We start from the raw sequence: 102,381 nt of genomic DNA on the forward strand, positions 1-102,381 counted from the left end.
CCGAGTGTCTGCCCACTGCAGCTGGATCTAACGAAAAGCGGAAGTGGGCGGTTAGACCCGGCAGGCACTGGAGCCCCCCAAATTGAACACGGTCTTTGTGTTCGAGTTGGGGGGTGAAGTGACCGAGGGTCTGCCCACTGCAGCTGGATCTAACGAAAAGCGGAAGTGGCCGGTTAGACCCGGCAAGCGCTGGAACCCCCAAAATTAAGTTTAGCGGATATCATTTTATTTCCGCGGATATATTTCGTTTTTCGCGGATATATTCTGAATATCGCGGATATATCCTCATGATCGCGGATATCCGTTAAATATCATCCACCTCAAACCTTCTTTTAGCTAACTTGAGGCATGCTTCAGAGCTAACAAGCTCAATTCATAGAAAAACCGGCTGAATCTCAGCCGGTTTTCATATTAATTAGTTGTAAATTGCTCTTCTTCTGTTGACCCTTTAAGTGCTGTTGTAGAAGAAGTTCCACCCGTAATAACTTGTGACACTGTATCAAAATAACCCGTTCCAACTTCACGCTGGTGTCTAGTTGCGGAATACCCATCCACTTCACTAGCAAACTCAGCCTGTTGAAGTCTTGAGTATGCAGCCATACCGTGATCTTTATAGTCTCTTGCTAGTTCAAACATACTGTGATTAAGCGCATGGAATCCTGCAAGTGTAACGAATTGGAACTTGTATCCCATCTTCCCTAGTTCGCGCTGGAATTTAGCAATTGTATCGTCATCCAGCTTTTTCTTCCAGTTAAATGAAGGTGAGCAGTTATATGCGAGAAGTTTACCAGGGAATCGTTCATGAATAGCATTCGCAAATTTCTGCGCTTCTTCAAGATTAGGCTCTGACGTTTCGCACCAGATGAGATCTGCATATGGTGCGTATGCAAGACCTCTTGCAATTGCTTGATCAAGACCAGGTTTTGTATAGAAGAATCCTTCAGGAGTCCTCTCACCTGTTAGAAATTCATGGTCATACTTATCTACGTCACTTGTAATAAGATTAGCCGCATTAGCATCTGTTCTTGCAATGATTAGCGTTGGTACTCCCATAACGTCTGCTGCAAGTCGGGCTGAGATTAAGTTCTTAACAGCCTGCTGTGTTGGAAGGAGAACTTTACCTCCAAGGTGGCCGCACTTCTTCTCAGACGATAACTGATCTTCGAAATGTACTCCTGCAGCACCTGCTTCAATCATTGACTTCATTAGCTCAAATACATTCAATGTACCACCAAAACCAGCTTCTGCATCAGCAACGATTGGAGCAAACCATTCTCTTTCATGAACCCCTTCAGAATGCTCAATTTGGTCAGCTCTTTGAAGAGCTTGGTTAATGCGCTTCACAACTTGTGGAACGCTGTTAACAGGGTACAAACTTTGGTCAGGGTACATCTGTCCGGAGAGGTTAGCATCTGCGGCTACTTGCCATCCGCTTAAGTATATGGCTTTTAAGCCAGCTTTCACCTGTTGAACTGCCTGGTTACCTGTTAATGCACCAAGAGCATTTACGAAATCCTCTTCGTTAACAAGTTTCCACAGACGTTCTGCTCCTCTTTTAGCAAGCGTATATTCGATTTGGATCGAACCTTGGAGCTTAATTACATCTTCAGGTGAATATGGTCTTTCAATTCCTTTGAATCGATCTTGCTTCCAGTTCTCTTGAATCGTTGCTTTTTTTTCATTAGTCATTATAGTATCCCCCTAGATATGAGTAAATTTAGATTAAACGGTCAATTCATTCGCTGTTTCCATTAATGTGATACAGTCATGGCGTTTCTTCCAGATTTGGTTCGGTTCAGGCATATAGTGGTTATAAATGGCGTTTATCATTTCAATCGTATGAATATCAGACACGCAGGTTCCATCAAACCCTTCAACTACTGAAACTGTTTCCAATTCAAATTGTTCTAGAGTATTCGTCTCCCTTTTATCACAACCTTTACTAGAATCATCACAAATGACATGTGTGTTTCGTTTGTGACCTACTTTAATTAAGTATCGAGCGGCATCCGTTATGTTTTCCTTCTTATTTGTTTCAAAATGGAGCCCTGCACAGTGGTTCCTTAGTTCATAAAGCATTTCTTCAGCTTGATATATACTATTACTTCCTAGTAGTACAGAAGCTTTAACTGTTCCTTCTAAAAGTTTCATTTCTCTTTCAGCGAAAGTGAAAACGCTGTTCCAAAATCTTGCTTCATGATAAGTCGTAATGCCTGTTAATCCGAAATAAGGCGCCGATTTTTTTTGTAACAATGGAACAGTGTTATGAAACAGGTATAATCCAAAATCAAATAAACCAGCTGACATTTCCATTCCGTCCACGATTACGTTCTCTTCTTTCATGTTCCACTGTCGGGGGATCATCACGAATGAAGTAGGATATACGTTCACCATGTTGCTATTTCGTTTAATTTCTTCATTTACATTTGCATGTGAAGTCATTCGTTGATTATAGGTTATAAATTGGTCACTCATAAAATCAGCAGCAAAAACCCTTGCACCCATTTGTAATGAGCTTCGAAGTCGCTCTTTATCAAAAGCTGAATGTCTAACCATTACGCGACGATCTTGAAGGTCTGCTCTAACAGGCTTAACAGTCCAGTTAGTTTCACGAACGGATTTCGTATTTGGAAGAAATCCTTTTTGTTCTTCATCGTTTTGCTTTACAAGCTCGTGAAGATCTCTCATTTCTGTTTCAAATTGACGATGAAGTTTCAGAAGAAACTCCATCGCTTCCTGTGTCAAAAGGCTTCTCACGTTAGAGTTAACGCTTTCACATTTCTCCTCAATCATCGCTTCCCCTCCTATTCTAAGCGACCGCTACTATTACAGCGATGGCACCCTACGCAACCTTCACCCTCACAGTGATGACACCCTTCTGCTTTTCTTTCCTTCCCATTACAATGCGGACATTCCAACTCACCATTTCCATAACATGTATAACAATCCATTTTTACTTCCTCCCATCTGTTATAATACAATTTGTTTTATTTGTTAGTATTATATAACAACATTCAAAAAAGGTTCAACCTATTTTTCGAAAAAATAAAAAAACTGTGATTTGTACAAATCACAGTTTAATATTTTACTAATTTTGTATAATATTTACGAAAACTAACAAAAACCCGCATACGAAGCACGTGTAACTGTATCAAACAGATCGTGCTCTATTTTTTATAAAAGGATACTTGTTTAAAGAATCCTCACCTGAGAGAAGGAGCAGATCTGATGTATGGATCATTTCTCCTGCTTGCTTGATCAAGAGTCGTCAATCCATAATCATCTTGAGGAAGGAATTGTTTAGAAATATCTATTTCTACAAAAAAAAGCACCCATATTGGGTGCTTTTAGCTAATCATTGTAATGATTCGATTAATGGAAGAACGGAATTGTTCGATATTCACAAATCGTGCTTCCCTAATTGATTCTTTTCCCTCAACATACAGCAATAGTACAGGAATCGTAAAAACTGAAAACTCTCCAGCTGCTTCTGGAATTTCATGTACGTTAAGCTTGCCGCTTTTTATTTGTGGAAAGTCTTTAAGAACTTCCTCTACTTGAGGTAATAAGGCATGACAGACGGAACAATTGGTTCCATAAAGATATAGAAAATAAAGAGAATGATGATTTCGATTTCGCTTGGCTTCTTCTAATGTTACACCTTCCATCTTTAACACCCTTCTTCATTCGTTAATCTATTATGAAATATTCATCCTTCTATTTTTGGCAATGACGAACATAAATATCCCGTATGCTATTAATCCAAATGCAACGACTCCAAGAAGAATCGCTCCATAGGGCTGCTTAGCAAGTTCCGACAAAGCGCCACCGAGCCCTTTTGTTTTATCAGGATCGGCTGTAATGGCTGTCTGTATAATAAAGACTCCAATAAGCGCGAAAACAACGCCACGTGCTGTAAAGCCAAATTGTCCAACACGTTTTCCCCACCATTCTTCCTGATTGTGCATTTCGTGTTGTTTGAGATGCTTCATAAATGATTTCTTATATGCTCGAACAGCTTGATAAATTCCAATTGCGATGAAACACAGACCGACAAAACCAAGCACCCACTGACCAAATGGCTGTCCTAATAATTTAGCAGACCATGATTGTTTGCCACCTGATGATGAGCTGCCTGCTCGCATAATAATTGAAACAGCATTGTAAGCAAGGAACAAGTGAATGACTCCACTACTGAAATAACCAATTCGACTTCCAATAGCGCGCATCCCTGTACCTTTATTATCCGGATCTTTAAAAGCCTGTATAATCTTCCATGAAGCATAACCTACCAGACCAACTGCCAATAACCACAGAAGCGCCTCACCAAAAGGTTTACTTGCTATTGTTGTAAAAGCACCTTTAGAATCTGTTGTTTTGCCACCTGGCCCGAGCGCTGCTTGAGCTGCAAGGATTCCAATAACAAGATAAACCATTCCTTTCGCGATGTAACCCATTCTTGAAAATCCTCTAATCCAAGGCTTAACGTCATTTGTTGCCTGACTTGCTTTCGCTTTTGCAGTAGTATCCGTGTCCATGTATGATCTCCTTCCAACCTATCGAATAATTAGACCATTAGTTCTATTCCCATTAACCATTGCTTTCAACCCCAAAATGTTGAATAGAGACTCCATATTAATTTGTAACGAAATAAAAATAGCCCTGTAAGCGAATCCAGCATTCGCTTACAGGGCTGCTAATTGAGGAGATAGACTTGTGGGAACAAGCTATCGCATTTTCTTACTATACTATAGATCACATAATTTTCATATAGTTTAGAATCATTTCTTTTGTAATTCATCGCGTTAAAATACTAAGATTGTTCAGCAACAATGCTTCTTCTTGCAATAATTTTTGCCATCAAGCCATGCTTTGGTGAAAGGATAAACGTAATTGCAAAAATAAGACCTGCAATAGATGCCATTGATCCCGAAATTGAAATGTTCCAACCCAGTGCAGCGTAATAACCACCGATCGCTGCTATAACACCGATCGCTGCACTTATGACTAACATGACTAGAAGTTTATCAGTTAGTAAATAGGCTGTAGCTCCTGGCACAATAAGCATCGCTACAACAAGAATAGCACCAACACTATCAAAAGAAGCAACTGTCGTAATAGACACCATTGACATAAGTAGATAATGAATGAACATAACTGGTATACCGATTGCTGTAGCCATTGCAGGATCAAAAGAACTTATTTTAATCTCTTTATAGAATAAGAAGATTAATATTAAGTTAATTAACAGAACACTACCTAGCATCCAAACAGCAGACGGACCCAGATCCATTCCTCCAATCGTTAACGTATTCCAAGGAATGAATGTAATTTCACCCATCAGCGCATGATTTACATCTAGATGAACTTTACCAGCAAAGGCTGAAAGAAGAATAACTCCAAATGCGAAGAGCGAAGTAAACACGACACCAATAGCCGCATCTGATTGCACTCCGCTTGAGTGAAGCACCTGTACAAGAAAAGCCGTTAATAACCCGATGACTCCTGCTCCAACGAGCATATAAATTCCTTCAAGAGAGTGACTCACGAGGTACGCAAGCACGATTCCAAGTAGAACAGTATGACTAATGGCATCTGCTAGCATAGCCATTTTTCTAAGGATAAGAAAACAACCTACTATTCCGCATGTTACCCCTACTAAAGAACCAGTTAGCATAATCCATGCTCCGTAGCTCATGATGATTTCACCTCTCTTTTCCGTTTGTTAATACCTTTTGATTCGATGTTTGCAAAGTAGTATTTCTCACCCTTAGCAAAATGAGCAGGGTCAAGCTGTGGTGTGTGTTCATGTGTCGCCATTAACTCCATTAACTCTTTTAGAGTATCTGAAGGAATTTCCTCATACTCCCATGCTTCATTTGCAGCTAATTGAAGATAAGCAAATCTCATCTCGTACATGGTGTAAATTTCGAACAACCGATTATTGAATGTAACCTCATAAGCTTCCTTAGCGCCTGTTTCCGTTAGTCCCCATTCTCCATCTGATTGGTTCAATAGTCCTTCTTTGCTCAACCGTTGAAGGTTTTTATCTAACATTCGATTCGTCATTCTTCTTCTAGTAATCAACTGCTCAGGTGAGAATAACAAACTGCTATTTGACAGACTCGCTTCTTCAGCAAGGTCATACATTGTTTGGAGCACTGTTTCTCTTGCAACACGTTTACGAATTCTGTATAGTTTTAAACCTTTTGAAACGAGACCACGATTTGGAGCAAAAACAAGGGATATCAAAAAAATAAACGTAGCAGCCAAAACGATTACTGGTCCAGTTGGCAAGCTGCTTGCCGTAGCGCTTAGGATCGTACCCAAAATACCTGAAAGTGCCCCAATTGTACCTGCTACAATTACCATACGATCAAGTCGATCAGTCCAGTATCTTGCAGCTATCGCAGGAGTAATAAGCATGGCGGCCATCAAGATAACGCCCACCGCCTGTAATCCAATAACAACTGCACTTACAATAAGAGTCATTAACAAAGCATTTATGAAACCAGTTGGAAGTCCGATTCCTTTTGCAAATTGCCTATCAAATGTAAACAACTTCAATTCTTTGAAAAGGAGAAACGTAATGATGAGAAGAACTATCGCCACTCCCGAAATCACTTTAACATCGCTACCAACTAACGAGGCTGCCTGACCGAATATAAAGTCGTCAAGTCCACTCTGGTTGCCATTTTTAGATTGTGCGATTTTCGTAAGAAGGACGATCCCGAATCCAAAAAACACAGAAAGAACCAATCCGATTGCAGTATCCTCTTTAATTCGAGAATGATTGATAATCGCTTGAATGAAATAAGTTGCAAGCAAACCAGATAGTGCAGCCCCTATAAGAAACCACCCAATTGATTTTGTGCCATAGAGCAAGAATGCAAGACAAATACCTGGTAATGCAGCATGAGCCATCGCGTCCCCGATCAGACTCTGCTTTCGAAGAAGAGCAAAGCTTCCAAGCACCCCACTGGCAATCCCGAGAAGAATGGATCCAAAGAGAACCCACTGCGTATTCGCATCCTGCAAAGTTAAGAGAAGCTCATTCAACACTATAAGCCCTCCTTATGACTGCACAACATGTGATGGGTCAACTTGAGTATCAAGAAATGAAAGACGACCACCATATGTTTTCTGCAGATTATCTATTGTAAACACTTCTTCTGTTGGTCCAAGGGCGATTTTCCGTTTGTTTAATAGAAGCGTCCAATCAAAGTATTCCTTTACCGTTTGAAGGTCATGGTGAACAACGAGTACTGTTTTCCCCTGTGCTTTTAATTCATTTAATAAGGAGATAATCGCCTTCTCAGTAGCTGCGTCAACTCCTACAAATGGTTCATCCATGAAATAGACAGTAGCATCCTGTGCAAGTGCCCTTGCAAGGAAAACACGCTGCTGCTGCCCACCTGAAAGCTGGCTAATTTGCCTACTTGCGTATTCTTTCATCCCTACTTTATCGAGAGCTTGTAATGCGATTGCGATGTCCTTCTTTCCAGGACGTCTAAACCATCCAATGTGTCCATAACGTCCCATCAATACAACATCCAATGCATTTGTTGGAAAGTCCCAATCCACGGAACCACGCTGAGGAACGTAGCCCACTAGTTTCCTCTGAGATTTGTAAGGTTTACCGTAAATTTCTACAGTACCTGAAGCAGTTGGGATAAGTCCTAATATCGCTTTAATTAATGTTGATTTCCCTGCACCATTTGGCCCAACAACTCCAATTAATTTTCCCTCAGGCATGTCGAACGTAATTTCTTGTAGAACCGGCTTTCGATCATATGCAACTGTCACGTTTGATACATTTACTGGATTCATCTTGTTACTCCTTTCTTAAACTATTTCAATGATTCTGTAATCGTTTCAATGTTATGTCTGTACATACCTGTGTAGGTTCCTTCTTGTGTACCTTCTTCTCCCATTGCATCAGAGAATAACTCTCCACCTATGACAACTTGATGTCCCTTTTCTTTAGAGCCTTCTACAACCGCATTAATAGACCGTTCTGAAATACTACTTTCTATAAAAACAGCTTTAATGTTTCGATCAGCTAGAACGTTAACTAAATCCTGAACGTCTCGTAAGCCGTATTCAGAATCGGTACTTAATCCCTGCAAACCTTTTACTTCCATCCCATATGCCTGCCCGAAGTATTGGAAGGCATCATGTGCAGTAACAAGTACACGACTTTCTTCAGGTATTTCATTTATTCTTTCTTGCGCTTCTTTTTGTAATGCCGTTAATTCTTCAAGATACGCTTCTGTGTTTTTCTCATAATCTGATTTATGTTCTGGATCGAATTCAATTAATCCATCACGAACTTCTTTAACTGCATACTTCCAAATCTCAATGTCGAACCATACATGAGGATCTACTGCTGCCGAATTTGCTTGATCCACTAAAAGCATATCTTCAGGAATCGCTTCTGCGACTGCATAAGTCGGTTTCTCATCTTTCATTTTTGCAAAGATATCACCCATTTTTCCTTCTAGATGAAGTCCATTATAGAAAATAATATCTGCGTTCGATAATTTATTAATATCTCCTTGAGAAGCTTTATACAAATGCGGGTCAATTCCTGGGCCCATAAGAGCATCAACCGTAACGTGATCTTTACCAATGTTTTTAGCAATGTCTCCAATTTGACCAATTGTAGTTGTGATTTTTATTTTACCGTCGTTTTCTTGACCTGCATCAGTACTACTACACCCTGCAATAACTAATAGAAATAGTGATGCAGCGAAAAGATATCCCATCCATTTTTTCATTTTAACTTACCTCTCCTTCATAATTTTCACCCTTCACCATTAGCTATAAGCTAACGTATGGGCTTTCCTCATTTGCTGTGCCTATCCTATTTCAATAGTAAAAAATAATTGCTTATCCTCTTTATTTTTCACCGTACAAACAATTGTTTCCCGAAGGCAAAACTTATCTAAAAAAACAGAGTTGAGAACTCTCAACTCGTTTGTTATTTCATGCACAAAACTATAAATGTTTCCCTAGTACAAAAGTATCGCGTAAATGCATATCTGTCAACTTTATTTTATTCCGTACCTAGAAATTTAGAATACAAATACCTATTTCTTCACTATTCCACATTTTCTTCCCATTCCCTTTTTCAATAATGAAAGTAAATCATGTCAGCTACAGCGACCTTTTGGAATGTAGGTTTTTACGTTTCACTTATACTAAAACGCGCTAGCAATTTGCCAGCACGTTTTAATTAACTGAAATTAACTTTTTCTCTTGCACAGGTAGACAAACTTCCACTTGTGTCCCCTCACCTTCAACACTTGAAAGCGTCATACGTCCATTATGATTTTCGATAATGTTAAAACTCACCATCAACCCGAGTCCTGTTCCATTCTCTTTAAGTGTATAGAACGGTTCTCCAATTCTTGAAAGCTGCTGTTCTGGAATACCAACGCCTTGATCTTTAATTGAGATGACCGCATCACCGTCTTCATTTTTGGTAACTTTTAATGCGATCATTCCCCCTGAAGGCATGGCTTCAATAGCATTTTTAAGCACATTCACAAAAACCTGTTTGATCTGGTTCTCTTCACAAACAAGAAGAAATTGGTCGAAATCGTAATGTGTTCTTATGACAATATCCTTTAATATCGCTTGCGTTTTGAGAAGCGAAACAACATGCCTTAATAATGAGATAAGATCACTTTCAGCGAATTCTTTTTCCTGCGGTCTTGCGAGCAACATAAACTCACTTACAATGAAATTGATTCGATCAATTTCTGAGAGCATTATTTGCAAGAACTCCTGTGATTTTTCATCCTTTGAAGAACTATGCAGAATATTGGCGAAGCCTTTCAAAGAAGTTAGCGGATTTCTAATTTCATGAGCCACACCTGCTGCTAGTTCTCCGACAGCTGTTAACTTTTCTGAACGCCTTAGAAGTTCTTCCGTTTCTTTTAACTCTGTAATGTCTTCTACAAAGGCGATGACCCCTTGGACTTTTCCCTCTACTATATGTGGAATTGATACAATTTTCACTTTAACGGAATGACCAAGCTTATGGACGATCGCCGATTCACATTTCTGCGGACTACCTTTTTTGGTTGCCTCAAAACAAACCATCGTTCTTTTGAGGAAACGCTGTTCAACAATTTGAAAACTCGTTTTAAGTCTTGCATCACTTGAGGAATATCCACTTATTTTCTCTAATGAAGGATTGATATTGAGAATTTCACCATCTACGTTTAAGAGCATCACACCGTCCGGACTGTTTTCAACCAGTGAGTGATATCTGTGTTCGCTTTCCTGTAGTTGATTGGCCTGTTTCTCTAGCTTACGGTCCCGAACAACACTAATTAAAATCAACACTGCTACAATAAAGATACCTGTTAAAACGATATACTGTAAAAGTGTATTATCACTGTAATTTTCGACATTAAAACGTGGTTTTGCTAGAGACGTGGACATCGTCAAATAATAAATGCATGAAGAGCCAATTCCAAGTACAATAGCGCCAAACATTTTCCCCCAAGATGAGACCTTTTCATTTGTAACACCATAAACGAGCCATAAACTACTAATTGTTGTAAAAAAGGCAATCGATCCTGGGAAAGCTAATCTCCACCAGTCACTGAGCTTGTATGAAACGTCTAACAAATAGGTAGAAGTTAGCACCTGTAAAATAAGTAACGATAGCGCAATTAATATACTAGCAAAGAAAATATCTCTTAATTGTCTTTTGTATGTAAGAATGAGAAAGGAAAGAAATGAACCACAAACAGGAATCAATAAAGTAGTTGCTACGAACCATGGCTGATAGTGTGCTGTCGAAGTGGAAGCCAATCCCAAAATGACAATGTATTGAAGAATCCAAATACCAGCTCCAAATGCAAGAGCACTACCTATTATCCAAATCTTTCTATATGAAAGCACCATATTTAGGGCTTTTTCGTGAAAATCAAATGCTGTATATGCATAACTCACTACCATTAAAATCGAAATGACAATTAGAAAAAAATGAAATGTATATGTAATTTCCGCCATGCTAAACCCCACTCTTATTCTCGTATTTCGATGTAAAAATGTGATTATTCATATCCCTAATACTATTTGACACTATCTAGCTAATTCCTTCCACATTTTACAATTACTTTAGAATTTCTTGTTTATCAGCTAGAAAATGAAAAGCAGCCTTTTTAAAACAGGCTGCAGTCGACATTTTGAATGGCTAACTTTCTGTTCACCCGGGTAAAGAAGAGGGAAGGAGGAGTACACATGCCACAAATTCTATTTAAAGTTCAACAAGTCAACCGCCTACAAAACCACCACATACCTGATACTTATGAAGCAGAAGTGGAGGTGGAAATAATCAATCGTGAATCAGGCGAACTTATTCAACAAGGTACACTTCCGGTTCAATTTAATGAACACGGCTCATTTCCTTCTATATCACACATTCAAGATTTTGTACCTGATAAGAAGATGCAGAAAAAGCTTTTATTTGATATTAGAAGATATGTTCGTAAATTACGCCCGTATCTTCAGCCTGATGATGAATAATTAGGCTTCATATAAATAGCGATAAATATTACAAGCAACCTGTATATTCAATAAATCCGTAGGATCATTGAAATCCATATTCATAATTTCTTGTATACGTTGAATTCGATAGTTCATCGTGTTCACATGTACGTGTAGCTGTTCAGACGCATTCTTCAAATCCTGGCCTGTCGATAAATAGACGAATAGCGTTTGGAATAATTCACCTTTACGTCTCTTCTCGTATGCAAGGAGCGGAGAAAGATATTCAAACGCATAGTTAGCAAGCTCGTCTTCTTTGTTATTTAATAGTAAACGCAACGCTCCAAGTTCTTCATACCAAGATGAGGATCCTGCAAATGTAAATCGTTTCAGAAATTTTATCGTTTTCTTCGCTTCCTCAAAAGATTGATGAAGTGCATGTATTCCTTTAACTGGTTTTCCAATACCGATCCGACAAACTTTCTCTTCAGAAATACCCTCAATTAATTGGTTGAAATCATTCATAAAGCGGTTAACGTTGATTATGGATGATTCAATCCCATTCTTACAACCTTGATGGAAGAGTAACACCAATTGCCTCCCCCATTCTGTTACTAACACTTGTATGTCACCATTAATAGTTAGTAAGTGGATTATAGCAGAGTGAATACACCTGCGTAGCCATTCCTCTTGCTCTTTACTACATTCTTGCGGCACATCAAGCACAGCAGCTGTGAAGTAGCCATCCATACTTGTATTCAATCGATTCGAAACATAACTTAGATCTGACTCATCTTCTTGATCTGACAAAACATTAATGAGTAACTCACTAGTTAAACGTTGCTGTTCCTTATGCTCAGATTCCTTCTTCATTAATTGGAGACCAGCTACAGTACAGGCATGATACACGGCAGAATGTTCAAATCTGGTAAGAGCTAGCTTATCTGTTATAACGGCAAGATAACCGAGTGGGAACGTTAACCTTCCTAGTGGAAAGATGAGAAATTCACCTTCTAATCCTACAATAGGCTGTTCCTTTTCATTCTCATTTCCCTTGCCATGCTTTGAATGAAGATGACTAATAATAGTATTTTTAAGTACTCCCCTGTTCAGCAAATCTTCTGTACTTGAAGCCTTCACATCACCAAAAGGATCAAATACTACGACTGCTTTTCCAATAGCATTCGCTAAATAGGTGCATATTTCCTGAAACGAGCTCTCATCCATCCCTATGTCAGATAAGGCTTGATGGGTTTCTACAGATTTAGATAACCCCTCATTTTGATGAATAATCGTTTGATTAAATCGCTGCACTTTTTCAAGAGATATCTCTTTATTTCGATATAAATCAGCATTCTCAAGGGCAATTGCAGCTTGGGAAGATATCGCCTCTACTAGCCTTATATCTTCTTCTGTGAATGGTTTTTCTTGTTTGAAACGATCAAGCACAATTACTCCTGTACAAGAGGAATCCTGGATAATTGGAATACAAATCGTGCTCATTGGCCGTTCCTCGGTGGATTGTTGATATAACACAGCATTCTGATCACTCATTGTACTCATCGCATTAGCTACTTCTTTGCTTGTTCGAAAGTGCAGTGTTTTTTCTTGTTCAAAAGCCATTCCAGTCATGGACTCACCCGACTTTAGCATAACTTCATTCAGGGTCTTTTTGCGAAAGCCGGATGAAGCTGCTACTTTAAGTCCATTACTTCTATAATCATATAGAAAGAGGACTCCTCCATCTGCAGCATCAATTGCCGAAACAGCTTCTTCAATCACTGACTGAATCACAGAATAAAAATCTAACGAAGAGTTAAATATAGTCGAAACTTGCATTAGTAGATGTAGCTGCCTTTTACTTAGATCTGCTTCATTCTCCAGTAAACCTCTCGCCATTCATTTCACTCCTTCTCGCTATTATCGATTAACTTCTTCTGCTTCTGACAGGGATTGAGTGGCCAAATATGACAATGTAGCTTCTCCAAGTGTTTTTGCTGCAATTAACATCGCTTTTTCATCGATATCAAACATTTGATGATGATGAGGATAGGTAGATTGCCTTTCTTTGTTTCCAGATCCGGTTAAGAAGAAAGTTCCTGGAACTTTCTGGAGGTAATACGCAACATCTTCACCGACCATTAAAGCTTCAGTTTCGACTACATTCTTTACTTCTTCTATTTTCTTAGCGGCATCTTTTAGCATCATCGTTTCTTCTTCATGATTTACAACTGGAGGATAGCCACGTTGATAGTTGAAAGAATAGTCCGCTCCAGCAGAAACACAAGCACCCTTAATCATTTGTTCTATTAGCGTAACGATCTTTTCACGCACTTCCATATCGAATGTTCGTACTGTACCTTTTAATGTGGCTGTTTCTGATAGAACGTTAAAAGCAGATCCAGCTTGGAACGACCCAATTGAGACGACCGCTGTTCTGGCGGGATTCACAAAGCGACTCACGATTTGTTGAAGGTTCGTAACAAGCCCACTTGCTACTACAATCGAATCAACTGCCTCGTGCGGGATACCTCCATGACCTCCCTTGCCTTTAATAACAATTTCAAAGGAATCAGCTGCCGCCATAAATCTACCGGATTTATAAGCAATCGTTCCTGTTGGAAATCCTGACCATAGATGTGTTCCGAACAAAACATCAACGCCATCCAGACATCCGTCTTCGATCATTGGCTTTGCTCCACCAGGCGTAATCTCTTCAGCAAACTGATGAATGAAGACGATTTTCCCAGAAATCCCCTCTTTCTGTTCATGCAAAGCCTTTGCTAGAAACAACAACGTTGATGTGTGGCCGTCATGTCCACAAGCGTGCATCACACCTGGAACTGTTGATTTATAAGATACGTCCTTCTCATCATTAATTGGTAGCGCATCAAAGTCAGCACGTAAAGCGACTGTTTTACCTGGAAGTGCTCCTTCAAGAACGGCTACAACACCTCTCCCTCCTACTTCCGTTCTTACCTTCATGCCAAGTTCAGTATAGAAGTCAGCAATTAACTGGGGTGTGCGAACTTCTTCAAAGGATAACTCGGGATTTTTATGTAGATCCCTCCTAAGGTCAACCATGTCAGGATATAGCTCGTCTAACCTATTATAAAGTGCTGTTTTCACCTTTTATTCTCCTCTCTTCTTTCTGTTTTAAGAATAATTTCACTAGTCTGACTCTAATATACTATGTGTATTTTAACAAAAATTCTGACTTTAATATGTAGATTATAACAAATCAGTTGTTAAAATTGTGAAATGAAGCATAAGCAAGCATGATATGGATTCTGCCTATTATCCTAATAAGCTAAACGTTTTCTATTAAGGGATTACAGTTAGTTGCATAAAAGTCGCCTATTTTTTAAAATGAACTGGGACGATAAAGGAGGACTAACGCATGCGAATATTACTTTTAGGCGCAACTGGAAGAGTTGGAAGTGACATTCTTAAACTCGCAGTTGCAGATCAACACGAGATAAAGGTTCTAGTGAGGTCACCGGAAAAGCTTGAAATAAAAGAAAATGTCACTATTATCGAAGGGAATGTGCTTGATGAGGAGACTTTAGATGAAGCCGTTCAAGGGGTTGATGTTATTGTTAGCGCCCTTAGTACCGATAAAACCACTACACTATCTGAAAGCACACCGATGCTAATACGTGCTATGGAGAAACACCAGGTTAAACGGATTATAACAGTTGGAACCGCAGGGATTTTGAATAGTCGTATAGAACCTTCTCTCTACAGATTCGAGTCATCAGAATCAAAAAGAAAAACCACTCGAGCAGCTGAGGAACACCTTTCTGTTTTCAAGGCTCTCTCTGCAAGCGAACTAGATTGGACAATTGTTTGCCCAACCTATTTACCAGATGGCGCTCCTAAAGGAGAATACAGGATTAATGAGGATGCTCTTCCTGAGAACGGACGTGAGATTACAGTAGGAGACACAGCAGAGTTTGTTTATCAAACACTACTGACTAACAAACATTTAAAGAAGCGAGTTGGAATTGCGTATTAATTATTGAAGCATACCTTTATCTTTTATAATAACAGTGAAAGAAATAAAATGTTAACTAGGACCTTTTCAAGAAGGTCCTCTTCTTTTCCTCTAATGGATAGAAGCAACAAAAAAGGAAACAGGTAATTACCCATTTCCTTTTGATTTTATCGCATTAGTTTTGCTTAAGGGCTGCCTCAAGCGCAATAACCATCATTTCTTTAAACGTAGACTGACGCTCTTCAGATGTCGTTTCCTCTCCAGTTACGATATGGTCACTTACTGTAAGGACAGTTAACGCATTTACACCATACTTAGCAGCGATCGTGTATAAAGCTGATGTTTCCATCTCCACTCCAAGCACTTGATAGTCAGCTAACTGCTGGAATATCTCCGGGTTATCACGATAGAATGAATCACTCGTAAAGACATTTCCGACGTGGACGTTCATTTCTTTCTCAGTTGCTACATCGTACGCGCTCTTAAGTAAATTGAAATCTGCTGTTGGAGCGAAGTCCATGCCATTAAATTGAAGACGGTTAACACCCGAGTCAGATGTTGCACTCATTGCAAGAATGACGTCTCTTACTTTCACTTCTTTCTTTAACGCTCCGCACGTTCCAACACGAATTAAATTCTTAACACCATAGCTTTGAATTAATTCATTTACATATATTGATATGGATGGAACACCCATTCCAGTTCCCTGAACCGAAATTCTTTCTCCCTTGTATGTACCAGTATAGCCAAGCATACCTCTTACCTCGTTATAACAAACAACGTCTTCTAGAAACGTTTCTGCAATAAACTTCGCACGCAACGGATCTCCTGGTAGAAGAATAGTTTCAGCGATATCTCCCTGTTTAGCTCCAATATGTACACTCATTGTATAACCTCCCTAAATAATGCGTTCACTATCAAAAGTAGCATAAGATGCTTTGATATTCCATAAGCAATGCCTCTCAACTATACTTTTCCTTAAAAAACTTTCAGTATACCTGGATAGAATATGTGTTTCTTTTATAATCCAACATTAAAACAGAAAGAGGCTGGGACAAAACTAAAATACATGAAGGGAATCGTGAATTTTGAATGGTAAGAGTAAGACCTTAGCGTAGCCAACATACGTAGACTCCTGCGGGAACAGCACGAGTCCGAAGACCCCGCAGGAAAGCGTTTTTTGCTTTCTGAGGAGACTGAGGCCGTGCCCGCGGAAAGCGAAGTATGTTGGCGAAGCGGTTGTTTCATATCTGTAAATTACGAAAGACCCGATCTGATTCAAATGAATTGTTCGGGTCTTTCTCATGGTTATTTACTTATGTCCCAGCCTCTTTCTCTAATTAAATGGCTTAATAGTAAGGGGAAATCATTAAATACACAACAACCCCAGTTAAGCTTACATAAAGCCAAATAGGCATTGTCCATCTAGCAATCTTACGGTGCTTTGCTACTTGCATGTTCAGACCTCGCGTAACCGTAATGAGGGCAAGCGGGACAATGGCAGCCGCTAAAATAATATGTGAAATCAGAATAAAGAAATAGATGGAACGAATTAGTCCTTCTCCACCAAACGATGTTGATTCTGACAGACCATGGTAAGTCACATAGGAAACAAGGAATAATGCCGTAGTTGTAAATGCGGCAAAAATAAATCGCTTATGGAGTTTAATGTTTTTCTGTTTAATGAAAATAAGAGCTGCCACCAGAAAAACAAACGTAAAGCTATTAAATACAGCATTCAGAAGGGGGAGCAACGTAATGTCAAAACCTACATCTCCGCCATATTCAGGTAAAAAGAATAAAATTACTACTAGTACGTTCACCGCAATGGAAAGACCAACAATCCAAGGTGTATAATTTCGTTGTTTCACATCAGTCATGACATTCTTCTCCTTATACAATAATCTACCTATTAAGAATAAGAAAGATTCCCTCATTGAGCAACCAATGAGACACATCCGTTTATTAAAATTCTCACGTGTGACACGTTTTGTTCACAGGTTAGCTATGGTGTCCATTGATCATGAACAATTCCAGCCAAGTATGGTTCACCTTCATAATTTGTAAAAACAAGCTTTAAGCTCTTCCAGTCCATCCCTTCATATTCTTCAGATCCAGGAACAAAGAACTCAATATAATTACTCTCAGGGAATGCTTCTGTTATGTTTTGAATACTATTGGTTTCTCGGTAATACCCATTGTAAGTTACAAAGTCAGTTTCAATGAATTCTACATCGTACACATAGGTTTTGAAATAATCTTCTGGAGCTAAACGGATAGGCTCACCCTTACCTGCTTCTGTTCCCCATTCAAGTTGCTTCTTGTTAGTTAAAAGATCCTTCACCTGAGCAGGCATAAACACTTGCGATCGTTTATTATCGACTGTCCCATAGGGAGAGAATAGAAGGCCTTTTTTTGGATGAACAAACTCTGCAAGGTCAGTCATTTTTCTATTTTGTATAGCACTCAGTACGTCATATGCTTGCTCCATGACGACAATCTGCTCATCGAATGTCACACGAGGTAGATTAGAATCAGTCATATCTTGATCATCTGATTGAGAGCAGCCTATTAACAAACAAAGAAACAAGCAAATGATCACTTTTCGATGAATCACTCTCCTCACCTCCCAGTCGTTATCATCTACATACCTACTATATTCGCCGTTATATTCATTAACCATTCGTTTTGAATTAATTATTATATAAAGTACTTTGACCCCTAATATACAAAGTTGGTATCGCTTACAGCCATTGATTAATAGAATGAAAAGTCAATTTGGTCTCCGTTTCTCAATCTCACAATTTGATTTTAGTTCAAAAAAGCTATAAAATTTTTACTTGGGAACCTGTTAACAGTTTTGTTGCAGGATCAACGTTTATTATTATAAATGGTCATCATGCTTTAATTTGGTTTCATTTCTATATATGAAGCATGACATGAAGAACGACAGGGAATTTTACTGTTCCGCCCAATACGTTCCCTATGGAACAGCAATAATGAAAAAGTGAGGTCACAAAGATGAATCAACCATCAAAACAGGCTTCTGTTATCGTCATATTCGGAGCTACAGGAGATCTTGCAAAACGCAAGCTTTTCCCATCACTGTATAACCTCTATTGTAAAGGTGTGTTAGCAGAAGATTTCGCTGTTGTTGGCGTAGCTCGCAGACAGCTTTCTAATGAAGAATTCCGTTCTAACGTTCATGATGCTGTCATTCATACAGCCTGTATGGATAAGGATGATAAGCACGAAGAATTTAGTAGTCACTTCTTCTACCAGCCATTCGATGTTACGAAGAAGGAATCGTACCAGGACTTAAAAGGATTAACTGAATCGCTTGATGAGCAGTTTGATATTCCTGGTAACCGTATTTTCTATATGGCAATGGCTCCTGAATTCTTTGGAACAATCGCTCTTAATCTAGATTCTGAAGGTTTACTAGAAGGAACTGGTTTCAACCGACTAGTTATTGAGAAACCATTCGGACACGATTTCCCTTCTGCACAAAAGCTTAACGATGAAATTCGCCAGGTATTTACTGAAGAAGAAATCTATCGTATTGACCATTATCTTGGGAAAGAAATGGTGCAAAATATCGAGGCTATCCGCTTTGCAAATTCATTATTTGAGCCACTCTGGAATAACCGTTACATATCAAATATCCAGATTACCTCAAGTGAAACAGTTGGTGTAGAAACACGAGGCGGATACTATGAAAAGTCTGGCGCATTAAGAGATATGGTTCAAAACCATATGTTACAAATGGTTTCCCTACTTGCGATGGAACCACCTGGTAGTCTTACTACAGAAGAAATCCGTGGTGAGAAAGTGAAAGTGCTTCGCGCTCTTCGTGCAGTTAACACAGAGGAAGTAAATGATTATTTCGTTCGTGGCCAGTACAAACAGGGAGAATCGAATGGTGAAACAATTCCTGGTTACAGAGAAGAAGATAACGTTAATGAAGAATCGAATACGGAAACCTTTGTTGCAGCGAAGTTAATGATTGATAACTTCCGCTGGGCAGGTGTCCCATTCTACATTAGAACCGGTAAACGAATGCCAAACAAATCAACCAAAATTCTTATTGAGTTCAAAGACATGCCAATGAATCTATATAAAAACGAAAGTGGCAAGCTTGGACCAAATATTCTTGAGGTCCACATTCAACCTGAAGAAGGAATTACCCTTCACCTGAATGTTAAGGACACTGGCGATATGCGCAAAACAACACCAATTGAGTTGAATTTCAATAATAAACAGAAAAACAATATGAACTCTCCTGAAGCCTATGAACGCCTTCTTCATGACGTTATGAAAGGTGACGCAACAAACTTTGCGCGCTGGGATGAAGTTGCTCTCTCTTGGCAGTTCATCGACCCAATTTCTGTCGCGTGGGCTAATGAAAAAGAGCAGGACTTCCCTAACTATCCAGCTGGATCTATGGGACCTGAAGCAGCTGATAAGCTTCTAGAGAAAGATAACCTACACTGGTGGTCTTCGCCTAAAGAGTAAAACCTACAATGTATGACAACTAAAGAAAGATGCGTAAATCACGTATCTTTCTTTATCATCTTTATACCATTTGAAAGGAAGTGTATAATAATGAAAATGTATGATGTTAGCGCACCCATTTTTAATGGAATGGCTGTATACAAAAACAAAGAAGAGAAACAACCAGAAATCAACACAACAACAAACGGTCATGTAACAGAGTCTCGTCTTTCACTCGATGTCCATACTGGTACACACGTAGACGCTCCCCTTCACATGATGAATGATGGCGCAACGTTTGAAACAATTAATATGGAAGACCTTGTTGGACAGGCTAAGGTTATTGATGTAACAAACGTGAAAGGAGCTATTTCTGACAAAGATATTGAGTCTGAGAATATCCAAGAAGGAGATTTCATTCTTTTTAAATCTCAAAATTCATTTGAAGAAGAGTTTAATTTCGATTTTGTATTTGTTGGAGAAGATGCAGCTCGTTATCTAGCCGAACGAAACATCCGTGGCGTTGGTGTCGATGGTCTTGGTATTGAACGTAGCCAACCAGAACATCCGACCCACCGCTCTCTTTTCGAAAAAGACGTCATCATTATGGAAGGCCTTCGCTTAAAGGATGTAGATGCTGGACAGTACTTCATGGTAGCTGCACCATTAAAGCTACAGGGGACTGACGCATCACCTGCTCGCGTTCTTCTATTTGATGGATTAAAAGAAGCATAGTAAAGAAGCCGGGGACACTGTCCCCGGCTTTACATATATTTTATAATAGGCTCTTTTTGTAAGCTTTGTTGCTATAAGAGTAGTCGTTGATTTGCGCTCCAATCAACTTTAAAAGTAAGGTTCTCTAAAGAAAAACGTGTTAATCCCAACAATCTTTTAGAAAAGAGCCTTATCATTTTAAAAAACCGCCGTTCAACTTAATTAAAAGTTGAACAGCGGTTTTTTGTTAATAATTAATCTTCAAGCCATTCTGTGTGGAAGACGCCTTCGCGGTCAATACGCTGATACGTATGAGCACCAAAGTAGTCACGTTGCGCTTGTAGAAGGTTCGCTGGAAGCGTTTCGCTACGATAGCTATCATAGTAAGCAATTGCGCTTGCCAGACCAGGAACAGGAATTCCACGCTGTACAGCAAGTGATACGATATCACGAGCAGCACTTTGATAAGATTCAACGATTTCCTTGAAGTAAGGATCTAGAAGAAGGTTCATTAAACCAGGTTCACGGTCATAAGCTTCTTTAATGTTTTGAAGGAAGCCTGCACGGATAATGCAACCTCCGCGGAAGATCATCGCGATTGAACCGTAATCAAGATTCCAATCATATTCATCAGACGCTGAACGCATCTGTGCGAAGCCCTGAGCATAAGAACAAATCTTGCTCAAGTATAGCGCTTTACGGATTTTCTCGATTAACTCATCTTTATTACCGTCAAATGCTGGTACATCAGGTCCAGCAAGAAGTTTGCTTGCTTTCACACGTTCTTCTTTCATTGCTGAAATGAAGCGTGAGAAAACAGACTCTGTGATGATCGAAAGAGGCACACCAAGATCGAGCGCACTCTGGCTCGTCCATTTACCAGTACCTTTTTGACCAGCTGTATCAAGGATAACATCAACAAGTGCTTTACCTGTTTCAGGATCCTTTTTCGTAAAGATATCAGCTGTAATTTCAATAAGGTAGCTATCAAGCTCGCCTTTGTTCCATTCTTTAAACACTTCATGAAGCTCGTCAGTTGAAAGACCTAGTACATTCTTCATCATGTAATAAGCTTCACCGATAAGCTGCATATCTCCATACTCAATACCGTTATGCACCATTTTCACATAGTGCCCAGCACCGTCTGGACCAATGTAAGTTGTACAAGGATCTCCGTCTACTTTTGCAGCGATAGCCTTAAAAATATCTTCAACTTCACTAAAGGCATCTGGCTGTCCACCTGGCATAATAGAAGGACCATTAAGTGCGCCTTCTTCCCCACCAGACACGCCAGTACCAATAAACCGAATACCTTTTTCTTTCAAATCGTCGCTGCGCTTCTGGGTATCTTTAAAGAATGCATTACCACCATCAATGATAATGTCATCTTTATCAAGGTGCGGCAATAACTGATCAATTGTTGCATCAGTAGGCATGCCCGCTTTTACCATAAGCAAAATTTTTCTTGGTGTTTCAAGTGATTGAACGAACTCTTCAATGCTATATGTATCCTGAAAGTTTCGCCCTTCGACTTCAGACATCATTTCTTTTGTTTTCTCTTCAGAACGATTATAAACAGAGACTGAATAGCCGCGACTCTCGATATTCATCGCAAGGTTTTTCCCCATAACGGCTAATCCAATAACACCTATTTGTTGTTTTGACATCTTATTCCCTCCAGCTATTGTACTTTACTTCTCTAAACCACGACTGCCACTGAAAAGTATACCATAATGCGAAATATACGCTTTTAATAGTATGCACACCCTTAACCAGGTTACTCACATGTAAACAGCCTAACAGTATGCATTATACGTCTTTCTAAGGCACCGTGCAAAGATTAGCAACTAAGGGCTATCATTTCGACTTTCAATTTGTTCAGTTTTTATATATGGTTGGTATAGATGAAATAAATTCAATTCAATATATGCTGATAGCTTGATTAAAGGAGTGTTTAAGTAATGAATGAAAAACAGGTAGCAGGTGAAAAAGCTGCAAGTTATGTTCAGGATGGAATGATTGTTGGTCTTGGCACAGGCAGTACTGTCTATTGGACAATACTCAAAATTGCTCAGATGGTTCAGAATGGCTTATCCATAAAAGGAGTTCCTACTTCTAAAGAAACTGAAAAGCTTGCGCTAGAGCATGGCATCCCACTAATCCCTTTAGAAGAGGTTTCTTCAATCGATTTAACGATCGACGGCGCTGACGAATTGAACGATGAGCTCACATTAATTAAAGGTGGCGGCGGTGCATTGTTGCGTGAGAAAATCATTGCCTACCATTCTACACATATGATTGTTGTAGCTGATTCAAGCAAGATTGTTTCAGAACTCGGAACGTTTCCCTTGCCTGTAGAAGTGGTGCCGTTCGGCCATCAAAAAACGCTAGAAGTGATACGTGAATTGGGCTGTCAGCCATCATTACGCAAACAAAACAATTCGTTATTCTTAACCGATAACGGAAATTATATCGTAGATTGTGCGTTTGAAAGTATACCTTATCCTTCCACCTTACACGATCGAATGAATCAGATTCCTGGCGTTGTTGATAATGGTTTATTTATTGGATATGCAGAGAAAGCAATCATAGGTAAAGGAAGCACTATTACCTTTTTGGAAAAATAGCAAAAGCCCGGCGTATAAATGCCGGGCTTTCATCTGTTATTTAGGCTGTTTTCATAGCGATTGTAGCTATAAAGCTGGTGATTTCCGCTCTAATCAGCTAAGTGTGGTTTTTTATTCAATAATTGTTTCAAAAGCAACAATCTTTTAGAAAAGAGCCTTCTATTTAGGATCTTCTGCTATCAATAGTCTTTATTTAATAATTAGAACGGGACAATGAGAGCGTTGGAGTACGGTATGGCTTACGCTTCCGAGAAACCACTCTCTTAATCCGTTTAAACCTCTGCTTCCCATAATAATGAGGTCACGCTCATGTTCATCGGCATACTGGACAATTTCGTTTCCTGGATTTCCTTCCAGTACCATTGTACGTACGACATGATTTGGGAGCTGTTCATGAAGCTCCTCACTTATTTGTTTCAACAAGTCGACCGCTTCTTTTCTTAATTCGTTTAAAATACTCGCATAGACAACAGCTGAGCTGATTTGGGCTGTGGGATTTAACGCTGTAACCACATCAATTTGAAGAGTGGGGTTTTCCTTTGCCATTGCAATCGCTTCATTGAGCGCCTTCATACTCAAGTCAGATCCATCAAAAGCAACTAGAACATTAGTGTATTTTTTCATCACAACACTCCCCTTCCCTATTATGCTTTCATTATATCACGATTAGATGCCAAGGCATCGTAGTGCTAATCGTGATTAGGCTCTTCTTCTCGCTTCTTTCTATTCAAGGATTGCTCCGTAACGATCGCTGTAATCGATCCTAGAATTAATCCATTGTTTAAAAGCGATGCTGTAAGGGGTGGTGCATTCTGAAAGGCTTCAGGAGGAATAAACATTGTTCCAATTCCAACCATGAAGGAAATGCCTATTACAAATGATTTACCTTCAGAATGATCTTTCTTAAACTCATTGAACGCAATTCCAACCATATTCACAAATACGATAAAGATAACGGCATAACCAACAGGTTCAGGTAATGCTGCAAAAAATGCCATCAGTGCCGGAAACAGGCTAATGATAATAATGAAACCACTTCCGACTATAAACGGTAGCCTCCGCTTCAGCCCTGTTGTCATAATGAAGCCTGCTGCTCCGGAAATTGGAACACTTCCGACTGCAGAAAAAACGCCTCCAAGTAGCTGATTAATACCAGATACGAATCCAGCCTGTCGATATCTGCCCATTGGCTTGGTGTTCGAAATTCTAGCTAAAACCTCTTCAACAACTCTAATGCTTGCGATCATATTCGTTAATAGCAACAGTGTCACAAGTGCAGCTGTTACAATCATCCCAGAATTCCATTCAGGAAAACCGAACGCAAAAATTTCTGGAAGCTGAACAAATCCTCCTTCAGGAACGGTAACAGGCTTCGCTAAACCTAGAATTGCAAAAAGAATCCATCCTATTATTAATATAATCAAAATCGAATATTGCTGGATAATCGCTGGCATTGAACGTGAGAACCAGATCGATACAAGAACAAGAAATAGGGACAACCCTGCTATTCTAAGATCAATCCCCTCTTTTAAATAACCTACTCCCATCATGCCATTTAGAAAGGATCCGCTCAGCTGTGCTACAAGTAAGAGAAGATAAATTCCTGTTACAACTGGAGTGAACAATCGAGACAATCTCTCCACCATCCCAAATGCGCTTAACAGAATAAAAATAAGTCCACTTGCAATCATAGCAAGCTCAAGTGCTTGTAACGTTTCCAGTTTCGAACCAAATAATGCTGAACTTAATCCTGCATATAGGACAAACACTCCCCACCAGAGACCCGCAGGTCCTTCGTTAATTGGTAAGCGGTGTCCAAGCGTTGCTTGAAGAATAGCTGCTACCCCAAGTACAAACATAGTTCTTTGCACAAAGCCTGCCGCCATAGCAGGATCCAACTGGAATAAGCTTGCGATGGCAACCGGTGCTACAATTGATCCCGCAATCATAAATACTGCCCATTGAAGAGCCGATAACGTATTACGCATAGAAAATCCTTCTTTCATCCAAACAAATTATGTACCTTTCTTAATTTTAACAAAGGGACGTAAAGCGGTCATTACGTTTTTTTCCACTATAAAAAAACACATGGCTCTGATATACTAATTTATTGGTGATTTGATTTCGATCAAATACACGGGTGGGAGAGGGAAACACAAGTAAGAAGGGAATAAAGTGAAAAAGAAAATTGATTTTGATTTTCAGGCTCACGATACTTCACTGAAGAAAGAAATTCTTGCAGGCATTACATCATTTTTTACAATTGTTTATATCGCAGCTGTAAACGCGTCAATCCTTGCTGATGCAGGAATTCCTTTCGAAGCAGGAATGATTGCAACTGTCCTGACGTCAGTGGTCGGCTGCCTGTTAATTGGATTTTATGCAAATGCCCCCATAATCCTAGTTCCAGGTATGGGCGTGAATGCATTCTTTACGTATACAATGGTTGAATCAATGGGACTGAGCTGGCAAGTTGCGCTCGCTTCCGTTTTCGTAGCAGGAGTGCTCTTTGCGATTACAGCTTTTACACCTCTTGCAGGTGTCTTGTCTAAAGCAATACCTCGTTCGTTGAAAGAAGCGATAACTGTGGGAATCGGACTGTTCCTTACCTTTATTGGACTACAAAAAGGTGGCATCGTTGTTTCAAGTGAATCAACGTTCGTTGAAATGGGGAATTTAGGATCCGCTCATGTTATGGCAACGCTTGTGACACTAGCATTAGCAGCTATTCTTTTTATTAGAAATGTCAAAGGACACTTTTTGATTAGCATGCTTGCAGGTACAGCTTTAGCATGGTCTCTTGGACTAATTGAAACTGGAAAACAAGAGAGCTTCTCTTTCTCTTCATACGGATCAGTCTTTGGCGCTATGTCATTCGATGATATTCTTCTCGTTCCATTCTGGATTGCTACATTCTCAATGGCAATGATCCTGGTGTTCGAGAACATGGGGCTCCTTCACGGACTTCTCCCTGATCAGTCTAAGTTTGAGAAATCATACAAAGCGAATGCCATCTCTGCTATTTCATCTGGGCTTTTTGGCACTAGCCCTACTGTCTCAACAGTCGAAAGCGCATCTGGTATTTCAGCTGGAGGTCGAACAGGACTAACATCCATCACAACAGGATTATTGTTCTTAACATCCCTATTCTTCATTCCGGTATTCAAGATTATTCCAGACTCAGCCATCGCGCCTGTACTCATCATAATAGGTGGATTAATGATTACATCGATTCAGAACATCTCACTACAGGACTTCTCCGAAGGATTTCCTGCGTTCTTAGTCATCGTCATGATCCCCCTAACATACAGCATCGTAGACGGCATCGCATTCGGCTTCATAGCCTATCCGTTCCTCAAAATAGCACTAGGAAAAGCAAAAGAAGTCCCAGTCCCTATGTATATCATAGCAAGTTTATTCTTCGTAAACTTCTTATTACACTAGAAAAGCGGAAGTGGCCGGTTAGACCCGTCAGGCACTGGAGCCAAACCAAAAGAACACGCCCTTTGTGTTCATTTGGTTTGGTGAAGTGACAGAGGGTCTGGCCACTACAGCTGGATCAGAAAAGCGGAAGTGGCCGGTTAGGTCCGACAAGCGATGGAAGGATTTCATTTGAACATGGCCAGTCGATAAGCACGAAGTTAATATACCCTTAAAAAACCTCCACAATATAATGTGGAGGTTTTTTCAAATCCCTTCCAACTTCATAACCAGAATTTGCAGTGATTAGCCTAAAGCTGAAATGGCAACCTTAAGAATGATTCATTTAAAGGGGTGATGATCAATGAGCCAATCAAAAGGACAGCGTGAAAGACAATTCCGTAAACGGAAAGAAGCACAAAATCCTCACGGTAAAATTAAATCATTAGAGCAGCTTTCTAATGAAACATCTCCTAACAAAACTGAATAGCACAAGATTAAACTCCACTTTTTAAGGGTAAAGTGTCTTTTAGGAAGGTTGAAAGGAGTTTAATTTAATGAATGAAATGACAGTATCTGTCTCTGGAATGAAAGGCGAAGATTGCATACAACGAATCGAGTCCGCTCTTCTATCATTAAATGGAATAGAACGAGCACTCGCAGATTTGAAAGAAGAAATGGTAACCATCGTGTATGATGAAGAAGCTGTTGAGGTTTCTGCAATTATGCAAACAATTGAAGAGGCTGGCTATCAGCCAGTTTAGTGCATGCGAGCCTGCAGTTGCAGGCTCTTTTTTTCTGTTCCACAATCACGCTTTTTTCTACAAAAAAACATTGAAAATTTTCCATGAACTTTCAATCTTCGCGTTTGTAGGATGGTAAGGTATAGCTATAATGATACGTAGCTGAAAGGGGTGCAGTAAGTGGATCAATCCCAATTTAACATTGGTGAAACCTTATTTATTACTCCAAGAAACGAATCGAAATCGATTTCTATAGATGATTATGAAGATATGCTCAAAGAACTTGCAACACTTACTAATGAGAATAAAAAGCTCACGATGGTGAATCAACTCGTAGCTAGCTTAGCACATGAAATTCGAAATCCATTAACCATTATGAAAGGTTTTCTCCAACTGATTAAACCTGATTTAGACCGATTGCACAAGAGTGATATCGCGGACCTCCTTCTCTCAGAAATTCATCGAACTAACGGGTTAATTGATGACTTTCTGAATGTAGCACGCCCAAGGGAACAGACATTAGAGAAGATCAGCATAGCTCCCTTCTTAAGAAACATACTGCTCCTACACCAAAGTGAAGCCACATTAAACCAATGTACGTTTTCAACTAATGTAAACAATCTTTCACAGCCGTTATATGTCATGATTGATCCTGGACAATTAAAGCAAGTACTTCTTAATATAATCAAAAACAGCATGGAAGCAATACGATGTGCAGATAGGGAGAATGGCGCTATTTCGTTATCAGTGTTTAGACGATTGCAATCTATTGATATCCATATTCGTGACAATGGTAGCGGAATGGATGACACGACTAAGTCCAAGCTATTTCAACCTTTTTTTACAACAAAAAAGAAAGGAACAGGTCTAGGCCTATTCCTTTGCAAGCAAATTATTCAAAATCATCGAGGTACGATAAAGGTAAAAAGCAGTCCCATGCTCGGAACTACTTTTTTAATCCAGCTTCCTATCGTTTCAGCAGATTAAAACCCGATTTGATTACTTTCTTCCGTTGTTAAACCATTTCTTCTTTTATGAAGAAGAGCATTAACTTCTCCACCAACAAGAAGAATGATGCCGGTTAAATAGAACCATAACATAAGAATAATCACTCCACCAAGGCTACCATATGTTGCTGAATAATTTCCGAAATTGCTTACATAGAAAGAGAACGCAAGGGAAATAATTTGCCAGCCAATTGTAGCGACAATCGCACCAACAAAAACCTCTTTAAATGGAAAACTCTTATTCGGAGCAAAATGGTAAAGTGCCGCTAGTATGCTTGCCATAATTGCAACAGCTAGCACCCATCGAAGTACTCTGAACAGTATTTCTGTAGATTCAGGTAGATTTAGTGCTGTTGTCATTGTGTTAATAATAACATCACCAAATACGGGTAGAACAAGGGTTACTATAAATACAAGTATAAATCCGATTGTGAGAAGAATTGATAACAGACGTGCTTTAATGAATGACCTTGTTTCGTCGACATCGTATGCCAGATTAAGAGCTCTCATAAGAGCCATCATACCATTGGAAGCAGACCACAGCGTTCCAAGAATACCTACCGTTAATAGCCCTCCCTGAGGTTCACTAATAATCGATATTACGTTATCCTGCAAAATGCTTCCGATTTCCCCTGGTGCATATTTAGTAAGAAAATCGACAGCTTGTTGCTTGTCAATCGACAGGTACGGAAGAATCGATAACACTAATATTAATAGAGGAAAGATAGAGAGCATGAAATAGTAAGCAAGTTCGGCAGCAAGACTCGTAACACGATCCTCTCCCATCTCTTTCCCTAAACTCTTTGCAAATGAAATTCCAGTCATTAGAACGAGGCTCCCTTCGTTTATTCTTTTAATCCCTTCCCTTAATTGCTTTTCCGTAATCGTAAAAAAAGGGAAAGTTGTTTTTCAATACCTTGTTTCTATAAGAGTGGTGGTTGATTTTTTATTAAAACCCCTTTTAAAAACAACAAAATTTTAAAAAAGAACAAAAAGAGAGCAGACTCTCAAGGGCCTGCTCTTTTATCCTATGGTGTTGTTTCAGTTTCTTGATCATCCATCGCATTCATTGTATCGTTTTGCTCAACCATCTGATCAGTTAAATTCAAATGACTTTGCAACTCTGTTTTAGCAGTAGTCAATGACTGATTGTCTAATTGAAAATAGTATGTTGAACCTGGCTGATAATCATATCCAGTTAACTGAAGCTGTTCAATCGAGTCTAATTTAGAAATAAATGGGTATAAACCAAGCGCCTCTCTAAATGTAAAACTCATAGTAAGGTTCTCACCAATACGATCAACTACATCACCGTATTTCGGAATAGATGAAAGCGAGCTTACTTTATCAATAGCAGCCGTAATGACTTCCATTTGTCGCTGACCTCGCTTTAAATCGGAATCCGCTTTTCTTGTTCTTGCAAATGCGAGCGCTTCTTTTCCATTTAGCGTTTGTTCTCCGACTTCAAGGTCAATTTTTCCTTTTGACTCTTTGTAGAGTTGATCAGCGATCAATTGTTCTTTAATGTTTATATCAATACCGCCAAGTTCATCAATAACCGTTTTAAATGCTTTAAAATTCACTCGAACGACCTGATCAATTGGAATTCCGAGCAATCCTTCTACTGTTTTGATTGTTAAATCAATACCACCATATGCATGAGCATGTGTAATCTTGTCCATGCCCCTTCCAGGAATTTGTACATATGAATCTCTAGGAATGCTTAGAAGCTTCATCGATTTATCATCTTGATTAAACGTGGCAACCATTATTGCGTCACTACGTCCATTTGATGAATCTTTTGTATCATCAACACCTAACAATAGAACTGAAAAGTGATCTTTCCCCATGTCAACAGCATTATTTCTTAAATCTGATTGATTTCCCCGTGTAGGTTGCATCATAGATTGATCGGAAACGCTGGACACTTTATAGTAAAGATAACCACCGTAGCCAGCAATACCTACGATAGTGAATAATAGGATAAATAACGTTATTCGCAAAAAGCTTCGTTTCTTCTTTGGTTTATATCGGCTTTGACGGTTCGACGTAATTTCTTCACTCATAAACTATTATCTCCTTCAAGTAGTCTCTCCTTCTCCCACCACATTCATAAACCATTCGTAGTGTAGGAAGGAAGATAGACGGTCAAGATTCATAATAAAAGTAAGGAAAATTAAGTATGTTAATAGTCCTAGCTATTAATGTACCACCTTTTTTTACTACTTTCTACCTAAATTTTTTTCCATTTGAATTATGTAGTTTTGTAAATTTAATCCTACAACTGTAGAATAAGAAAAGAGGCTAAATAGAGAGGATAAAACGTCTTGCAAATTCAAACGAGATCGATACCGTGGATTATTATCGGGAACTATTTTCTATTCGGTTCATTGTGGATTTTGCTTTCTGATACATTACTTTATAATTTATCAAATGATTTCTTATCAAATAAACAAATCGGTATTTTTAAAGGATGGTTTTTCATTCTTTTAACATGTTGCTTCCTTTATTTTCTGCTAAAACACCTACTATCAAAGAACCAGGAGATGGAGAAGAAACTGATTGAGAGTGAAGAACGTTATAGAAGGCTTGTTGAATCCTCACCCTACGGTATCTCCCTTATGCAAAAGGGTAAGATTAACTACACGAATCAAACCGGTCTTGACATGATTGGTATTCGTACACTTGAAGACCTTCACAAAAAACACCTATCTCTTGTAGTTAATCCAGAGGACACGAAACGAATTCGAGCGATACTTGAGCAGATGGAATCAAATCCAATCAGCAAGCCACAAACTGTAGAATATAAACTACTTCGTTCTAATGATGAAATCATTGATGTCGAATCAACGTTTCTTCCAATTATCTTTAAAGATGAAGCAGCAACGATTATCCAGACAAGTGACATCACGGAACGGAAGCGAGCTGTGAAGGAACTTTGGGAAGCAAAGCAGATGATTCAAGCGATTATTAGTGCCTCACCAATCGCTACGCTCGCGCTCGATATGGATGCTAACATACGTCTATGGAATCCAGCAGCTGAGAAAATATTCGGTTGGCGTAGTGAAGAGATTATAGGTAAAAAGAGTCAGATCGTACCTGAGGGAGAGAAAGACATAACCATTCCCGAAATTATTGAACATGGTCATATTGTAAATAAAGAAGTAAGAAGAAAACGAAAAGATGGTTCACTTGTTTATATGGCTTTATCCACTGCCCCTATCCAGGATAAAGACGGTAACATCAATGGAATTATGGCAGCATTCATGGACATTACAGATAAAAAGCAAACAGAAGAGGCACTCATGAAAACAGAGAAACTCTCAGCGGTTGGCCAACTTGCTGCTAGCGTAGCACATGAAATTCGCAACCCTCTTACATCAGTGAAAGGCTTCATTCAACTACTGGAACAAGATGAATCATTAGCAGATAAAGCCCATTTTCTCTCAATCATGTTATCTGAAATTGATCGAATGGATTCAATCATTAAAGACCTTCTCGTTCTAGCAAAACCACAGGTAGAACGGTTGTCTTCTTTCGAAATTGACACACTCCTGTCGTATGTTGTGCAATTGCTCAGTACACAGGCATCGCTCTATAATGTGTTTTTTATAAAGGATTTCTCGAACGATGAATTCAATATATTCGGTGAAGAAAACCAACTTAAACAAGTTTTTATTAATTTAATTAAGAACGCAATAGAATCAATGCCAAATGGTGGACGTGTTTCTTTAAGATTATCAAAGACAGAAGATATTATCATTGTAACGATTCAAGACGAAGGTGTCGGCATTCCACAGCACAAAATTAAAACACTAGGTGAACCATTCTATACAACAAAAGAGGAGGGAACCGGTCTTGGCCTCTTGTCTAGTTTCAAGATTATTGAAAATCACAATGGGTCAATCAATTTCGATAGTACAGTAGGAATAGGTACCACTGTAACCGTTCAATTTCCTAGTACGAAAAAGGAAGAATAGATTAATACGATCATGAAATAAAAGCCTAGTTTCGGAACATTTTTTGTGCTTCCCTCCCTTTATATGCTAAAATATCATTCGTCTCTTATTCTCGAATAAGGTTGACCTGAAGGAGGAAGCAACATTGCAGAAAACAAAGCGAAATGATCCCTGTCCATGTGGCAGCGGCAAAAAATATAAAAAATGCTGTATGACATCTGAAAATGCACAGGATCAATTAGTAGAGCAACTCTATACACAGGAACTATACACAATTCAAGCACAGCTAGTTGAGTATGCTATGAGTGAGCACGATCAGAAGATGGTATCACTCGCAAATGATTTATTCAATCGGTATGACATTCCAGAAAATCTTGAAGAAGCCTACATGCATGGTATCTTTCCGTGGGCAATCTTCCACCAGGCAGTAAACCAGTGGAATAAAACAATTGTGAAAGAATACATCCAACTGTTCTCACATTCTTTCTCATCTGACAAAGTTAAAGAAACAGTTAACAACTGGCGAGAAGCGTATATGTCCATTTATACGGTTGAAGAAGTATCAGGACACACTGCAGTCGTAAAAGAACTTAGTTCTGATCAGCCAATTAGTATCCTCTTGCATGAAGAAATGATTGTTTCTAGAGGAGAAAGCTTAGCAGGCATACTGCTCCCTGTCAAAAATGGGGCAATGCCATTTATCGAGCTCCTTAAAATCGACCCTGACGCTATGAAAACGGTTGAAGAAAAGCTCAAGGAACAAACTTCAGCTAATGACGTGCGCACAATGATGCAGAGCGACTTCCCAGAAATCTTAAGTGAGATCGTAAAGCACGGAAATGGCTCAGACGAATCTGAAGAATCAATTGACATGATCTGGTCAAGGAAAGAAGATGCTGAGATTGCCAAATTGTTAACTGAAAACGTCAGTGCCGAATTTTCTTATGAACAAATTAATGAGGTCCTTGCATTCTGGAAACAGTATAGCAAAGAAGAAAAACCAGTTGTTCGAAAAGCATCCATCTTTGCTGCATCACTTGAATACCTAGCCGCTAAAGTATACGGCTTATCTGCGAGTCAAAGTGCACTTGCCAAGAAATATGGTACATCGCCATCAAGTATTTCAAGTAAGTACAAATCTTTTCATGAACGTTTTGTTCCTACTGCGAAGTCAACAGTATAATTACCCGTTGCAATGAAAACTATTTGTAACATTTACGAGGATTTATGTAATTCTTATCAAAAAAAACCCATAATAACCGTTTGAAATTCAAATCCTGATATACTGAAAGCAATCCAGATAAGCTTTCTCTCAACCCGGAAAGCTAACTGGTATTCCAACATATGATAAAGTAGTACATCCCTTCCCCTCCCCCGGGAAACCTCCTTATTTTAGTAGTGAAAGAGGCGTGTCTATAGACTCGCCTCTTTCTTTGTGATTTTAACTATCTACCTTACTCTCTTCATGTGTAAAATAAAGGATGGAGGTGAAGAAGTATGATAACCATTTTAGCTATTCAAGAGGAGCTCGTTCCCTTGCAAAACCACGCACAGGCTGAAAAGATGGAGAAGTATATGCGTAATCAATTCTCCTTTCTTGGTATCAAAACGCCTGAACGCAGAAAAGCGGTTAAAAAAGCCATTAAAGTACACGGCTTGCCAGACAAGCAAGACTTAAAAACATTGCTCTACAATCTCTGGGATAAGGATGAAAGAGAGTATCAGAACGTTGCTCTCGATCTACTAGATCTTGTGAAAGAGTTCCCTATGGATTACGTTGAATTAATCGAGAATCTAATCACTACTAAATCCTGGTGGGACACAGTCGATGGGCTTGCAGTACATAGTGCAGGTACCTATTTTAAACAATTTCCTAACAAAGTAGAAACAGTAACCGAGAAATGGATTAAGAGTCCAAACCTTTGGTTGAATCGAAGCGCACTTCTCTTTCAACTCTCCTACAAAGCGGATACAGATTTTGAGCTACTTAAACGGTATATCTGTCTTCATTCCCAGTCTAAAGAATTCTTTCTCCAGAAAGCGATAGGATGGGCACTAAGAGAATATTCCAAAACTGATCCTGCAGCGGTTGAGATGTTTATCAAACAAGAAGATTTAGCACCACTTAGCAAGCGTGAAGGTCTTAAAGTGATCAACAAACAATAAGGAAACCCCCATCCGCTTCGGATGGGGGTTAAAAGGCTGCTATTTACCAATAAACTGTTGTGTCCAGATGTTACCTTCTTCAACATAGCCAACACCAATATGAGTAAAGCTACCGTTCATAATATTCTTGCGGTGACCTTCACTATTCATCCATGCATTGACTACTTCTTCAGGTGTTTGTTGTCCTTTAGCAATGTTTTCACCTGCTGATTGATATTCAACACCAAACTGATTCATCATATCAAATGGAGAACCATAAGTTGGGCTGTTGTGTGCAAAATAGTTATTGTCTCTCATGTCTTCAGATTTTGCCTGCGCTACTTTACTCAATTCAGTATCTACTTCAAGTGCAGGCAGTCCTGCTTTCTCACGTTCTTGGTTTGTAAGATTAACAACTTGTTGTTCGAATTCAGATAAAGAGGACTCTTGCTTTGATTGTTCTTTATTTGGTTCTTGTGCTTCTGGCTGAGCTTGTTTTGATGGAGTTGCTTTCTCTTTTTGCTCCGGCTGTGCTTGTTCTTTAGCAGGAGCTTGCTTCTGCTGTGGCTGTTCAGCTTGTGGTTGCTGCTGAAGCTGATCTACTCCTTGAATAGAAATATTGTATTGTTTCTCAAATCGATCAATGATCGATTGTAGATCGTTAATGTTCTTAACCTCGAACGTATGAGCCTTCACTTCTGCGTGAGCGAACTGATTGTCACCCGTGTTCGCAGAACTTGTAGTTGGATTTGTTGCAAGCAGGGCCGCTGCCGCCGTTACACCTAGAATAATTGACTTTTTCAATGTGATTCCTCCTAGTTGGTGAAATTTCTTACAACACGAGATTATCACATGAATACTAGTTTAAAAGACCGTAATAACTTCCTGTAGCGGAAATCCATTCCAATCTTTCAATTAATAAAAATACGATCATTATTCACGTTAAACCTTACTAGACTAGGCTATTTCGTCACTCTATTGACCATAAAAATCAGCATCTGAATTGGAAACATTTCCATATTATAGGATAATCCAGGTGATTAACGTTCCGTTTCAACTGTTTCAAAATGATAACAAAAAAAAGAAGAGTGTAACACTCTCCTCGTTATAGGCTAATTTGTTGATCGCACATCTTTGAATGGAAACCAAACAACTTCCGCTTTGCCAACCACTTCATCAAGTTCTATTTTCCCAAGACCATTTCGACTATCCATGCTTCTTAGTCGGTTGTCCCCCATAACAAATAGTTGATCCTCGGGTACATTGACAGGACCAAAGTCTTCCGTTAAATGCATTCCCATTGTCTCTGCGTCATTACGGTTACTAGAAAGGTAAGGTTCATTAAGTTCCTCTCCATTTACTAATAATTTGTCTTGTTTCATTTCAACCGTATCACCAGGTAATCCTATCACTCGTTTAACATAATGCTTGTCAGCTTCAACATCTTTAATAATGATAATATCTCCTCGTGCAGGCTCTTCTTGTACATATGAAATAAATTTATTCACAAGCAGACGATCACCATCATGCAATGTTGGATCCATCGAAGCACCTTCGACGATATATGGAGCGACGACAAACATTTTGATCACGAATGCGAGAATCATCGCAAATAGTAGAGGAGTTCCCCATTCTTTTAACCAATTCGATTGTGATTCTGTTCTCATGTTATCCCCCTCGAGTTCTATGCCAATATTAACATTTATTCTAGCATCATTTTCCTATATTCACCAGTGAAAGTGCCACCTCCAATCTGCCCATTTTGAGCAAAAAAGTTTATCATGCCCCTTTTTTGTGGAACACTTAGTTCAGTTCACATTATATTAGGAGGGTTCAGATGAATAATGTAAAGGCATTTGTATTCGATGCATATGGAACTTTATTTGATGTATTCTCAGTTACAAAAAAATGCGAGGAATTATTCCCAAGTAAAGGCGACCAGATTAGTCAAACATGGCGCCAAAAACAGTTAGAATATAGCTACCTTAGACAAATGATGGGTAAATATCGTCCCTTCTCAACTGTGACTCGCGATGCGCTTCGCTATGCTGTAGCTAATGCTGGCGCAGAGTTAAGTCACAAAAATGAAGAAATGCTATTGAATGCTTACAAAGAACTAACGATTTATGAAGAGGTGCCACAGGTACTTAAAGAATTAAAAGAAAAAGGAATGACGCTAGCTATTTTTTCTAATGGGTCACATGACATGCTAGATCCACTAGTGAAACAGTCACCACTTGCCGATTATATTGATCACATTATTAGTGCAGATGATATTAATCAATATAAACCGACACCAGCATCCTACACTCACGCTCTCGACTCACTTGAACTTGATCGAGATAATATTCTGTTCATGTCTTCGAACGGTTGGGACATATCAGGAGCTAAGAACTTCGGATTTCAGACTGCATGGATTAATCGAAATGAAAAGCCTGTTGAGAAATTGGCTCTCGAACCTGATTCAATTTATTCGGACCTAACCGGAATTATAAGTTGGGCGTAAGAGATCTCTTAAATGTCACGATACCAAAAGCCTGAACGAATTCGTTCAGGCTTTTGGTATCGATAATGCCAAGTAATCCTCATATCGTTCTTCACCAAGAACACTACTTTCTTCCTACTCTTATTCCTTGAACTTACCATTTTGTACCCATTGACCATCCTATTCGTTAGCCGTATAATCAACACATTACAGCGTTTATATATTAAAATCTGATAGAAAGTAGCCAGGTATTCGAACTATGATGAAGGTGAATATTCCGATTCAAAAAGAAATTATTCGTTATCAGGAACAGCTAAACATTTTCCGAATTTCGATACAGCATCTCCCAGCAAATATGCCTACAGACAACTCTACAAGAGCCTGGTGTAGAGATGTTGCATTGAAATTAGCGGAAACTCAGTCACTTGTGGATCACGTGTTTAAATCAAAGAAACTCCCGTATCGCAAACTCGCTAAACAATTTCTTTATCGAATAAGTAGTCTTAAACGACATAGTAACTACATTTTAGCTCTCTTTCTACTAAAGCATGGCGATTATCAATTGCTTCACAAACACCTTAAAGTTATTCTATAGAATGGCTTTAAGGGCTTGGTGAAGGTGAGCGTAGGTCTGAACATCCGTAAAGTCGATACCTAAATTAACAGCAGTCTGTGCTATTTCAGGACGAATTCCCGTTAGAATGGATTCAATTCCTGAGAGTTCGAGCATTTTAATCAATTGAAATATTTCATTGGCCACCATTGTATCCATTACCGGCACACCAGATAAATCAATAACAAGATAAGATAGCTGCAGTGCAGAGCTTTGCTCGATTCCCTTACTCTGAATTAGCTTTGCTCTATGAGTATCAACTGTCCCGATTAATGGCAGAACTCCGATTTCTTTGGAAACAGGAATAATAGGAACACTTAATTCAGATATTTTGTTCTTTTGAGCTGATAACTGTTCTTCATTTAACTGATTCGTATACACTGTAACCTTATGAAGAAGAAGGTCGAAAGATTTATTCATATAGCTTCCCCACTCAGCAAGTCGACTCGCTTCAATAAGCTGATCTTCTTGTGCGCTAAATTCTACCATCACATCCCAGAGAATTTGTCTTAAATACGTTAAACTTGCAACTGATTGTTGAAGGGAAAACGTATGATAGACAAAAATCTCAACAATTCTCCCTGCCCATTCCTGCACATCACGACTATTTGATTCAAGAAATATCATTTGCTTCACGAAATCTGAGCAGAAGGCTTGGATTTCTTTTTTTAATTCAGGAACTTGAAGAACAGCGGTATCTGTCGCTTCCTTCTCATCTACAAGGAGTTGTAATCGTTTTGTCCATTTCTCGCCGATTTCTCCTAGACGTTCATGAAAATAATCAACATACATACTCTCTACTTTATCCATTGTCACGTCTCCTATTTATGATTGATAATTTATTGTTTCCCGAAACCAACAATTTGTACACTTACAGATTGAAAGTATTGTCAATATTGCATATTTCTCAATATAAATTCTAACAAAAGCGAGATCTCAAAAGATGAGACCTCGCTTTTTATTCTCTATTTGCTTCTTTATTTCCTTCTAAACTTCATGAAGAATTCATACACAAGAGGAACGATGATTAACGTAAGTAGGGTCGAACTTGTTAACCCTCCAATAACCGTTACACCAAGACCTTTTGAGATTAGAGCTCCACCTTCCAATCCAAACGCAAGTGGTGCTAATGCACCAATCGTTGCCAGAGCTGTCATGAGTATCGGACGAAGACGAGTTCCACCAGCTTCAAGCAGCGCTTCTCTCGTTGATAGCCCTTCTTTTTCCTTATGAATAACTCTGTCGATTAATACTATGGCATTAGTAACAACAATACCAATCAACATGAGCATTCCAATGAGAGAAGATATGCTGATTGTTTCTCCTGCTACTAATAATCCAACAAGACCACCGATAATGGTAAATGGAAGAGAGAACAGGATCGCAAGAGGAGCAAGGCCGCCTCCAAATGTAATAACAAGTACTAAATAAACAATGGCAATAGCAGCAGCCATCGCAAGTCCAAGCTGTGTAAATGACTCATTAATATCTTGAGTGACTCCACCAAGCGTAACTTCAGATGAATCTGGTAAATCCATTTTATTAATCGCTTCTTGAACATCTGCTGATACTTTACCTACGTTATCATCAAGCACTTCAGCCGTTACATTGGCATATACCTTACCGGCCCGACGCGTGATTGTATTCGCTGATTTCCCTTCTTCAATTGTCGTCACATCACTTAGTGACACATCTAACCCAAGAGGTGATGAGAGTGACGTATCTTCAAGATCAGCTTTATCTTCAAAAGTCTTCTTATCCACTTCAAGGACTACGTTGATTTCCTCTCCTTCTTTCTCGACAGTTGTCAGAACTGGTGCCTCACCTGTGTTGCGAAGCTCCATTCCAATTTGACCTGCCGTTAAGCCGAGTTTGCTTAGCTTGTCTTGGTCAGCTACAACTGTGAACTGATCATAGGATTCAGAAATGCTTGAGCTGATATTAGTGAGATCTTCTTCTTTCTCAAGAACTGCTGTGACCTCATCAACAACTGGACCAAGATCGCTCATTGTTTCTCCATTCACTACAAGGGTGATCTGGTTGCTACCGCCAGAAGCTGAAACATCCTGATAGCCCCATTCCCCTGTCTTATTCATCGCTTTCAAATCCTCAAGTACTTCTTTTCGTTCTTCTTCAAATTCCTCAGAATCTTCATCATAACTAACAAAGAAAAGAACCTGATTACTAGCGCCCGGATTCATAGGATTTTCTCCTCCAACCGAGTATTGAATTGTAGTAACATCTTTCTTATTAAGGAAGTAATCTTCCGCCTCTAGAGCGAGATCGTTAATCTCTTCCGTTGTTTGTCCTGGCTCAGGATTATATGTCGCAACAATCATTTTCTGCTGATCAGATGGCAGGAAGCTTACTCCTACAATTGGCGCAAGAAAAAGGCTCCCAACTAATAATAGGATACTTGCTCCGAATGTAATGAGCTTATGATTTAGCGTCCAATTCAATATGTTTTTATAGACATTTGCTAGACGGCTATTGCCCTCTTCCTTCTGTTCATTTTCTGATCCTCTTTTCACTAGTCCCTTCTTAAACAGGGAGTGTGCCAAAGCAGGAACAATCGTAATGGCTACAAGTAGCGAAGCAAGCAGTGCGAACACAATGGTAAGTGCGAAAGGTAAGAAAAGTTCTCCTACCGGCCCCTGAACTAACCCAAGCGGCAGAAACACTGCAATTGTAACAATTGTTGAAGACATTATAGGAATGAACATTTCCTTAGTTGCTGCAGTAATTAGTTCTTTTCCTTTCAGTTCTTCACCTTTAATCGCCATTCTTCTATAGATGTTCTCGATTACCACAATGGAATCATCCACTACTCGGCCAATCGCTACTGTCATAGCCCCTAGTGTCATAATATTTAACGTGATGTCAAGCTGATTCAATACTAGAAGGGCTATTAATAGACTTAATGGTATTGAAATGACTGAGATAATGGTCGAACGAATGTTACGTAAGAATAGCAAAATAATAAGAACTGCGAATATCGCACCAATGATAGCTTTATTCAGCATGGTACTTACCGACTCTTCGATTGGTTCACCCTGATCAAATATGGTCACAATGTTTACATCGTTGTTTCGATCTTCAAGTGAAGCAATTTTATCCTTCACACCGTTTACAACGTCAACCGTATTGGCATCAGCCGTTTTCGTAACCTGGATTCCAATAGATTCTTTACCGTTTGTACGTGAAATCGATTCTGCTTCACCTACTAATTCTATATTCGCCAGTTCCTTTAGCTTAACTGTAGAAACGGCAGGGGTTGAAGCTGTTTTAGTACTTTCTGGATCTTGCTTCATACCACTGCCAGAAGACCCTTCATTGGTGCCAGCTCCCGGCACTTGATTTCCACTCTTACTTTCTTGTGATGGAATAACTGGAATTTCTAAATTCTTAAGATCGTCAAGTGTAGAAACATTACCATCCACTACGACTGCTTTCTTATTATCCTGAAATTCGTAAAGGCCAAGTGGCATCGTTACAACGGACCCCTTGATAATGTTCTTAACCGTTTCCTCGTCAAGACCTGACTCTTCCAACTGTTCGTCTTTGAAAGAAATAGAAACTTTCTCAATCTCTTGACCCGCGATAGAGACGGAAGAAACTCCCTCGACTGCTTCAATGGCAGGAAGAACATCTTCTTCTACTCTTTGTGTTAATTCTGTTAATGAACTATCCTTTTCAGAAACGCTTAAAGACATAACAGGAAACGCATTAAAGCTCAGACGGGATACGTCTGGATCCTGTACTTCATCAGGTAGCTGAAGACTTTGAAGGGTTTCCCTCACCTCATCTTCTGCTTCATCCATGTTCTTGCTAAAGTTGTATTCTATTTGAATGTTCGATGCATTTTCAAATGAGGAAGAACTAACAACCTTTACTCCCGAAAGACTTTCTACCTTATTCTCAATAGGTTCTGACACCTTATCTGATACTTCCTCTGGCGTTGCACCTGGATAAACTGTCGTAACAGAGACTAAAGGCGTATTAATATTCGGGATCGTCTCCATTTTCATATTGAATCCTGAATACAAACCCGCAACTGTAACAATAATTGTTAACAACCAGACTGCGAATTTATTATTCAATGAAAACTGAATCAGTTTCTTCAAAACTACGTTCACTCCTTCTCAACTAACAATTATGACTGACCGGTCATTATAGGATTACTATACGGAATAAAAGGAACTATTTCAAGAGATAACTTCTACCGATTGAATTTATATTTTTATAGAAAATGAATGAATTAGTAATACTGCAGCAACAATGATATACTATTAATGACCAATTGGTCACAAGTAGCCTGACAATATTTTAAGTTGTTGAACAGAGGTGTGACATGAATGAAAAAAAGAAATTGATTCTTGAAACGGCTATGCAGCTATTCGCAAAAAAAGGATTCCACTCAACTTCTATACAGGAAATTGCCAATGAAAGTGGAATATCTAAAGGAGCCGTTTACCTGCACTTCCAATCAAAAGATGATGTACTCTACTCCATTTTTTCTTATTATTACGAAAAACTACAACAAAAGATATCTGAAGCAAAACTAGATTCTTATACACCAGAAGTACGTCTACAGAAGCTTCTCCAAGCACAAGCACAAGAGATTTTACATCATAAAGAGTTTATTATTATGCAATTCAGGGAACAAGCTATTGCGATGAACAAAGAAATTGATGAGTTAATTATGAAGATTAGAATTGACTCTCTTCAAACGTTAGCAAGCGGTCTTAAAGACTTATATGGAGAAAGAATTACCCCCATTCTCCCTGACTGTGTCCTCCTACTCGATGGGATGTTCTCTTCTTACATGAAGTTAATCGTTTTACAAGACATCGAATTAAATGTAGAAGAGCTACCAACCTTTATTATGAGTAGAATGCATGACGTAGTAGAAGGAATGTTAAGGAACCACACTAAACCCTTCCTTCCTCTCGATCAAGCCTATTCCATCTATCAAGAAACTCAGTCAGGAGCATGCGAACAAAAGTCCCCAATAATCCTATTAAGTGAAATGGAAACAGCGATTAATCAATTAACGATTAAGGATAGCAGAAAAAATGAGTTAATCGAAACCGTTCGATTTCTTATGAAAGAACTTGAGAACGAAAGACCGCGCCGTTTCATCTTTAAAGGGATGCTTCACCAGTTTGAAGGAGTTTCTGAACTCGATTCATATACAACTGACCTTGTTGATGCATTAGACCTTGAATAGTATGACAAATTTTTGGAGGTGGAAGATTGTGAAGGAGCCGCTCCTGACAAAAGAAGAATTAAGAGCCATTGTTCGCGAACTTCAATTAAAAGGAATTAATGCCCAGCTTTGCTATCGAAAAGCCTAACTCTTCTCCCCCCTAACGATCTGACATCAGATCGTTTTTTGTTTTATTTTTTTCGGGGATATCGATGCTATAGGAGTAGTGGTTAATCTTTACTCAAAGCCCTCCTAAAAACAACAAGCTTTAGAAGAGAGCCTTGTTCTAAAACTCTCTAAATAGTAGTTACCCCAATACTTACGAAGTGATATAGCCAATCCTTCCATTAGTGATGTCCTGTTTACCTCTAACTAACCCCCGCTTATTACCTGTTTCCTTAAGTGACACTTGTGCCCCCATCACTTATCTTCTAGTTACCGGCGGAATACTTGATGGGTGCACCCTCTCTGGAGAATAGAGTTGAAAGATACAGAATTTGAAGACTTGGCCATTCGCTTTACCCCTCTAATTAAAAACCAAATAAAAAAGCTAAATTTAACACACGAGTACCCAAAGTATGAACAAGATGCTCTTATCGCCTTATGGGAATCTTCAAAGAACTTCGATGAAACAAAAGGAAGCTTCTCAGCTTTTGCTTATGTAAAAGTACGAGGCAAACTATTGGATGCTTGTAGAAGAGAGATTCGAATCTATAAAAAACTTCAAAATCAATGCGTCTTCGATGACCATGCAGAATTTTATTCCGAACCTCACCACGAGTATGATTTAGATAAATACAAAAAGGGATTAACCGAAAAACAATGGAAATGGCTGCAACAAGCAATAGGACAGGAAAAATCATTGAAAGAAATCGCGTTGACAGAAGGAGTCAGCGTTGAGGCAGTGAAATCATGGAGAAAAAGCGCGCTATCAAAGCTAAGAAAGCAATTTAATTAGTCTATTTTTGTACCTCATTATAAACAACACTCTTTTATAATCAAACAGCTGAAAAGTATAGAAATAAAAAAACACTCCGTAAAACGGAGTGTTTTCTACTTCTACTAGCGGTTGTATTTCTTTTTGAACTTTTCAACACGACCACCAGCATCGTTAAAGCGTTGCTGACCAGTGTAGAATGGGTGTGATTCAGAACTGATATCAACTTTAATTAGTGGATATTCGCTACCGTCTTCCCACTCAATTGTTTCGTTAGATCCCATAGTAGAACCAGTTAGAAACTTAAAACCAGTACTAACGTCTAAAAATACAACTTGCTGGTATTTTGGATGGATTCCTTCCTTCATTGCTAGACCTCCTTTATCAATCAAATCATCATTTACGTTAAATGAATGGTATAGAAATAAACAGAGGTTTGGACCCAAATTCCTTTGGGCACCAAAACCCGTCCTTTCTAGTATATAATTTTTATTCCATATGTTCAAACATTGAATGCAAGTTTTTAAAGAAAATTAAGGAACGCTATGTATTTTATCTTCAGGCGGTAGTCTAAAAGTCCTTATTTGACAGAAAATATAGAATATTATCGTATCAATTGAACGAATTTTCACAAAAAGGATTGACTAATATGTGTATGATTTGTCATGATTGGTGTATAGACTAAAGATTGAGGAGGCTGTTGAAATGAGTGATGCCGTTCGTGAGGAATTATTACTTATTCAACAAATTCGTGATTGTATTAATGAATTCCAGAATGATTATCCTCCAGTTGTAAAGGAAGCTATCTTTCATTCTATTCAGAGACTAACTTCTAAGTTGGTTGACGGAGGCCAGTCGTTGATAAGAAGTTAGGAGATGATCTAACTCCTGACTACACTGCAATGTTTCTTCGTGAGAAATGCCTTTCTCTGTTCCGATTTCGATCATTTCTTCTTGCTTACGTTTAATCCAGTGAAGCAACTCTTCTTTCGTATCTTCTTTAACATATAACACGGTTCGCCACCCCTCCTTCTCATAAGTACAAAACTATTATCCAAATTTTCCTATGCTTTGTGAAGGCTTTCGCCAAAACTAGACAAAAACTCCTTGTATATGCTGTTTTAACTGTTCGTTAAACTATTCGCATCAGTTCTTAATATAAGTCCATTCTTCTAATAAAAATAACAGCTTCAGGAATTGAAGCTGTTAGAACTAATTTTTGTAGAAAGAACTTGAAGGGAGTCTCTTGTAATAGACAAATAATAATAGAACAACTCCGTCCTTGAGCATTCATATAGCTGTTTATGTTGAACTTTATAAATCCCTTTTTCTAGCAAATGTATGATCAGTTCTTCTTTTGTATGAGACGAAACTTTCTCCATAACTTTCCTCCATCATTCTACTCATCCTGCACAATGCCGTCATTATAATAATCCAAAGAAAGCTTACCATCCGAGTGAAGTTGCGCAAGATAGACATCTTCTACTTTCACATGTTTATCTGCAAGTATATTTTGAAGCCACTCTGTGCTTCTATCCACTTTCTCTACCATTTCTTTGATAATTTGACCATCCATTATGACAGTTCTTGGTTCTTTATCTTCTGGTAGCTGAAGCCATAATTCAGAAGGCTTTACAGCTCTGTAATCCCGCTTAAGCAATACGCTTAACTCACCATCTGCTTCAAGAAGTGCAAATTCTACTTCCCGAACTGAGAAAACACTTTTCTTGCGCAGCATTTCAAGCAGTTCATCCGAAGTAAAGCGTTCTTTCTTCAGATTCCCTTCAAGAATTTTGCCATCCTTTATAAATACTCTTGCTTTGCCCTCTACGATATCTCTTATTTTCTTGTTCTTAAGCGAAACATAACTAAGGAGGATCGAAATGAGCGTCCAGATTAAGATGCTTGTTACACCATTTACTAAATTAGCATCCGCATCCATCGATAAGCTCCCCGCAATATCTCCTATAATAATGCCCACAATATATTCAAAGTAGGAAAGCTTGGACAGCTGCTTTTTACCTAGAAGTTTTGTAACGATAAATAAACCTGCTAGGATTAACAGTGACCTTAGGACAATTTCAATCCAATCACCCATCGTCTAATTCCCCTTTATATGAAATTAAAAACCTTTTCTCCCCATATTTCCATAGTTTGTCCATTAGTAATTCCAATTATCCAGCTTAAGTGGGTAGTCCAAACAGTTTAATAAACTTCAGATACGTTCTCTATACACACATCAATCAATACGGTAAGATGAGAAAAGCAAAACGAATTTCTTGCGAGATAGAAAGGAAGATACGATGCTTCAAGTAGCAAGAGATCAACTTAAACATTATTTCGGATATGATCACTTTAGAGGCGGTCAGGAAGACATTATTACTAGCATCCTTACCAACCATAATACACTTGGGATAATGCCAACCGGTGGAGGTAAGTCAATCTGTTATCAGATCCCAGCTCTACTATCGGATGGACTAACGATTGTCATTTCGCCTCTTATTTCCTTAATGAAAGACCAGGTAGATGCGCTTCGAAGCTACGGGATAGATGCAGCTTATATTAATAGTTCACTTACCGAAACTGAAATTAGAGAACAGATGCAAGAAGCTGAGAATGGTGAAGTCAAGCTGCTCTATATTGCTCCCGAAAGACTAGAGGCTCCAACTTTCCAACGATTACTAGAGCGTACACCCATCTCTTTAATTGCAGTGGATGAAGCACACTGTATTTCACAATGGGGACATGACTTTCGACCAAGCTATATGAAAATTAGTAGTATGCTAAACCATTTTCGTGAGCAACCGCCAGTTATTGCTTTAACAGCAACGGCAACCCCTGAAGTAATAGGCGATATCCAACGCATTCTAAATATCTCTACAGAACAAACATTTATTTCAGGATTCGCTCGTGAGAATCTTCATTTCTCTGTCGTAAAAGGAGAAAAGAAAAAATCTTTTATCGATAAATATATTAGCCAGAACCCTTCTGAGTCAGGAATTATTTACACAGCGACAAGAAAAGAAGCGGATCAGCTTTATTCTTCATTACAGAAACAAGGTATCAACGTAGGTAAATATCATGCAGGCATGACAGAATTACAGCGTAAACGTGCTCAGGAAGAATTTCTATTCGATAACATCTCAGTGATGGTCGCTACAAACGCTTTCGGCATGGGTATTGATAAATCAAATGTACGATTTGTCATTCACCATAACCTTCCGAAAAACATGGAATCCTATTATCAGGAAGCTGGGCGAGCTGGACGAGACGGAGAACAAAGTGATTGTTTCCTCCTCTTCTCTCCTGGTGATATACATGTTCAGAAATTTCTTATTGATCAAAATCAGCACGACCCATCTAGGAAATCAGCTGAGCTTACTAAATTAAAAGCTATGGTTGACTACTGTCATACAGAGAAGTGCCTGCAGGGGACTATTCTTCATTACTTTGGTGATGATCGTCCTGGATACAAATGTGGGAAATGCAGCAATTGCATTGACGAGCGAGAAGCCGTTGAGATCACACGAGAAGCACAGATGATCTTCTCAACGATTAAACGTGTGAACGAACGATTCGGTAAAACCATTATTGCCCAAATTCTAAAAGGATCTAAATCAAAACGGATTAATGAGCTGAGCCTAGATCAGGTTTCAACATTCGGTCTATTAAAACACCTCACACAGCAAGATATCGTGGATATGATTGATTTCCTTACAGCTGAACAGTACATTCTTCTTACAGAAAGTAAGTATCCTACTCTTGTATTACAAGAAAAGACCCTTCCTGTTCTAAAGGGACAGGAGACAATCTATAAAAAGATTGCAAGAAAACCTGTTGCAATTGAAGAGAATGATCAACTGTTCACTCAACTTCGTACGCTTCGAAAGCAAATTGCGGACAAAGATAATGTCCCTCCATATGTTGTTTTTGCAGATAGCACGCTTCGAGAAATGAGTGCTAAAACACCTTCTTCGCGAGAAGAAATGCTCGAGATTAAGGGTGTTGGCGATATGAAATATGAAAAATATGGGGAAGCTTTTCTTGAACTACTCTCAGCTGCAAACGCGAAGCCGGAGTCCTCTGACGAAGCAAGTCACAAAGCTTCTTTCAAACTATTTGAAGAGGGAAAGGATCTATCGATCATTGCTGCTACAAGAGGCTTGAGTCCATCTACAGTTGAGGGGCACCTTCTGAAAGCTATTGAAGAAGGTTTGATCACTGATGTGCAGGCATTCATGTCTCAAGAAATAGAGCAAGCCATTCTTGATCAAGCAGAATCGATCGGGTATGAGAAATTAAAGCCTTTGAAAGAAGCACTTCCTGAGGAAATCACATATTTCCAGATTAAAGCTGCACTTTCGAAGCATAGGCAACAAAATAGGGTTCGGTCCTAAAATATAGAATGTATAATCAAAGAAAGCTAATCAGATCTGTGATCTGATTAGCTTTCTTTAACATCCTACTGAAGAATTAGTATTTTTTGACAACCTTCCAAACTTGGACAGACTCAAGCAAGGTTTTTCATTTTATGGAATGTTATATTCATTAAAACGAACAAAAAGAATCGACTATTTCATTTCGAAATAGTCGGTTAAAAGATGACTAGCTGCACTCTTCAGTAATTATCCAAAGAGAGGCATGCCCCTTATAGCCCAACAACACAAAACGTTGTTTCTAACTATAGTGCAATCGCAGCTTCATGATGTAATCGACATCACCAAATTCGAGAGATTCTAATATTTCTTCTTCTGAGAACCCAGTTAGTGTCGCGATGGTCCTGATGTACGGCTCTTTCTCCAAATTCATGCATCGTGCCCTGGCTTTCTGTGTCTGGTAAAGGACTTGCGAGTAACGATTGTTACCAATCATTCGCTTCACTGTTTTCTCCTTTCACACCCAAATTACAAGCTTACAACGCAATGGTTGCGACCATGGGCATGCTTTATTCTTTACCCATGTTATGGAATTAAGAAACGGTCATTGCTAACAAAAAAAGATGCTCTCAGCTGAGGGCATCTTCTTTTTGGTGAAGCATCGCTTTAATCATCGTGTGGTACCGTTCAATTACCTGACCTTTTGTAAGAGGGAGCACACTTACAAAATCATCGATTACGGCTCGGTCAGATCGTAACCAAGCCTGATGGTTTCTCTTCACATGACGTTCAGCATCTTCATAACGATGGAACACAATGTCTTCAATCTCTCCTCGACACATCACTTCCCATTCGTTTTCCATACCTGGTCGAATATAGATAATCTTTCCCTCATGGTTTTCATAGAAAGAGCCACTCTGAGAGTTACGCTGATTCAGTCGATTACGATCTGCATCCGTTTTGATCGGTTTAAGAGCAAACGTGGCTTCCACAAATACCGGAAAAGTCTCTTCATTGAGCTCACAACCCGCGGCTTTTGGATGTCCACCACCACCGAAACGGGATGCAAACTCTGATACATCAGCTTCGTCATGGATAGTCCTAAACCCTACCCTCCTACTACCGTCGTTTATGATCGTAATGAAGTCAAGATGAGGATTGCGTTTATTTAACTCATTCCCTAATTCCGAATGATAGGATTCAGCATGGACAAGACCAACACAATACTCATCTATAAACGTTTGAACAAGCTGGCGATTCTTTTGATGTATATAGCGTTCAATTTTTCGTTCTTCAAGATCCAGAATCATTTCCTCAGATTCATGAAAAGCAAAGGAATCTGGTTCACGAGTCAGCCTACGAAGCATTTCTGACTTGAATGTTTCTCTTCCCATAATTGAGAATAAGTCGTTCAGACGTTTCGCATCAACTTCATTTTCCTCTTCCCAATCCCAAGTATCGTACAAACGAACAAGCTCTAGGAATTGTTCAAGACCTTCCATGCGCTCAATTTTTTCTTTGTCGAGTAGAAATTGATAAAACAATGTAGCAGCACATGTTTTTTGCTCTTTACCTGGATCGACAAAACCCCATTCATAATCATTGAAATGCATTGCTGTTACATGATGGTCAATCATTTGAACGTGAGTTCCTGTTTGATAGCGTGATTCGAGCTGGTGCTCCACGTCACTATTTACAGATAAATCAGTAATGAAGACAGGATCATTCGTATTCTGCTCAAGAAAAGCCTCTACCCTGTCATCTAAATTTCGATATGTACAATGTGTGATGTTAGCATCACCTTCAAAAGCAATTTCCGCAATAAGAGCACACGCAGTTCCATCTAGGTCGCTATCAGTAAACAACTTAATCATCAGCTCTTCCTCCTATTCCATTTTAGTATGTACGTCAGAATAAAATTCATGAATTCATGACATAGAAAAAAGCGAGCTTTAGCCCGCTTTTCACCTTGCAATTTATCCATTATACAGGTATTTGACAATAGCTGTCCAACTTACAATAGAAGAGTGTAGTTTACGTATTAGATTCTACCTTAAACTGTTCTCGAAGGCGAAACTTTTGTATTTTTCCGCTTGCATTTCTCGGTAGCTCATCTACAAAGAGATACTTTCGAGGACGTTTGTAATCAGCAAGATTTGGACTTTCTTTACAATAACGATCAAGCTCTTCAGCAGTGATTGGTGATTTTTTTACAATAACAGCTGTAACCACCTCTCCCCATTTCTCATCAGGCTGACCAAGAACAGCAACATCTAGTACAGCAGCGTGCGCGTGAATCGCGTCTTCCACTTCTCTTGGATAGACGTTTTCCCCACCTGAAATAATCATATCGTCCACTCGATCGGATACGAATAAATAATTCTCTTCGTCTAAATAACCTAAATCTCCAGAGTGATACCAGCCTTTATGCATCGCGGTCTCTGATGCATCAGGTCTATTGTAATACCCCATCATCATAGAAGGACCTTTCACAATAATTTCTCCAACTTCTCCACTAGGAAGTACATCTTCAGGTTCAGACGGGCCGTGTTCATTAGGTCGCACAACTCTCACTTCATGATTAATAGCCGCCCGACCTGCCGAGCCTACCTTCGTTAGCTGTTCATGCTCATCCAGAAAGGTGACTGCAGGGCCCATCTCCGTCATGCCATACGCTTGAATTAAGTTAATTCCTAATTGGTCTTTCACGGCGATAACAAGAGAAGGTGCCATCGGTGCTGCGCCATATAATCCAACGCGTAGGCTGCTTCGATCATATCGTGAGTAGTCTTCCTGAAGGATCATATTCCACATTGTTGGTGCAGCGAATAACAATGAAATCTTCTCATTCTGAATCGTTTCAAGAACCTTTTTCGGCTCGAAATGATGAAGAATGACATTCGTTGCACCAAAATGAACCCTTGGTAGAAAGCTACAATGAAGCTCTGCACAGTGAAACATTGGAGCAACAACCAGTCCTCTATCTGCTTGCTTTAGATGAAGGGATGCACCACACATTAAACTTTGTTCAACCATGCTTCTATGCCTATGCATCACACCTTTTGGTCTGCCCGTCGTACCACTTGTGTACATAATCGCATACAAATCATTTTCATCCACATCTACTACGGGTTCACGATCGCTGGATAAACGAAGATGCTGAGGATAGCTTTCAGCATAAACCGGTGCACCTTCATCAATTGACCAGAACGATACTTGTGGATAATTCTCTTGGATTGCAGCTACAACAGGTTCTAACATTTTCTCGAAAACAAAAATGGACGGCTTTGCATCTTCAATTATGTAAGCGATTTCATTTGATTTCAGTCTAAAATTAATTGGATTTAAGACGGCACCAATCTTTGCACAAGAGAAAAATAAAGTCCCTAATTCAACTGTATTAAAAAGAAACGTTGAAACCCGATCTCCTTTTTTAACACCTGCATCTAATAAAGCGTTAGCTAATCGATTCACTTCATGATTCCATTGCTCATATGTCCACCTTATGTTTCGTTCCGAGTCAACTAACGCTTCCTCCTTACCATACTTTTTGACTGTTTGTAGAAATAAAGAACCAATTGTTACATACATCTATACCCCTCCATCTGTTATTCAATTTGGGTTAGCGTATGTATAGTTCCATTTCCACACACTAAAACCCTTTTTATTTCAGAATATTTAGATTTCAAATTAGGTTCTCTTTTAAAATCTTCTTTTTTTTAAGGTTATTTTCTAAAAAATTGTTGCTTTTGAAAGAAGTTTGGTATAAAGAACCATACTTAGCTGATTGGAGCGGAAGGACTCGACTCTTGGAGTGGAAATCAACCACTACTGTTATAACAACTATGTTTACGAAAAAAATTATATAAAAAAGTACCGGTTCATTCCGGTACTTAGATGCGATCTCCTAGATCATTTTGATTCCATTTATTCATTAATGGAACAGTATGTGTTTGTATTCGATTAACAAGTGTATTCGGGTTGTCCTCTTTTAGTAAAGGTTCCAAATAGCGCTTATGGAGAAAGGATTCACTAACCATATGTTCAAGCATCGAGTAGAAAGGAGCATAATAGTTCTTCGTGTTTAGAAGGCCAATCGGCTTATTGTGGTACTCAAGCTGATACCATGTGAAAATTTCAGTCAGCTCTTCAAGTGTACCAATTCCACCTGGAAGAGCAATAAATGCATCTCCAGATTCATACATTTTCGCTTTACGCTCATGCATTGTATCAACTATTATTAGCTCTGATAACTCAATATGTGCCACGTTTTCGTATATCTTTCGGGGAATAATACCGGTTACTTTTCCACCGTGATGTAGTACTGATCTTGCGAGTCCACCCATTAGACCGACATTTCCTCCGCCATATATCACTTCAATGTCTTTTTCCGCGAGGACACGACCAAGTTGTTCAACAGCTTTAAAGTATTCCGCGTCAACTGCTTCACTAGAGCCACAAAAAACCGTCATCTTTTTAAGCTTGTTCAAAGAATTCTCCCCCTTTACCTCGATTGACTAACGAATAGTATTTAATGTTTTCTTCATATTCATGTTAGTTGTTTCAAACCCCAGTCGTTCATAAAGCCTAATCGCTTTCTTATTATGGCCAAACACATGCAGCGAGAGTCCTTCAATTCCTTGTTCATGAAGGATCTGTTCAAGTTCTTGTATTGCTCTCGTTCCATAACCTTTCCCTTGTTGATTTTCATCAACAGCAAACTCATAAATGAAGGCTTCCTTCGTCTCTACCTTACAATGAACCCAAAGACTTCCGACTTTGATATCCTCTGCTGCTGCTACTATTGAATAAAGCAGATGATCCGCTGTATGGTGTCCATCTGGTAGTAGTTTATCAAATTCTTGCTTGGACTTTTCAAACGCTTCATCTTCTTTCCAATTTCCCGCTTTAACTTTTTCCTCTGCATAGCTATCAATTGAGGAATCCATAAACTGAGCAAAGGCAAAATCGCTCATTGGTTTCAATAAGATCATATCATTCCCTCCCTATTCGCTTTAACGTCATCTTACTATTAACTATGTTAGAAAAATAGAGCAAATTCTCACAAAACAAAATACCGATCAGAGATCGGTATTTATAATATATCTTATAAGTGACAGGTGTCTCGTGCCACTCTTTATTAGTGCGTATTAGATTTAACAAGGTCATCAAGGACTTTGCCGATTCTATCCTTAATAACCAAATCTGCATATGAATCATACTCTGTTGCCTCTTGGTTAACGATCACAAGTTTTGCACCATTCCTTTTTGCTTCCATAGGAAAAACATTGGCAGGAGAAACTTGTAACGACGATCCTAGAACGATAAAAAGATCAGCTTTTTTTGTTTCCATTTTCGCTTGATGTATGGCACTTAACGGTAGCGGCTCACCAAATAAAACAACCCCTGGCCTTTTGAATCCTCCACAAGCACAGCTAATTTCATCGTCTAAATAGCTTTCATTTGATGCTTTTTCACCACAATCATCACAGTATACATCACATAATGTTCCATGCATCTCAGCTACATTACGGCTTCCTGCAAGTTGATGAAATCCATCGACATTTTGTGTGAGTATGCAACCAATTTCACCAGTTCTCTCCCACTCCGCTAATTGATAATATCCACGGTGCGGGCGCGCTTCCTTCAACTTCTGTATGCGTTGTTTATAGAATCGAACAAATAAATCTCGTTCGAATTGCATGGCATCTCTGCTTGCAAACTGAAGTGGATCGACATCATTCCACATACCATCGATTGCAGATCGAAAATCAGGTAATCCACTTTCTGTACTCATTCCCGCGCCAGTAAGAACAACGGTATGTTTGGCTTCTCGAAACATTTCCGTAAGCATATAAATCACCAGCTTTCATCAGTACGAATAGTTAACAATTCACATATTTCAACCATTCTAAACCTTATTTCCTAATGTCTGTTAATTAAAATTATTTTTCGTTACAAACTTGTCACCTTCAAACGAAAACTAATGACTTTATAATAGTCTGTTTTCGTAGAGATTGTCGCTTTAAAGTATTGATTACCTCTCTTTACAATCACTCACTAAACAACAACAATCTGTAAGAAAAGAGACTAAAAAAGACAATGAAGGAAATTCCTTCATTGTCTTTTTTCTTTTATTTCGTAGCAGGTGCTGTCTGATCATCCGGATCAATTCCTGCTTTTTTTTCTTTACGTTTTTCTTTCTTAGGCTTTGGATCCTTTGCCACTAAATACTTTTCTTTCTTTAGTGCCTTGTAGAAGGAAACAGTCATTAAGATCATGATGATCGAGAACGGCAGTGCGGCGAGAATAAGTACGTTCTGTAACGCTTGAAGACCGCCAGTATAAAGGAGAACTGCAGCCATAGCCGACTGTGTAATTCCCCATGTAAGCTTAACGCTCGTTCCAGGATTTAATGAACCGTATGTTGTTTGCATACCTAATACAAATGTAGCTGAGTCAGCCGATGTAATAAAGAATGTTCCAATCAACGTAATCGCTACAATCGAGAGAACGATTCCAAGTGGATAGTTCTGGAAAGTACCGAACAATGACTCTTCAGTTGCAAGAGAGGCAATGTCTGCAATGCCTTGTTGCTGAATATTAATTGCAGATATACCAAATGTTGAGAACCATAGGAAACCAACGATTGAAGGAACTAGTAGAACACCTACAAGAAATTCTCTAATGGTTCTTCCTCTTGACACACGTGCAATGAAAATACCAACGAATGGAGACCATGAAATCCACCATGCCCAATAGAAAATCGTCCAGTTATTAATCCATTCACGGTTTTCTGGATTCAATGGTGCGATCCGGAAGCTCATAGCAACAAGATTCGCAAGGTAAGCTCCAAGCGTATCAGTAAAGATATTTAGAATATAAATTGTTGGTCCAAGGATAAACATAGCAAGGAAGAGAATTCCTGCTAGTCCTATATTAGCATTACTTAAGTACTTAATTCCTTTCCCGATTCCAGACCAGGCAGAAATCATAAATAGAACAGTTACAACGCCAATAATTACGAGTTGTGAGCTGAAACTATTCGGTATGTCAGTTAAAAACGAAAGACCACCATTAATTTGGACTGCCCCAAATCCGAGTGTTGTAGCAACCCCGATAATTGTAGCAAATACCGCTAGCGTATCAATCACCTTACCTAAAAGACCATTAACACGTTCACCAAAGATTGGATAAAGGGTAGCACTAATTAGACCAGGACGGTCATGTCTAAATTTAAAGTAAGCTAGTACAAGTGCAACGATTGCATAAATAGCCCATGCGTGAATACCCCAATGGAAATAAGAATATTGCATCGCTTCTTTAATAGCAGCTGGTGTACCCGTTTCGGCTGTTGGTGCATTTCCTGCATAATGGGACATTGGTTCTGCTGTTCCCCAGAATACAAGGCCTATACCCATTCCAGCACTAAATAACATTGCGAACCAGCTAAGACGTGTAAATTCTGGCTTTTCATCCGCCTTACCAAGCTTAATTTTGCCATAAGGCGTGAAAATAATAAATATACAGAATATGACCAATAACGTAACAAGAATTAAATAATACCACCCTAACTTATTTGAAATAAATGTTTGGGCAGTGGCGGTTATTGATTCTAGAGTCTCTGGAGACGCTGCTCCCCAGACCACCATAATTAAACTAATGACCAACGTGCTCCAGAACACAGAAGATACTTTTTCTGTCATATACCTCACCTCTACTTAAAATTATTTCTGTAATCGAATACAGTACAAAATAGTCCTTTTTTACCTCTATCTATTTATACCACTATAAAAAATGTCGAAACGCCAAATTTAAATTCTAAGTCTAATGACCTATATTGAACAAGCTTTTTTCGTGAAAATAGTTCCAATATGCCCTGATTACTTTTTCCGTTTTCGTTCATTTGATTTCTTTGTCTTAACACTTTTCGTCCCCGGTTGCTTCTTAATCCATTTCAAATATCGTCGGATTTTGTCATCCTCTTTAAGTTTACTAATCGTATCCAATCTGATCGCAAGTTCTTGATTTGTATATAGCGCATGAACTTGCTTATGACACGGGACGCAAAGGAGTGCCGTCGGTTTGAAGGTACCTCCCTCTTCTTTTGGGGTCAAATGATGGACGGTGCAATTCACTTCACTTCTGCCACAGAGCTCACACACATCCATTTAATCTCTCCTCCTATTTCTATTGTTTGTATCTTCCTCAATCAGTATGCAATCCTAATTTCAAAAGGAGAAAGCCTTCCAGTGAAGGAAGGCTTTTGGGTTATATGCTTAAGATATCCTTGATCTCATCTTCTGATAAGCTTGATATCATGGTTTCTCCAGGTTGAATAACTTTCTCAATTAATTCTTTCTTTCTTTGCTGAAGCTCGTAAATTTTTTCTTCTATTGTACCTTGCGTAATCAGCCTCATCACTTGAACAACTTTCTTCTGTCCAATGCGATGTGCACGTCCGGCAGCTTGTTCTTCAACTGCTGGGTTCCACCACAGGTCATAAAGGATGACAGTATCTGCACCAGTTAAATTCAGACCGGTCCCTCCAGCCTTTAATGAAATTAGAAAAATCTCTTTCTCTCCGCCGTTAAATCGTTCTGTCATCTCCACTCGCTCTTTTGAAGGAGTTTGACCATCTAAATAAAAGACGGAATAGCCTAGGTCATTTAACTTCTGGTGAATAATTTTCAACATACTCGAAAACTGCGAGAAAATTAAGAGTCGCTTTTGATTTTCAATTGATGTCGTTACGATATCTAATAACTGTTCAAGCTTACCTGATTGACCTTCATAATTCTCTACGAACAGTGAAGGATGACAGCAGAGCTGTCTCAAACGCGTCAGTCCAGCTAGAATCTTCATGCGGTTCTTCTGAAATCCTTCTCCAGCAAGGTTTTCTTTCGTTTCTTGCTGTATACGGTGAAGATAGCCGACATAAAGTTCCTTTTGTTGTTTCGTTAATTCGGATACTTGAACCGTCTCAATCTTATCAGGAAGCTCTTTCAAGACGTCTTTTTTCACCCGTCTTAGAATAAATGGTCGAACCATCCTTGAAATTCGCTCATGTGGCAAGTTCCTGAATGCTGATTGATCAGGGAAAAAGCCTGGCATGATTGAATGGAAGAGTGCCCACAATTCATCAAGAGAGTTTTCAATCGGCGTCCCGCTCAGTGCAAAGCGTTTCTTAGCGCGAATTTGCCGAACAGCCTGAGATGTTTTGGTTGCGGGATTCTTAATTGCCTGGGCCTCATCAAGAATGACTGAATCAAATTCAATTGTTTCATAATGGGCAATATCCTGCCTGAGTGTTGGATAGGAAGTAATCCAGACATCTGGTTGTAGCCCCTGATTCAATAATTCCTTACGCTCAATAGGAGTCCCTGTATTTACTTCGATCTGAAGCTCCGGTGCAAATTTCTCAAATTCCTTCTTCCAGTTATATATGAGCGATGCTGGAGCTATTACAAGTGCAGTTGCATCAGGATTTTCATTCTTTTCTGATAATAAATAGGCGATGCTTTGAATGGTCTTTCCGAGCCCCATATCATCTGCAAGAATGCCTCCAAGCTGATAATAAGCGAGAGCTTTCAGCCATTGAAACCCCGTCATTTGATAAGTTCTTAGGTCTGCCTCTAACCCATCAGGTAGATCGAATTGTAGATCTTCAGGATGCTTCAGGCGAGAGACAAGCTCTCGAAATGCTTTACTGTATCTAGAAGCGTGCTTTCCACCACTAATCCGCTCATCTAGCTGTAATCCTCTATATAACGGGAGATGCAGTTCCCCTCGATCAATATCTTTTTCTTTAATATTCAGGTCATCTAGCAATTGACCAACATGTTGAAAATCATCGTTTTCCATTGAAACAAAAGCACCATTAGGAAGACGATAGTAACGGTCTTTCTCAATTACAGCTTTCAGGATATTGGAAATCTCGTTTTGATCCAATCCTTTCATATCAAAGCTGACATCAAGAAAGTTCCCACTATTGTCCATATCAACCGATGTAACTGGAGAAGATGCTTCATCTAATAGCCACTCACGTGCGGATTCAGTTAGAAAAACATCTGCAAGATCGTTAAGCTCTGGAATGGTCCAGTATAGGAAATCAAAAATTAAGGCTTCATCTTCAACATAAAGTTCACGTCCATTGAATTTAAGCGACGCCTGTTCAATAAGAGACATGATCTTCTGTTCTTTTTCACTATCCCGAAGTATGATTCCATCTTGCTCGCTAACCATTCTAGTATCATCTTTAAACGGATTAATAAGGTCTTCACCATACTCGTACTCAACTGTAACGAGAAGACGTACACCTTGTGCATTGACGTAGACTTTCGCTTGAAGCTCAGGGTTTACGATTTTCTCATTAATCTGCTCTGAGATGGTCACATCGCCCAGCTTCTTTAAGCCTGGAACCACCTGAGAAAGAAACGGTTCAATTTGATGTTGAGATATCGAAAGATCACTCTTTCTAGCTGAGTTACGGAAATTCGAAAGATCTTTAAGAAGAGCTTGTTGCTGTTTACTTAACTTATATAAGTTCTCTTCATGGAACAGCCAACCATATGTTGGAAAATAAGCAGCTGCTTGGAAACCATTTAAATCCAAAACATAATCGGTCTCTCGTTCCTCAATCTTAAACGAAAACGGCAATTTTCCTTCATAAACCCCAATTTCTTCGTAGAGTGTGCGATTATATTCAAATCGAATTGTTCTCTCCTGCTTAAGCAGCTCATTTAGAAACTCGTTGGCTGTAAGAGGTGGTAGAATCAATTCTCGATTCTCTGTAAAACGCCCCCAATTGTCAGGTAAATCTAAATAAACCTTTTCGTTTCTTCTAATTGATAAGAGCATTTGGAGAAGAGGTTCATCAAGTTCGTGAAAGTGGTGTTCCTCCGGCTCATAGCTGAATTTCTTTGTAAACATATACGATTCTTCATCAAGGATTGCATCAAGAAAGGATCGGATATCTTTTACGACATATAAGCGATTAACACCTACTTTTAACTCAATCGTCCACGGAGAATCCCCTCGAGACTTTCGAAGAGAAGGGTAAGAACTTGCTTTAAGCGTAAATTCTACTTTAAGCTCATCAGACCTCATCCTAGAGCGATTGACGTCAGGTTGATAATCCCCTAGAACTTGTATCAGTTGACTGGTTTCATAATAGCTACGTACGGGCTTTGCAACTGGTTTATCGCTTTCTTTCTCTTCAGGCGGACCATTCTCACTAATGGCAATCAGTACAGCTGCCAGGTGTTTACATGTGCCATATGTTTCGAATGCAGCGCATTCACATGAGCCGAACCAATTATCACCTAGCAACTCAATTAACACGCTGTAGTCTAAACTTCCGTTAACGTATGCCCGGTACGACTGATCGTTTTCATCATATGTAAGCTCAGATACTCTCCCGCTCTGATAATAAGTAAGTCCTCTTTGATAAAAACTTACGGGAAAACGTTCTTTAATTTCGCTTTTTGTAAACATCGAAAAATGGTTCATATCCACATCACTTCAATTCCAATGGTAGTAGTAACCTTCATTATACAATTTTCCACATCTTCTTCAAAATATGAAGCAATCCAAGATGCAGATTAGCCGATTTAATTTCTTAAACATTGTTCCTTTGGTACAAAACGGTTAATTCCCGCTCCAGACCAGCTAAGTATGACTTTCTTATCCTATAAAAACTCAAGTATAGAGTCTTTTTATAAATTCGACTTCTAATTTTTAGAGAATGGACATGTATTTAGAATGTAGCTTCTTTTAATGGAAAAGCTCTTTTCTAAAAGATTGTTGCTTTTGAATCAATCATTGAATTAACCACATTTAGCAGATTGGAGCGGAAATCACCACTCTCTATTTTTATTACAACAATGTCTACGAAGAGTGCCAATGAAAAGCTCTCCTCCATATACGAATGAAGCTGACAGGCTGAAAAGGAGAATGATCCTCATGTTTGAAATAGCGATTGCACACATTGTTCTCGGCTTATCGATTGCTGCCCCACTTGGTCCAATAAATATTGAAATTATGAAACGCGGGATCCATAAGGGCTTTTGGTCTTCACTCTTTGTAGGTGCTGGTGGAATGAGCGCTGATCTCTTGCTTATGTATTTAATGTTCTTCGGATTGGCTGCTTTTGTTCAGGTGACTTATGTACAGGTTTCCCTATTAATTCTAGGTGCAATCATTTTAACACTTTCCGGCATTCAAGGATGTATATCTAAGGTAAGTCTTGATGAAGAAAAAGATAAGGACCAATCCGGGCTTTTTTCTTCCTATGCTGCTGGATTTATGATTGCTGCATTTAACCCTATGAATTTGCTGTTCTGGCTTGGTATCTATGGGTCTGTTCTTAGTGTTTCTCTTCAGCAGCCAGACAAATGGCAGGCTTTCTTCTTGTCAGCCCTTGTCTTTATCGGCATCGGGCTATGGAATGTGAACTTATGTATGACCGTCCATTTCGGGAAATCGCTCATGAAACCCCGCACGCTCCGCGCCATTAGTATAACCGCTAGTCTTGTATTGCTTTTCTTTGGCTTACGGTTTGGGTACCTTGCTGCTGAAATGATTTTTGTAGCCTCTAAATAGTATGTTCCCTTCTACTATAAATAGAGCGTCTACAACTCGCAAACGCCCTCAACTGAAATAAACGTAAGCGGCAATTCCTGCAACTGCAAGGATGCCAACAAATAAATAAATAGCAGATATCGTCACGGTTGTATTCTTAGCTTTCTTACCATATCCTGGATCGCTTTTACCCGCAACCATCAATGTACCAATCATAATCATAATAAGAAAAATAATAATAAGAGTCGTTGCAACCTTTATCATTTTTACCCCTCCTCAATTCCCATCATACACTGACTTTAGGTCGTAAGGAACCTGTAAAAATACTAAACGATTGTAACGCTAGTAAAAATGTTTTCACTGTTACTTAACAGAGAAAGATACGTATACCTATGAATAGAGGTGACGATGCCTGATCTGTTACGAAGCAGTGGATTGAAGAGAATGAAAAGTAAGTTCTAGTGTGGATGAAGTAGATATACGTTTCTTAGAATCACTATTTAACGTTGAAAGGAACCCTCCATTAAATCAAGAGTCCCTCTTTCAATATCCTTTTAGAGATGAGGTAAATCATTTTTAGCTACAACTTTACCGATCGTTTTGCCTGACTCTAAACGGGTGTGAGCATCACCAATTGTGCTGAACTTGAAGATTTCTTCATCTAATATTGGTTTAATGGCACCGTGCTCAACCATATTGGCGACTCGTGATAGTATCTCTCCGTGGTGCTCTCTACCTTCATTTGTGAGCATTGGAATGAGCATTAATACACCATGATAAGTTGCGCTTTTCACGTAAAGTGGTGTCATATCATGTTCGCCACTTCCTACAATACAAGCAACCTGTCCACCGTTTTTAACTGCTTGAAATGATTTCTCCATGTTATCTCCACCTACAGTATCAAACACAACATCGAATCCTTTTCCATCTGTGTATTGATTAACATACTCTTCAACAGACGTTTCCTTATAGTTAATAGCGTAATCTGCTCCAAGGTCTTTACCCATTTTCATTTTTTCAGAAGTAGATGCTGTGGTGTATACAATTGCACCAAGTGATTTTGCAAGTTGAATCGCGATATGCCCAACACCACCTGTTGCACCATGAATGAGAACATTTTGTCCAGGCTGGACATTAATTCGATCAACCAGAGCTTCCCATGCTGTAATGGATACAAGTGGCAAAGCAGCTGCTTCTTCCATTGAAAGATTTTGTGGTTTTACCGCTACTAGCTTTTGATCAACAATCATATGTTCACAGAGAGCACCGCTTAGCCCTTGCACTCCACCTGCACAAGCGTAAACCTCATCGCCAACTTCAAAATTACTCCCGTCATACACTTCCTCAACAATCCCAGCTACATCACCATGTAGGATGGCAGGAAATTCTGGTGCAAAGGCTTCTGCTACACCAGATCGAATTTTGAGATCTACAGGGTTCACACTCGTTGCTTTCACATTAATTTTAATTTCGCCTGGTTTTAATCCTCTTAACTTAATATCCTCTACGTTAAATTGGTTAGCTGATCCAAATTCTCGAATGACCGCTGCTTTCATAAAGATATTTCCTCCTTCTATTATTTAAACTCAAAGCTTAGGCTTGCCTCCACTTAAATCTTCCCTCATATCTTTTCAAACAAACAGGTATTGCATTTCATTTTTATGACAACACTTCTTGATACAGCCGGTCATTATCTTTTCATTAAGAAGATGCTGTCAGGTGACCGGCTGTACCATGGCAAGTCATTGCAAAAGCCCTTCTCATCTTATGAGAAGGGCTTTTGCAATTTGAATTGGCAATGAAGCTCTAGAGGTATTACACCTCCAGTAACTCTTATGGCAATCCACATGCTTGCACATCCTTTCATTTCCCTAAATTACATCACCAAAAAGCTAGTAGCATAAGCTACTCACTATTAGGTAGTTTGATCGAACGATAACTAAAGAATGTCATCTAAATAGCTTTCTAGTTGATCGAAAGTTCCATTAAACCCCTGTTTGATCTGTTCCCTGGCAGCATCAAATGTTTGATTTTCTTCTTCTGATCCGTTAAGAGGAGTCCCCCTAATGATTAAATTCGTTGTACTATCTTGTTCTAAGAATGTTAGGATATTTTGTATTTCTAGTGGCCATGATGCGCTAAACGGTGCACGAACCCTTTCCCCTACCGAATTTGAAAATGAGCTTACAAAAATGAGCTTTTTTGGCGCATCAATTTCCTTGAACTGAAACCTTCCCCACATCTCCATCCCCTCTGGTGACCGTTGCTTATAAAGAAAGATGCCATCAGAGCGAAGATCGTATTGGGTAACATGCAATTCAAAGCCTCTAGGTCCCCACCACTGCTCTAAGTGTTCTCGACTTGTCCACGCTGCATACAGCAGTTCGCGAGGCACATCAAAGGTTCGTTTGATGACTAACTCAGTACGTTCTTTTTGAAAGTCAGACTTGATTCCCATCTTCATCCTCCTTAATGAATGATACTACTAATCTCATCATTCATATGGTTAGCACTATCTTTCAAGAATTCTGCACAAGTGGTGTATTTCCTTTACATACAACCATTATGTTCAAAATACATTTCGCATAGCTTCTAATAAACAGAAAGAAAAAATGAGAAAATTTGTTGAATTTTGTCATAACTTTGTATATGATACTGTTAACCTCATAATCTAGATAGTTAACTGTTAACGTCAAACATTCAGAAAAAAGGGGGAATGTTATGTGAATAGCGATAAAAGCTTACCCGAGGAATGGAAACGCCTGGTTGAGGAAGCTATGGAATCAACCATTACGAAAGATGAATTCAAGGCTTTCTTAATAGAAGTAGGACAACGAAAAGGAATCACTACTGCCTAAACAGAATGAGCCACTTAGCAGAGATACATGCTAAGTGGCTCATTCTAATAGTATTACTACTTCTCACGTCTTGCAAAATCAACGAATCTGAATTTATCTAAACGATGACGAGACTCAGTATACTCGATTAACGTAGTATCATTCAAATACACGTAATTTCTAACAACGACAACATGCTTGTACTCCTTTAAGTCAAGGTACCGAAAGTCATCTTCATCTGCCTCTTCCACGACAATTTCCTTCTTCGCATAGCTAACCGTTAACCCCATATCGTTCTCGAGATAATCATAGATAGAATTCTCACAAATTGATCTGGTTAGCTTAGGAACATATTCACTCGGAAAATAATCGCGATCAAGGATGATTTTCTCACCATCGATTTCACGCGCACGCACAACGTGCCAGACAAGCGCATCGTCAGACAAATCGAGCTGCTCTTTTACCCACTTTGAGGGGAGCTTTTTCTCAAGGTCATGAACAATGGTACGTGAAGAGCGATTCATCTTCTCAGAAATTTCTTTAAAGCTCACAAGACCTGATACAGGAAACTCATATCGGTTAAGATCAAGCACGACAGACCCTCGAGCTTTAATCTTCTGAATCATGCCATTCTGAGATAGCAAATTGAGTGCTTTACGTATCGTCTCCCGAGACGTACCGAACGAATCAGCAAGCTCATGCTCTGACGGTAACTTGCTATTGGGCTTATACGTACCATCTCGAATACTAGATGAGAGCTCATTGTATATTTGCTGATACTTTGTTTGTTTCATAGAATCACCTTGCCTGTGTTAGATGATAAACAATTGACTCATAAGGACGTAACGTAATTCGTTTAAATGATGCTTCACTATCTTCATAATTGGAAAGAAGAACCTTGCTATGATAACCATCTACGTCAACATGAGACGGAAGTTCAAACGTTGCTTCATGCTCATAGAAATTATTAATGACCAGTAGTTTTTCATCTTGTCCATTACGAAGATAAGTGAAAAGCTGAGGATCTTCAGGAAGAAGAAGCTCATAATCACCGTACGTAATGAGATCAACATTTTTTCTAAGTGAGATTAAATTCTGATAATGCTCAAACACTGAATGTTTTTCCTTCAACGTATCTTCAACGTTAATATCTTCATAATTCTTGGCTACAGGAATCCATGGTTCACCTGATGTAAAGCCAGCTTGATCTTCTGAACTCCATTGGACAGGAGTTCTTGAATTATCTCGTGATTTATGACGTAGAATTTCGAGAACTTCTTCTTCAGTATAACCCTTCTCTTCTTTCAAAATCGAGAAGATATTAAGTGACTCAACATCACGATAAGAAGAAATAGCATCAAATTTAGGATTTGTCATCCCAATTTCTTCACCTTGATAAATGTAAGGTGTTCCCTGCATCATATGCATCGTTGTGGCAAGCATTTTGGCCGATTCTCGTCTATAATCCCCATCATTTCCATACCGTGAGACAATTCTTGGCTGGTCATGGTTACACCAGAATAGAGCATTCCAACCCCCACCCTCATACATTTCTTTCTGCCAGGTAGATAGAATATCTTTCAGCTTAAGGAAATCAAAATCCGCAACGGACCATTTCTCTCCATTTGGATAATCCACTTTTAAATGATGAAAATTAAACGTCATGCTAAGCTCATTACGCTCAGGATTAGAGTATTTAATACAGTCTTCAATTGTTGTAGAAGACATCTCACCTACTGTCATACTATTGTACTTCATAAACACATTGCGATTCATTTCGTTCATGTATTCATGCACACGTGGGCCATCAGTATAGAACTTTCGCCCATCGCCAGGTGCAACTGATCCGTCATCATTTGGGAAATCTTGATTCTTTGAGATAAGGTTAATAACATCTAGTCTAAAGCCATCTACTCCTTTATCAAACCAGAATTTCATCATCTCATATACTTCATCGCGTACCTTTTCATTCTCCCAGTTTAAATCAGCTTGCGTTACATCAAATAAATGCAGATAGTATTGTCCAGTTTGATTGTCAAACTGCCAAGCGTTCCCGCCAAACTTAGACTGCCAGTTGGTAGGCTCCTCTCCATTCACACCGTCTTTCCAAATGTAATAGTCACGATAAGGGTTATCTTTCGACTTACGCGATTCCACAAACCACTGATGCTCTGTTGAGGTATGATTCACCACAATATCCATAATAATTTTAATGTCTCGTGAATGAGCTTCTTTCAACAAGCGATCGAAATCATCCATTGTTCCATATTCCTCATATATACTGAAGTAGTCTCTTATATCATATCCGTTATCATTTTGTGGTGAATCATAGATTGGGGTTAACCAAACAACGTCTACTCCAAGATCCTTTAGATAATCAAGCTTTTCAATAATCCCTTGGATATCACCTGTTCCATTTCCCGTTGTATCATTAAAACTCTTTGGGTAGATTTGATAAACGACTGATTTTTTCCACCATGGTTGTTGCTGCATATTCTTCAACTCCCTATTCACTACGTATTAATAAGCTGTTTTTCGTAACGTTAGATACTAATGTTGTGTTGCTTTCCGCTCCAGTATGCTCGCTTTCCGCGGGGCGGTGAGCCTCCTCCCGCTCCAATTAGCGAAGTGTGGTTTCTATACAAAACAAAGACGATACCACCGGAACCAACTAGTGGTTTAATTCCTGATGATACCGCTTTGTTTCATTACTCGCTTACTTTTCTAACTTTCCCATACAGGAATGTTAATACAAATGGAACGACTAGAACAATCGCCATACCTGTAAAGAAAGCACCCCAGTATTCTTTGAAAATAGAAAGGAACCCAGGGATTCCGCCTACACCGATCGAAGCAGCTTCCACTCCGCTTACTGTAATGACTAGACCAGCAATAGCAGAACCTATAATCGCTGCAAAGAATGGAAACTTAAAGCGTAAGTTAACACCGAACAACGCAGGCTCTGTAACACCTAGAAAAGCAGAAACTGCTGACGTACCAGCAAGACCTTTCGTTTTCTCATTGCGTGTAATTAAGATCATCGCAAGTGCAGCGGCACCTTGTGCAATGTTAGAAAGTGCAAGCATTGGCCATAAGAATGTGCTACCTGTACTACCAATTAACTGCAGGTCGACTGCAAGGAACGTATGGTGCATACCTGTAATAACAAGAGGCGCATAAAGTGCTCCGTAAACAAGTCCACCGATCGCAGGTGCAAAGTTAAATAGCCCAATTAACCCATCTGTTAAGAGATTAGCAATCCAGAATGTAACTGGTCCAATGATTGTGAAAGCAAGAAATCCAGTTACAAGAAGGGCAACGGGAGCCACAATCAACATTTGAATTGAATCTGGTATTCGTTTATTGAGGAATGTTTCAATTTTGGCAAGTATATAAGCTGAAACGAGTACAGGTAATACTTGACCCTGGTACCCAATTTTCTCTATTTCAAGTCCGAATAAATTCCATGTAGGAATATCATCAGCTTGTCCATATGCCCACGCATTCAATAAGTCAGGGTGAACAAGGATAAGACCGAGAACAATACCAAGCAATGGACTTCCACCAAACTGTTTGGCAGCTGACCACCCGATTAAACCTGGCAGGAACACGAATGCAGTATTTGCGATCAGGTTAATAATACTCGCAAGATCTGCCCACTGTGGATATACTTCTACGAGTGGGTCACTAAAGAAAATATCTGGCCCTGTGAGAATATTATTAATCCCGAGCAGCAAACCAGCCGTTACGATAGCAGGGAGAATCGGTATAAAGATATCCGCTAACGTTTTTACTCCACGCTGCAAGAAGTTTTGTTTACTAGCAGCAGCATCTTTTACATCCTGCTTGGACGCGCTTTCAATTTCTGTAATCTCTGCAAAAATTTTGTATACTTTATCAACTGTGCCCTGACCAATTACAATCTGAAATTGTCCATTTGCAGAGAACGAACCTTTTACAAGCTCATTGTTTTCAAGAGCTTTTGTATCGACTTTACTTTCGTCATGTAAAACAAGACGAAGACGAGTGACGCAATGTGTTGCGGTAGATATATTTTCTTTCCCGCCAATTGCTTCTACAATACCTTCGACTGATTGCCGATTAATCGCCATGTTTCCTTCCCCCTTAGAAAGAAATGTAATTTCAACCAGATAACTCTCCCGTTATGACAGGGTTATCTGGTTGTAAAAAATGTTTTAGCTTTTAACTTTGGTAGTCATTATTTCAGTTTCATTCGTAGCACCATCTGAGTACTTTTTGTCCACAGTTTCTAATACGTCAGCGTTCGTAATGATAACAGGCGTAATTGTACTAGAAGCTTTTTCTTTAACAAGATCAAGATCAACTGTAATCAACGGATCGCCGACTTTAACTTTGTCGCCTTCTTTCACATGACCTTCAAAGCCTTCGCCACCCATACCTACTGTTTCAAGACCAACATGGATGAGAATTTCAAGGCCTGATTCAGATTCAATACCAACAGCATGCTTCGTATGGAAGAATTGAATGACTTTACCATTTACAGGTGAGACAACTTTCCCATCCGTTGGCTCAATGGCAACGCCATCTCCCATCATTTTCTGAGAAAATGTTGGATCGGGTACTGTTTCAAGCTCAACTACTTTACCGTTTAGAGGAGCGTAAATAACCTCATCTAGAGACTTTTCTTTTTTTCCAAAAAGTTTTTTCAACATGTAAACATTCTCCTTTCAACCGCTTTCATTTATATCTATCTTGTATAGACAAGTTTCACTTACAATTGCAGTTTATCTTGTATAGACAAGTTAGTCAACTGAAAAGCTTACCTTAAGATAATAAATTTCTAGGGGGAAGATAGGCTTTAACTGACAATAAAGCTTTTCCCGTATCCGCTGTCGGTAAACTAAGTAAGGTTTAATATACTTCCAATACGTCTACTAATGAAAAACAAAGGGAGGAGTTACTGATGAATAAACAAAATGTGGAGACGCTCTATTTCTCGGATAACGGTCGCATACCGAATAATGATCTACCTCTAGTTCTCTATCGGAAAAGCCTTGAGGATCAAATCGATTCCTGTGCCAAATTATTTAAACAAAACAATTGGACAAATTCATGGGAAAACGGGGTATTTCATTACCATCATTATCACAGCAATACACATGAAGTCCTTGGTGTTATTAGTGGAACTGCCTCTATTACGTTCGGAGGTGAAAATGGGGAAACCATTGAAGTGGAAAAAGGCGATGTCGTTGTCATTCCTGCTGGTGTTGGTCATAAGAAAGAGCATGGATCAAATAATTTTAAAGTCGTCGGAGCTTATCCTAATGGAATGCCACACGATTTAAAAACAGGAAAAAAGGAAGAAAGACCTGAAGTCCTTGAAAACATCCAACATGTGCCCCTACCTTCCACTGACCCCCTAGAAGGACGAAATGGCTACTTAATTGAACTATGGTCGAATTTAATTTAGATTACAAAAAAAGACGCCAATTGGCGTCTTTTCAAGAGGAGTATTGGGATTTCTTAAACCCTGGAACTGTCTTTTCATAGAAGTCCAAGTTATCTGGATGATGTGCAATACGATTATCAGCATGTAAAGAATCAATTGAAACCATGTCTTCCTTGGTTAGTTCAAAATCGAACAAATCGGCGTTCTCTTTAATGCGCTCTTTATTAGCAGATTTCACATTAAGAACAATATCATGTTGAAGACACCAACGAAGTACTACCTGGGCTGGCGTCTTACCATATTGCTTACCAATAGCTTGAATAACCGGTTCATTTAGCACTTGCCCGCGTTTCAAAGGAGACCATGCTTCTACCTGGATACCCTTTGATAAGCAATAATCACGAACTTCTCCTTGAAGCAACTCGGGATGAAACTCAATCTGGTTAATCACTGGTTTAACACTGGAAATTTTAGAAATCGCTTCAAGATGGTGAGGTTCAAAGTTACTAACCCCAACCGCGCATACTTTCCCTTCGTGATAGAGCTTTTCTAGCGCCTGCCACGTTTCAGTATACAAACCAGGCACTGGCCAATGAATTAAATACAAATCAAGATAGTCCGTTTCGAGACGCTCAAGTGAACGTTCAAACGCTCTAAGAGTCGCATTGTAGCCTTGTTCATCGTTCCATACTTTCGAAGTAATAAAGAGATCCTCTCTTTGAATACCTGATTCCTTAATAGCACGTCCAACAGATTCTTCATTTCCATAATAAGAGGCTGTATCAATTCCACGATAACCGGTTTCAAGCGCAATTTTTACAGCATTCGTCGTTTCCTCACCATCTCCTAGCTTGAAAACACCAAAACCAAGATATGGCATTTTCACACCATTCGAAAGAGTCACACGTTTACCAATGCCCATAATCTAGCCTCCTTTAGGTATACAATCGAATCCTCTTAAGCAAACACGACTAATGAACCAACTTCTTGTATTCGAGAACGAATACACTTGGATCCTTCTTTATCATATAAGAAACAACGCCACGATTCGTATGAAGATACAAAAACCCATAAAGTTCAGAAGTAAAACGATATGACACATCAAAAACATCCTGAAGTGCAAAATCCTCCTGCCCCGCTCGAATACGATCCTCATATAACTCTATCGCATGCTCCTCCTCAATCGTCCTTTGCCCAGTTCGCCCCATCTTACGTTCAACAACAACAAACGGCTGAGTAAAAATAATATCCAAAAAATCACAAATCCTTTCTTCTAAAGCGGAAGTGGGCGTTTAGGTCCGACAAGCGCTGGAAGGATTTCATTTGAACACGGGTTTTTGTGTTCGGATGAAATCCTGAAGCGACTCGAGGACCTGCCCACTGCAGCTAGATGTCTAAAGCGGAAGTGGCCGGTTAGACCCGTCAGGCACTGGAACACTATAAATTGAACACGTTCTTTGTGTTCGAGTTATAGGGTGAAGTGACAGAGGGTCTGGCCACTGCAGCTGGATGTCTAAAGCAGAAGCATCCCCTTACCCCAAACCTACTTCACCACCGCACCCTCATATAACGCCTTTCTTAATTCCTCACCAAGCTCCTCCACTGCTGAATAAGCTTCCGGGACAATACCTGTCATACTGATAAATCCGTGTACCATTCTATCATATCGCTTAACAGTGACTGTACCCCCTGCTTGACTGATTTGTTCAGCATAGGCTTCCCCCTCATCACGTAGAGGGTCATATTGAGCTGTAACAATATGAGTAGGAGGAAGATCACCTAGATGCATTGAATGAAGAGGAGACAAGTGAGGATGAAATGGATCAATCGTCTTATCTACATATTGTTCGTGGAACCATTTCATTTCTGCTGCGGTTAAAAAGTAACCATCACTATTTTCTTTATAAGAGGGATAGGTTTTCGTACTATCCACTACTGGATAAATTAACAGTTGATATGCGATCAATGGACCTCCATTCTCCAAAGCCTTAATCGCTGTAACGGCTGCAAGGTTACCACCTGCACTGTCACCACCAACTGCTATACGTGTTTTATTAATTCCTAATTCTTCTGCATGTTCATATGCCCAAAGGATAGCTTGGTAAGCATCTTCGGTAGCTTTCGGAAATTTGTGCTCAGGTGCAAGACGATAATTAACAGAAATGACCACGCATTTTGAGCGATTCGATAACAATCTGCAAAACACATCATGTGTTTCGATGTTGCCGTAGACAAAGCCCCCGCCATGATAGAAAACGAAGGCAGGTAAGGTCTCGTCTTTAGTAATAGAAGTCGGATAATAGCATCTGACGTTTAATTCATTCTTCTCGAGGTGAATAATCCGATCGACGACCTTAGCTACAGGTTCTCCTCGGCCCGCCATTATAGACGCACCCTCATTAAATTTCTTTCGCGCTTCATCGAGAGCTAGGTTATAGAGAGGTGGCTTATTTTGTTGTGATTGCAAAAGCCATTGAATCGATTCGTATACTGGCATTTATGAACCTCCTTCTACTCTAATACTCTTCTTTCTTTCTACACCTGGTATCCAAGTTCCTTGTTGGACCTTAGATAGAAAAAAAGCAGACCGCTTAGGGTCTGCTACTTTTTTCTTACTTTCCTTCGATTACTTCAATGATTTTGTTAGCAGCACTTTCACTTGATTGAGGGTTCTGTCCTGTAATCAAGTTACCGTCACGAACGGAAAATACTGACCAGTTATCAGCTAATTCGAAGTTTGCACCTTTTTCACGAAGCTTCGTTTCAAGTAGGAATGGCATTTGTTCTACTAGACCCATTTCGCGTTCTTCAGAGTCTGTAAATGCACTTACTTTCTTACCTTTTACTAGTGGCGTACCATCTTTATACGTTACGTTAACAAGTCCAGCTGGACCGTGACAAACAGATCCGATAATTTTATCAGCTTCTGCTTGCTCTTGAAGGATGTGTTGTAAAACTTCGCTATCAGGGAAGTCAAACATTGTGCCGTGACCACCTGGTAGGAAGACAACATCAAAGTTGTTTGCATCTTCTTTTGTTACCTTCGTTGTATTCTTAAGTTGGTTCTGAGCATCTTCCCATTCTTTCGGGTCTTCTTCTGGAATACTATTTGGATCAAGTTCCACTTCTCCACCTTGGATTGAAGTGACTTTAATATCGTAACCTTTTTCCTTGAAGATGTTATAAGGAACAGCGAACTCTTCTAGCCAGAGGCCTGTCTTATGCTCTGAATCGATTTCTGTATGATTTGTTACAACCATTAATACTTTAGTCAATTGAATTCCTCTCCTTTATCTTCATTATACTGTAGTTCATCATGACCACTTTAGTACAATACCCGATGTACAAAAAAGTATGCATTAAATTCTACATCGAGGAAAAAATATTTCAGTATAGCAACTTGGGAATGATGAAAAAGAGATAGAAAATGTTTATAAACACTGCACTCATAACAAGAACCGTTTTCTGAGTCTTCAATTGCACGATGTACATTAATAACCACAATAGTAATAATCCGATCGGAACGAGAGCATACAAGTAGTTATCATTTAACAGAAGTACACCTACAAGCTCTAGAATTGAGTATGGCACAATAATAACGCCCAAGATAACGTTGATGATGTGAATCCATTTCCGTTCTAATTGTTTCATTTATTGAATCTCCTTCCTGACAATGCACCTTCTATTCTCTAATTCACTTGAACTGGAGTCAATCTTCTTTTTGTAGGTTGTTTGATAAATAAGGAGATAAGTCTCTCATTCACACCCATAATTTGGTCATATCATGAATACATGGTTGTGATTTCAAGCTTTGACGACGGATAGTATGATTTCCCCCCGAAAGCTTTCACGTGTGTAAAGCATTAAAACGGGGAGGAATTAACATGATCCGAAACATAAGATCGATGACAATGTTTCTGTTAGCAAGCATCATCGTTGTTGCTACACCAACATTTGCATCAGCAGAATTTGGAAATCGAACACTACAGGAAGGTGATCAGGGCTCAGATGTTTCTGAATTACAGGACTACCTAATGACAAAAGGTGTTTTTCCATATCATACAGCTACTGGCTATTATGGAGATATTACAGAGAAAGCCGTTAAAAACTTCCAGCGCTCAAGAAATCTTAAAGAGGACGGGATTGCTGGATCTGAAACAAACCAAAAGATTAAAGTGTTACGTCAAGGTGATATTGGTAAGCAAGTTATACATATCCAGAGTCAGTTAGAACAAACAAATTATAACGTATCGATGGACGGTATTTATGGATCTGGAACAGTGCGGGCAGTCGAGAAATTTCAGCGCGACAACAACCTGGAAGTTGACGGCATTGCGGGTCCGGGTACACGTAGAGCATTAGACCGCAAAGCTTCACATAAGTCAGCAGCTGGGAAAGAATTAACTGTTGAAAGCACCGCATATACTGCAGATTGTGATGGGTGCTCAGGTGTCACAAAGATGGGAATTGATTTAAAGACCTATCCAGATGCAAAAGTCATTGCCGTGGATCCTGACGTTATTCCACTTGGCTCGCTTGTTGAAGTAGAAGGATACGGTGTTGCCATTGCTGCAGACATCGGTGGTGCTATTGATGGAGATCGAATTGATGTATTTGTTTCCGACCATGATGATGCAATGAATTGGGGAAGAAAAGACGTATCAATTAAAGTCATTGAGTAGTAATACTACTTTAAATAGTGAATTAGAAAGGACAGGTCCTCTTTATTGAGGAGCCTGTCCTTCTTTGATCACTCTAGCTTCTCGTGGAATGCTTCCCGTGCTGTTGCAATTTAATTAATCGATACGTGTGAGTGAAAATGACTTTTAGAACTGCATATGTTGGAATGGCAAGGATTAATCCAAGAAAGCCTGCCAGACTACTAGCCACTAGTAACAATAAAATGATAGTAAGAGGATGGATATCTAGTTTCTTTCCCATTACGAGTGGTGAAACAAGATTACTTTCAATCTGTTGAATAACAATGACGCCGAGTACAACCCAAAGGGCAGTAAGTGGTGATTGAATAAGTCCAACGATTACGCCCGGTGCTGTTCCAATAATAGGACCAATAAACGGCACAACATTAAGAAACAACGCGATCAATGCAAGAATCAAAGCATAATCCAAATCGATAATCACGTACCAGATGTAGACGAATGTTCCAATAAACAAACTAACAATGAGCTGCCCCTGAATAAATCCACTAAGTGCATCATCCATATCTTCTAGTATCTTCGCGCCTTCTTCTCTGTGTTCTTTTGGCACAACCCTTAATAAGGATGGCATCAATTTCTTTCCATCTTTCAACATGAAAAACAGGATAAATGGAAGTAGAACAATTCCGATGAGTACGTTTGTTACAACATTGAGAATTGAGAAGATGTAATTTCCGAATGACGAGCTAATTTCACCGATTGAACCAGAAATACGATCCGTTAAATCATTAATATCTACCATATTACTTTGAAGAAGCCTAGCTATGTAGGGGTTACTTTCCCACTCATTGATTGCTTTCTGAAGATCTGAGATGAGGGTTGGTGCTCCTTTGACAAGGCTATTAAACTGTTCAATAAGAACAGGACCAATACTAATCACAAGACCTGTCATCCCCCCTGCAAGCGCCAAGTAAACGAATAGGATTCCAACCGGACGAGGAATCTTCCATTTTTCTAGTAGCGCGATAACTGGTCGTAGAATATAGTAGAAAACACCCGCCGCAATGATAGGGAACGCAAGTGTGGTTACTAAAATCACAAGCGGTCGAAAAATGAAGTCGATTCTACTACCTACCCATATGACTGTGAAAATGAGAAGCAGCCAGACGAAAAAGCGAAATAATCGAGATTGCTGCATGAAATCACATCCTTTTTTTGATACGTATATAACCATGCCGATAGAGACGAATGATTGTCTCTAACACCCATTTCGGATATTTTTTTGGGAAATAACTGCGTTGATAATAGGCGTAGTAGACTAATTTCAAATCATCCCAGTGTGTACAGTTGGTAGATTGCCGAAAACGAACCACATCAATGACTCTCACTTCTCCGTTCCAAAGAAGCATAACATTTTGTAGATGGGTATCAGATGGATTTAAGTCTTTCTGACGAGCGTAATCAAGCGCTTGATCTACTTCCTTAATTATCTCTTCCCTAATTACATATCCTTGTCTTAAGCATTCATAGAGTGTTATACCTTCTAAATATTCAAGAACGAGGTACCCCGCTCCTTCTTCATAAAGGATAGGGTAATAGTTCGTATTATCAAGTTCATGGTAGATCGACGCTTCCTGCGCTGCAAGGTGAACATACTTTGGATAGAATACCTTCAGCACCTTGTTTTCAACAGGTAGCTTAAATACGACTGCACTTCTTCCTCTCCCAACAATAACAAGCTCATCTGGTTTCGAAACAACTGTTTCCCCTTTAATGATAATACGCTTAACTATCTCAGCTATATCATTCACATCCGAGCACCCTCTTCATAAACAATCATACATGTGCACTACTTACTTTATATAAGTATACTTCACTCAACCAAGGATAGGAATGTCCATATATACAGCACGTGCTTGTCCCTAAGAATAAAACTGGCCGAATAGCAAACTTGTTAATCGGCCATTAGAAAAGTTTCATATTAATCCTGTACGAAGAAAGAGCATAAGATGTTTCATTTCATTAGAATACTTCGCCACTCATTGTGCCCATAAACGATTTGTAAAAAGATAAATAATCTAGCGATATCGCTACAGAATGGATTGGTCTTCCATCGAAATCATGAGGCTCAAACGTTTTTCTGAAGTCTCCGATGCTCAGCCCACGTGCTTCACCTGTAATTTCTACAGCTACAGCTGTACGATAGAATTCACACATCTTGCCCTCTCCTACTCCCATCATTGTTAGGGCATCATGAACAGGAGCGCCTTCAATGCCAGGCACCTTTTTCTTGTAGAATTCCTCATAATAGTAATCAAGTAGCGGCTTCAATAACTGAGTTCTGTCTTTTCTATTTACATAGTTCACCATTCCTGGCGTAACGATCGCATTTTGCGTTACATTCAACGGATAGAGAAAAACATTCTCTGCATATTTCATTACAATGTTAGCTGCAACAGGATCAGCATAGAAATTGGCTTCAGCACTAGGCGTTACATTACCTGGTACGTTAAACGCTCCCCCCATGATGTAGTACGAGTTAATTGACTTCATCGTATCGGGATAGAGTAGAAACAGTGTAGCAAGAGAAGTCATTCTACCAACATTGACAATCACAAGATCTGAGTATTTTTCAATTATTCCTATAACTTCGAAGAAATTCTCTAGCGCAAGGGCATCGGTAGGAGGTGGCGAAATTGGTCCTAATCCCTCTGGTCCATGAACATCTGGATAGAAAACGGGAACCTCTCCTGTCATAGGCTTCTCAGCTCCACCCATGACCGGGATATCTGTTCTTCCTACTTTCTCAAGTAAGTAACGGACATTTCGAGTCGTCTGTTCCTTTGATACATTTCCGTAAGAAGCTACAATACCTATAACTTCAATGTTCTTCGACAAATAAGCATATATAAGAGCAACCGTGTCATCAATCCCGACATCCCCAAAGAAGAGTACCTTTCTTACCAACTTCTACACCTCAATTCTCATCATGTTTATACTGATAAACATATTCATTCCTTCTAAATTTAGAAGAATGAACATTCTTCATCACCTTAAAATAGAGAAAAATATGTAAAAAAAGAAGAGTACATATTCTCTACTCTTCTGGAACAAATATATTTAGTTCGTTATGCAAGACCTGCGCCTCAAAAGGAAGATGAACCCCCTCATCACCATCTATATTCACAACTAGTTCTTGTTGTGATTCGACTTTAAGGCTAGATGCTGCAAAATATTCTATTTGTCCATTGTTCTGCAATTTACCACTTAATAGATCAGGTATAATTTTAAATACTTGCGGAAGGGAGAACTCTCTTAAAATAAACACATGGAAATAACCATCATTTACTTCAGCATGCTGAGCGAATGATTCAATTCCTCCAACAGAATTTGTTAACGCCACAAGCATGATATAAGCTTTTCCTTCCCATACCTTTCCATCATACGTTATGTTTAAATCAAAGGGTGTTTTGTCTTTTAGAGCTTTCGCACCTTCAATTAAATAAGCAAGTGGTCCGAACCTTGATTTTTGTTCTGGACTAACGTCATACACAGCTTCCGCTATAGCTCCAACGGCAAGAACATTCATGAAATAGCGATCGTTAATTTGACCAATGTCGACCGGCTTTGTATGCTGCTGACTGAGAACTTGGAGCGCTTTTTTGGGCTGCATAGGAATGCCTAGAGCCCTTGCAAAGTCGTTAACCGTACCAAGTGGAATAAATCCAAAATTTGGCCGTTCTGTTTCCATTGCAAGGCCGTTAACGGCTTCATTAATCGTGCCATCACCTCCCATTGCTACAAGCGTATTAAAGTGATTTTCACAAGCAGCTCTTGCAAATCGAACAGCGTCCCCTTCTTTTTCAGTGTATTTAACATTCACATCAACATGATTTTGTTCAAGAATGGCTACTGCATCATCCTCAAAATCCTTAGCCTTTTCTTTACCAGAAGATGGATTAATAATCAGCATCGCTCGCTTCAATGACAAGCCCTCCTTTAGACCTTCATCATTATGTATTCCGATTCATTCATTCCCTTCTTTTAATTTCTCGAAACAGTTTTGGCTCTTACTTAGCTGATCCACCCGAGAAATGAAGGACGAATACGAACACATTAAGTGGTAAACAACAGTCGATTTAAACAGAAAGGATTAGAACCTTTGAAAAAACATCTCTATTTCTCTATAAGTTTTATCATTCTATTTTTCTTCTTACAATTTATATCAGGACTCTCTTACACATTGTTCTTTAATAAAAAGTCCTATTCGCATGTTGGTGATTATACAACTGCTGAGAATTCTTTTCTTACTACTATCATTGTGATTTCAATCTCTGCTTGCCTAGCTTACATTATTCAGAGATGGATGATGAAAAGAGCTTCTAAATGATCTATTAGCAGGTCTTGTGTAAATGATTTTGATTAATATAATATTCCAAAGAGTTTCTCTATTGATATAAAATGACAGTTTATGCTATTATTTAGAAAAGTTCATAATTGTGTAACATTTTTCGACACGAGATAGCGACCCTGTCATCGGTCCGAAGAGCTACACTATTTTGAAAGCGATTAACTGTTGGTTTGTATAGTAGCGTAACCTGCTAACGACTAACTGTCGATCTCCTATTAGAGGATTTCTATTCTCTAAACTGGTAGATAGACAGTTTTTTATTTTATTCACATCGTTATCATGGTAAAGAACTAAAGGGGATGAAGTGGATGAGCAAGGTGAAAAACAGATGGCTAATCGCAGCATCTGCAGTAGGAATACATATTTCGATTGGTTCCGTTTATGCATGGAGTAATTTTACCGACCCATTAATTAACGAGTTTGGATGGTCTGCAAAGCAAGTTCAGTTTACATTCAGTCTAGCCATTCTCTTTCTTGGATTATCAGCTGCTTTTATGGGACATTTCGTAGAGAAATATGGACCTAAGAAATCAGGGCTTCTGGCTGCAAGCTTTTTCGGAGTTGGAATCCTAGGTTCAGGACTTGCAGTAACTATGGGATCATTACCACTACTCTATCTATTCTACGGAGCCTTCGGTGGGATAGGACTTGGAGTCGGTTACATCGCTCCTGTATCAACACTTGTTAAGTGGTTTCCCGACCGTCGCGGCTTAGCAACTGGACTCGCGATCATGGGCTTTGGATTTGCTGCAGCAATCGCAAGTCCTGTGATGGACAGTTTAATTAAATCAGTCGGAACTGCCAATACGTTTTATATTCTAGGAGCAAGTTATTTCATCATTATGATTGCCTCTTCCCTCTATTTAGAGAAGCCACCTGAAGGCTGGATGCCTGAAGGCTTTGATGAAAAGCAGAAGAAATCAAAAATGAAGGGTGATCTTTCTCAACTAACAGCAAATGAAGCGATTAAAACAACACGATTCTACTTCTTATGGCTCATGCTCTTTATTAATGTGACATGTGGCATTGCGATTTTGTCAGCTGCTAAACCTCTTGCACAAGAAAGCATAGGAATATCTACTGCAGAAGCCGCTGCATTAGTTGGCGTACTAGGTATCTTTAATGGACTTGGAAGAATTGGTTGGGCTTCAGTCTCAGACTATATTGGTCGACCAAATACGTATACGACATTTTTTGTTCTACAAATTGGCCTGTTTGCTCTTCTACCACATACGTCGACGGCCATTCTTTTCCAGATCATGCTAGCGATCGTCTATACGTGCTATGGAGGTGGCTTCGCATCTATTCCAGCCTTCATCGGGGATCTATTCGGGACAAAACAACTCGGTGCTATTCACGGTTATATTCTAACGGCATGGGCTGCTGCAGGATTAGTTGGCCCTATGTTTGCTGCATGGATGAAGGATACAACAGGAAGCTACGCTGCTAGTTTGACATTCTTTGCTGGGATGTTCGTCGTTGCGCTTATTATCTCAATTATCATCAGGAAAGATATACGCAGGTTGCGGAATGAAAATGCTCTTCAACCTGCTACGAATGTGAATACGTAAGATCTTTTTAAAGTGACGATCCTGTGGTAAAGTATGGATAAGATCATCAGGATAGGCTTTTTTCTGAAAGATTGTTGTTTTTGAAACAACTATATAATAAAAAAACCAACAAAAATTTTCGCGAAAAAGCCTTACGATAAGGAAGTAGGACGCAATGAATAAGTATGAAGCAGAATTCAGCAATCTTGTTCGTTCTTTTCGAAAAAAGCACATGGGCAAAGGGCCAAGTAAGATTACAACAACCTTTTGTAAGAATTGGGCCATCTGTGAAATGGAAGGCAACCTTTCACCTGTTGAGAAGTTCATTGCCAGTGCTAATGAGGGCAAACAAATGCTAAGAGCTGCAAGAACTGAAATGGTAAAAGACATGTATCGAAACAATCCTCCCGTACAAATGGAAGAGTTTCTTGGGAGTAAATTCGTAGACCTCTTCGTAGACATCGATATTGACCGCGATTTCGGCATGTCAATCTTTGTCTTTGATGACGATATACAAGAGAAATATTCCAAATAGGTTAGGCACTTGGCAGCGATCCTGCTAAAGACTCAACCACCGTGCTGTTCATTCATTCTCCGTAATGATGTGGGCAGGCGGTGGTTTTTTATTTATTTACCACCACTAACATAGGAGTGAGCGATATGGGTGACACAAAACACCAGGGACCAATTAAAGCAACGAAGAAGCCTCAACCGAGACATTGGGTAAGTCCAATTCCTTTTGGATTAGGCAAAGTGAAGCCACAGCATTTCCGAGATACGATGAAAATTGCGTGGGAGAACAAAGATAATATCGGCTACGCGACGAAAATTCTTACACAGGGTGTTTGTGATGGCTGTGCTCTCGGTGTTTCTGGACTATATGATCAAACACTGAAAGGACCTCACGTGTGCACAACGCGATTAAATGTTCTTCGATTAAACACCATGCCTGCTATTGATGAAGACATCCTTCATTCTGACATTGATGAGTTACGTCAATACAGTAGCACTGAATTACGTAAATTAGGGCGAATTCCCTACCCTTTAATTCGAAGAAAAGGAGAGAGAAACTTCTCTCGTCTTAATTGGGATGATGCGATGGATCTGATTGCAGATAAAATGAAACAATTAGATCCGAAACAATACGCCTTCTACCTTACATCCCGAGGCATCACCAATGAATCTTATTATGTAGCAGGTAAAGTAGCGCGTTTTCTCGGAACAAATAATGTAGACAATGCTTCACGTATCTGTCACTCTCCTAGTAAAACGGCGCTTAAACGTTCAATTGGTGTCGGTGCTTCAACAGTGAACTATCAGGATTGGTTTGGGACAGATGTTCTCATGTTTTGGGGTAGCGTAGCGTCAAATAGCTCACCCGTTTCAACGAAATACATGCTTGAAGCAAAAAAAAGAGGTACCAAAATCATTATGGTTAACCCGTATAAAGAGCCTGCTATGGATAAGTACTGGATTCCATCTAATGCTGAATCTGCCCTCTTCGGAACAAAAGTAGCAGACGACTTCTATCAAGTTAACGTAGGTGGCGATATTGCTTTTATGCACGGGATTATGAAGCACTGGTTTGAAATGGAAGAGAACGAACACGGCTCTGCCATAAACCACGATTTCGTTGCAGAGCACGTAAATGGCTATGAAGAACTCAAAGCAAATGTTCAAGAACAACATTGGGATGCTATTATTTCGTCATCAGGAATTTCAAAAGAACGGATCATTGAACTATCTGAACTGCTCGCGAGAAGTAAAAGTGCGGTGTTCGCTTGGGCATTAGGATTAACAATGCACTCCTTTGCTACAGATAACATCTCTCAAGTAGCAAACCTTGCTCTTCTACGAGGGTTTCTTGGAAGTAAAAACAATGGACTCATGCCGTTCCGCGGTCACTCATCCGTCCAAGGGTCAGGTGAAATGGGCGCAGATCCATTCGTTCTTCCTGGAAGTGGTTTCGACCCTGACAATATTTCTCGAATGGAACAGATTTGGGGATTTGAGCTTCCTAAATGGCAGGGAGACATTGTTGGCGTCACGCTTGAAAACATCGTTCTTCCAGAAGATCACGAACGTAAGATCAAACTCTACTATTTATCGGGTGGAAACTTCCTTGAAACAATGCCTGATCCAGACTTTATTGAAAAAGCATTATCAGAACTCGAAATCCGTGTCCATCAAGATATTATTCTGAACACATCTACCCTAGTTGATGCGAAGGAAGCTGTCATTGTCCTCCCAGCTAGGACGCGATATGAGCAGGAAGGCGGCGGTACCTCTACCTCAACAGAACGGATGGTATACTTCTCTCCTGAAATTGAAGGCAACAATAACCAAGTGGCAGAAGCGCGCTCTGAGTGGAAGATCTACATCGACCTTGCGAAACGTGTGAAACCAGATACAGCGCACTTTGTTGACTTCAAATCGGGTCAGGACATTCGAAATGAAATTGCGATTGCTAACAAAGACTACGATGGCGTTCAGCGATTAACGAAAAAAGGCGATGTGTTCCAGTGGGGCGGCGCCTGGTTGTGCGAAGGCGGCATGTGTCCAACACCTGATGGCAAAGGAAATCTTATTCCAGTCGAGATTCCAGACCTTGGGAAGAAAGAAGGACAATTTATCGTTACGTCACGACGAGGTAAGCAATTCAACTCAATGGTTTATAAAGAGAAAGATCCATTCAATAGTGCTGAACGCTATGATGTATTGATGAATGGGAATGATGCTAGTAAGTTAAGCATTGCCGAAGGAGAAGGCATTGTTGTATATAATGGATTTGGTGTATTTCAGGGCCGAGCGACATTCGTGGACATTGCACCTGGTAATCTAGAGGTTCATTTCCCAGAAGGTAATTTCCTATTACCTCGAGGACGCTATGAGAAATATGCCGGTATTCCCGACTACAATATTACTGTAACCGTTGAAAAAGCTGACCGATTTCATGCACGGAAAGATGTACAATACCAAGAGAAAGTAATGGAAGATCTTGAAGTGGATGCACCCGTCTAGAATGTTTCATGATCCTAATGCCCCGGCTAGATTGAGCCGAGGCATTTTTTTCTTGGGAATGTGCAACATTGTTATTAAAATTGTTTCCAATATAGCGAAATAGGCTATGTTAACCACTATACGTACTTTAAAAGAATCAGGTGAAGTAAATGAAATTCAATTCGCTATATCGCATAACACTAATTGTTTGGATGTCAATTAAGTTCTTCCTACAGCTTGAACGCTTCCGAAGAAAAAGCAAGCATTCATGGGATCAAGAACAATGGAAAGCGTTGTTAAAGAAACAAGCAAAAGAGTACAAAGAAAAAGCGATTCGCCTTGAAGGATTACTCGTTAAGCTCGGTCAGTTTCTATCCACTAGAGCTGATATTCTTCCTAAGGTATTTCTAGAAGAAATTGAAGATCTTGTCGATCGCGTCCCCTCCTTCCCATGGGAGAAAGCGAAGCGAATCCTTGAAGATGAATGGGCTTCTGATTATGAAGACGTCATCAAGAATATATCCGAACGCCCCATTGCTTCAGCATCAATTGGTCAAGTGTATCGTGCACACTTATTATCAGGTGAGGAAGTGGCACTTAAGATTCGACGCCCTTCTATTCGCAAAATTATTAGAGCTGATTTCAAAGCACTTCGCATTGTGTTTTGGTTAATGGATACGTTCACTTCTTACGGTAATCAGCTTGATCTAGCTCGGTTATATGAAGAAATTCGACATGTTATTGAAGATGAACTAGATTTCAAAAAAGAATTGAAGAATGGACTTCATTTTCAGGAACGCTACAAAGACAACCAAGGTTATCGGATACCAGGTTACTTTCCTGAATGGTCAACTAAGAAAGTGCTCGTAATGGAATGGATGGAAGGCGCTCGCATTACGAACCTCTCATATATCGATGAGAATGACATTGACAGACAGGGTCTAGCTCGTAAGTTACTAGAAGGCTATCTAGAACAACTTTTACAAGAAGGGTATTTCCATGCTGATCCCCATTCAGGAAATATTCTTATTCAGCATGATGGAACGATTGTCTTTATTGATTTTGGAATGGTTGGACACATTGAAGCGCATGATGCCCTTTCCATTCGTAAGCTGATTACAGGGATAGTCCTTAGTCAATATAGAGATGTGACAGACGCACTCGAAGAACTCCGCTTTCTTCTACCCAATTCTGATAAACGTCAAGTAGAAAAAGCGATCCAAACACTCGTAACCCTATTTGTAGAACAAGATCTGACGATGATGGATGAAGATACGGCTGAACAAGTGTTAAGAGAAGTACAGAAGCTCGTAAATAAACAACCGATTCAACTACCTAGTGAATTCGCCTTCCTTGGACGAGCAATCTCGACCATCGTTGGTATCCTCTATACGCTTGATCCTGAGATTAATTTAATCGAGGAAGGTAAACCCATTGTACAGGAATGGATCAATCGGGAGGAATCATCTGATAAGCGGTATGATCCAACGAAAGTTCTAAGGCAGCTATATGCTCGCTTTACCTCTTTCGAAAATCCGTTAGAACGTCTTTCAAATGAACTCGATCAGCACAGAATCTGGGAAGAAACTGTTAAAAGAAAAGAATCCCACGCGAGGAGCTTGCTTTGGAACAAACATTATAGCTTCTGTTTTCTTGTCATTAGTGTGATCGGCTTCTTTGTTAGCCTATCCCTCAAGCTTCCTGATCTGTTCCTTGCAACATCGATAACTGGGGGGATTAGTTTACTATTACTCATCGTAAGTAACACAGTTGAAAAAAGAGTTTGGCACAAAAGGAGAGGTGATCCTAATGGATGACAACGTGATGAAAGAAACAACAGAAAAACTTGGTCGATCTGAAGTGAGAATAGAAGGTTTAACGGATGGTTACCGAATTACGGTAAAAGGAAATAAAGAAGAATTAAAACAAAAAAGACGCGTTGGGGGTGCTTTCATCAATCTATTAAAGCAACTAGAAAAAGCGGGTTACCGCCTACCATTTCCATTCTCGTGGATATTGCGATTCTGGAATAGGTACGCAAGACCTTAAATGTACGAAAGAGGGAGACAAAACGTCTCCCTCTTTCTATTTATTTTCCCCTATAATGTGTAAACCTTCTTGCGCAAGAGCGTAGTGGATTCCGTGCTGAAGAGTACTTAAACAAACCATTCCCTCAAGGTCAGCTCTCGACTGTACCATTAGCATACTTAGCTTTGGAGACACACCAACAAATATCGTATCAACTCCTAACAAACGACATGCGCTTACTAAGTTTTGCATTAAATCAATTGTATACTCATCCACTCCATAAATGCCGGTTAAATCCAGAATTAACGTATGTGCCTGATAGTCAGGTAATTGATTAAGCGTTTTTGTCATTAACTCTTCTGATCGTTCATCGTTAAAACGCCCAATTAGTGGAATGACAACAATGTTATCGAGAACAGGAATAATGGGCGATGATAGTTCCTTAATCAGATTTTGGAGTTCTTCTGTTCGCTCAGAAACTTTTTTCTCTAGCATGCCGATTTCTTCACGATTCTTCTCTTTAATCATAGAAAGAATATTCTCTTTAGGGGTAATGGAAGATGGAGAGAAAACATATTCTGAATAGTCGTCGCCCTCAATTTGACTCTTTACTACTCGATACCAAACACTCTCTCCAAAAAGACCACTAAAAACGCCAGCCCAATGCCCAGGAATAAACGTACCTTCTGTGGTTTTCTCCTGAGCTATGTTTAATTTGTATTCCCAGCTATTCCTCACTCGAACAACAGCTGTTTTTTCTTCGTTTGATACTTTATCTATTGTTGTAACACCCCAACCAGCGGTCAAATAGAGGTTTGGAAGAGACGAAACAATTTGCTCTACGTCCCCCATTGATTCATGGTAAAAGCCACTTACATTTTCACCTGTTCGGTACCCAGCTGTTTCAAGAACGAGACGAGCTTCTTCGTTTCCGGCTATTTCTTCTATGGAGTCAATAAATACTTTAAAAGCTGTATTGATCCAAAATAAAATAACGCCATCACCTTCATACGTAAACGTTCCTTCATTCATATCCCACTCCAACTGTAACCCATTTACATCTCTCGTATAGTGTCCAGTCGTTATTTCATTATTCATCATAAACCTCCACTGTTTAGATATCTTTCTAAGCCTACCATTCAATTACAATTCTTTCCTCTACGTGCTATTGTCTCAGATAATCTCTATATTGTCAGCATAAATTGAAAAGGGGGTCAGAGACGTGTCTGACCCCCTTTTCAATTTAAACAATCCATACTTATTGGTACAATAATGACGAAGATTGTTATATGCAAAACATATGATAGAAAGGGTGTTCGTATTGGAAAAAGCACAGGTGGCTGCTCTCATTACAAAAGTTCGTGAAACTTCACCACTCATTCATAACATTACAAATACAGTCGTTACGAACTTCACTGCAAATGGCCTTCTAGCAGCCGGAGCGAGCCCTGTGATGGCTTATGCACGTGAGGAAGTAGCTGATATGGCTAAACTAGCAGGTGCACTCGTACTAAACATCGGTACACTTACAGAAGAAGTGGTCGAAGCTATGCTACTTGCTGGTAAAGCTGCGAACGAGGTGGATATTCCCGTGATACTCGATCCAGTTGGGGCAGGTGCCACTCCCTATCGTACAGAAACGGCAAGACGGATATTGAAAGAAATTGATGTGCAGTTTATTAGAGGCAATGCTGCAGAGATCGCAAACATCGCAGGTAAAAAATGGGCAATAAAAGGTGTAGATGCAAGTGAAGGCCCTAGAAATCGTGATGCTCTTGCATCTAAAGCAGCTTCTATGTTCGGCTGTACCGTTGTTGTGACCGGAGAGATTGATACGATTTCAGATGGAACAACAACGACTCGTCTATCGAACGGTCATCGTATGCTAACGAAAGTAACTGGAACAGGCTGCTTACTTTCCTCTTTACTTGGTGCTTTTGCTGCTATTGAATCAGACCCACTTCTAGCAGCTTATGGAGCACTTGCATTCTATGGTGTAGCAAGCGAAATAGCAGCAGAACAGACAGGTGGCGATCGGCCTGGTAGCTTTCAAATTGAACTGCTAAATCAGCTTTCCCTCTTAACACCTGTACAAATTGAAGAAAGAATTCAATAGAACACCAAAAGGGAGCGTGGTTTATAACCACGCTCCCTTTCAGGAACAACTGAATTAACAAAAATGATAAGCAATGAAATAATGATCCTCTATCCCTTTAAACGTATAAACAACTTTTTCAAGTAACGGATGAAAGTAGACGATTAAATAATCTCCGCTTCGATCAATGATGCGTTTCCCTGCTTGATAAACGGGATAATCTTGCAAAGTGCATGATTCAGGTTCTAATTCAGAAGTGATCCACTCCATCACTTTTGTTTCTTCATCCATTACTTCCCCCTTGAGCCTGTATCTGATGAGTTCAAGCAAGTCTTTCGACAAGTTGAACTGCTTCATTTTACCATAGCTCTCGAACACGATTTTTGTAGTCTGTAGTAATGCTTTCCTCTTTAGTAGGTTACTCAAACCCCAGTCTAAACTTAATATTATACAAACTAGAACGAAATAGCTGAGGTTTAGTGACTAAATCACTCAATCTTCCCGTATAAACCCCCGCTAACAAAGTCTCTTATAAACGGTCCTTTACTTCTCTCCATCGTAATCAGCCTATCACTAGCTTAGCCTTTTGTCAGTATTTACCTTGATAATTTACAAGATAATGAAAAAACCCGAAGCATTCGCTTCAGGTTTTCCTTATAGAAACAGGCCAAAAATCGCAGCAAGAATGCCAAATACAATTGCAATAATATACCAGATAATCGCAAGTATGACAATCGCCCAGCCAATTCCTTTGCGCCCTGTTTGAATAAAGTAAATACCTAGAACGATCGGTCCAATAATTAAACCAATAATCGCCCAGAAAAACGCACTTTTATCACGCTTTCTTGCATCTACAAATAAATAAATAGCAATAGCAATATTGATAATAAACCCAAATGACGGATCCATAAGCTCACCTCGCTTCTCTACAAAATGATTCCCTAACGAGTGTGGCATTAAACTGAGTCTCTACATCTACTTTAAAAAGTTAAGGGAGATTGATGAAGAGTGACTGTTTCACCATTTTTTAGTTTATGCAACTGGATAGATTTCCGACTTTCGACGACTTACTCGCCTATAGTGGAGGAAGACTACAGAATCTAGTCGAATGGATTGGACTTAGTGTGTGCAACAAGAAAAAACCGTTTCTTATCATTTTGTTTACTCTATATTCTTTGTTTTGTAAATCGTTTTGAGAACTAGCTACATTCCATTGGTGATTGGAGCGAAAATCAACCACTACTCTTACAGAGGAAACAACAACGTTTACATAAAAGCACGGATACTTTTGGAGTATTTTGCAAATTGCACTTTGCTAGATTAGGATTATAATAGAGGGGAAAGCGTACTAGTTAGACGGAGGTAATATTATGAAAAAGGAAGAGAACAAACTTCCAAATGCAACAATTAAACGTCTCCCACTCTACCTCTCTTATTTGAAAAGCGTAAAGAAATCTGGACAGAAAGCCATTTCTTCTGTTGAGATTGGGAGTGCCCTTAATCTGAAATCTGATCTCGTGAGAAGAGACTTCTCCAAGATTAAAGCACCTGGACGAAAAGGAGCTGGCTACGAAGTTAAGAAACTCGTCAATCATCTTCACCACATCGTTAATGAGAATGCAGAACCAGAGGCTGCACTTATTGGTGCCGGACGTCTAGGAACTGCTCTACTTCATTACAATCATCTTAGGAAAGCATCCCCTAAAATAAAAATGGTTTTTGACAACAATCCAAAAGTTGTTGGGAAAACCATTGCAGGCGTTCCTGTTTATCATATTGATGAAATTCCTCAGCGTATGACACCTGGAATAACTGTTGCTATTCTCGCGATTCCTGCGGCATCCGCTCAACTCATTTCTGAAACTTTAACAGAGGCTGGCATCATGGGAATCATGAACTTCTCATCTGCTTATCTTAATCTACCGTCTAACATCCATCTTCATCAGATTGATTTAGCGAAAGAGCTTGATACTCTAGCATTTCTAATCAATTTCTTATAACAAGTGAACGACTGACGAATTCAGAGGTCAGTATTCGTTATGAATGTACAAAAAACGCTCATCCTTAGGATGAGCGCTACAAATGTTTTAGAAAATCAGCCTCAGAAATAACTTCAATGGAATGCCCCTGTGCGAGTAATGTTTCAGCACGTTCTAACTGGCTGTTTTTCACTCCATTTTTATAATTACGAAACGTAGCATTTCCGACAATTAGATAGTTCGTCGAAGCTTCTACATTGCGTTGCCACTTCCCTCCTAAATCAACAATACGTTGAATCGCTTCCTCCCTTTTCATCCTATCCAATTTGCCTGTAAACACAATGGAAGTATGATAAAAAGGATGATTTGTATCATGTTCAGAAGTAGCGGCTACAAATGATTCTGCCTGCTTCTTAGCTTGGCGTCGTTTGTTTAATTTAGCAGGTTCATAGCTTGTGTCAAACATCATTCCGTTCGTTGTGTTCGTTTTATCAACAAGCTCTTTCACATTGGTTGCACGTAATTCTTCTGCAGCCTTTAATAGAATTTCAGCAGACGCTCGTGCATCATCTAATGCATGGTGATGATCTAGTTCGATTCCTAGATAATCAGACACTACATTTAATTTATAACGAGGCAACGCCCACGTTTTCTTCGAAATGTTCACTGTACAATTGTAGGCAAGCATCGGATATGGAAGATTGTATTGATCAAGAACTGCTCGCAATACACTCATATCGAACTGAGCATTGTGTGCTACAAGAAACTTCCCTTCGAGTAGCTCTCGAATTTCACTCTCCCAAAGAACATCAAACTCTGGTGCATCAGCTACATCGTCTTTTGTAATACCGTGAATGCTTACATTAATACCAGCAAAATAATTTTGCTTTGGTTTAACTAGCCGATAATATTCTTTTTTCAACTTTCCCTTTTCATATTCAACAAGTCCAATTGAACAAACACTACCTCTTGAAGAATTGGCCGTTTCAAAATCTAGCGCTACAAAATCCATCGCTTAACTCCTTTTTTCACATCTATAAATCTATCTTAGAAGGTTCTGATATAATCGTCCAACTTTTTGTTCTACAAAAGGAGTAGCTGAAATCAGCTACTCCTTTTGTAGAACTATAGGATCTACTGGACTGTGCCTCCAGCTTGCGTATAACGGGCGTTAAACTCCTGCACGAATTGGTTAGTAATGTTTGTGTCGTGAATAATAAGCATATTCTCATCATTTATATCATTACCATTTGTACTCCAGTTCGTTGAACCAACGATGACAGTTGGATCACTGTTCGTATCAGCGTCGATAATCATTGTTTTACTATGAAGTTTACGAGATTCAGCATCCTTATATACAGGTGCTGCATTTGCCCAGCGTGTATTCGGGTTGTTCGTGCTTCCTGTTACCGTTTGGCCAGTCATCTCAATGCTTGCAGACCACCACTGGTTCCAGAAGCTGCTGTCAAAGACGCCTTTAACATCAAAACCAGTTAGCGTTCCTTGCTGATCTGTATAAGATCCTTCCCACTTATTCTTCAGTTCATCAACGAGAGCCTGATCACTCCATGCGAAAATGGTGAAATAGGTGTTAAGATCAGCTTCCAATTTCACAAGCTCAGCCATATGGTCTACTGCATTGTCTCCAGGTGAGAAATAAACTTCCATTTCTTTACCACCAATTGTTAATTCGTGAACGGTGTTATCTGTTTTACGTGAGCTAAAATCAGCATTCTGGACGTTAGGTGTTAACGTATTGCTACCCCACATTTCATTGAACTCAGTTTCATAAATGCCAGCAAGCTCAGAAGAATTCACTTCAACAACATGCTGCTGATTTCCATCTAATACTCCGTTTTGCATATTTTCATCTGATCCATAAAGACCAGTTACCGTGAAGTTCCAGCTACCAGTGAACACCCATTTATCATCGATAACCGCAAATTTATTATGCATTTGCGTGCCTGGTGAGTAGTACGTTCCATCGCTTTGCTGTTCTGCATCGACAAATAAATAACCAGTCATCTCTGTATTACCAACCATAATTGTTTTCTGTGGAAAATCGTCAGGTGAAGATGGAAGGCCGTGATCTGCTCGTTTCGCTTGATCTTCAACAGCAAGCATTGGTGAATCAGAAAGGATTGTAATGTCATCAGCAGTTCCAATCACCATGTCTTCTCCTCTTACCATTTCTTCCACATATAGTCTCATTAACTCAAAACGTTCGACATAATGAGGGTCTGTCGCATCCTTTGCATCCGCAATAACCCGTACATCTACGCCTTCCGCTGCTTTAGTAATTAAAGCATCTACTACTTTTGGAAGATTAATTTCATATGTAGCAAAATCGATACTTGATGTCGCACCATTAATGCGATTTAGTAGACGATCTTCAAGGTTCACATTATAATTCGCTTCATTTCCTGGAGATGCGTATTGGTCGAGCGCACATTTGTTAAAATACACATTGATCGCATCAGGTGCGTTTGAAACCTGATTCAAATGTTCAGCTGTATCTGTACATGCGCCTGTAGGGGTAGAGCCCTGTGAATTAGAGACTCCAGGAGTTCCAATTCCTTCAGCGTAACTACCTGTTGAAGTATTCCAGTTCGATGCATCTGTACCGCTACCATTCGAATCAATCCGCTCCATTGTCGCTTTCGTGTCATTATCGCCACTGTGCCAAGCATCAACGTTATCAATTAAAGCGCCACCCGAATCTCGTAACTCTAGTACTTCTCCGGTATTCCCCATTGCTCCACTATAAGTCTCATTCGCAGAAACCTCTGAAACTGTACTATCATCTGTTCTTTCAAGTAGATAATACCCGTTTGCAGGAATGGTTCCGGTTAATGGAATAGATGGAGTACCATCTGTAGAAGCCAGGTTCCAACCATCTAGAGAAACAGGAGAGCTAGTATTGTTGTATAGTTCAACCCATTCATCATTGTAGTCCGCTGTCGTCCCCATCCACGCAATTTCATTAATAACAACTTCACCTGAACTTGCCGCCTCCGCAGTCGGAGTTGGCATTGCAGGTGTAGCAATCGTTAAAGCTAGACTTGCAGTTGCAAGTAGTTTCACCATTTTCTTCATGTTGTGATCCTCCCCAGGAAATAAGATGCGTACCGGTTCATCTTACATAATTCGACGTTTTTTTTATAGGGTTTTCGTTAAAATAGTTTGTAAATTTCAAATTTACAATCAGAACCCTTCCAATAGATTGAATAATATTCTACTTATTGACAATAATGGATAACATCTCATGAAACTGGGGTAATGACCATGAATGAAATTGAAGTTTTTCTCTATTATTTTTATTTTGTTGTGATGATTTCTGCTGCTATTTACTTTTTCATACTTAGCAGGAAGCCAGAGGGTGTTCCGCTCTACGAATATGTGGTTGCGATTATGATTACCTCCTGGTCAGGAGTAGCGTACTTATCTATTGCTCTTGGACAAGGTTTTGTCGAGCGGGCTGATAAGACGATCTTTTTTGCACGATACCTGGATTGGCTTGTTTCTACACCCCTTCTCGTACTGGCCCTTGCCTTAACCGCTATGTTCTATGAAACGAAGAAAAACAAAGTTCTTATTGCATCGATCATGGCAACAGATGTTTTTATGATCCTAACAGGATTAATTGCCGATTTTTCGCCTGACTCCCTTAAATACATCTGGTACTCTCTCGGTGTGATTGCCCTCTTTATTATTCTCCTTATTACATGGATACCGTTAAAGAGAATCGCAGACCGTCACGAACAGCTATCCAAGCACTACAAACGTGTTGCCCTCTATCTCACTTTTTTCTGGTTACTTTATCCAACTGCATGGGTTCTCGGTGCATCTGGTATTGGAATGACTCAAGGCATCATTGATACACTAGCGTTCGTGATTCTGCCGATTTTCTCAAAAGTTGGCTTCGGGTTACTAGATCTACATGGTTTACGTAAACTTAAAACAAACTAAACGCAAAAAGCACCTGAACGATTACAGTTCAGGTGCTTTTTGAATGTTCCACGTAGGAATGAGTTTAAGCGACCATACTCTTTATCTACTTTCAATTTATTTCACAGCTTTAATAATCATTGTCGCCGGGAACTTCCTCGCTTTGTAGAGAGAATAATACCGGTCAGAGATTCCTGCTTCGCCTTTTTTATCATTCTCGGTAACATCACTTTCAATCACTTCTTGGATCGTAAATCCAGCTTTAATAAGTTCATTTATGTAGGTGCTCATTTTTCGTTTCTGGATAACCATTGTCGCATCCTCACCTTTGAAATTCAGAAACGTATGAGGACCTTCATCCTGATAAGAACCAGTTAGGGTAATTTGGCCATTAATGCTTTTTAAATGAACGTATAGTGGATGATCCCAGCTGAAAATAAAGCTCCCACCTTTTTTTAAATACGAATAGATCAACTTAAATGTTGCTTCTAAATCAGTCGTCCACCCAATCGCAAAAATGGAGTATACAACATCAAAATAATCTGCTGGCAATCCAATCTCTTCTTCCATTGGTGCACAATAAAGATGAGTGGTAAGATCCGCTAGCGTTTGTTCAGCAGTATGTTTCTGATTCAGAGACAGATCAACACCCCATAATTCACTCGCTCCAGCGTTTGCCATGTACCGTAACGAATGCCCGCTTCCATAGCCAATTTCAAGAACTTTCTTTTTGGCTAGATCGCCAAACAAGTTAAGCTCGTCCTCTGTTTGTGAGTATGGCCCATAGCTTGGTAAGGCATCCACTCCATCAAAGTGGTGTGCCACCACATTCCAGCTTTCTTTGTTTTGTGTAAGAACTTCTTTTTGCATTTTCACCTCTCCCTCCTACTTCAAGTTCGAGATCATACAAGAAAGCTCCTTTATTATAATAAGCAAAAACATCAAAAAGAGAACAGGTTGTCCTGTTCTCTTCTAGCGTTAACTTACTTTCGCTACGCTTTCATCTGTTTTCTTTTTGGAAGTTAGACGATCAACCAGACCTGAAAGTGCACCATCACCTGTCACGTTACAAGCTGTACCGAAGCTGTCCTGTGCAAGGTAAAGTGCAATCATAAGAGACACCATTGTTGAATCGAATCCAAGCATGCTTTCAAGCAAACCAATTGCTGCCATCACTGCACCACCTGGAACCCCAGGTGCCGCAATCATTGTAATACCAAGCATCAGAATAAAAGGAATAATTGATGCAAATGTTGGGTCCTGTCCATTCAGTAGCATGACGGCCATCGCGCAGGAAACAATGGTAATCGTACTTCCTGAGAGATGAATAGTTGCTAGTAGTGGAACACTGAAATCAGCAATCTTCTCGCGAACACCGTTCTTCTTTGTTTGTCTAAGCGTAACTGGAATGGTTGACGCTGATGACTGTGTACCTAGCGCTGTAAAGTAAGCCGGCATCATCTCTTTTAGAAGTTTAAACGGATTACGCGATGTCGCTGCACCTGTTACACTATATTGAATGAGAAGCATCGTCATATGAAGCAAAATAATCATAACGAACACTTTCGCAAATACACTAAGAATCGTTTGAACTTGTCCCGCGCTTGTCATGTTTGCAAAAATCCCCAAAATGTGAAGAGGAAGAAGCGGGATAATAACAAAGCTAATCACTTTTTCAATAATGGTGCGAAATTCTACCATAACACCTTTAAGCTGATTCCCTTTCATAGCTGCCATCCCAAGTCCGAGTGTAAATGCTAATACAAGCGCAGTCATAACGCCCATAATTGGTGGAATGTCGACTTGGAAGAATGGTTTCAGTAACGATTCTTCAGGATTCCCCATTTCAGAGGCAACGCCACCTGTTTCAAGGAATAATGGATAAAGGTTTCTAGCGGCGAAAAACGCAAGTAATCCTGCAAGAAATGTAGATAAATACGCTACAGAAGTCGTAATACCTATTAACTTACCAGCTCCCTTTCCAATCTCACCAATTCCAGGTGCAATGAAGCCTATGATAATAAGCGGAATCGCGAATCCAAGAAAGTTCCCGAAAATTCCGTTGAATGTCGCAAACACTCGTACAATCCAGTCCGGAAAGTATGCTCCAATCACAATTCCGAGCGTAATGGCAATAAGAATACGTGGCAATAGTCCAATTTTCTTCATAGTGTCCTCCATACAAAAACATTTGTCCTTCTCAGATGTAATATATGTGTACTTTACTAAAAACACAGCATTCTAGCAAGGCATTTGTATCAAAAAAAGTTTTTATTACAAAACTTTTACCAAATTGCCCCAACCAGAATAACAAAAGCGCAAGCACACGGTCTCCCGCTAAGCGCTTGCGCCATTCTTTATTTAATCAGACTAAGAGACTTCAAAGATCAGTCACTTCCTGTTACAAAATCATCTTCTTTCATTGATGCGAGAACAAAGCCACCTGTTACACGGTCATTCTCTTTCACATGAAGTTCAGAAATTTCTCCGCTGACACCTAGCGTAACTTTCTCTGTATTGCCCTGCCCGTTGCGAATGACAAACATTGGCTCCCATTCGTATACACGAGATGCGTGATTGACGAATATCTTTTCGATTACTCCCTCACATGGACAGACCACTGAACGATTCATGAATTGTTTCCCCTTTCGTGCATGTAATGGTTCCTTTTAGGAACGGTTCTTATATACTTTCATGATATGTCTCACTTGCATTTCTATGATGCGAAACAATTGAAATCTAAACCTTGCGTCCATTTTACCTGCTTTTTTGAATTTGACAACCCCTTAAATCCGTTGATTTTTTCTTGTCCTTAAAGAAAACGCTTCATCTCTTTGTAAAATAAAAAAAGAAGCCTGATTGATTGGATTCAGGCATTCTCTTCCATTTTATTCTTTGTATCTTTATCGATTTCTTCTCGTAATGATTTTAGAATAACATGGTGATCGGCATATTCACTGCCGTAAGTAAGGTTAAATGCGTAATCAAACCCAGGTGGATTTGTGCCCTGTGTATGTTGGATAATCGTTTCGATTTTATCCAGCGCTTTTACGAATTTCGCTTCATTTGTTATACCTCGATTATATTCTTTGCAAAGAGTTAGAATGGAATTGCTTTTCGTAAGTGGCAATGAGGAAGTTAGCTTCTTCACTGCTTCTTCTTCTTTTCTTATTTTTTCTTGTTGATCAACTTTTATTGTCGCTGAAATATCGCCATCATAGGCCTCACCTAAATCGTGTACAAGACACATGTAGATCACTCTGTTCATGTTTAGTTCTGGGAACTGATCATTAAGTGCGAGTGCAAACATTGCGAGCCTCCAGGAATGCTCTGCTACACTTTCTCGTCTTCCGCTTTTCATATAAGCTGTTCGAGTCGTATCTTTTAATCTTTCGAGTTCTTTGATGAAAGTAATTATTTCCACTGCATCCATAATCGACACTCCTCTTCAAAAGGTGTTTATGTTCTATATATGTTAAAGAACATAGTTCTGCCCCTTTCTTTGTCGTTTTTGATATGAATGACTAGAGTAGATATAAATAAAATCGAGTAGCTTCACAGGCACCACCCGATTTAACTCGTTTTTTGTCGAATACTTTCTTCTTATATAATTTTTCTTATTCTCGCTATCAGAAGTAGAAATAAAGGGAGTAGAAATCCATAAGTTGAAGCGTAGAAAATCCAGGTTTTGGAGATGAACTCTTGCACATAAACAATATCAGGATAACTAATTTTAGCTAATACAATGGTAATAATCCCTAGTGGAAAGAGGAGCGGTCGATAATCTTCCATTTCAATCACTTGAGATAATCCTAGCGCAGAAACATAGTACAAGAGGACTAATTTAAAGTAAATTGACAACATCCACATAATTGCAACTATGACTTCAATTCGCTGAATAAATTGTCCTATGTTAACTTTTTTAGCAAGAACATATGTTGGATATGTATTTCTTGCTGTGAAGTCTACCCCCAGTACAAGTAGGCATAAGACTATTACGGCAAACAGCATTAGTCCCCCAACTATAGTGCCTTTTAGAAAATCTCTTCTAACACTTTTAGTAGCATTAACAGATGGATGAATCATTAAAAAAATGATTAGCTCTAGAAATGGTAGACCTATAAAAGGTAGAGTGGCTCTTAGAATAGGCTTGAAACCTCCATCGAACACTGGTTGGATATTTTCGAACTTAATTTCCGGTAGAAGAAGAACGACAAGAATAAATAACAAACCGAAAACCCACGGAAAGAAAATTTCACAAGCGCGTGCTATTGTTTCAATCCCTAATCTAGCCCCCATTATAATCACCACTAAAAAAACAGCAAAAATAACCTCTAGAGGAGTTTCAATGAGAATTTGGGTTGTAAAGAAATCACCTATGTTACGAAGGACAAGTGCAGCTAGCAAAAAAGTGAAACTAAAGAAGGACAATGAAGCCATTTTACCGAGCCACTTTCCAAGAATTCTTTCATTGGCTTGAATAATTGTGAGATCTGGAAATTTGTTAATGAACAAGCTATAGAAAAAAACAAGGAGGATACCTATTACTCCAGCTAGGGTGGCTGCCATCCACGCATCTTGTTTCGCTTCACCTGCAAGTGAAGAAGGTATGATCAAAATTGAACTTCCAATGATATAAAGTGAGACTAACCAGGTTAATTGACGCGAATTGATTGTTTCTCGTTTCAAGCTTTACACCTTCCTTAAGGCTCCTATATTAGGTTCTTCGATTCCATGCCATGGGCTTAAATGTAATCAAAAAGAAAGAGAAGCAACACTGTAAAGAAGACAGACAGAGGAAGAGCGAGGCGTTTATTCACATGATGAAGATGCACCATTGGAAACATCACTGTTAAAAATAGTAAAGACCACCCTAAATTCCATCCATTGTGGTAAGTGATGATGTTCATCCATGATGCGACACATTCAACTATCCAAAAGACAATTATCCATTTACCGTTATAAATGATCATTCTAACTATGCCTTCAGTGGGAAAGTTAGATAAATAAACAAATGCCGATAGTGGGTTAATAATTAAGTTATGAACAAAATGAGTGTTTGTCCTATTAATAAAGGAGTCTTCTTGAAGTTCCCACAATAGAAAATGTTCATGCGAAATATATTCATATACAAACGTCGCTAGAGCTATATAAAGCATACTAGGATAATATTTTTCCCAATTACGCCAATCCCCTTTCCAAATAGAAAGGAAGATGACGAATAATCCAAGGAATAAGTTCATTTTTTTCTCCTCTTTCTACCCTGTTACCATTAAGAGGGGCATGGAGTGTTTAAATCAATGGAAATGTCTATGTAATAAGGTCATCATGATGATCCATTTGCGGAGGTTCCTCCATCCAATTATTCGCAATCATTAATTCAACACCCTCACGCGCGTATTCATAGACATCTTTAGCAAACACTCCTGATTTCAAAATCAAATCATTCCGCAAACCGAACGCAGCACCAAAGCTCTGTCCACCTATACCAAAGTTACTCAACAGGTACGTACAATACATCATTAATTTATCCGTAAAAGGCGCCTCTTGTGAGGTTGTCACGTTGCCTCCAGGTGTAGCAGGTATTTGAATATCTTCTTGCTGAAGAATTTTACCTGTTTCTATAATGATCTCTTTCGAAAGTTCTTTTCCTTTTCTAAAATACTTTCTCACTTTCTCATCATGGGCAGTTTGAGCAAACCCAGTTATCATTTGCATACCTGTAATATTCGTTTCAATACTATGGTAGAGGTAAGCAAATTCAATTGTACTAATCGCTCGTTTTGAGCCAAAAAGACTAGATCTCTTCATGTATTTCTTGTCAGTAATAAATTCAACTGACTCTGGTGCGGATATATATGTTGGACGTGGAAGAATACCAAGGGTAAGGAGATATTGAGTAAATTCATTATAATAGGTTTGTGTGAGATGCGTTAGGTCCATATACAACTTAACGATGTCTTCTCTATACGCCATGCTCAAGTGCAAGGTATACATCGCCATGCTAATTTCTTTTAATACACGCATGAACATAATGTCAAAGCCATGATCATATAGCTTTGAAGCATTTTTAAACACATCATCACTTGTGAATCCTATTGGTACTGCAGCCCCTTCATTTTGAAACATCACTTCTATTTGCTTCACTTTCGGATTCAGTTTCTTCCATAATCCTTCCATTAAATGTTTGGCTTTCTTATCATCTGATTTCTCAATAAAGTACTCCAGCATCCTCAGAATCACTGTTTTCTTTTGATAAGTCATCCACAATGCACCGATCTCTGTTGAACTCATTTTCGGTTTGTTTGCCATTAGAACAATTTCCCCCTCGATCAGCCTTGTCGTACTATTATTTATACAGAAGGTAGTATGTGACTCTCTTAATCATTTATACATTCACCTACCTAACACTGAATCGTTAAAGTCAGGGATAAAAAAGACTCAAGGTGACAAGATACATAGTAGATTATGCCTGAGGAGTTTTGCTATGAAACGTATCCGTAAATTGGGTGAAAGAAGAAAAAAAAGACCTACTGTAAATGAACAAACGACTCCTTCTTCACAAAACGTATCCTCTTTCCACTTCAGCCTTAAGAAAAACATCGAACACATCAAAAAAACACTTGGCGAAAGTTCGGACGTTGTCATTAGAGAATTTAAAGCAGGTGTTGATGGATCAATGCATCTTGCTGTGTTCTATACGGACGGTCTAGCAGACAAAGCTATGGTTCAGGATTTTATTATTGAACCGTTAATGCTTGATATCCGTCAATCAGATCTTACAAGTGACGCCTTTCGAAACAAAAGTCATCTCGATATCTTAAAAACGTTTTCACTCGCTTCAGGAGAAATGATTCCAATAATAGATTTTGATACACTCTTTCAACATGTGTTATCAGGTGATACAGCAATTCTTATTGATGGAGAGGCACAAGGAGTTGCGATTGGTTCAAGAGGATGGGAAGATCGCGGTGTTAATGAGCCAACATCCCAAACGGTTATTCGTGGTCCAAAAGATGGATTCACGGAAACACTTCGAACGAATACAGCGCTCATCCGTCGAAAGATTAAAGATCCTAACCTCTGGATTGAAACAACTCCAATTGGAACAAAGACGATGACAGATGTGGCTCTTATATATTTGAACGGTGTTGTTGAGCCGAAGCTGGTCGATGAAGTACGTGAGCGTCTTAGTCGCATTAATATAGATGGAATTCTTGAAAGTGCCAATATTGAAGAACTGATACAAGATGAGACGTACTCCCCATTCCCGACAATCTTCAACTCTGAAAGGCCGGATACAGTTGCTGCTGGTCTTCTTGAAGGACGGATTGCAATCATTATCGATGGAACACCATTTGTGCTACTCGTTCCTGCACTATTTGTCCAATTCTTTCAATCAAGTGAGGACTATTACCAGCGCTTTGATCAAGGTGTGCTCATTCGACTTCTTCGCTATCTTTCATTTTTTCTAGCGCTACTCACTCCATCAGCCTACATTGCTGTCACCACTTTTCATCAAGAGATGCTCCCAACCCCGCTTCTCGTAAGTCTTGCTGCACAGCGAGAAGGAATCCCTTTCCCTGCATTGATTGAAGCAGTTCTAATGGAGCTTACCTTTGAAATACTGCGTGAAGCAGGTGTACGTATGCCGAGAGCAGTTGGCTCTGCCATCTCTATCGTTGGAGCTCTTGTACTCGGGCAGGCAGCAGTAGAAGCGGGAATTGTCTCAAATGCTATGGTTATCGTCGTCTCAATCACTGCCATTAGTAGTTTTGTTATGCCTGCCTTTAACATGGCCATTTCCGTTCGTATTCTTCGATTTCCGTTTATGATTCTTGCAGCGACTTTTGGCTTATTTGGTATTATTCTCGGCCTTATCGCAATGGTGCTCCACCTTTGTGGTCTTCGTTCTTTTGGTGCACCTTACATGTCACCTATGGCTCCTCTTGTGATGAAGGATCAAAAAGATGCTATTTTTCGTGCTCCGCAGTGGGCCCTGCTTTCGCGACCAGCATTTATGAGCAAAAATACAACGCGAAATCAAACTTCGTCTCCAAAACCGGATTCAAAATGAACATTTGATTAGAAGGTGGATAAGAACATGAAACGTTTTGTATGTCATCTCCTCCCCCTTGTCCTATGCTTAATTACACTTACAAGCTGTTGGAGTAGCAAAGAACTTAACCAGGTTGCAATTGCAACTGCTATCGGTATTGATAAAAGCGACGATGGTTATTTACTCTCTGTCCAAATACTAAATCCAGGCGAAATTGTTTCACAAAATCCAACGAGCCGTGCAGCTGTCACTACGTATCGAACGAGTGGTGAAACATTATTTCAAGCATTTCGCAGGTTAACAGTTGAAGCTCCACGTAAAGTATATTTCTCACACGTCCAAAAAGTGGTATTCGGTGAAGAATTAGCAAAAAGTGGCATCTTAAAAACGCTCGACTTTCTCTCACGAGACCATGAAATGCGAACAGATTTCTTACTTGTTATTGCGAAAGACACTAAAGCAGAAGAACTTCTTAATATCCTTACACCAATGGATAAAATCCCAGCGAGTAAAATGGTATCTTCCCTTGAGATGTCTGAGAAAAACTGGGCTCCGACTCATACCGTCAAGTTAGATGAGTTAATTAATACACTTGTAGGAGATGGGGTTGAGGCAGTTCTCACAGGAATTAATCTGAAGGGGGATCCTGAAATTGGAATGGATATGAAAAATGTAGAGAAAGTAGACCCACCAACGACGATCCAAATTGGAAATATCGGCGTATTTAAAGGTGATAAGCTTGTAGGTTGGCTAAACGAAGATGAAAGCAAAGGATTCAATTATCTACAAGATAATGTGGAAAGTACCATTATAAATGTTCCATGCTCTGACAACGCTGCATCAGTTGAAGTGATTAATACCAACACTAAATTAAAGATCCAATTAAAAAACCACATCCCTACTGTTACAGCTACCATTCGAATGGAAGGTAACGTAGGAGATGTTGAGTGCAGCATGGACTTTACAAACCCCAAGAACCTTGAAGAACTTGAAAACAAAGTTGAGAATGATGTGAAAGACAAGATGGAAAAGTCAGTTAAAGCAGCTAAAGAGTTGAATAGCGATATCTTTGGCTTTGGAACTTTACTTTACAGAAGTAACCCAAATGAGTGGAAAGTAATGAAAAAAAACTGGGACGATGATTTCCAAGAAGTTAAAGTGAATTATGAAGTACACGCAACCATACCGCGTCTCGGAACCATTACAGAATCCTTCCAAAGAAAAGGAGATGACTAGTGTGTGGTTCGCCTTAATAATTGGAATAATTATTCTCGCTTTTAGTATCGTAGAAATTCCTGAATTTAGGAAAAACAAGAAAAAGAAAGAGCTATGGACTTACTCCATTCTCCTTCTTATTGGGTATCCCCTATTAGTTGCTCAAATCATACATGTACACCTTGCTAACCCATTGGACCTTATCACATTTGTATATAAGCCAATGAGTCAGTTTCTCTTTGCCCTGCTTAGGTAGTGCCTGTGGTCAAGCCCCCTAAATATGGACACAGTCAAAATCCGAAATTTTAACTCGCTTTTTTATAGTTTTTATAGAACGCTGACGGTGAAGCGAAT

General features: G+C 39.3%; 95 protein-coding genes. 32 read left to right on the plus strand and 63 right to left on the minus strand.

The window, feature by feature from the left end:
- Window positions 1–411: 411 nt before the first annotated feature.
- The 9 genes from aceA to JI666_RS16395 all read right to left on the minus strand — a co-directional run bounded on the left by aceA (window position 412) and on the right by JI666_RS16395 (window position 11,031).
- A complete protein-coding gene (aceA, locus tag JI666_RS16355; RefSeq protein WP_206893810.1) occupies window positions 412–1,689 on the minus strand; it encodes an isocitrate lyase in 1,278 nt (425 codons plus the stop codon).
- A 33-nt stretch (window positions 1,690–1,722) separates the two neighbouring features.
- Window positions 1,723–2,793, minus strand: coding sequence for an aldolase/citrate lyase/malate synthase family protein (locus JI666_RS16360; RefSeq protein ID WP_206893811.1), 1,071 nt, complete (start codon window positions 2,791–2,793; stop codon window positions 1,723–1,725).
- Between the two features lie 554 nt (window positions 2,794–3,347).
- The gene (locus JI666_RS16365; protein WP_206893813.1) at window positions 3,348–3,668 is read right to left on the minus strand and encodes a thioredoxin family protein; all 321 of its coding nucleotides are present in this window, start codon (window positions 3,666–3,668) and stop codon (window positions 3,348–3,350) included.
- 30 nt (window positions 3,669–3,698) lie between these two features.
- A complete protein-coding gene (locus tag JI666_RS16370) occupies window positions 3,699–4,538 on the minus strand; it encodes a DUF1206 domain-containing protein (RefSeq protein WP_206893815.1) in 840 nt (279 codons plus the stop codon).
- Between the two features lie 275 nt (window positions 4,539–4,813).
- Window positions 4,814–5,698 (minus strand): metal ABC transporter permease, encoded by an 885-nt coding sequence (locus JI666_RS16375; protein ID WP_206893817.1) that lies wholly within the window; start codon window positions 5,696–5,698, stop codon window positions 4,814–4,816.
- Window positions 5,695–7,062 (minus strand): iron chelate uptake ABC transporter family permease subunit, encoded by a 1,368-nt coding sequence (locus tag JI666_RS16380; RefSeq protein WP_349769349.1) that lies wholly within the window; start codon window positions 7,060–7,062, stop codon window positions 5,695–5,697. Before JI666_RS16380 ends, JI666_RS16375 begins: the two co-directional genes overlap by 4 nt.
- A 12-nt stretch (window positions 7,063–7,074) precedes the next feature.
- A complete protein-coding gene (locus JI666_RS16385) occupies window positions 7,075–7,830 on the minus strand; it encodes a metal ABC transporter ATP-binding protein (protein WP_206893818.1) in 756 nt (251 codons plus the stop codon).
- Between the two features lie 20 nt (window positions 7,831–7,850).
- Window positions 7,851–8,780: a metal ABC transporter solute-binding protein, Zn/Mn family gene (locus tag JI666_RS16390; RefSeq protein WP_206893824.1), complete on the minus strand. Its 930-nt coding sequence runs from the start codon at window positions 8,778–8,780 to the stop codon at window positions 7,851–7,853.
- 454 nt (window positions 8,781–9,234) lie between these two features.
- On the minus strand, window positions 9,235–11,031 hold the full coding sequence (locus JI666_RS16395; protein WP_206893825.1) for an ATP-binding protein: 1,797 nt from the start codon (window positions 11,029–11,031) through the stop codon (window positions 9,235–9,237).
- 231 nt (window positions 11,032–11,262) lie between these two features.
- Between JI666_RS16395 and JI666_RS16400 the strand changes: the two genes are divergently transcribed.
- Window positions 11,263–11,547, plus strand: coding sequence for a hypothetical protein (locus JI666_RS16400; protein ID WP_206893826.1), 285 nt, complete (start codon window positions 11,263–11,265; stop codon window positions 11,545–11,547).
- On the opposite strand, the gene JI666_RS16405 is transcribed toward JI666_RS16400, so the two are convergent.
- Together JI666_RS16405 and JI666_RS16410 are read right to left on the minus strand one after the other, a co-directional pair.
- A complete protein-coding gene (locus tag JI666_RS16405; RefSeq protein WP_206893831.1) occupies window positions 11,548–13,407 on the minus strand; it encodes a helix-turn-helix domain-containing protein in 1,860 nt (619 codons plus the stop codon).
- 21 nt (window positions 13,408–13,428) lie between these two features.
- Entirely contained in the window at window positions 13,429–14,637 is a 1,209-nt protein-coding gene (locus tag JI666_RS16410; RefSeq protein WP_349769350.1) for an amidohydrolase, read from the minus strand.
- Between the two features lie 271 nt (window positions 14,638–14,908).
- Here JI666_RS16410 and JI666_RS16415 point away from each other — a divergent pair, with 271 nt between their 5' ends.
- A complete protein-coding gene (locus JI666_RS16415; RefSeq protein WP_206893833.1) occupies window positions 14,909–15,526 on the plus strand; it encodes an NAD(P)-dependent oxidoreductase in 618 nt (205 codons plus the stop codon).
- Between the two features lie 154 nt (window positions 15,527–15,680).
- Here the strand turns inward: JI666_RS16415 and deoD are convergent, their stop codons facing one another.
- From deoD to JI666_RS16430, 3 genes are all read right to left on the minus strand, one after another.
- Window positions 15,681–16,391 (minus strand): purine-nucleoside phosphorylase, encoded by a 711-nt coding sequence (deoD, locus tag JI666_RS16420; RefSeq protein ID WP_136945865.1) that lies wholly within the window; start codon window positions 16,389–16,391, stop codon window positions 15,681–15,683.
- 463 nt (window positions 16,392–16,854) lie between these two features.
- Entirely contained in the window at window positions 16,855–17,385 is a 531-nt protein-coding gene (locus tag JI666_RS16425) for a DUF420 domain-containing protein (protein ID WP_206893834.1), read from the minus strand.
- 125 nt (window positions 17,386–17,510) lie between these two features.
- Window positions 17,511–18,122, minus strand: coding sequence for a hypothetical protein (locus tag JI666_RS16430; protein ID WP_206893835.1), 612 nt, complete (start codon window positions 18,120–18,122; stop codon window positions 17,511–17,513).
- 404 nt (window positions 18,123–18,526) lie between these two features.
- Between JI666_RS16430 and zwf the strand changes: the two genes are divergently transcribed.
- Together zwf and JI666_RS16440 are read left to right on the plus strand one after the other, a co-directional pair.
- Window positions 18,527–20,020, plus strand: a complete 1,494-nt coding sequence (zwf, locus tag JI666_RS16435) for a glucose-6-phosphate dehydrogenase (RefSeq protein ID WP_206893836.1) — start codon at window positions 18,527–18,529, stop codon at window positions 20,018–20,020.
- Between the two features lie 90 nt (window positions 20,021–20,110).
- On the plus strand, window positions 20,111–20,734 hold the full coding sequence (locus JI666_RS16440; RefSeq protein ID WP_206893837.1) for a cyclase family protein: 624 nt from the start codon (window positions 20,111–20,113) through the stop codon (window positions 20,732–20,734).
- A gap of 233 nt (window positions 20,735–20,967) precedes the next feature.
- Here JI666_RS16440 and gnd read toward each other — a convergent pair whose 3' ends face one another.
- Window positions 20,968–22,380: an NADP-dependent phosphogluconate dehydrogenase gene (gene gnd, locus JI666_RS16445; RefSeq protein WP_206893838.1), complete on the minus strand. Its 1,413-nt coding sequence runs from the start codon at window positions 22,378–22,380 to the stop codon at window positions 20,968–20,970.
- Window positions 22,381–22,674: 294 nt separating this feature from the next.
- Between gnd and rpiA the strand changes: the two genes are divergently transcribed.
- Window positions 22,675–23,340, plus strand: a complete 666-nt coding sequence (gene rpiA, locus JI666_RS16450; RefSeq protein ID WP_206893839.1) for a ribose-5-phosphate isomerase RpiA — start codon at window positions 22,675–22,677, stop codon at window positions 23,338–23,340.
- Window positions 23,341–23,529: 189 nt separating this feature from the next.
- Here rpiA and JI666_RS16455 read toward each other — a convergent pair whose 3' ends face one another.
- Window positions 23,530–23,964: a universal stress protein gene (locus JI666_RS16455; protein ID WP_206893840.1), complete on the minus strand. Its 435-nt coding sequence runs from the start codon at window positions 23,962–23,964 to the stop codon at window positions 23,530–23,532.
- A gap of 65 nt (window positions 23,965–24,029) precedes the next feature.
- Window positions 24,030–25,328, minus strand: a complete 1,299-nt coding sequence (locus JI666_RS16460; protein ID WP_206893841.1) for a purine/pyrimidine permease — start codon at window positions 25,326–25,328, stop codon at window positions 24,030–24,032.
- Between the two features lie 187 nt (window positions 25,329–25,515).
- Here JI666_RS16460 and JI666_RS16465 point away from each other — a divergent pair, with 187 nt between their 5' ends.
- The 4 genes from JI666_RS16465 (at window position 25,516) to JI666_RS16475 (ending at window position 28,490) form a co-directional block, all read left to right on the plus strand.
- Window positions 25,516–26,784 carry an NCS2 family permease gene (locus tag JI666_RS16465; protein WP_206893843.1) on the plus strand — a complete coding sequence of 423 codons (1,269 nt, stop codon included), beginning with the start codon at window positions 25,516–25,518 and terminating at the stop codon, window positions 26,782–26,784.
- A gap of 340 nt (window positions 26,785–27,124) precedes the next feature.
- Window positions 27,125–27,250, plus strand: a complete 126-nt coding sequence (locus JI666_RS21815; RefSeq protein WP_286170901.1) for a DUF6254 family protein — start codon at window positions 27,125–27,127, stop codon at window positions 27,248–27,250.
- Between the two features lie 67 nt (window positions 27,251–27,317).
- The gene (locus tag JI666_RS16470) at window positions 27,318–27,524 is read left to right on the plus strand and encodes a heavy-metal-associated domain-containing protein (protein WP_206893844.1); all 207 of its coding nucleotides are present in this window, start codon (window positions 27,318–27,320) and stop codon (window positions 27,522–27,524) included.
- Window positions 27,525–27,683: 159 nt separating this feature from the next.
- Entirely contained in the window at window positions 27,684–28,490 is an 807-nt protein-coding gene (locus tag JI666_RS16475) for a sensor histidine kinase (protein WP_206893845.1), read from the plus strand.
- On the opposite strand, the gene JI666_RS16480 is transcribed toward JI666_RS16475, so the two are convergent.
- Window positions 28,487–29,335 carry a YihY/virulence factor BrkB family protein gene (locus JI666_RS16480; protein WP_206893846.1) on the minus strand — a complete coding sequence of 283 codons (849 nt, stop codon included), beginning with the start codon at window positions 29,333–29,335 and terminating at the stop codon, window positions 28,487–28,489. The genes JI666_RS16475 and JI666_RS16480 overlap by 4 nt on opposite strands.
- Before the next feature lie 203 nt (window positions 29,336–29,538).
- Window positions 29,539–30,576: an LCP family protein gene (locus JI666_RS16485; RefSeq protein WP_206893847.1), complete on the minus strand. Its 1,038-nt coding sequence runs from the start codon at window positions 30,574–30,576 to the stop codon at window positions 29,539–29,541.
- A gap of 261 nt (window positions 30,577–30,837) precedes the next feature.
- Between JI666_RS16485 and JI666_RS16490 the strand changes: the two genes are divergently transcribed.
- From JI666_RS16490 to JI666_RS16500, 3 genes are all read left to right on the plus strand, one after another.
- The gene (locus JI666_RS16490; RefSeq protein ID WP_206893848.1) at window positions 30,838–32,490 is read left to right on the plus strand and encodes a PAS domain S-box protein; all 1,653 of its coding nucleotides are present in this window, start codon (window positions 30,838–30,840) and stop codon (window positions 32,488–32,490) included.
- Between the two features lie 124 nt (window positions 32,491–32,614).
- Window positions 32,615–33,652 carry a YecA family protein gene (locus JI666_RS16495; RefSeq protein ID WP_206893849.1) on the plus strand — a complete coding sequence of 346 codons (1,038 nt, stop codon included), beginning with the start codon at window positions 32,615–32,617 and terminating at the stop codon, window positions 33,650–33,652.
- Window positions 33,653–33,966: 314 nt separating this feature from the next.
- The gene (locus JI666_RS16500; protein WP_206893850.1) at window positions 33,967–34,635 is read left to right on the plus strand and encodes a DNA alkylation repair protein; all 669 of its coding nucleotides are present in this window, start codon (window positions 33,967–33,969) and stop codon (window positions 34,633–34,635) included.
- A 39-nt stretch (window positions 34,636–34,674) separates the two neighbouring features.
- Here the strand turns inward: JI666_RS16500 and JI666_RS16505 are convergent, their stop codons facing one another.
- Together JI666_RS16505 and lepB are read right to left on the minus strand one after the other, a co-directional pair.
- Window positions 34,675–35,418, minus strand: a complete 744-nt coding sequence (locus JI666_RS16505) for a YkwD family sporulation-associated protein (protein ID WP_206893852.1) — start codon at window positions 35,416–35,418, stop codon at window positions 34,675–34,677.
- A gap of 308 nt (window positions 35,419–35,726) precedes the next feature.
- The gene (gene lepB, locus JI666_RS16510) at window positions 35,727–36,281 is read right to left on the minus strand and encodes a signal peptidase I (protein WP_206893856.1); all 555 of its coding nucleotides are present in this window, start codon (window positions 36,279–36,281) and stop codon (window positions 35,727–35,729) included.
- Between the two features lie 170 nt (window positions 36,282–36,451).
- Between lepB and JI666_RS16515 the strand changes: the two genes are divergently transcribed.
- Entirely contained in the window at window positions 36,452–37,120 is a 669-nt protein-coding gene (locus JI666_RS16515) for a haloacid dehalogenase type II (RefSeq protein ID WP_206893858.1), read from the plus strand.
- A 238-nt stretch (window positions 37,121–37,358) separates the two neighbouring features.
- Entirely contained in the window at window positions 37,359–37,694 is a 336-nt protein-coding gene (locus tag JI666_RS16520) for a hypothetical protein (protein WP_206893860.1), read from the plus strand.
- On the opposite strand, the gene JI666_RS16525 is transcribed toward JI666_RS16520, so the two are convergent.
- Both JI666_RS16525 and JI666_RS16530 read right to left on the minus strand, forming a co-directional pair.
- Window positions 37,689–38,522 (minus strand): STAS domain-containing protein, encoded by an 834-nt coding sequence (locus JI666_RS16525; protein WP_206893863.1) that lies wholly within the window; start codon window positions 38,520–38,522, stop codon window positions 37,689–37,691. The two genes, JI666_RS16520 and JI666_RS16525, sit on opposite strands and share 6 nt — an antisense overlap.
- A gap of 167 nt (window positions 38,523–38,689) precedes the next feature.
- On the minus strand, window positions 38,690–41,836 hold the full coding sequence (locus tag JI666_RS16530) for an efflux RND transporter permease subunit (RefSeq protein WP_206893865.1): 3,147 nt from the start codon (window positions 41,834–41,836) through the stop codon (window positions 38,690–38,692).
- Window positions 41,837–42,063: 227 nt separating this feature from the next.
- On the opposite strand from JI666_RS16530, the gene JI666_RS16535 reads away from it, so the two are divergent.
- Entirely contained in the window at window positions 42,064–42,942 is an 879-nt protein-coding gene (locus tag JI666_RS16535; RefSeq protein ID WP_206893868.1) for a TetR/AcrR family transcriptional regulator, read from the plus strand.
- A gap of 460 nt (window positions 42,943–43,402) precedes the next feature.
- On the plus strand, window positions 43,403–43,879 hold the full coding sequence (locus tag JI666_RS16540) for a sigma-70 family RNA polymerase sigma factor (RefSeq protein ID WP_206893870.1): 477 nt from the start codon (window positions 43,403–43,405) through the stop codon (window positions 43,877–43,879).
- Window positions 43,880–43,983: 104 nt separating this feature from the next.
- Here JI666_RS16540 and JI666_RS16545 read toward each other — a convergent pair whose 3' ends face one another.
- The 4 genes from JI666_RS16545 to JI666_RS16560 all read right to left on the minus strand — a co-directional run bounded on the left by JI666_RS16545 (window position 43,984) and on the right by JI666_RS16560 (window position 45,956).
- Complete coding sequence (locus tag JI666_RS16545) at window positions 43,984–44,226, minus strand: type B 50S ribosomal protein L31 (protein ID WP_048310190.1); 243 nt, start codon at window positions 44,224–44,226, stop codon at window positions 43,984–43,986.
- Window positions 44,227–44,683: 457 nt separating this feature from the next.
- Entirely contained in the window at window positions 44,684–44,872 is a 189-nt protein-coding gene (locus tag JI666_RS16550) for a Spo0E family sporulation regulatory protein-aspartic acid phosphatase (protein ID WP_206893872.1), read from the minus strand.
- 176 nt (window positions 44,873–45,048) lie between these two features.
- Window positions 45,049–45,240 (minus strand): Fur-regulated basic protein FbpA, encoded by a 192-nt coding sequence (fbpA, locus tag JI666_RS16555; RefSeq protein WP_206893877.1) that lies wholly within the window; start codon window positions 45,238–45,240, stop codon window positions 45,049–45,051.
- Between the two features lie 17 nt (window positions 45,241–45,257).
- Window positions 45,258–45,956 carry a DUF421 domain-containing protein gene (locus tag JI666_RS16560; RefSeq protein WP_206893878.1) on the minus strand — a complete coding sequence of 233 codons (699 nt, stop codon included), beginning with the start codon at window positions 45,954–45,956 and terminating at the stop codon, window positions 45,258–45,260.
- A gap of 205 nt (window positions 45,957–46,161) precedes the next feature.
- Between JI666_RS16560 and recQ the strand changes: the two genes are divergently transcribed.
- A complete protein-coding gene (gene recQ, locus JI666_RS16565; RefSeq protein ID WP_206893879.1) occupies window positions 46,162–48,255 on the plus strand; it encodes a DNA helicase RecQ in 2,094 nt (697 codons plus the stop codon).
- A 608-nt stretch (window positions 48,256–48,863) separates the two neighbouring features.
- Here recQ and JI666_RS16570 read toward each other — a convergent pair.
- From JI666_RS16570 to JI666_RS16605, 8 genes are all read right to left on the minus strand, one after another.
- Window positions 48,864–50,108, minus strand: coding sequence for a DHH family phosphoesterase (locus JI666_RS16570; protein WP_206893881.1), 1,245 nt, complete (start codon window positions 50,106–50,108; stop codon window positions 48,864–48,866).
- A gap of 160 nt (window positions 50,109–50,268) precedes the next feature.
- A complete protein-coding gene (locus tag JI666_RS16575) occupies window positions 50,269–51,825 on the minus strand; it encodes a fatty acid--CoA ligase (protein ID WP_206893882.1) in 1,557 nt (518 codons plus the stop codon).
- Window positions 51,826–52,127: 302 nt separating this feature from the next.
- Window positions 52,128–52,724, minus strand: a complete 597-nt coding sequence (locus JI666_RS16580) for an LOG family protein (RefSeq protein ID WP_286170905.1) — start codon at window positions 52,722–52,724, stop codon at window positions 52,128–52,130.
- Window positions 52,725–52,751: 27 nt separating this feature from the next.
- Window positions 52,752–53,228, minus strand: a complete 477-nt coding sequence (locus JI666_RS16585; protein WP_206893883.1) for a GNAT family N-acetyltransferase — start codon at window positions 53,226–53,228, stop codon at window positions 52,752–52,754.
- 146 nt (window positions 53,229–53,374) lie between these two features.
- Complete coding sequence (locus tag JI666_RS16590) at window positions 53,375–54,088, minus strand: NAD-dependent deacylase (protein ID WP_206893884.1); 714 nt, start codon at window positions 54,086–54,088, stop codon at window positions 53,375–53,377.
- A gap of 280 nt (window positions 54,089–54,368) precedes the next feature.
- The gene (locus tag JI666_RS16595; protein WP_206893885.1) at window positions 54,369–55,940 is read right to left on the minus strand and encodes a glycine betaine uptake BCCT transporter; all 1,572 of its coding nucleotides are present in this window, start codon (window positions 55,938–55,940) and stop codon (window positions 54,369–54,371) included.
- A 177-nt stretch (window positions 55,941–56,117) separates the two neighbouring features.
- Complete coding sequence (gene hlpB, locus JI666_RS16600; RefSeq protein WP_206893886.1) at window positions 56,118–56,405, minus strand: HNH nuclease-like protein HlpB; 288 nt, start codon at window positions 56,403–56,405, stop codon at window positions 56,118–56,120.
- A 100-nt stretch (window positions 56,406–56,505) separates the two neighbouring features.
- The gene (locus JI666_RS16605; RefSeq protein ID WP_286170906.1) at window positions 56,506–59,745 is read right to left on the minus strand and encodes a DEAD/DEAH box helicase; all 3,240 of its coding nucleotides are present in this window, start codon (window positions 59,743–59,745) and stop codon (window positions 56,506–56,508) included.
- A 453-nt stretch (window positions 59,746–60,198) separates the two neighbouring features.
- Here JI666_RS16605 and JI666_RS16610 point away from each other — a divergent pair, with 453 nt between their 5' ends.
- Entirely contained in the window at window positions 60,199–60,837 is a 639-nt protein-coding gene (locus JI666_RS16610) for a LysE family translocator (RefSeq protein ID WP_206893888.1), read from the plus strand.
- A 48-nt stretch (window positions 60,838–60,885) separates the two neighbouring features.
- Here the strand turns inward: JI666_RS16610 and JI666_RS16615 are convergent, their stop codons facing one another.
- The 3 genes from JI666_RS16615 to JI666_RS16625 form a co-directional block, all read right to left on the minus strand.
- A complete protein-coding gene (locus JI666_RS16615) occupies window positions 60,886–61,080 on the minus strand; it encodes a hypothetical protein (protein WP_206893889.1) in 195 nt (64 codons plus the stop codon).
- Window positions 61,081–61,370: 290 nt separating this feature from the next.
- Entirely contained in the window at window positions 61,371–62,372 is a 1,002-nt protein-coding gene (locus JI666_RS16620; protein WP_206893890.1) for a zinc-dependent alcohol dehydrogenase family protein, read from the minus strand.
- 383 nt (window positions 62,373–62,755) lie between these two features.
- Entirely contained in the window at window positions 62,756–63,274 is a 519-nt protein-coding gene (locus JI666_RS16625) for an SRPBCC family protein (protein ID WP_206893893.1), read from the minus strand.
- Between the two features lie 265 nt (window positions 63,275–63,539).
- Here JI666_RS16625 and sinI point away from each other — a divergent pair, with 265 nt between their 5' ends.
- A complete protein-coding gene (gene sinI, locus JI666_RS16630) occupies window positions 63,540–63,674 on the plus strand; it encodes a DNA-binding anti-repressor SinI (RefSeq protein ID WP_206893895.1) in 135 nt (44 codons plus the stop codon).
- A 56-nt stretch (window positions 63,675–63,730) separates the two neighbouring features.
- Here the strand turns inward: sinI and treR are convergent, their stop codons facing one another.
- The 4 genes from treR to JI666_RS16650 form a co-directional block, all read right to left on the minus strand.
- Window positions 63,731–64,447 (minus strand): trehalose operon repressor, encoded by a 717-nt coding sequence (treR, locus tag JI666_RS16635; RefSeq protein ID WP_206893898.1) that lies wholly within the window; start codon window positions 64,445–64,447, stop codon window positions 63,731–63,733.
- A 4-nt stretch (window positions 64,448–64,451) separates the two neighbouring features.
- On the minus strand, window positions 64,452–66,146 hold the full coding sequence (treC, locus tag JI666_RS16640) for an alpha,alpha-phosphotrehalase (RefSeq protein ID WP_206893899.1): 1,695 nt from the start codon (window positions 66,144–66,146) through the stop codon (window positions 64,452–64,454).
- A gap of 215 nt (window positions 66,147–66,361) precedes the next feature.
- Window positions 66,362–67,765 carry a PTS system trehalose-specific EIIBC component gene (gene treP / locus JI666_RS16645; protein ID WP_206893902.1) on the minus strand — a complete coding sequence of 468 codons (1,404 nt, stop codon included), beginning with the start codon at window positions 67,763–67,765 and terminating at the stop codon, window positions 66,362–66,364.
- Between the two features lie 84 nt (window positions 67,766–67,849).
- Window positions 67,850–68,347 (minus strand): PTS sugar transporter subunit IIA, encoded by a 498-nt coding sequence (locus JI666_RS16650; protein ID WP_206893904.1) that lies wholly within the window; start codon window positions 68,345–68,347, stop codon window positions 67,850–67,852.
- 251 nt (window positions 68,348–68,598) lie between these two features.
- Between JI666_RS16650 and JI666_RS16655 the strand changes: the two genes are divergently transcribed.
- Window positions 68,599–69,105 carry a cupin domain-containing protein gene (locus JI666_RS16655; RefSeq protein ID WP_206893906.1) on the plus strand — a complete coding sequence of 169 codons (507 nt, stop codon included), beginning with the start codon at window positions 68,599–68,601 and terminating at the stop codon, window positions 69,103–69,105.
- A 31-nt stretch (window positions 69,106–69,136) separates the two neighbouring features.
- Here the strand turns inward: JI666_RS16655 and JI666_RS16660 are convergent, their stop codons facing one another.
- The 5 genes from JI666_RS16660 to JI666_RS16680 form a co-directional block, all read right to left on the minus strand.
- Entirely contained in the window at window positions 69,137–70,006 is an 870-nt protein-coding gene (locus tag JI666_RS16660; RefSeq protein WP_206893916.1) for an aldo/keto reductase, read from the minus strand.
- Between the two features lie 49 nt (window positions 70,007–70,055).
- On the minus strand, window positions 70,056–70,337 hold the full coding sequence (locus tag JI666_RS16665; RefSeq protein WP_206893919.1) for a hypothetical protein: 282 nt from the start codon (window positions 70,335–70,337) through the stop codon (window positions 70,056–70,058).
- 290 nt (window positions 70,338–70,627) lie between these two features.
- Entirely contained in the window at window positions 70,628–71,581 is a 954-nt protein-coding gene (gene lipP1 / locus JI666_RS16670; RefSeq protein ID WP_206893925.1) for a LipP1 family hormone-sensitive lipase, read from the minus strand.
- 115 nt (window positions 71,582–71,696) lie between these two features.
- Window positions 71,697–72,359: a type 1 glutamine amidotransferase domain-containing protein gene (locus JI666_RS16675; RefSeq protein ID WP_286170908.1), complete on the minus strand. Its 663-nt coding sequence runs from the start codon at window positions 72,357–72,359 to the stop codon at window positions 71,697–71,699.
- A 112-nt stretch (window positions 72,360–72,471) separates the two neighbouring features.
- A complete protein-coding gene (locus tag JI666_RS16680) occupies window positions 72,472–72,735 on the minus strand; it encodes a hypothetical protein (RefSeq protein WP_206893926.1) in 264 nt (87 codons plus the stop codon).
- 233 nt (window positions 72,736–72,968) lie between these two features.
- Here JI666_RS16680 and JI666_RS16685 point away from each other — a divergent pair, with 233 nt between their 5' ends.
- Entirely contained in the window at window positions 72,969–73,766 is a 798-nt protein-coding gene (locus tag JI666_RS16685; protein ID WP_206893927.1) for a peptidoglycan-binding protein, read from the plus strand.
- A gap of 73 nt (window positions 73,767–73,839) precedes the next feature.
- Here JI666_RS16685 and JI666_RS16690 read toward each other — a convergent pair whose 3' ends face one another.
- The 4 genes from JI666_RS16690 to JI666_RS16705 all read right to left on the minus strand — a co-directional run bounded on the left by JI666_RS16690 (window position 73,840) and on the right by JI666_RS16705 (window position 77,727).
- On the minus strand, window positions 73,840–74,940 hold the full coding sequence (locus tag JI666_RS16690) for an AI-2E family transporter (protein ID WP_206893929.1): 1,101 nt from the start codon (window positions 74,938–74,940) through the stop codon (window positions 73,840–73,842).
- Between the two features lie 4 nt (window positions 74,941–74,944).
- Window positions 74,945–75,553 (minus strand): serine/threonine-protein kinase, encoded by a 609-nt coding sequence (locus JI666_RS16695; protein WP_206893930.1) that lies wholly within the window; start codon window positions 75,551–75,553, stop codon window positions 74,945–74,947.
- A gap of 211 nt (window positions 75,554–75,764) precedes the next feature.
- Window positions 75,765–76,709: a nucleoside hydrolase gene (locus JI666_RS16700; protein WP_206893932.1), complete on the minus strand. Its 945-nt coding sequence runs from the start codon at window positions 76,707–76,709 to the stop codon at window positions 75,765–75,767.
- Between the two features lie 130 nt (window positions 76,710–76,839).
- A complete protein-coding gene (locus JI666_RS16705; protein WP_206893934.1) occupies window positions 76,840–77,727 on the minus strand; it encodes a diacylglycerol/lipid kinase family protein in 888 nt (295 codons plus the stop codon).
- A 734-nt stretch (window positions 77,728–78,461) separates the two neighbouring features.
- On the opposite strand from JI666_RS16705, the gene JI666_RS16710 reads away from it, so the two are divergent.
- From JI666_RS16710 to JI666_RS16730, 5 genes are all read left to right on the plus strand, one after another.
- Window positions 78,462–79,724, plus strand: coding sequence for an L-lactate MFS transporter (locus JI666_RS16710; RefSeq protein ID WP_206893936.1), 1,263 nt, complete (start codon window positions 78,462–78,464; stop codon window positions 79,722–79,724).
- Between the two features lie 154 nt (window positions 79,725–79,878).
- Window positions 79,879–80,238 (plus strand): Na-translocating system protein MpsC family protein, encoded by a 360-nt coding sequence (locus tag JI666_RS16715; protein ID WP_206893938.1) that lies wholly within the window; start codon window positions 79,879–79,881, stop codon window positions 80,236–80,238.
- 125 nt (window positions 80,239–80,363) lie between these two features.
- Window positions 80,364–82,724 carry an FdhF/YdeP family oxidoreductase gene (locus JI666_RS16720; protein ID WP_206893941.1) on the plus strand — a complete coding sequence of 787 codons (2,361 nt, stop codon included), beginning with the start codon at window positions 80,364–80,366 and terminating at the stop codon, window positions 82,722–82,724.
- A gap of 149 nt (window positions 82,725–82,873) precedes the next feature.
- The gene (locus JI666_RS16725; protein ID WP_206893943.1) at window positions 82,874–84,520 is read left to right on the plus strand and encodes an ABC1 kinase family protein; all 1,647 of its coding nucleotides are present in this window, start codon (window positions 82,874–82,876) and stop codon (window positions 84,518–84,520) included.
- Complete coding sequence (locus JI666_RS16730) at window positions 84,513–84,752, plus strand: hypothetical protein (protein ID WP_206893944.1); 240 nt, start codon at window positions 84,513–84,515, stop codon at window positions 84,750–84,752. The genes JI666_RS16725 and JI666_RS16730 overlap by 8 nt, the downstream gene beginning before the upstream one ends.
- A gap of 36 nt (window positions 84,753–84,788) precedes the next feature.
- Here the strand turns inward: JI666_RS16730 and JI666_RS16735 are convergent, their stop codons facing one another.
- A complete protein-coding gene (locus JI666_RS16735) occupies window positions 84,789–85,829 on the minus strand; it encodes an STAS domain-containing protein (RefSeq protein WP_206893945.1) in 1,041 nt (346 codons plus the stop codon).
- A gap of 223 nt (window positions 85,830–86,052) precedes the next feature.
- Here JI666_RS16735 and thiM point away from each other — a divergent pair, with 223 nt between their 5' ends.
- Window positions 86,053–86,847 carry a hydroxyethylthiazole kinase gene (thiM, locus tag JI666_RS16740; protein ID WP_286170910.1) on the plus strand — a complete coding sequence of 265 codons (795 nt, stop codon included), beginning with the start codon at window positions 86,053–86,055 and terminating at the stop codon, window positions 86,845–86,847.
- 54 nt (window positions 86,848–86,901) lie between these two features.
- On the opposite strand, the gene JI666_RS16745 is transcribed toward thiM, so the two are convergent.
- Both JI666_RS16745 and JI666_RS16750 read right to left on the minus strand, forming a co-directional pair.
- Entirely contained in the window at window positions 86,902–87,117 is a 216-nt protein-coding gene (locus JI666_RS16745) for a hypothetical protein (protein ID WP_206893947.1), read from the minus strand.
- 363 nt (window positions 87,118–87,480) lie between these two features.
- On the minus strand, window positions 87,481–87,783 hold the full coding sequence (locus JI666_RS16750) for a hypothetical protein (protein WP_349769351.1): 303 nt from the start codon (window positions 87,781–87,783) through the stop codon (window positions 87,481–87,483).
- A 413-nt stretch (window positions 87,784–88,196) separates the two neighbouring features.
- On the opposite strand from JI666_RS16750, the gene JI666_RS16755 reads away from it, so the two are divergent.
- Window positions 88,197–88,826, plus strand: a complete 630-nt coding sequence (locus JI666_RS16755) for a redox-sensing transcriptional repressor Rex (RefSeq protein WP_206893948.1) — start codon at window positions 88,197–88,199, stop codon at window positions 88,824–88,826.
- A 76-nt stretch (window positions 88,827–88,902) separates the two neighbouring features.
- On the opposite strand, the gene JI666_RS16760 is transcribed toward JI666_RS16755, so the two are convergent.
- Window positions 88,903–89,817: an exonuclease domain-containing protein gene (locus tag JI666_RS16760; RefSeq protein ID WP_206893950.1), complete on the minus strand. Its 915-nt coding sequence runs from the start codon at window positions 89,815–89,817 to the stop codon at window positions 88,903–88,905.
- A 122-nt stretch (window positions 89,818–89,939) separates the two neighbouring features.
- Window positions 89,940–91,901: a phospholipase D-like domain-containing protein gene (locus JI666_RS16765; RefSeq protein ID WP_206893952.1), complete on the minus strand. Its 1,962-nt coding sequence runs from the start codon at window positions 91,899–91,901 to the stop codon at window positions 89,940–89,942.
- Between the two features lie 189 nt (window positions 91,902–92,090).
- Here JI666_RS16765 and JI666_RS16770 point away from each other — a divergent pair, with 189 nt between their 5' ends.
- A complete protein-coding gene (locus JI666_RS16770) occupies window positions 92,091–92,774 on the plus strand; it encodes a bacteriorhodopsin (protein WP_206893960.1) in 684 nt (227 codons plus the stop codon).
- A 96-nt stretch (window positions 92,775–92,870) separates the two neighbouring features.
- Here the strand turns inward: JI666_RS16770 and JI666_RS16775 are convergent, their stop codons facing one another.
- The 7 genes from JI666_RS16775 to JI666_RS16805 form a co-directional block, all read right to left on the minus strand.
- Entirely contained in the window at window positions 92,871–93,623 is a 753-nt protein-coding gene (locus JI666_RS16775; protein ID WP_206893999.1) for a class I SAM-dependent methyltransferase, read from the minus strand.
- A 108-nt stretch (window positions 93,624–93,731) separates the two neighbouring features.
- Window positions 93,732–94,922, minus strand: a complete 1,191-nt coding sequence (locus JI666_RS16780; protein WP_206893962.1) for a dicarboxylate/amino acid:cation symporter — start codon at window positions 94,920–94,922, stop codon at window positions 93,732–93,734.
- 218 nt (window positions 94,923–95,140) lie between these two features.
- Window positions 95,141–95,386 (minus strand): biotin/lipoyl attachment domain-containing protein, encoded by a 246-nt coding sequence (locus JI666_RS16785; RefSeq protein ID WP_206893964.1) that lies wholly within the window; start codon window positions 95,384–95,386, stop codon window positions 95,141–95,143.
- Window positions 95,387–95,622: 236 nt separating this feature from the next.
- Window positions 95,623–96,186 carry an HD domain-containing protein gene (locus JI666_RS16790; RefSeq protein WP_206893966.1) on the minus strand — a complete coding sequence of 188 codons (564 nt, stop codon included), beginning with the start codon at window positions 96,184–96,186 and terminating at the stop codon, window positions 95,623–95,625.
- A gap of 170 nt (window positions 96,187–96,356) precedes the next feature.
- A complete protein-coding gene (locus JI666_RS16795; protein WP_206893970.1) occupies window positions 96,357–97,442 on the minus strand; it encodes a GerAB/ArcD/ProY family transporter in 1,086 nt (361 codons plus the stop codon).
- A 56-nt stretch (window positions 97,443–97,498) separates the two neighbouring features.
- Complete coding sequence (locus JI666_RS16800; RefSeq protein WP_206893971.1) at window positions 97,499–97,996, minus strand: CBO0543 family protein; 498 nt, start codon at window positions 97,994–97,996, stop codon at window positions 97,499–97,501.
- A 67-nt stretch (window positions 97,997–98,063) separates the two neighbouring features.
- Window positions 98,064–99,065, minus strand: coding sequence for a DUF3231 family protein (locus JI666_RS16805; RefSeq protein WP_206893972.1), 1,002 nt, complete (start codon window positions 99,063–99,065; stop codon window positions 98,064–98,066).
- A gap of 175 nt (window positions 99,066–99,240) precedes the next feature.
- On the opposite strand from JI666_RS16805, the gene JI666_RS16810 reads away from it, so the two are divergent.
- The 3 genes from JI666_RS16810 to JI666_RS16820 are packed head-to-tail and all read left to right on the plus strand — an operon-like array spanning window position 99,241 to window position 102,283.
- Window positions 99,241–100,830 (plus strand): spore germination protein, encoded by a 1,590-nt coding sequence (locus JI666_RS16810; protein WP_206893974.1) that lies wholly within the window; start codon window positions 99,241–99,243, stop codon window positions 100,828–100,830.
- A 27-nt stretch (window positions 100,831–100,857) separates the two neighbouring features.
- Complete coding sequence (locus JI666_RS16815) at window positions 100,858–102,048, plus strand: Ger(x)C family spore germination protein (RefSeq protein ID WP_206893976.1); 1,191 nt, start codon at window positions 100,858–100,860, stop codon at window positions 102,046–102,048.
- A gap of 1 nt (window position 102,049) precedes the next feature.
- On the plus strand, window positions 102,050–102,283 hold the full coding sequence (locus tag JI666_RS16820; RefSeq protein ID WP_206893978.1) for a hypothetical protein: 234 nt from the start codon (window positions 102,050–102,052) through the stop codon (window positions 102,281–102,283).
- Window positions 102,284–102,381 lie beyond the last annotated feature (98 nt).

This window comes from Bacillus sp. NTK071 (genome assembly GCF_017303315.1).
Taxonomy (GTDB): Bacteria; Bacillota; Bacilli; order Bacillales; family Guptibacillaceae; genus Guptibacillus.

Bases quoted from the DNA above. Each gene is read 5' to 3' on its own strand.
- JI666_RS16590 (WP_206893884.1), bottom strand. From the start codon at position 54,088: ATGCTTACGGAAATGTTTCGAGAAGCCAAACATACCGTTGTTCTTACT.
- treP (WP_206893902.1), bottom strand. From the start codon at position 67,765: ATGGCGATTAATCGGCAATCAGTCGAAGGTATTGTAGAAGCAATTGGC.
- JI666_RS16655 (WP_206893906.1), top strand. From the start codon at position 68,599: ATGAATAAACAAAATGTGGAGACGCTCTATTTCTCGGATAACGGTCGC.
- JI666_RS16735 (WP_206893945.1), bottom strand. From the start codon at position 85,829: ATGAATAATGAAATAACGACTGGACACTATACGAGAGATGTAAATGGG.
- deoD (WP_136945865.1), bottom strand. From the start codon at position 16,391: ATGAGTGTACATATTGGAGCTAAACAGGGAGATATCGCTGAAACTATT.
- JI666_RS16585 (WP_206893883.1), bottom strand. From the start codon at position 53,228: ATGATCTTATTGAAACCAATGAGCGATTTTGCCTTTGCTCAGTTTATG.
- JI666_RS16790 (WP_206893966.1), bottom strand. From the start codon at position 96,186: ATGGATGCAGTGGAAATAATTACTTTCATCAAAGAACTCGAAAGATTA.
- JI666_RS16405 (WP_206893831.1), bottom strand. From the start codon at position 13,407: ATGGCGAGAGGTTTACTGGAGAATGAAGCAGATCTAAGTAAAAGGCAG.
- JI666_RS16715 (WP_206893938.1), top strand. From the start codon at position 79,879: ATGAATAAGTATGAAGCAGAATTCAGCAATCTTGTTCGTTCTTTTCGA.
- JI666_RS16575 (WP_206893882.1), bottom strand. From the start codon at position 51,825: ATGTATGTAACAATTGGTTCTTTATTTCTACAAACAGTCAAAAAGTAT.
- JI666_RS16605 (WP_286170906.1), bottom strand. From the start codon at position 59,745: ATGAACCATTTTTCGATGTTTACAAAAAGCGAAATTAAAGAACGTTTT.
- JI666_RS16595 (WP_206893885.1), bottom strand. From the start codon at position 55,940: ATGACAGAAAAAGTATCTTCTGTGTTCTGGAGCACGTTGGTCATTAGT.
- JI666_RS16560 (WP_206893878.1), bottom strand. From the start codon at position 45,956: ATGGGTGATTGGATTGAAATTGTCCTAAGGTCACTGTTAATCCTAGCA.
- JI666_RS16720 (WP_206893941.1), top strand. From the start codon at position 80,364: ATGGGTGACACAAAACACCAGGGACCAATTAAAGCAACGAAGAAGCCT.
- JI666_RS16775 (WP_206893999.1), bottom strand. From the start codon at position 93,623: ATGCAAAAAGAAGTTCTTACACAAAACAAAGAAAGCTGGAATGTGGTG.
- JI666_RS16545 (WP_048310190.1), bottom strand. From the start codon at position 44,226: ATGAAGGAAGGAATCCATCCAAAATACCAGCAAGTTGTATTTTTAGAC.
- treC (WP_206893899.1), bottom strand. From the start codon at position 66,146: ATGCAGCAACAACCATGGTGGAAAAAATCAGTCGTTTATCAAATCTAC.
- JI666_RS16535 (WP_206893868.1), top strand. From the start codon at position 42,064: ATGAATGAAAAAAAGAAATTGATTCTTGAAACGGCTATGCAGCTATTC.
- JI666_RS16400 (WP_206893826.1), top strand. From the start codon at position 11,263: ATGCCACAAATTCTATTTAAAGTTCAACAAGTCAACCGCCTACAAAAC.
- JI666_RS16460 (WP_206893841.1), bottom strand. From the start codon at position 25,328: ATGCGTAATACGTTATCGGCTCTTCAATGGGCAGTATTTATGATTGCG.
- lepB (WP_206893856.1), bottom strand. From the start codon at position 36,281: ATGAGAACAGAATCACAATCGAATTGGTTAAAAGAATGGGGAACTCCT.
- JI666_RS16680 (WP_206893926.1), bottom strand. From the start codon at position 72,735: ATGAAACAATTAGAACGGAAATGGATTCACATCATCAACGTTATCTTG.
- JI666_RS16610 (WP_206893888.1), top strand. From the start codon at position 60,199: ATGTTTGAAATAGCGATTGCACACATTGTTCTCGGCTTATCGATTGCT.
- JI666_RS16745 (WP_206893947.1), bottom strand. From the start codon at position 87,117: ATGGATGAAGAAACAAAAGTGATGGAGTGGATCACTTCTGAATTAGAA.
- JI666_RS16805 (WP_206893972.1), bottom strand. From the start codon at position 99,065: ATGGCAAACAAACCGAAAATGAGTTCAACAGAGATCGGTGCATTGTGG.
- recQ (WP_206893879.1), top strand. From the start codon at position 46,162: ATGCTTCAAGTAGCAAGAGATCAACTTAAACATTATTTCGGATATGAT.
- JI666_RS16570 (WP_206893881.1), bottom strand. From the start codon at position 50,108: ATGATTAAGTTGTTTACTGATAGCGACCTAGATGGAACTGCGTGTGCT.
- aceA (WP_206893810.1), bottom strand. From the start codon at position 1,689: ATGACTAATGAAAAAAAAGCAACGATTCAAGAGAACTGGAAGCAAGAT.
- JI666_RS16455 (WP_206893840.1), bottom strand. From the start codon at position 23,964: ATGAAAAAATACACTAATGTTCTAGTTGCTTTTGATGGATCTGACTTG.
- JI666_RS21815 (WP_286170901.1), top strand. From the start codon at position 27,125: ATGAGCCAATCAAAAGGACAGCGTGAAAGACAATTCCGTAAACGGAAA.
- JI666_RS16520 (WP_206893860.1), top strand. From the start codon at position 37,359: ATGATGAAGGTGAATATTCCGATTCAAAAAGAAATTATTCGTTATCAG.
- JI666_RS16725 (WP_206893943.1), top strand. From the start codon at position 82,874: ATGAAATTCAATTCGCTATATCGCATAACACTAATTGTTTGGATGTCA.
- JI666_RS16425 (WP_206893834.1), bottom strand. From the start codon at position 17,385: ATGACTGATGTGAAACAACGAAATTATACACCTTGGATTGTTGGTCTT.
- gnd (WP_206893838.1), bottom strand. From the start codon at position 22,380: ATGTCAAAACAACAAATAGGTGTTATTGGATTAGCCGTTATGGGGAAA.
- JI666_RS16810 (WP_206893974.1), top strand. From the start codon at position 99,241: ATGAAACGTATCCGTAAATTGGGTGAAAGAAGAAAAAAAAGACCTACT.
- JI666_RS16370 (WP_206893815.1), bottom strand. From the start codon at position 4,538: ATGGACACGGATACTACTGCAAAAGCGAAAGCAAGTCAGGCAACAAAT.
- JI666_RS16375 (WP_206893817.1), bottom strand. From the start codon at position 5,698: ATGAGCTACGGAGCATGGATTATGCTAACTGGTTCTTTAGTAGGGGTA.
- JI666_RS16765 (WP_206893952.1), bottom strand. From the start codon at position 91,901: ATGAAGAAAATGGTGAAACTACTTGCAACTGCAAGTCTAGCTTTAACG.
- JI666_RS16650 (WP_206893904.1), bottom strand. From the start codon at position 68,347: ATGTTGAAAAAACTTTTTGGAAAAAAAGAAAAGTCTCTAGATGAGGTT.
- JI666_RS16730 (WP_206893944.1), top strand. From the start codon at position 84,513: ATGGATGACAACGTGATGAAAGAAACAACAGAAAAACTTGGTCGATCT.
- JI666_RS16395 (WP_206893825.1), bottom strand. From the start codon at position 11,031: ATGGCGGAAATTACATATACATTTCATTTTTTTCTAATTGTCATTTCG.
- JI666_RS16365 (WP_206893813.1), bottom strand. From the start codon at position 3,668: ATGGAAGGTGTAACATTAGAAGAAGCCAAGCGAAATCGAAATCATCAT.
- treR (WP_206893898.1), bottom strand. From the start codon at position 64,447: ATGAAACAAACAAAGTATCAGCAAATATACAATGAGCTCTCATCTAGT.
- JI666_RS16660 (WP_206893916.1), bottom strand. From the start codon at position 70,006: ATGGGCATTGGTAAACGTGTGACTCTTTCGAATGGTGTGAAAATGCCA.
- JI666_RS16385 (WP_206893818.1), bottom strand. From the start codon at position 7,830: ATGAATCCAGTAAATGTATCAAACGTGACAGTTGCATATGATCGAAAG.
- JI666_RS16415 (WP_206893833.1), top strand. From the start codon at position 14,909: ATGCGAATATTACTTTTAGGCGCAACTGGAAGAGTTGGAAGTGACATT.
- JI666_RS16485 (WP_206893847.1), bottom strand. From the start codon at position 30,576: ATGAGTGAAGAAATTACGTCGAACCGTCAAAGCCGATATAAACCAAAG.
- JI666_RS16800 (WP_206893971.1), bottom strand. From the start codon at position 97,996: ATGAACTTATTCCTTGGATTATTCGTCATCTTCCTTTCTATTTGGAAA.
- JI666_RS16685 (WP_206893927.1), top strand. From the start codon at position 72,969: ATGATCCGAAACATAAGATCGATGACAATGTTTCTGTTAGCAAGCATC.
- JI666_RS16525 (WP_206893863.1), bottom strand. From the start codon at position 38,522: ATGGATAAAGTAGAGAGTATGTATGTTGATTATTTTCATGAACGTCTA.
- JI666_RS16390 (WP_206893824.1), bottom strand. From the start codon at position 8,780: ATGAAAAAATGGATGGGATATCTTTTCGCTGCATCACTATTTCTATTA.
- JI666_RS16615 (WP_206893889.1), bottom strand. From the start codon at position 61,080: ATGATAAAGGTTGCAACGACTCTTATTATTATTTTTCTTATTATGATT.
- rpiA (WP_206893839.1), top strand. From the start codon at position 22,675: ATGAATGAAAAACAGGTAGCAGGTGAAAAAGCTGCAAGTTATGTTCAG.
- JI666_RS16480 (WP_206893846.1), bottom strand. From the start codon at position 29,335: ATGACTGGAATTTCATTTGCAAAGAGTTTAGGGAAAGAGATGGGAGAG.
- JI666_RS16760 (WP_206893950.1), bottom strand. From the start codon at position 89,817: ATGGATTTTGTAGCGCTAGATTTTGAAACGGCCAATTCTTCAAGAGGT.
- lipP1 (WP_206893925.1), bottom strand. From the start codon at position 71,581: ATGCCAGTATACGAATCGATTCAATGGCTTTTGCAATCACAACAAAAT.
- JI666_RS16470 (WP_206893844.1), top strand. From the start codon at position 27,318: ATGAATGAAATGACAGTATCTGTCTCTGGAATGAAAGGCGAAGATTGC.
- JI666_RS16770 (WP_206893960.1), top strand. From the start codon at position 92,091: ATGAATGAAATTGAAGTTTTTCTCTATTATTTTTATTTTGTTGTGATG.
- JI666_RS16750 (WP_349769351.1), bottom strand. From the start codon at position 87,783: ATGCCACACTCGTTAGGGAATCATTTTGTAGAGAAGCGAGGTGAGCTT.
- JI666_RS16620 (WP_206893890.1), bottom strand. From the start codon at position 62,372: ATGAAAGCAGCGGTCATTCGAGAATTTGGATCAGCTAACCAATTTAAC.
- zwf (WP_206893836.1), top strand. From the start codon at position 18,527: ATGAATCAACCATCAAAACAGGCTTCTGTTATCGTCATATTCGGAGCT.
- JI666_RS16785 (WP_206893964.1), bottom strand. From the start codon at position 95,386: ATGAATCGTTCAGTGGTCTGTCCATGTGAGGGAGTAATCGAAAAGATA.
- JI666_RS16500 (WP_206893850.1), top strand. From the start codon at position 33,967: ATGATAACCATTTTAGCTATTCAAGAGGAGCTCGTTCCCTTGCAAAAC.
- JI666_RS16755 (WP_206893948.1), top strand. From the start codon at position 88,197: ATGAAAAAGGAAGAGAACAAACTTCCAAATGCAACAATTAAACGTCTC.
- JI666_RS16710 (WP_206893936.1), top strand. From the start codon at position 78,462: ATGAGCAAGGTGAAAAACAGATGGCTAATCGCAGCATCTGCAGTAGGA.
- JI666_RS16360 (WP_206893811.1), bottom strand. From the start codon at position 2,793: ATGATTGAGGAGAAATGTGAAAGCGTTAACTCTAACGTGAGAAGCCTT.
- JI666_RS16780 (WP_206893962.1), bottom strand. From the start codon at position 94,922: ATGAAGAAAATTGGACTATTGCCACGTATTCTTATTGCCATTACGCTC.
- JI666_RS16690 (WP_206893929.1), bottom strand. From the start codon at position 74,940: ATGCAGCAATCTCGATTATTTCGCTTTTTCGTCTGGCTGCTTCTCATT.
- JI666_RS16440 (WP_206893837.1), top strand. From the start codon at position 20,111: ATGAAAATGTATGATGTTAGCGCACCCATTTTTAATGGAATGGCTGTA.
- JI666_RS16625 (WP_206893893.1), bottom strand. From the start codon at position 63,274: ATGGGAATCAAGTCTGACTTTCAAAAAGAACGTACTGAGTTAGTCATC.
- hlpB (WP_206893886.1), bottom strand. From the start codon at position 56,405: ATGGATGTGTGTGAGCTCTGTGGCAGAAGTGAAGTGAATTGCACCGTC.
- JI666_RS16815 (WP_206893976.1), top strand. From the start codon at position 100,858: ATGAAACGTTTTGTATGTCATCTCCTCCCCCTTGTCCTATGCTTAATT.
- fbpA (WP_206893877.1), bottom strand. From the start codon at position 45,240: ATGGAGAAAGTTTCGTCTCATACAAAAGAAGAACTGATCATACATTTG.
- JI666_RS16515 (WP_206893858.1), top strand. From the start codon at position 36,452: ATGAATAATGTAAAGGCATTTGTATTCGATGCATATGGAACTTTATTT.